The following is a 113129-nucleotide window of genomic DNA, read 5'->3' on the forward strand; positions in this document are numbered from 1 at the left end:
CAACCATCCGGTGTTTCTCCAGCTCGGATGCGGCAAGGGCAGCACTTTCGGCCCTTCTTCCGCCTGCCAATACTGCCGCCATGCCATCACCGTGGCGGTCATCGAGGCCTGTCGTCGCGGCCCGAGATGCCACGCCTGCGCGTACTGGCCGACCGCCAGCACCATGTCGACCTGCGGCATGGCATCGATTGCCCTCTGCCGCCAGAACGGCGCGCATTCGCGGCGCGGCGGCAGGTCGCTGCCCTTGGCATCATAACCGGGAAAACAGAAGCCCATCGGCACGATGGCGAAACGGCCGGCATCGTAAAACGTCTCGCGGTCGACATCGAGCCAGGCGCGCAGCCGGTCGCCGGAAGCATCGTTGAACGGCAGCCCGCTCTCATGCACCCGCAAGCCCGGTGCCTGGCCGGCAATCAGAATCCGCGCCGTCGCCGACAGCACCACCACAGGCCGAGGCTCGTGCGGCAACCGGTCCACCATGCCGCGCGCCGGCGCGTCGCGACAGAGACGACAGGCGGCAATCGCCGCCGACAAAGCCTCAAGCGTCTCTCCACTCACGGCGTAGCCTCCCGCAGGCCGAGCCGGAAGGCTATGGCGTCGAGCCAGGACGGTACCTCCGACATCATGCCGTCGCGGTGGCGCCAGTCGGCCGGCCTGTCGAACGGTCCGGACCAGATGCCGGTTTTATCGCGGCGCGCGGCCTGTTCCTCGGTATCATACCGGCCGGTAGATACGGCGAGACCATGCCGGACCAGTTCCGCAGCGGGATCTGCCCCATCGACGCTGCAGGTTACCAGGAGACGTCCGTAGCGGTCGCGGTCGCGGCCGCTGCATTGCACCTGCCGGTTGGCAAGCGTCTCCTGCAGCCGTGTTCGGGCCGCCTCGCCGCAAGCCCAGACCTTTTCACCCTCACCGCAGGATTGCCGAAGTTCCGGCGCGTCGAGGCCGACAAGCCGCAGCCGGCCACTTTCAGTCGCCAGCGTATCGCCATCGACGACCTCGAAAGGCCCCTTCATCTCTACCTCTCTTGCCGCCTGCAGCTTGAGCGCGATCAGGCCGATGAAGGCGAGAAGCGCAAAGGTCGTCACCCCGTCGCGCAGCAGGCGAAAACCGCGTTTCACACTTTCGTCCCTATTCCCAACAAACCCTGAGTAAAGATGGAAAACAAATTCTTTCCCGGCAGCAATCTCTTAAGGATTCGCCGCTAGGCTGCAATCATCGACCGGTATTGCGTTCATTGGACCCATGAGTAAAGGCGTCAGCTCCTCGACCGACAAGATCATCGTGGATCTTTCCCGCAGCCATAAGAACAAGGCTGTGGCAAAGGCCGTGCGGACGACCCGTGAGCGCCTGCAATCCAGCCAGTCCGGCGCGCTGCTCTTCGACCGCGAAATGATGATGATGCATCTTGGCGCGGTGCTGCAAGGCGCCACGGTCGTGCCGCTGCTCGTCATCCTGATCACCGCCGCCGGCACCTATTTCAGCCGCGACCTGGCGCTCATCGGCTGGGCCTTGATCGCGCTCACCTTCCATTCGGTGAACATCCTCATCGCCCGGCGCGCCAATGGTCAGGAGATGTCGGCGGAAAACGCGCTCAAATGGCGCAAATGGCTGCTCGCAGGCCAGGTTCTGAACGGTTGCGGCTGGGCCTATTTCGCCCTGCAGGGCTGTGATGTCTGCCAGGGCAATACCTATACGCTGTTCAAGGGCGCGGCCCTGTTGGTGGCTCTGTCGGCCACGGCCCTCGCCAACTTTCTCTTGCGCCGCTCCGTGCTCTTCGCCTTCGCGCCGACGGCAATCGCGCTGGGCATCAAGACGGCGCTCACGCGCGACGTGCTCGACATCGGCCTCACGGCCATGGTCGTCACCGCGCTGGTCTTCTTCATCTACATCACCGACCGGCTGTTCCAGTCGAACCAGAAACTCCTCTCCTTCCAGTCGGAAAAGGACGACCTGATCGCCGAACTCGAGGTGGCGAAATCCATGTCCGACGAAGCGCGGCGCCGCGCCGAGGAGGCCAACCTCGCCAAGTCGCGCTTCCTCGCCTCGATGTCGCACGAACTGCGCACGCCGCTCAACGCCATCCTCGGCTTCTCCGAAGTGATGGCGACGGAAGTCATGGGGCCGCTCAACAATCCGATCTACAAGGAATACACCAACGATATCCACCGTTCCGGCCAGCATCTGCTGAACCTGATCAACGAAATCCTCGACCTGTCGCGCATCGAGGCGGGGCGCTATGATCTGAACGAGGAGGCGATTTCGCTGCTGGAGATTTCGGAAGATTGCATCGGCATGGTGCAGCTGCGCGCCCACGGCAAGAACATCACCATATCCTCGCAGTTCGAGCCGGAACTGCCCTCCGTCTGGGCCGACGAAAAATCCATGCGGCAGGTGGTGTTGAACCTGCTCTCCAATGCGGTGAAGTTCACGCCCCAGGGTGGCGAGATCATGGTCAAGGTCGGCTGGACCGCCGGCGGCGGGCAATATCTGTCGATCAAGGACAATGGTCCCGGCATTCCGGAAGACGAAATCCCCGTGGTCCTCTCCGCCTTTGGCCAGGGCTCGATCGCCATCAAGAGCGCCGAGCAGGGAACCGGCCTCGGCCTGCCGATCGTCCAGGCGATCCTCGCCAAGCACGACGGTCAGTTCACGCTGAAGTCCAAGCTGCGCGAGGGCACGGAAGTCATCGCCATCCTGCCCGCCAAGCGCGTGCTGCAGAGCCTGCCCGCGGTGGAAGAGGCGCAGGCAGTGGCACGCCGCAAGAAGAGTTTCGCCTGAGGGCAGTTTCAGACGCAAGGCGGGACGCGGCAAGGCAAGGCTGCCTCGCCGCAAAGACGATCAGTATTTGCCACCGATGCGCTTGCCGTTCATTTCACCCTGCTTGGTGACGAACTTCATGCGCACCCCGTATTCCCGCAGGGTGAAACGTGCATCGAGCCTGCCGATCTTGTAAGGCAGCCAGAACGCCGACTGGAACCATTTGACGAAATCGCTGCGCGTCGGAAACCAGTATTCGCCGAAGTTGGGATCGAACAGGCAGACATCCTGCCCGACGAAGGCCGCCATGCAGTGACCGCCACCAGGGCCGTATACGCCGATCATGACGTAGAAGCCTGCGGTGATCTTCGACGACACCAGCCCGTTCGAAAGCTGGACACCGACATTGCCGGACGACTTGTTGCCTTCCATGATCGTCCGTTCCTGGCGCAAACCGCCGACGCCCTGAACGGTCTTCGTCCGGCGCATCAGCCCTTGAGAAAACAGGTAGATCTCCGAAGCACGGTCCTGATCGGTCTTTCCCGAAGGATCGCGAAGCGTCTCGCCGTGGATCTGGTTGAAGGCGAGGTTGACGACGGCCGCCTTGTTGATCTTGCCGTTATCGTCATAGATCCAGTTGAACAGCGAGGAATCGTTGGCGTGCATGGCAATCCATTTCGCCGATGTCGCCTCGCAGATGCCTTCGCGCGTGGTCTCGTGCTTGCTGATGATGCTGTTCACCGGCTCCAGGCATTGCGAATAGGCCGATGTTTGAAAACCATTGTGCTTCTTCGCGCTGGACGCGAGAATCTTGATGTATTGTTTAACAACGAATTGTGCGAGCCCCACGGCGACCCTCCTTAGGGAAATGGGCAATGCCCTCCAAAACCTCTTCGGGTGACGGTTTCGACAAACCATGCACCAACGGGTCAAAGGCTTGGCGGGCGTGGGCGCCGACGTCAACATTGCTCACCCGGCAACACCGGACGTGACCAATCTTGGCCGATCCATCACCCGCTTCTGCGCGCAATCGACGATGAAAATACGCCTATAAAGTGCAATTCTGCAGCCGTGGCGTAGAGTACGAAACACGCCCTGAGCTTGATTCTTCACGGCTGCGGATCAATGTCCGCCCATGGCAACCCTGTTGATCCTGCCGTATTGAGTGACGAACTTCATCTTCGGCGCGTACTCCCGGAGATGGAAATGGTGATCCAGATTTCCGATACGATAGGACAACCAGAAGCTTTCGTGGAACCATTTTACGAAATTGGCCTGGTCCGGAAACCAGTATTCGCCGAAATTCGGATCGAAGAAGCAGATATCCTGGCCGATATAGGCGGCCATGCAATGCGCACCGCCGCTGCCGTAGATGCCGATCATCACATAGTAGCCGGTGATCAACCTGGAGGCCGTCATCGCCTTGGGTAGATTGATTCCGACATTGCCCACACCTTCGGCAAAGGATCGTGTCGGCACCATTTCGCGCCCGGATCGTGTCATCATCGGGTTGGTGCGGCGGATCAGCCCCTCGCCGAAGAGGAATTCCTCCGACGCCCGGTCCTGGCTTTTCTTGGCCTCGCCGGCCCGCTGCTGGGCGGCCAGATCGACGATGGCTGTTCTCTTGATCTTGCCGTTCTTGTCGTGAATCCATTGGAAGAAGGACGAACCCTTGGCATGTTCCGCCACCCATCGCGCAGAACTCGCTTCGCAGATGCCTTCCGCCATCGCAGCATCACTGATCATGGAATAGACCGGTTCAAGCGACTGCGAATAGGTCGCCGTCTGGAAACCGCCGTATTGTTTGGCAGTCTTCCCGAGATGCTTGATGAATTGCTGCACGATGAACTGCTGCAGGCCCATGACGGTAGCCTCCCGGCGTTGTCGCAGCCGGCCCGCCGGCTGCCTTCAAACATACTCAACAGACAGACCGGCTGCGCCGCAAGGATCATCCGCGCTTGGCAGGCCAGGCCACCAAAAATAGTAAGCAATTCGCCAGCTTACATGTGTTCATCAAGGAACGCCTCGACCACCGGTCCCCAAAGCGCCTCGCCGTCCTTGTTGGTCGAAAGGTAATGGCCATCCTTGCCGGAAGGCGGCAGGAGTTTCATCTCCAGCTTGCCGCCGGCGGTCCGAAACGCGTCCCGCATGCGCTCCGCCAGCGGCGGCGCGAAGTAGGTATCGTTTTCGCTGTAGAGCCACAGCATCGGCCCTTTCGCCGTCTTGCCATAACGGCCGGCGGCCTCCACCAAGGTGTCCGGTCGGCAATTGGACTTGGCCTCGCCGCCCTGATGCCCGCCACGGCCGGGGGCGAAGGCGACATAGGCATAAGCGGTCGACGCCGGATCGCTCGAAAGCGCCACCGTTCCCCATGCGCCGGCCGACTGGCCGAACACCACCACCGATTCCATGTCGAGCTTCCTGTCGGCCGAGAGCGCCGAAATCGCCGCCTGGATGTCCTTCGCCGTCTCCCTGCCTGCCTTGTAGAAATCCGGATCGTCGCAGGAGCCGTAACCTTCGTTCCACTTGCCACCGGCCTCGCCATAACCCCGCCGCAACGGCAAGGCGACCGCATAACCGCGTTCCAGCAGCCAGTCGGAAAGCCTGCGGTACTCAGGCAGCTTCATCGTCTGCCGGTCTGCGGCATTGGCCGGCGAACCGTGGTTGATCACCGCCAGAGGAAAGGGGCCGTCGTCGTCGGGCAGGAGAAGACGGATCGGCAGTTTTCGCCCGGACTGATCCGGTGCATCCGCCTCGATGATCCGGGTTTTCCAGTCCCCACTCCATCAGCGCCAAGGCCGTCAGACGACAGAAGATCTTACCTGTTCCCGCCATTGTTTCCCCTTTTCGGCGCACGCCGGACCCGCCCTGTTCTACACAAGGCGGCGGGCTTTCCGCTGAACCATTTTTGGGATGGGCAGGCCGTCAGAAACCGACGAGATGGCGGGCGATGACGAACATGACAAAGAGGCTGGTCGAAACGAGCAGGCAGAGAACGGCAAACGAGCCGAGATCCTTGGCATTCTTGCCGACGGCCGAGATTTCGGGGGAAATGCGATCGACGAGTTCTTCGATCGCCGTGTTCAGGGCTTCGAAGCCGAACAGCAGAAGGCAGAGGATGACAAGCGTCAGAAACTCCGCAAGGCTCGCCCCGATGACGGCAAACAGAAGCACGGCGACCAAGAAAAACAGGATTTCCTGGCGAAAAGCCGATTCCCTCAGCAAACGGGTAAAGCCGCCCCAGGAATAGCTGGCTGCCGCAAAGAAATGACGGATGCCCCGCTTCTTTTCAACAACCCTGTCCATGCCTGTCCCCTGTCCTGCCGGATATCAGGCCCAGCGCATATAGGTTCGCCGCCCGATCTGCAAGATGCGGGCGGCCACCAGTCTCAGTGTTTGTTGGAAACGCCGGCCGCGGCAAAGGTCGCCATGCCGGCGTGGCAGGCGGCGGCAGACTTGACGATACCGGCGGCCAATGCTGCGCCCGTGCCTTCGCCGAGGCGCATGCCGAGCGCCAGCAGCGGCGTCTTGCCGAGCTTTTCGATCGACTTCAGGTGTCCCGGTTCGGCCGAGACGTGGCCGATCAGGCAATGGTCGAGCGCCGCCGGATTGGCAGCCTTGAGGATCGCCGCCGCCGCCGTGGTGACGTAGCCGTCGAGCAGCACCGGGATCTTCTGCATGCGGGCGGCGAGGATGGCGCCGGCCATTGCCGCAATCTCGCGGCCGCCGAGCCGGCGCAGCACTTCCAGCGGATCGGAGAGGTGTTCCTTATGGAAGGCGACCGCCGTCTCCACCGCCGCAATCTTGCGCTGCAAAAGCTCGCCATGCGAGCCGGTGCCCGGCCCGACCCATTCCTCCGCCGTGCCGCCGTAAAGCGCATAGTTGATGGCGGCGGCGATGGTGGTGTTGCCGATGCCCATTTCGCCGATGCAAAGGAGATCGGTGCCGCCGGCGACCGCTTCCATGCCGAAGGCCATCGTCGCGGCGCAATCGCGCTCAGACAGGGCGGCTTCGCAGGTGATGTCGCCGGTGGGGTAGTCGAGCGCCAGGTCGAAGATCTTCAGGCCAAGGTCATGCGTCACGCAGATCTGGTTGATCGCCGCGCCGCCTGCGGCAAAATTCTCGACCATCTGCTGGGTGACCGCGGGCGGAAAGGGCGTGATGTTGTGGCGGGTGACGCCGTGATTGCCGGCAAAGATCGCCACCAGCGGCCGGTTCACCGCTGGCGCGCGGCCGCTCCAGGCGGCCAGCCACATGGCGATTTCCTCCAGGCGGCCGAGCGCGCCCGGCGGCTTGGTCAGCTGCGCGTCGCGTTCGCGGGCAGCGACGAGCGCATGGGCGTCCGGTCCCGGCAGATCCTTGAGCAGGGCGCGAAAGTCGTCGAATGGCAGGCCGGTTACGCTCATGGGTGCGGTGTCCTCGTGTTCGTCATGCGATTGTGATGCGCCGGCCGTTGCGATTTCGCTGGCGTCGATTTCGTCACGTCTATTAAAGACGGACGGGGCGGCGAACAACTGCAAAAAGCGCCGGTCCCTGTCGCGCAAAGGAAGTTGCGTGAAGGAAGCTGCGCGGAGAGAGGAAGCAGGAATGGACATCCGGGAATTCGGCGGCGATATCGTTCGCGCGGTGGCTTTCCTCAGCCGAATCCCGGTTTCGGCGCGGTTTTTCGAGGGCCGGGATGGCAGCATGCGGCGCCTGGCCGGCGCTTTTCCGGCTGCCGGGCTGGTCATCGCGGTACCCGCGGCCCTGTTGCTCTTCGTCACCTTGTCCTTCGGTGCCGATCCGCTGCTCGCCGCCTTCCTCGGCCTTACGCTGCAGACGCTTGTCACCGGCGCGCTGCACGAGGACGGCCTGGCCGACAGCGCCGACGGTCTCGGTGGCGGACGCAACCGCGACCATGCGCTCGACATCATGAAGGACAGCCGCATCGGCGCCTATGGCGTCATCGCCCTCGTCCTGTCTTTTGGCTTGCGCGCGGCGGCGGTTGCGGCGCTTGCACGGCTGGAAGAGCCGCTGACGGTAGCGCTTGTGTGGATCGCGACGGCCGGGCTCAGCCGCGCCGCGATGGTCTGGCATTGGCATCGCCTGCCTTCGGCACGCACCGCCGGTGTCGCGGCCTCCGCCGGCGTGCCGGATGACGGCGCACGAACGACGGCCCTCATCACCGGCATCGCCTCCTTCGTACTGCTTACCCTTACCCTGCATTCCACGGGCGCAATTCTGTTCGGCCTGCTTGTGGCCGTCCTGCTCACGCTTGTTTTCACCCGCCATGCATGTTCGCGGATCGGCGGCCACACCGGCGATACCATCGGCGCAACGCAGCAGATCGCCGAAATCGGTGTTTTGTGCGCCCTTGCCTTGGCCGGCTGAACATCCGATATAGGCGAAGACGGCACCCCGGACTTCAACAAGATCAGAGCCTCATGGAATCGCCCTGCATCCTCGTCTGTTCCATCGACATGACCACCGGATATTGTTTCGGCTGCGGCCGCACGCGCGAAGAAATCGGCGCGTGGACGCTCTATACCAGCGAAGAGCGCCGGCAGATCATGGCAATCCTTCCGGAGCGGCTTGCGACCGTGGAGCGCAAGCCACGCCGAGAAACCCGCCGCACCCGGATGGCGCGGGAGCGTGGCCTTTGATGAATCGCCTGACGATCGTTCTCGCCATCCTCGCTCTCGGCCTCGTGGTTCTTGTCTTCACCGACAGCAACAGCCGCATCCTCGGCCTCCAGAAGGACGAGTTCGGCCGCTTCGTGACACTCCTGCCGTTTGCAGCGATGCTCAGCGTCGGCATTCTCGCCAGCCGCCGCTCGCTTGGCGAGAGCATGCGGCAGATGATGATCTGGCTTTTGATCCTGCTCGCCCTCGTCACCGCCTACCTCTATCGCAACGACATGCAGGCTGTCGGCGACCGGCTGCTTTCCGGCCTGCTGCCCGGCCGTGCCATGGTCGTCAGCAGCCAGGACGGCGCGCAGGAAGTGGTGCTCTACAAGGCGATGAACGGCCATTTCCAGGCCGATGCCACCGTCAACGGCCAGTCGATCGGCATGCTGGTCGATACCGGCGCCAGCATGATCGCCCTGTCCCACGAAGATGCCGAACGCATCGGCATCAATCCGGAAAACCTTACCTATTCCGTCACGGTGATGACGGCGAACGGCATCGCCCAGGCCGCCCCCGTCACGCTTTCGGAAATCGCCATCGGCCCCATCGTCCGCCGCAACCTGCCCGCCACCGTGGCGGAGCAGGGCAAGCTCGACCAGAGCCTGCTCGGCATGAGTTTCCTGTCGACCCTGAGTTCGCTGCAGATGCAGACGGATGAGTTGCGCCTGCGGAACTGAGCCACACGCGTTATGACCTCGCGAACGCCGGCGCCGCAAGCCGTCGCGCATGGTTCCTCAGGTCTTGCGGCCAAACCTCGCTTAGCCTTTCAAACCCTTCCCCGTCCCGGGCATACAGCGCTCGGGTCGCTTCTTCGTAGCCGGGCTGGTTGCCGAGCATCGCCAGCATGAAGCGATCCGCCGCCTGCTGGGCGTCGCGGGCGCCGGGTGCACCGGCAGTTCCGTCGTTGCGGGCTGCGTCCACCAGCTTGCGCAGCGCCACCGAGGCGCCGCCGGGCTGGCCGGAAAGCCATTCCCAATGCCGCGGCAGAAGCGTCACCTCGCGGGCGACGACACCCAGTTTCGGCCGCCCTGCCCCGCGCTTGGCCGCCTCCGCCGGCTCGACGGGAGGCTGCAGCCGCGCTGCAATCTCGGCGTCCGTGCCGCGCAGGTCGAAATCCACCTGCCGACCCGTCCGGTCGTCAAAAGCAAGGATCGATCGGGAGGAATCGGCCGCAAGCGCTGCCTTGACGGCCAATGCCACGTCGAAAATCGCGCCTGACGCCAGCAGGGCGTCGCCGGCAAAAGCGGTTACATTGTCTGAAACAGTCATGGAAAATCTCCTGCACAATAAGATGCAGGAGATTTATCCGGGTAAAATAATCTTGTCAATAACACCCGGATAAAATTATTCGGGCGCCGGCGATCAGCTTTTCAGCCGGTATCCGGTCTTGAAGATCCAGTGCAGGATGACGAGGCAGATCACCAGGAACAGCGTCACCATGGCGAGGCTGATCAGTGGGTTGACATCGGCGATGCCGTAAAAGCTCCAGCGGAAGCCGCTGACGAGGTACAGCACCGGATTGAGATGGCTGACCGCCTGCCAGAAGGGCGACAGCATGTTGATCGAATAAAAGCTGCCGCCGAGGAAGGTCAGCGGCGGCACCACCAGCATCGGCACGAGGTTCAACTGCTCGAAATTCTTGGCCCAGATGCCGATCATGAAGCCGAACAGGCTGAAACTCACCGCCGTCAGCACGAAAAACAGCACCATCATCAGCGGATGCTCGATGCGGATATCGACGAAGAAGGTGGCGGTGGCCAGGATGATGGCGCCGATGATCATGCCTTTCGTCGCCGCCGCGCCGACGAAACCGATGATGATCTCGCTCATCGCCACCGGCGCTGACAGGATTTCGTAAATGGTGCCGACGAATTTCGGGAAATAGATGCCGAAGGACCCGTTGCCGATGCACTGTCCGAGCAATGTCAGCATGATCAGGCCCGGCGTGATGAAGGCGCCGTAGGACACGCCTTCCACTTCCTGGATACGCGAGCCGATCGCTGCGCCAAAAACGATGAAGTAGAGCGAGGTGGAGATGACGGGAGAAACGACGCTCTGCAACAGCGTCCGTCGCGTCCGTGCCATTTCGAACAGGTAGATGGCCTTGATCGCCTCGAAATTCATTTGTCCTCTCCCACGAGCTGGACGAAGATATCTTCCAGCGAACTCTGCCGCGTCGAGAGATCCTTGAAATGGATGTTTTCCGCCGCAAGCTGCTGCAAGAGCGTCGCGATCGTTGCCTGCTCATGCTCATGTTCGGCATCGAAATCGTAGATCAATGTATTGCCTCCGGCACCGAGCGACAGGCCACGCAGGGCGAGCCCTTCCGGCAGCGCTGCCAGCGGTTCGGCAAGGTCGAGGATCAGCTGCTTGCTGCCGAGCTTCTTCATCAGCGTCGCTTTCTCCTCGACGAGCAGCAGGCGCCCGCCGTTGATCACGCCGACGCGGTCGGCGATTTCTTCCGCCTCTTCGATGTAGTGAGTGGTGAGGATGATAGTGACGCCGCTTTCCCGCAGCTTTTCCACCACATGCCACATGTCCTTGCGCAACGTCACGTCGACGCCCGCTGTCGGTTCGTCGAGAAACAGAACGCGTGGCTCGTGCGACAGGGCCTTGGCGATCAGCACGCGTCGTTTCATGCCACCGGAAAGTTCACGCAACATGCTGTCGCGCTTTTCCCAGAGCGACAGGTCACGCAGAATCTTCTCGACGTAAGCCGGATTCGCTTTCTTGCCATGCAAGCCGCGGGAAAAACTGACCGTGTTGAATACGGTCTCGAACTGGTCGGTCGTCAGCTCCTGCGGAACCAGCCCGATCAGCGTGCGCGTCTCGCGGAAGTCCTTGATGACGTCGTAGCCGCCGACTGTCACCTCGCCGCCACTCGGATTGACGATGCCGCAGATGATCGAGATCATCGTCGTCTTGCCGGCGCCGTTCGGACCGAGCAGCGCCAGGATCTCGCCTTCCTCGATGTCGAGGCTGACGCCCTTCAATGCCTGGAAGCCATTGGAATAGGTCTTGGTCAGGTTTCGGATGGAAACGATGGGGGCCATGGGGAAACTTCTGCGGGATTTTTGAGGACCACAGCTATATAGCCGCTCCCCCCGTTGCGGAAAGCCCCTCCCGAAAAGAACGCACTGTTCCGATAAACGGGATAATCAACCGAAAACGCCGTATAAGAACTGCAACGAGATAAAGATCAGCGTGATCGGGATCAGCACGTCGCCACGGCGAAAATCACGAAGCGCCGTGCCGCAGAGGGCGCCCCGCATTCCGTCATCAAACGGTGACGTTCTTGCAGCATAAGGGCCGCATGGCAAGCAACGAGACCCGCCCCGCCGCCTCGTCCCTGTCCCAGGTGGGTTCGTGATCACCAGTTCATTGTACCGCCGGTTTTTCCGCTTGCCCCAACGTTTTCGCCAGCACGCCTTTCAGCAATGGATTTTCAGCATCGCCAAACGGAGCCGTTGCCTTAACCCCTCGCATTGGCTCTCTTTCAGCCGGCCCTGTGCCGGCTTCTTTTTTGCCAGCTTCCCGTTTTTCAATCGCAATGCCGGTAGCCGGATTTGCGGCTGCGCAGGTCGAAGTGGAAGTGATCCTTGTGATGCCGGTCGCTGCCGGGGCCGAGCACGGTGTTGAAATATTTGCAGCTGTCGCCGCGCACCGCCTTCAGGAGCCCCTTTTCACGGAAGGCGAAGAAACCCTTCTTGCGCACGTCGATCTGCTTGCCGTTCTTTAGCACGAACTTGCCGACGTCGATGGCATTGCCGCGGGCATGTTCCGACCAGGGATTGCGGGAGCTGGAATTCATCCGTCGGCAGGAATAACCACCCATCGGCACGACCGTCTTGATGCCCGACCAATAGCGGCCCCGCGCCGCCGGCGCCAGTTCGTTCTTCACCCACTTGGCGAAGGCAAGCGTCACCTGGCAGTTCAGCTTCACCGCCGGCTTGACGCCGATGCCGCCGGAAAGCCCCTTGAGTTCGACGGGATAAGGAATGCCGCAGGTCGCACCCTTGGAAATCGGCGCAAGGTCGGTGAAGACGACCCCCATGCGCTTGAGTTCCGCCCGGCAACTGCGTTCGGAGACCGGCATTTCACCGGTTGATTGTTGCTCGATCGTCGGGTTTTCGGCGCGCGGAAGGAAGGCGACTTCCTGCTCTTCGTCGATCCTCGGCAGGCGCCGGCGCGGCTGTTCGGTGTCGGAAGCGTTTTCCCAGCCCGACTGGCCACCGATTTCCTGCTGCACTTCGCTTTCCGGCAGCCCGGTATCGGCCATCTCTTGCGATGAAAGCTGTGTCGGGTCGTCGGTGCCGATGCCGTCGACCACCGGCTGGCTGGCATTGCCCTCAGCGATTTCCACCGCCTGTTCCTGTGCCAATCCTACCACCGGCTGCCCATTGCCAGAGGATGCCACGCCAAGCTCGGCGTCCATGTTGACGCCGCCTTCCGGCACCGTTAGCGGCTGGACGCCCATGGCGGTGTCGAGCTGGTTGCCGGACGTCATCGCCTCGTCGCTGTCGATCATCGGCAGGCGCTTGCGCCCCACCGGCTGTTCCATCGTCGTGGTCACCGGCTCGACGACGGCCGTATCGACGGTATCGGACAAGGATTGCTGGCTGTCGATCGCCACGCCGGCATCGCTGACGGGATTGGGTGTCGAATAGGCCGTCTGCCGTTCGATTCGCCGGTCACCGACCGGCTCCAGCGGCTGGATCGCCCCGACGAGGTCGCCGTCGTCGAAACGAGCGGATGGCGCAAGGCCATCGCCGGCGGAACAGGCCGCCAAGGCCGTCGACAGGAAAACCGGCGCCACGGAACGCCGCAGAAAGGAACCAAACGCCATACAACAGTCACTTCCGCAACGTTTGCCGCTCCGAAGTGCCGGAACGGACCAACTGTGCCAATTCAGAAGCCGGGAAACGACATTTCTGTGTCCAAAGGGAACGCATCTGGGTCGAATGGCTCAAGAACAGGCAACGGAAGCGAATTTTAGCAAAAGATGGTAAACGGAGGGTTTCGGCAGATGGGCAAGCGCGATGATGCCTGCAGGTCGAGATCCTTGTGGGCGCAAATCCCCGCGAACCCAGATCCTTGTGACCATTGTCGGGTGTCAGCGCCTTCGCGCTTGCCATGCAGGGGGCGGCGCTGTCATCTTCTCCCTCTCGCGTTGTCTGCCATGGAGCCATGTACATGCGCCACAGAACCGGCCTGCCCCTGATCGTCCTCGCCTGCCTTGCGCTCACATCGACCGCACAGGCAGCCACTGAAAAGTGTGATGCCTGGACCGCCGCCCTGGAAGAGGATGAAGGTGGCCCGACGATGACGGCCAGCGTCTGCAATTCGCAGCTGGAGCCGCCCGGTCAGATTCGCATGCAGTGCGGCGGCGAAGGCGCCCTGATGCTGCGCTACCTGCCCGGCGGCAAGGGTCCTTTTCTCGAAGACGGCTTCGAGACCGACGCAAACTTCACGGACGGCACCAGCACGGTCGTGGCCCATCTGCGCCTGGAGGCTATGGATGGCGCTCTCACCACTTCGGTGCAGGCAGGCAGTCCGCTGGAAACCATGCTCGCCAACGGCAGCAGCCTGACGGTTGCGCCGATCCACACCGGCATGAAGCAGGAAACCTTCACCCTCAAGAAATCGTCAGCCGCCCTCTCCAAGCTCAAGGCGAACTGCCGATAAACAGCAAAACGGGAAATTTGCATGACAGAGAATGAACGCCCGGCCGGCGAACTGACGCTCCGCACCCTGGCCATGCCAGGTGACGCCAACGCGGCCGGCGATATCTTCGGTGGCTGGGTCATGGCGCAGATGGACCTTGCCTCCGGCATCCGCGCTGCCGAACGCGCCCATGGACGCGTCGTCACCGCCGCCGTCAAGGAAATGGCCTTCCAGCTGCCGGTGAAGATCGGCGATACCCTGTGCGTCTATACCGATATCGTCGCCGTCGGCCGCACCTCGATCACGCTTTCGGTCGAAAGCTGGGCGCAACGATATCTGACGCCGCACATGGAGAAGGTGACAGGCGCCACCTTCGTGATGGTGGCGCTCGACGGCGACGGAAAACCGAAGCCGGTGCCTGCGGAAGAGTGAACGTAAAACGGCGCGGGCCGACAAAAGGCCGACACGAGAGGACGAGGCGATGACCACAATCACATGGCTCAATCAGGGAACCGTCAGCCCGGCATTGAAGGCGCAGCTTGAAACGCTGACACGCCAGGCAGCGGATTACATCAACGGTTTTCTGGCGCGCCCGATCAACTTCGACATCTCGATGAACGTCGACAATTCCTATCCGCGTTTTGCCGGCAACGCAGCGACGACATCCGGCAACGATCCGGCCCGCCCGGATCTCTGGGAAGGCGTCGGCATCCACCAGGCCCGGACGGGAACGGAGGTCAGCGGCTACGACACGCAGATGACCATCAACCAGGCCTATCTCGAAGGGCTGTTCCTCGATACCACGCCGGGCACGAGCAACGACCTGCCGGCCGGCAAGACCGACGGTTTTTCCGTGCTGGTGCATGAGATGATGCACGGCCTCGGCTTCGTCGGCTGGACGGACTGGTCCACCTACCAGAACACCACCGGCTATTCCGCACCCTACGACTATCTGATCAGCGTCAACAACGGCCGCCCCTATTTCGTCGGCGAGACGGCCATGCAGGTCTATGGCGGCGCCGTGCCGCTCACCGCCGGCAACGTCTTCCATGTCGGCAACAACAGCGGCGACGGACAGGATCTCGTTCCCGACCTGATGAACGGCGTCGTCTACTACTATGCGACGCGCTACACCATGAGCGACCTCGACCTCGCCTTCCTGGCGGATTTCGGCATCGGCACGGTGCGCTCCGACATCCTGAAGGCCACCGCCGGTACCGACAATATCGCGGCGGGTGGCGGCAACGACATCATCCGCGCTGCCGGCACATCCGCCGACGTCTTCAATGGCGGCGCAGGTTCGGATACGGTGATCTATGCCGGCTCACGATCGGCCTACGGCAACGACTGGAACGGCGACGGCTCGATCAGCGTCGCCAAGGGCGGGGCGACCGACAGCCTGTTTTCCATCGAGCGCATCCGCTTCGACGACGGCGACCTCATCTTCGACATTGCCAGCGCCAACGGTGCCGCAGCCTACCGCCTCTACGGCGGCGCCTTCGACCGGACACCGGACGAAGGCGGCCTGCGCTTCTGGATCGACCAATGGCTGGACACCGGCCGCTCGCTGAAGGATGCGGCGGCGCAATTCATCGGCAGCGCCGAATTCGTCAGCCTCTACGGCACCGGCCTCAGCGACCAGCAATATGTCGACCAGCTGTATCTCAACGTGCTGCATCGCGCCGGAGAAAGCGCCGGCACGGCCTATTGGTACGACTATCTGGCAAACCATCGCGGCGACCGGGCGGATGTGCTGGTGCAATTCACCCAGCTTGCCGAATTCGTCGGCAACAGCGCCGCCAATATCAGCGACGGCTACTGGGTTACACCTGACGCCATCGCCTGACCGGCAGGCTGTTCCTACGCCCGGAACACGAAGCTCGCGCCGAGCGCGATGAGCGCGAAGCCGATCGCATGGTTCCAGGTCAGCCCTTCCTTGAGCCAGAACACCGAAAAGCCGGCGAAGACCAGGAGGGTAATCACCTCCTGGATCGTCTTCAGCTGCGCCGTCGTATAGACGGCGGAGCCGATGCGGTTGGCCGGGACGGCAAGGCAATATTCAAAGAAGGCAATCCCCCAACTTGCCAGAATGGCGATCCAGATGGCGCTGCCCTTGTGCTTGAGGTGGCCGTACCAGGCAAAGGTCATGAACACGTTGGATGCGAGCAGCATGACGATCGGCCAGACGGCCGAAGGGGTGAGGAATGCGGGCATGGGGAATCACCTTGGAAAATGCGGTTGAGCGGTCAGCATCTGGCCGGTTCGCCGGAGAATTCAAGAGGCGGTCACGGCATAAATTCGGGAATGCGCGCAAAACGGGTACGAGCCAAAATTCCCGCCTGGGCGGCGTGCGAAGGCGGCTCAAACATCCTTATGAATTCCCTTGGAGATTTCAGAGCGCCAACTCTTGGTAAACGTTCCGTAAGCAACCTGCGCTCGGCATCGAGCATCCGCATTAAACGAAAATTATCAGATCACGGATATGCTCTGTCGTGATTTTGATCATCAGTTGTTTGTGGGACGGGCGCCTGTCCGTCATTGGGTCGTATGGCTGAAAATTATCAGACCGAGATCTCCGTCAGGGAGTTTCTACCGGAGATCAAGGCCGCCCAGGCGACGGCAGTCATTGCTGCGGTCAAATCCTCGATCTATTTCAACCTGTGTATCTCCGCCTCCGCTGTCCTGATCGCCATGGTGGTCAACGGCCCATCCGCATCGATCTTCGTCTGGCTGGCGATCGCCCAAACGATCCTGGCACTGCGTTTCTCTTTCCAGCGCGGCATGGATGCACGCCTCGTCGCAGCGGGACGCGCCGATGCCGCCCTGCGCGTATTGAGCTACGGATCATTCGCCAGCGGAATGGCATGGGCGGCCCTCCCCTTTTTCATCACAGACTTCGACGGCGGCGGCAAGGATGCCTTCATCCTGCTGGTCATGGTCGGCATCGCCGCCGGTGGCGTTATCAGGCATATCGCCTACAGTCCTGTGGCCCTGACCTTCGCCATGCCGCCGATGGTGTCCATCGTCTTCAATCTCGCCGCGGAAGGAACGAGCGCATCGACGATCCTGGCCCTCAATGTCGTCGGCCTGCTGGTCGTCTTGTATAAAAGCAGCGTCGCCGGAGAATCCACTTTCGCCAACAACGAGTTGAGCAAGTTGCGGGCAACCCGACTGGCAAGCTCGCTGCGTGAAGCCAATGTCGACATCCTGCAGAAAAACGCCCGTCTGGAAGTGCTCGCAAATTGCGACCCGCTGACCGGCCTTTCTAACCGCGCCTTGTTCAACAGCAAGCTCAAGGAACATATCGCTTCCGCCGCGACCTTCGGTCACGAAGTCGCGCTGCTGATCATCGATCTCGACCGCTTCAAGTCGATCAACGACACGCTGGGCCACAGCGCCGGCGATTCGGTTCTGGTGCAGACGAGTGCGCGCCTGCGTGCCGTAATCGCCTCGAAAGGCGAGATCGCCCGGCTTGGCGGCGACGAATTCGCCATCATCGTCACCGGTGCGGATGCGGCACGAACAGCAAGGCTCGCTGCCCGGGACATCCTGAAGAAGACCAAGGCACCGCTCACGGTCGGCGGCGGCGCCTTCGTCATCGGCACGTCGATCGGCCTTGCGGCCTTTCCGCAGCATGCCGAGACGGCCGAGGAACTGCTCGCCTGCGCCGACATGGCGCTCTACGAGGCCAAGGAGCGCGGCCGGCGGCGACTGCAGGAATTCAATCCGCGGCTCAAGTCGCAGGCCGACCGCCAGCGCCAGATCGAACTCGATCTCGAAGAGGCGATCCGCGCAGGCTCCGTCGAGGCATGGTTCCAGCCGCAGGTTCTCCTGAACAGCCGTGAAATCGTTGGTTTCGAGGCGCTGGTGCGGTGGACGCATCCGCGTCTCGGCTACATTTCGCCACCCGAGATCGTCCAGGCGGCACAGGTCATGCATATCACCGACAAGCTGACGGCACATATCGCCGCCGCTGCCTGCCGGCTGCTCAATCGCCTGCCGGAACTCGGCCTGCCGGAAGCCACCGTCGCCATCAACGTCTCGCCGCGTGAGTTCTCTTTCTATTCATTGGCGGATGTGCTGGGCCTTGTGACGAAACAGCACGGCATCAACCCCGCCCTCCTCGAGATCGAGATCACCGAAGAGGCGATCATCGACACCAGCATCGTCGGCAACGAACTGAAGCGCCTCGAAGAAGCCGGCTACAAACTTGCCGTCGATGATTTCGGCATGGGCCACTCCTCGCTCGCCTATCTCATCAGCCTGAAGATCGACCGGCTTAAGATCGACCGCTCCTTCGTCGAAGGCGTTTCCAAGAGCCGCCACAACCAGGCGCTCATCGCCGCCCTGATCGGCATCGGCCATACGCTGCAGATCGACATTGTCGTCGAAGGCGTCGAGCACGAGGAGGATGTCGAGGTGCTGCGCGTACTCGGCTGCCGCATCGGCCAGGGTTATCTCTATGCCCGCCCGATGTCTGTTGACAAGCTCGATGGATGGATCGAGGAACACAGCAGGACGATCACCGCCCGCGCCGTCGCCTGAACCTCCGCCGCGTGCGGATGTTGCCTTTTTGTACTCTTTACCTCTTTTCTTTCTGGCGGACTCTCTCCATATTCCGCCCATGGCCAAGTCACCGAAAAAACCGTCTGCCTCGAACCCCGGTTTCGAGGAAGCTCCGCAAGCGTCTTTCGAAGGCGCCCCCCTGTCCGGCTCCGTCGCCGACTGGGTGAAGCAGCTCGAGGCCGAGGCGGAGGCTTCCGGAGTCGAAACGCAGCGCGAGATCGCCTCAAAGGCCGGCAAGCATCGCAAGAAGGTGGAAATCGCCGCATCCAAGGGCACCGACAAGAATGCCACCGCCACCAAGACGTCGCGTGGTGTTTCGATCGGTGCGTCTTCGGACCCGGAGACACGCGCCCGCGCCGGCCTCAATCCGGTTGCCGGCCTCGACATCTCGCTGGAGGATGCCGGCGCACTCGCACCCGGCGCCGTCACGGCGACGGTGGAGGCGCTGTCGAAGCTGATCGAAAGCGGCAACCCGCTGCACAAGAACGGCAAGATCTGGACGCCGCACCGCCCGGCCCGGCCAAGCAAGTCGGAAGGCGGCATCGAGATTCGCATGAATTCCGAATACCAGCCGGCCGGCGACCAGCCGACGGCGATCCGTGACCTGGTCGAAGGCCTCGGCAATGGCGACCGCAGCCAGGTGCTGCTCGGCGTCACCGGCTCGGGCAAGACGTTCACCATGGCCAAGGTGATCGAGGAAACCCAGCGTCCCGCCGTCATCCTCGCGCCGAACAAGACGCTCGCCGCCCAACTCTATTCCGAGTTCAAGAACTTCTTCCCCGATAACGCGGTGGAATATTTCGTCTCCTACTACGATTATTACCAGCCGGAAGCCTACGTGCCGCGCTCCGACACCTATATCGAGAAGGAAAGCTCCATCAACGAGCAGATCGACCGCATGCGCCACTCGGCGACGCGCTCGCTGCTCGAACGCGACGACTGCATCATCGTCGCTTCGGTCTCCTGCATCTACGGTATCGGCTCGGTCGAGACCTATACGGCGATGACCTTCCAGATGTCGGTCGGCGACCGGCTCGACCAGCGCCAGCTGCTCGCCGACCTTGTCGCCCAGCAATACAAGCGCCGCGACATGGATTTTTCCCGCGGTTCGTTCCGCGTCCGCGGCGACACCATCGAAATCTTCCCGGCCCACCTTGAAGACGCCGCCTGGCGTATTTCCATGTTCGGCGACGAGATCGATGCGATCACCGAGTTCGACCCGCTCACCGGCCAGAAGACCGGCGACCTGAAATCGGTCAAAATCTACGCCAATTCGCACTACGTTACGCCGCGCCCCACCCTCAACGGCGCCATCAAGGCGATCAAGGAAGAGCTGAAGCACCGGCTGACCGAACTGGAGCAGGCCGGCCGCCTCCTGGAAGCGCAGCGCCTCGAACAGCGCACCCGCTACGACCTGGAAATGCTCGAGGCCACCGGCTCCTGCGCCGGCATCGAGAACTATTCGCGTTATCTTACCGGCCGCGATCCCGGCGATCCGCCGCCGACGCTGTTCGAATACATCCCCGACAACGCCCTCGTCTTCATCGACGAAAGCCACGTCACCGTGCCGCAGATCGGCGGCATGTACCGGGGCGACTTTCGGCGAAAGGCGACGCTGGCCGAGTACGGCTTCCGCCTGCCGTCGTGCATGGACAACCGGCCGCTACGCTTCGAGGAATGGGACGCGATGCGTCCCGACACCATCGCCGTCTCCGCCACCCCGGGCAACTGGGAAATGGAGCAGGCCGGCGGCGTCTTCGCCGAACAGGTGATCCGTCCGACCGGCCTCATCGATCCGCCGGTGGAGGTCCGTTCTGCCCGCAGCCAGGTCGACGACGTGCTCGGCGAGATCCGGGAGACAAGCCAGAAGGGTTACCGAACCCTGGTTACCGTGCTCACCAAACGCATGGCCGAGGACCTGACGGAATACCTGCACGAACAGGGCGTGCGTGTCCGCTACATGCACTCCGATATCGACACGCTGGAGCGCATCGAGATCATCCGCGACCTGCGCCTGGGTGCTTTCGACGTGCTGGTCGGCATCAACCTGCTGCGTGAAGGCCTCGACATTCCCGAATGCGGCTTCGTCGCCATCCTCGACGCCGACAAGGAAGGTTTTTTGCGCTCGGAAACGTCCCTCATCCAGACCATCGGGCGCGCCGCACGCAATGTCGACGGCAAGGTCATCCTCTATGCCGACAACATCACCGGTTCGATGAAACGAGCCATGGAGGAAACCACCCGTCGCCGCGAAAAGCAGGTGGCCTACAACACCGAACACGGCATCACGCCGGAATCGGTGAAGGCGCGGATTTCCGACATCCTCGACTCGGTCTATGAGCGCGACCATGTCCGTGCGGACATTTCCGGCGTTTCCGGCAAAGGTTTTGCCGATGGCGGCAACCTCGTCGGCAACAACCTGCAGGCCCATCTCAACGCGCTGGAAAAAGCCATGCGCGACGCAGCCACCGATCTCGACTTCGAAAAGGCCGCCCGCCTGCGCGACGAAATCAAACGCCTCAAGGCCGCCGAACTCGCGGTCATGGACGATCCACTCGCCCGCGACGAGGCGCGTTCGCAGGAACGCGGTGGCGGCAAGCCGGCCGCATCTACCCGCGGATCGAAGGATGCGGCGCCCAAATCTCTTTTCCAGAAGCCGTCGCTCGACGACATGGGACCGGGAACGGATACAGCGACACCGCTCTTCCGCAAGCCTGAACTGGACGAAATGGGCCGCGATGTTGCCGCCCCCACCGGCAAATCGCTCTTCCGCCGCAACACGCTGGACGAAATGACTGTCGGCCGCACCGAAAAACCGGTCGTCGGCCAGCTGCCGGAAAAACCGGCCGAAGCGGTGGGATCGAAAAAGCGGTTCTCGCCGCTGACGGAAGGCCTGTCGCAGCCGGCCGACCCGGCCGCGACCCAGGGGGGCGCCGATGATGTCAGGCCCGTGGTGCGCGGCAAGGTCGGCGCCGGTTCCTACGAAGATCCGGCCGAGCAGAAGCGCAAGGGACGGACAAAGGGCAAGACCGGCCGGCCGGGACGGTGATGGCCGGCACTTGATCCACGCGGCAGCACAGCCCATGATGCCCGCCGCTGCCGTCTCCTTGACCGCAGCGATGCGGCCTGTTTGTGACCACCTGCCGCTGCGGCCCAGAAATCCTGTCGGGAGATTGTTCGCATGCGCCTAGCCGCCCTCGCCCTCGGTCTGTTTCTGGCAGCAGTTTACGCCCTGCCGGCAGCCGCCGAAACCTACAAGACACCGCAGACGCTGCTGAAAGCCCTCTACGCCTTCAGCCTGCACAGCGAGGATGGCGATCCGGATGCGCCGTCCCTCTACTCCGCCTTCTTCTCCGACCACCTCAATGCGCTGATTAAGGCCGATCGCGACAAGACCCCGGAAGGCGAAATCGGCGCCCTCGATTTCGACCCGGTCATCGCCGGCCAGGACGGCCAGCCGAGCGGTCTCCGCATCGGTCAGCCGCTGATCCTCGACAATTCCGCCGAAGTCGAGGTCGAATTCACCAACTTCGAACCGATTAAACTTCACTACACGCTGGTGAAACAGGGCGACGGGTGGAAGGTCGACGACATAGCCAAACAGGATGGCGAATACCCGTGGAGCCTGGGAGCGATTTTCGGAAACGGCCAATAGGCAGGCGCTGGCGAATATCGCGCCAGACGTAACCTTTATCTGCGACTTCTCATATGTCGTACTTTAAATCTCTCTCAACCTCCTCTGTGATATTGCCAAGGCTGCCAGCTAGGAAAAGGAGAGTCACATGGCGCTGATCGATTTCAAAAACACGCACAATCAGTCCGTCTACGTCAATCCTGCGCATGTGGCTTACATTGCCGTATTCGAAGAGAACGTTACGATCATCGCGCTCGCGGTAACCGGCGCCGGCGGCAAGCCGGTTGCGCTCTATGTCCGCGGCGATATCGACCATGTCCATCATCGCCTGAGCACGCCGCCGATCCGCCACGCGGCGTGAAGAACGCCGCCGGCAGATGACCGGCGCTGGCACCGCGATGCTCCCTGCCAAGGCGGCCGGAAACTATTCCGCCGCCTTCGACATCAACGGCAATTCGCCGCCTTCCAGCTCATAAGAATAACCTTCGAGCATCGCATAGGCATGCTCGATCGTCTCGATCTGCGCCTCCGCCTTGCGGATGGCATCGGCGATCGACTGGCTGCGGGCGCGCAGCATCGAACCCAGCACATCGTTGCCCGGACGCCGGCCGAGCCGGTCGACATGTTTTCGCACCCGCGAGCGATGGCGTTCCAGCTCCAGGATATGGAAGCGGCTCTTGACGATGTCGTCCGAGAGTTTGCGGCGCATGGCGGCGACGGGGTCGTAGCTGCCGGGTTCGCGCTCGTCGAGGATGAAGTCGTTGACCAGCATCTCCAGCATCAACGCGCCTTCGAGATCTTTGGAATCGGCCAGTTGCGGATCGTAGCCCGTATCGTCGTAAACTCTGCGACGCACCGGGTCGCGCAGCAAGTCATAGGCAAGCTGCAGCCGGCTGAAATGCTCGACGTCGCCGCCGGAATCGGGATGGGCGTGTTTTGCCGTCTTGCGCCAGGCAAGCTTGATCGCCTGATCGTCGGCATCCCGTCCAACTCCGAGCACTTCATAGGGATCGATCACGCCAGCCGTCCTTTTCCATCACCTGCCCGCACCTTCAGACCTACTCCCCCGCCCCGCCGGCATCAAGTCCCGAAGCAGGAAGCATCTCCCGCCATCATTGGCAGCAGTCGCGACGAAATTGTGGTGGGCCGGGCTTTTCCGGGGCAGCACCCGTTTTCCGCGCCGGCGATTTCCACAGGGGTTTCGGCGGCTAAGTGCTGGAATTCGCAGGGTAGATGACAATCCGGTGAAAAAATCTGTGGTTCACCGCACCCTCGTCTGCCGTAACGACAAGCGACGGCCGTCAGGGAAACCGTAAAATGTCTTCCGGCGCGCTTTGTACCTTGCTTTTTACAACATTTGCTGGCAGTCATGGTGCCGTTCGGGCACTAACATCCCGGAGACTGGACAGATTTGTAGATGTCGGCTGGTCCCAAGTGTCCGCCGGCTGCCCGGAATGGCGGGCGCGTAGACGTTCTTTCCCCGATCGTGACGACTCGACTGACCTTTCGCGGCAGCGCGGCAGGTAACACCGCCTGGGCAAAGAACACCCGGGCAACTTAACTAAAGAGGGAAGGAACCTTCATCATGGCCACCAAAGGCACCGTAAAATTCTTCAACCAGGACAAGGGCTTCGGCTTCATCACCCCGGAAGGCGGCGCGAAGGACGTATTCGTCCACATCTCCGCCCTGCAGGCATCTGGCATCCAGACGCTGCGTGATGGCCAGCAGGTCACGTTCGACACCGAGCCGGATCGCATGGGCAAGGGCCCGAAGGCCGTCAACATCTCGGCTGAATAATCCTATTTGGATACAAGATTTGATCCGGTTCATACCGGGTCCGGACGGCGCCCTTCGGGGCGCCGTTTTTGTTTTGGCCGCACGCTCAGCGTGTATCCGGCCCACCGGCATGGCAATGGAAGAATCCGAAGCCGGTTTTCTGGCCTGCAGGCCTCAGGCGCTCAGCACGTCCCGTCCGCCCTCGAAATCCACCGCGGCAAAAGCGGCAGCGATCACCTCCGGGCCGGCGCCCGGGCGGTTGGCATCGGTCGACAGGATCTGGCGAAAACGCCGCGCGCCGGCAAGGCCCTGGAACAGGCCGACCATATGGCGCGTCACATGGTGCAGCTTGCCGCCTTCGGCCATGTGTTTCGCGGCATAGGCCATCATCGTATCGCGCACGCCGTCCCAGTCCGCAGGCCGGGCCGGTGCCCCGTAGACGCGGTGATCGACATCCGCAAGCAAAGCCGCATGCTGGTAGGCCGCCCGGCCCAGCATCACGCCGTCCATATGGTCCAGATGCAGCGCCGCCGTATCGAGATCGGAAATGCCACCGTTTATGCCGAGGAAGACGTCCGGGTTCTCCCGCTTCATCCGGTAGACCAGAGAATAATCGAGCGGCGGAATTTCCCGGTTTTCCTTCGGCGATAACCCCTGCAGCCAGGCTTTTCGCGCATGGATCCAGATCGCGTCAGCGCCTGCGCCGATCATCCGCTGCAAGAAATCCGGCAATACCGCTTCCGGCTCCTGGTTGTCGACGCCGATGCGGCACTTCACCGTCACCGGCAGGGTCGTCATCCGCTTCATGGCCGCCACACAGGCCTCCACCGCCTGCGGCTCGCGCATCAGGCAGGCGCCAAAGGTGCCGGATTGCACACGGTCGGAGGGACAGCCGACATTGAGATTGATTTCGTCGTAGCGATAATCCGCCGCAATCCGCACCGCCTCGACAAGCTTGCCCGGGTCCGAGCCGCCAAGCTGCAGCGCGGCCGGATGCTCGGACACGTCATGCCCCAGCAGGCGATCCCGCGGCCCATGAATGATCGCATCCGCCACGACCATCTCGGTATAGAGCAGCGCATGGCGCGTCAGCACCCGGTGAAAATAACGGCAATGGCGATCGGTCCAGTCGATCATCGGCGCAACCGCGAAGATCTTCCGGCCGTTCGTGAGGGCATCGGCATACATGAGCAAAAACCTTTTCTTGGCCGCCCCATACACCAAAATCCGTGGCAAGGCCAGTTTCCACCGGCGACGGAAAAGGTGTTAGGCTGGACGACAGGATTCGACCCTTCGTTTGTGAGCCTCCATGTCCGCCGAACATTCCACCGTTTTTGCAGCACCTTCCCCCGTCCTTCTTCCCGTCGACGGCTCCGCCGCCGCCTTCCCCGTTCGCCGCGTCTATTGCGTCGGCCGCAATTACGCGGCGCATGCGATCGAGATGGGCGGTGATCCGGATCGCGAACCGCCGTTCTTCTTTCAGAAGAACCCGGAAAATCTTCTTCTGGTCGACGGCGCCTTTCCTTATCCGCCGCTGACACAGGACGTGCACCATGAGGTGGAATGTGTCGTGGCGCTGCAGGCAGGCGGCAACGACATCGCTGCGGCGGACGCACTCGACTGCGTCTACGGTTATGCCGTCGGCATCGATTTCACCCGCCGCGACCTGCAGGCGCTGGCCAAGAAGGACGGCCGGCCGTGGACCGCCGCCAAAGCCTTCGAACACTCAGCCCCCACCTCGCCGCTGGTGCCGGCAACCCGCATCGGCCATCCGTCCCAGGGCGTCATCTGGCTCGACGTCAACGGCAGCCGCACCCAGACCGGCGACCTGAACCAGATGATCTGGAAGGTGCCGGAAATCATCGCCGAACTGTCGAAACTCGTCACCCTCGCTGCCGGCGACGTCATCATGACCGGCACGCCGTCGGGCGTCGGTCCTGTCCGGCGGGGCGACACGGTTGAATGCGGCATCGATGGCATTAGCCGCCTGTCGCTGTCGGTCATCTGAAGGAGAATCTTTTATGCCCCTCTACGCTCTCGCCGACCTGCTGCCGAAGACGCCCGGCGCCGGTCGTTTCTGGATCGCGCCGGATGCACATGTGATCGGCCAGGTGGTCCTGGGCGCCGATGTCGGTATCTGGTTCGGCGCCGTGCTGCGCGGCGACAACGAGCCGATCACCATCGGCGAAGGCACCAATATCCAGGAAGGCGTGATGGTCCATGTCGATCCCGGTTTTCCCGTCACCATCGGCAAGGGCTGCACCATCGGCCACCACGCGATCATCCACGGCTGCAGCATCGGCGACAATTCATTGGTCGGCATGGGCGCGACGGTGTTGAACGGCGCGAAGATCGGCAACAACTGCCTGGTCGGCGCCAATGCGCTGGTGACGGAAGGCAAGGAGTTTCCAGACAACTCGCTGATCGTTGGCGCCCCGGCCAAAGCCATCCGCACGCTCGATGACAAGGCCGTGGAGGGCCTGCGCCGGTCAGCGGAGAGTTACGTCGCAAATTGGCAGCGTTTCGCACGCGATCTACGGCCGCTCGCAGGCCCCGAGGCCTGAAACCTGGGGAACAGGACCAAGGAAAATGCCGGTCCGGAAGGCCAATACACCTTCCGGACCGGGCAGACTTGTTGCATCATGGGGTAACAGACGGCGGGAGGCCGCCGGCAGGAAATGAACCACCACCAGCGACCCCGGGGGATTCGCGATGCTGTTTCGTGCCGCCTTGTTCTTGTTTGCCTTGCTTTGCTTCCATCCGGCGCAGGCCGAACGCAAGGTGGCGCTGTTGATCGGCAACGCCGCCTATTCGGCGCCGGCCACCGAACTGCGCAATCCGCCCAACGACATTGCCGCCATTGGCGCCATGCTGACCGGCGCGGATTTCGACGTCACGGTCGTTACGAATGTCGGGCGCTCGGCGATGTCGGCAGCGCTGGCCGGCTTCGAGGAGAAGGCGCGCGGCGCCGATGTCGGGCTGATCTACTATTCAGGTCACGGCATGGAAATCGGCGGCACCAATTACCTGCTGCCGGTCGACGTCAAGCTCGCTTCCGACCGGGACGTGAAATATGAGGCGATCGCCCTCGACGATCTGCTGGTGGCGATGGATGGCGTCAGGACGCTGAAGCTGGTGCTGCTCGATGCCTGTCGCGACAATCCGTTCCTCACCGCCATGAAGCGGCTGGCGACCAAGGGCATCCCCAGCCGCGGCCTTGCCCGCGTCGAAACGGCGGAGAGCAACCTGCTCGTCGGTTACGCCACCGCCCCCGGCGACGTGGCACTGGATGGCGAGGGCGATAACAGCCCCTATGCGTCGGCCCTCGTCCGCCATCTGGTCGAGCCGGGCGTCGAGGTCGAAACTGCGCTGCGTGCCGTCGCCAAGGACGTCTTCGAGGCAACCGGAGGCAAGCAGCGGCCGTTCAAGACCGGCTCGCTTTTCGAGACGGTCATGCTCGGTCCGCTTTCCGCAACCGTCGCGCCCGTCACCAAGGGGGACGTATCCGTCGATCCCTGCCGCGATGCAACGGCGCATTGGACCGAAATCAAGACCCGCAAGGACAAGGCCCTCTTCGAGGAGCATGTAAAACTGTTTGGCTCCTGCGCATTCGCCTCGCTGGCGCGGCAGGAAATCGCAACGCTGGAAGCGGCGAGCCGCGTGCCGGAAGAGAATGATTGCGACCGCCTGGCGGCGGTGGCAAACGATCCGTTCAAGCTGGCCACGGTCACCGGCGTGGAGTTTGACCGCCTTGATGGCCGCGCTGCGGTCGAGGCCTGCAAGGCGGCACGCGCCGCCTTTCCGACGGAACCACGCTTTTTCTACCAGTATGGACGCGCACTCGACAGGACGGGCAGTTACGTCGAGGCGATGGCTGAGTATAAAAAAGCGGCAGAAGCGGGCAGTACATTGGCGATGCGCAATATCGGCATCCTCTACGACAATGGTGAAGGCGTCGACAAGAACCCGAAAGAAGCGATGATCTGGTTCCGCAAGGCCGCCGATCTCGGCAATGCCGCTTCCATGAATTCGATCGGCTACATGTATGAAAGCGGCAGCGGGGTAAAGGCCGATATGGGCGAGGCACTTGTCTGGTACCGCAAGGCGGCGGACGGCGGCAACGCCGTGGCAATGACCAATCTCGGCTATGCATACGAAACAGCCAAGGGCGTGAAGCGCAATTACACTGAGGCGATGGGTTGGTATGTCAAGGCTGCCGACCTCGGCAATGCGCAGGCGATGAACAACATCGGCGTACTCTACGAAAAAGGTCAGGGCATTTCCCAGAATTACAAGGAAGCGATGTCCTGGTACCAAAAGGCCGCCGAGAACAACAACGGTTATGCGGTCAACAACATCGCAGCGCTGCTGGACAATGGAAGAGTCGGGCCGGCAGACCGCCGCGAAGCAGCGCGCCATATGGAAAATGCCCTCCGCCTCGGCCACGACTATGCGCTGAAACAGATGAAGGAGAATACCGCCGCCTGGTCCGTCGAGTTCCGCAAGGAGTTGCAGCAGCGGCTCAAGGATGCTGGCGTCTATAACGGCACCATCGACGGCCGCTTCGGCCGGTCGACCATCGCGTCCATCGAAGCGATCTTTGGAAAGCCTGCCAATTAACCGAAGGGAGGCCTTCGCCTCACGCAGCGCAGGCGGAGCAAAGACCACGAATTTCGATGGTGGTCTTTTCCGCCTTGAAACGCTTCGCCTTGACGAAGGCATCCAGTCGGTCGTCAACGGCGTGATCGTGGAATTCCTCGACATGGCCGCAACTGTTGCAGATCGCAAAGGCAACGGTGCCGTGGCGGCAGCAATTGTCGTTCGGATGGGCGCAGGCGACGAAGGCGTTCAGGCTTTCCAACCGGTGCACCATGCCGAATTCGAGCAGCTTTTCCAGCGCGCGATACACCTGCAGCGGGGCGCGAAAACCATTGTCGCGCAGCTTGTCGAGGATCGTATAGGCGCTCATCGGCTGGTCGGCGCGCGACAGCACGTCGAAGACAAGACCCTGGTTCTTGGTCAGTTGCTGGGCGTTCATCAGTGATGTCCTCCATGCGAATGTTCGGCCCCGGCGTCGATCTTCCGACCGATCGGCAAGAGGCTGAGAATGAAAAGAAGCAACGCCGCAACGACGATCGAGGGACCGGACGGCGTATCGTAATGCAGCGAGCCGAACAGCCCGCCGACCACCGCCAGCGCGCCGATCAGCGAGGCGAGCACCGCCATGATTTCCGGCGTCGAGGAAAAGCGGCGGGCGGTCGCGGCGGGAATGATCAGCAGCGAGGTGATCAGCATGATGCCGACGATCTTCATGGCGATGGCGATCACCAGCGCCATCAGCAGCATGAAGTAGAGGCGTGCCTTTTCCGGCTGCAGGCCTTCCGCCTCGGCAATCTCCGGATTGACCGTCGAAGCCAGGAGCGGTCGCCAGAGATAGACGATGGCAAACAGCACCAGCACCCCGCCGCCCCAGATCAGCTGGATATCCGCGGTGGTGACGGCGAGGATGTCGCCGAACAGGAAAGCGACGAGATCGATGCGCACCCAGGTCATGAAGGCGACCATCACCAGGCCGATGGCCAGCGTCGCATGCGACAGGATGCCGAGCAGCGCATCCGCCGACAGCGCCCCGCGCCGCTGCAGCAGAAGCAGCAGGATCGATACCAGGGCAGCGACGAAGAAGACGCTGAGGATGAGGTTGAGCTCGAACAGCAGCGACAGCGCCACGCCGAGCAGGGCGGAATGCGCCATTGTATCGCCGAAATAGGCCATGCGCCGCCATATGATGAAGCAGCCGAGCGGGCCGGTGGTCAGCGCCAGGCCGACGCCGGCGACGATGGCGCGCACGAAGAAATCGTCAAACACGCGGAACGCCCTCCCCGACCGGATGATGGTGATGATGCAGGTGCCGGTGGTGATGGCCGCAGCCGCAATCCGGTCCATGTTCGTGATCGTGCGCATGGTCGTCGCCGGCTTCTCCCGCCGGAGCATGATCATGGTCATGATGGCCGTCTTCGGGATGGCAATGATCGGTCACCGAACCGTCCTCATGCAGGACACGGCCATCCGGCAGGTGGGTGTGGTCGTGATGATGGCTGTAGACCGCCAGCGTCTCCGACGCCCGCGCGCCGAAAAGCTTGCGGTATTCCGGGCTCTGGCTGACGGCCTGCGGCGTGCCGCGGCAACAGACATGGCCGTTGAGGCAGATCACCGTGTCGGTCTCGGCCATCACCACATGCAGGTCGTGCGAGATCAGCAGGATGCCGCATCCGGCCGTGTTGCGGATCGACTTGATGAGGTCGTAGAGGGCGATCTCGCCGGAAAAATCGACGCCCTGCACCGGTTCGTCGAGCACCAGCAGGTCCGGCTTGCGGGCGATGGCGCGGGCAAGCAGCGCCCGCTGGAACTCGCCGCCGGACAGGTGCTGCACCTCGGCGCCCGCCATATGGCTCATGCCGACGGAGGCCAGCGCCGCCGCGATCTCCCGATCCGGCAACGGGCCGGTCAGCGTCATCAGGCGGCGCACGGTGAGCGGCAGCGTCCAGTCGATGGCGAGCTTTTGCGGCACGTAGCCGACCTTCAGCCCCGCTCTGCGGTCGACATGGCCTTCATCCGGCTTCAGCACTCCGATCGCCGCCTTGGCGCTGGTCGACTTTCCGGAGCCGTTCGGGCCGATCAGGGTGACGATCTCGCCGGGCGAGACGGAAAACTCGACGCCACGCACCAGCCAGCGGCCGTTGCGGCGAACGCCGACATTGTGGAGGGACACCAGCGGGTTCGCCGGAGGAACGGAAACCTTGAGCATATTTTTTCCGGAGCAGTGTTGCGCATCGCTATGACACACGTTATAGCATAACGCAATTGATGTAATAACATTACATTTGATATTCAAGTGGAGCAAAACCCATGAAAGTCGCATCCGCCCTCCTGCTCGCCTCTGCCGCCCTCCTGTCTGCCGGCACGGCGAAGGCCGAAGCGCCCCAGGTCATCGTCTCGGTCAAACCGATCCATTCGCTGGTGGCGGCGATCATGAAAGGTGTCGGCGAACCCGGCCTGATCGTCGAGGGCGCTGCCTCGCCGCACACCTACAACATGAAACCCTCGAACGCGCAAAAGCTGCAGGATGCCAATGTGGTCTTTTGGGTCGGTCACGGCCTTGAAGCCTTCCTCGACAAGCCGCTGGATGCCTTGGGTGGCGACGCGACCGTCGTGGCGCTTGAGGACGCGCCCGGCCTTACCAAGCTGAAATTCCGCGAGGGCGGCGCCTTCGAGGCCCATGACCACGGTGAACATGAGGGCGAAGAAGGCCATGCACACGCAGGCGAGCACGCCCACGAGGACGGACATACGCACGAAGAAGCAGGTGCGCATCATCACGAGGAAGGCGAGTTCGACATGCACCTCTGGCTCGACCCGGTGAATGCCAAGGCCATGGCCGACGAGATCGAGAAGACGCTGGTCAAGGTCGACCCGGCCAATGCCGATACCTATGCCGCCAATGCCAAGGCGCTCGACGAAAAGCTCGATGCCCTGGACAAGGAACTTGCCGATATCGTCGCTCCGGTGAAGGACAAGCCGTTCATCGTCTTCCACGATGCCTATCAATATTTCGAGCATCGTTATCATGTGCGTGTAGCCGGCTCGATCACGGTCAGCCCGGAAAACATGCCGGGTGCCGAGCGCATCGCCGAGATCCACAAGAAGGTCGGCGACCTCGGCGCCACCTGCGTCTTCGCCGAACCGCAGTTCGAGCCGAAGCTGATCAAGGTGGTGACGGAGGGCACGCCAGCCAAATCCGGCACGCTCGACCCCGAAGCCGCAACCCTGACCGAAGGCCCCGACCTCTATTTCGACCTGATGCGCGGCATCGCGACGTCGCTGAAGACCTGCCTGTCCGAAGCCAGCTGATACCTTTCCTGCGTCATCCTCGGGCTTGTCCCGAGGATCCAAGCACGTTGGATAGATCCGCTATCGTCAATTGCGTAGCGTCCGCAGGCAGATCCTCGGGACAAGCCCGAGGATGACGAAAAACTTGTTGCAGACAGTCCAAGGCGGGCACCTGTCCGCTTTTTTCAGACCATCAAATGTAACAATATAACATAAAGGAACCGCGATGGAAAAACTTCCCGTGACCGTGCTCTCCGGCTTCCTCGGCGCCGGCAAGACGACTTTGCTCAACCATGTGCTTGCCAATCGCTCGGGCCTGCGCGTGGCGGTCATCGTCAACGACATGAGCGAGGTCAACATCGATGCGGCGCTTGTGCGCGACGGCGGCGCCAACCTGTCGCGCACCGACGAGCAACTGGTGGAAATGACCAACGGCTGCATCTGCTGCACCCTGCGCGACGACCTGCTGCAGGAGGTCCGTCGTCTGGCGGAGGAAGGGCGCTTCGACTACCTGCTGATCGAATCCACCGGCATCGCCGAGCCCCTGCCCGTTGCCGCCACCTTCGATTTTCGCGACGAGGACGGTCTCAGCCTTTCCGACGTGGCGCAGCTCGATACCATGGTGACGGTGGTCGATGCCGCCAACCTGCTGGCCGACTACGCTTCCGCCGATTTCCTCGCCGACCGCGGCGAAACCGCCGGCGACGGCGACAACCGCACCCTCGTCGACCTGCTCGTCGAACAGATCGAATTCGCCGACGTGGTCATCCTCAACAAGATCGGCACGGCCACCGCCGACCAGCGCGACGCCGCGCGGAAAATCATCACCGGCCTCAATCCGGATGCACGGCTGATCGAAGCCGATTTCGGCCAAGTGGATTTGAAGGAGGTGCTCGGCACCGGCCGCTTCGACAGCCTCAAGGCGGAAACCCATCCGCTCTGGTACAAGGAACTGCACGGCTTTCGCGACCACGTGCCGGAAACGGAAGAGTACGGCATCCGCTCCTTCGTCTATCGTGCGCGAAAACCGTTCGACCCGATGAAATTCCAGAATTTTCTCGATAGGAGCTGGCCGGGCGTCATCCGCGCCAAGGGCTTTTTCTGGCTCGCCACCCGACCGCATCACGTCGGCGAGATCAGCCAGGCGGGCGCGCTGGTGCGCACAGGGCGGATGGGCTTGTGGTGGGCCTCCGTGCCGCAGGAGCAATGGCCCGACGATCCGGGTTTTTTGCGGGCGATCGGTCCCTATCTGGATCCGGTCTGGGGCGACCGGCGCCAGGAAATCGTCTTCATCGGCGCCGATCCGATGGATGAGCAACACATCCGCGCCGATCTCGATGCATGTCTGGTCGGGACGGATCGTTTCGCTCCCGACCTGTGGCAAAACCTGCCGGATCCCTTCGCAAGCTGGAACCGGCGCGCCGCATGAAACCTGCTGCGGAAACGACCGGCAGCAGCTTTTCCTGTCTGCCCGCCGCCGCGCATGACGGCGGGCACGGCGAAGGCTGCGCGTGCGAGAAAAGGCCGCACGCGCAGCCGACCCTACCCACTTCGCGTCAGAATTCTGGGGGAGACCTTCGCACTCCCGCGAACAACAGCTATCCGGAAGACCCGGCATGACTGCCACCATGCGCGGCAAGGGTTTGAGGGCGGATGATGCCGCCCTCATGAAACATGTGTTTAACGCGCAGTGGCAATACTGAGGATCAGGCCGGTCGCAGCGCTGACCAGCAGGAAGTTGTTATCGACCCTGACCCACTGTTCGCCACGGTGCGGTTCGCGCAGCTTGTAGCGGCGGAAGTCGCGCGAGTTGACGGTCTGGCGCCGCTCTGCACGGCTCAGCTTGTTGCCCTTGGCCCAGCGATTCCGTTCGACGATCTTTTTCTTGGTGACCGTCTTTTCGATCGTCACATGACGGCCGGGCTTGTGCTGATCGGCGGAAGCCGCCATCGGCGCGGCCAGGAACGATGCGGCAAGCAGGACGGCAAAGAGCTTTTTCATCGGGGTTCTCCTTTGTTGACACCCCGAAACTACGTCCCGGAAAATGAACCGTATATGAAGATGGAAATTAAAATTTCGTAACGTTTACCTAGCCTTGCAAGAATATCTTAAAAATTAGAATTCACTCAAATACTAAGGTTATCATAGCAAAACCAGTCGAAATCCGCCGCTTTTCCACGCCCGGACGTGTCGAAGGCAAACATGCCGGCAAAGGCACCGGTAAACGAACCGTGCTCGCCGCGACCGCCCTCGTCGGAAATGACGCCGGCATCGAGAACCGGGCCGAGCGGCTGCCAGGCCCCCATACCTTCCACCTGCCAGAAGAACTGCAGGTCGTTGCCCCGCACCTCCATGGACAGCTGCACGCGGCCTTCGACCGGAATAGCCACGCCGCTTCCGGCCGGGAAAGTCAGGCGCCCGCCGGGATAATCGCCGTTGCACGACAGGATCGTCACGCAGCGGCCGAGCTTTTCGTGCAGCGTCACGGCGACGGCGTGGAATTTATAGCGGTTGTAGTAGTGCGTCAGCCCGGCGACCTGCTGATAGGTGTCCGGCTGGAACTCCATGACCGTTTCGGCGCGAAAATCATGATGTTCCTGCCGGCGGGCGACCAGCGCCTGCTCGAACCACGATCCAATGCTTTCCCGCCCGAACAGGCGCAGGTGGCCGGGGCGTGCGCCCAGGCTGAACAGCCGCTGCCAGCCCGGCGTGCGCAGCCACTGGAAATCGAGCGGCAAGGCATCACCGTCGAAACTGTATTCGCTGCGCCGCGGTTTGAGCAGCGGCTCGACTGCCGTCGGCGCCGGCACGTCCACCGAAGGGACCACGCCGCCTTGCGCCAGATAGAGCCAGCCATCTTCCTTCCATTCGCATGTCTGGATGGCGGTCTCGCGCCCCAGCGTGCAGCGGCGATGCGGCGGCAGCGGCCGGCCGGTCAAATGGGTATGGTAGGGCGTACCGTCGGGCGTCTCGACATATTGGCCATGCCCGGCGCGCTGCAGCGGCGCCTCTGGGTTATCCTTGGCGGTGATCAGGTAGCGGTCGGGATGCAGCTCGTAGGGACCGGCGATTTCCCGCGACCGGGCCATGGTGACGGCGTGGTCGTAGCCGGTGCCTCCCTCGGCCGTCGTCAGGTAATACCAACCGCTCTTGCGAAAGAGATGCGGGGCTTCGACGAGACCGAGCGCAGTGCCGGCGAAGATGTTGGTGATCGGACCTTTCAGTGCCTTCGTCGCGGGGTCCCATTCCTGCAGCAGGATGCCGTCGAAGGCGGTATGTGCCGCGCCGCTATGCACTTCGTCGCGGTGGTTCCATTGCATGTTGACGAACCATTTCTGGCCGTCCTTGTCGTGAAACAGCGACGGATCGAAACCGGAGGAATTGACGTAGACGGGATCGGACCACTCACTTTCGATCGTCGATGCGGTGACGATGTAATTGTGCGCGTCCTTAAAACTGCCGTCGAACCGTTTGACGTCGGTATAGACGAGCCAGAACTGACCGTCGGCGTAAGACAGGCATGGCGCCCAGACGCCGCAGCTGTCGGGATTGCCGCGCATGTCGAGCTGCGCTTTGCGCTCCAGCGGCCGACGCACCAGCGTCCAGTTGACGAGGTCGCGGGAGTGATGGATCTGCACGCCCGGATACCATTCGAAGGTCGAGGTGGCGATGTAATAGTCCTCGCCGACACGGCAGATCGACGGATCGGGATTGAAGCCCGGCAGGATGGGGTTGCGGATCATGGTTTCCTCCCAGATGTATCTTTGCCGACTTCGGCGCGGCGGCGGACCCTCACTCCAGCCTTTTCCCCGTGGGCAGCAGGACTATCGCATTTGGAATGAGAGGGTGCCACCGGTCCCTTCTCCCCTCGGGGAGAAGGTCGCGGCAGCGGGATGAGGGGGTGCCACGAGCGAAAGTCCTGCCGTGTCGCGCCCCCTCATCCGACCCTTCGGGCCACCTTCTCCCCGCCGGGGAGAAGGGAAAAAGGCGACCTCACTCCAGCTCGGCCGACTTGGTCCAGAGGTTGATATCGGCCTCGCGGGCGTAGAGATCGATTTCCTTCAGCTCCTCGGCGGTGAACTCGGCATTGTCCAGAGCCTTGACGCAATCGACGATCTGCGAGGCGCGGCTGGCGCCGATCAGCGCCGATGTCACCCGGCCACCACGCAAGACCCAGGCGATGGCGAGCTGCGCCAGGGTCTGGCCGCGGCGTTCGGCGATCTCGTTGAGCTTGCGGATGTTGTCGATGATCGACGGGCGGATGAAATCGCGTTTGAGGAAATGGTTCTGGGCCGCGCGGCTGTCATCCGGAATGCCGCCGAGATATTTCGTCGTCAGCATGCCCTGTGCCAGCGGCGAGAAAACGATCGAACCCATGCCGACCTCGTCGAGCGTATCGAGCAGACCGTCGTCCTCGACCCAGCGATTGAGCATCGAATAGCTCGGCTGGTGGATGATGCAGGGCGTGCCCAAAGCCTTCAGGATCGCCGCCGCCTCGCGGGTGCGCTGCGAATTGTAGGAGGAGATGCCAACATACAGCGCCCGGCCAGAACGGACGATATGGTCGAGCGCGCCGCATGTCTCTTCCAGAGGCGTATCCGGATCGAAACGATGGGAATAGAAGATATCGACGTAATCCAGCCCCAGACGCTTCAGGCTCTGGTCGCAGGAGGCGATCAGATATTTGCGGCTGCCCCATTCGCCGTAGGGACCCGGCCACATGTCGTAACCGGCCTTGGACGACACGATCAGTTCGTCTCGCAGGCCCGAAAACTCCGTGCGGAGGATGTCGCCGAAGGCGGTTTCGGCGGTACCGCCCGGCGGGCCGTAATTGTTGGCCAGGTCGAAATGGGTGATGCCGAGATCGAAGGCGGTGCGGCACATGTCGAGCTTGCGCTCATGCGGCGTGTCGTCGCCGAAATTGTGCCAGAGCCCCAGCGAGATCGCCGGCAATTTCAGCCCCGACCGACCGGTGCGATTGTATTTCATCTTCGAATAGCGGTCCGTCGCCGGTGTCCAGGCCATGATATATTCCTTTGAGAAAAGCGCGCGGGCCAAACAGCCCGCGCGGACAATAGACCCTCGATCGATTACCGCAAGAGTGCCTTTGCTTCTTCGATGCCGAGCGCGGCCGGCTGGGTGCAGGTCGTGGTCAGATCGACGAAGCGGCGCTCCTCGCCGGACTTGAGGATCGAGGTCATGACGTCGACACCATGCAGCGTGCGCTCCAGCGAGCAGCGCGCGTCACGGCCCTCGATCAGCGCCACGGCCATATCGGCCAGGCCGGCCGTGCGGTAGTTGGCCATCATGCCCTGCGGATGCTGCTGGTTTTCCACCGAGAACGGATGCTCCCAGGCCTCCAGCGCCTTGATCTCCTTGTTACGACCGCTGACTTCGACGGTACCGCCGAAGAAATTCGGATCGGGCACATAAAGCGAACCTTCCGTGCCGTAGAGTTCCATGTTCGCATGGCGGTGCGACCAGACATCCCAGCTTGCCGACAGCGTCACCGTCGCGCCGCTGACGAATTCGAGCAGCGCCTGGATCGTCGTCGGCGTCTTCACCTCGATTATTTCGCCCGTGCGCGGCTTGCTGGTGATGGTGCGGGTGGTGTTGGCCATCGACGTCATGGCGCCGACGCGTTTCACCGGGCCGATGAGGTTGATGAGGTTGGCAATGTAATACGGCCCCATATCGAGGATCGGACCGCCGCCCGGCAGGAAGAAGAAATCCGGGTTGGGATGCCAGCTTTCCATGCCCGGCCCCATGACGTAGCAGGCGCCCGACGTGATGCGGCCGATGCCGCCCTCATCAACATATTTGCGGGCGAGCTGGTGCGCGCCGCCGAGGAAAGTATCCGGCGCGCAGCCGACGGAGAGGTTCTTTTCCTGCGCGATGCGACGCAGTTCCTCGCCCTGTTCCAGGGTCAGCACCAGCGGTTTTTCGGAATAGACGTGCTTGCCGGCCTCCAGAATGCGCTTCGAGACGGAATAATGCGCATCCGGGATCGTCAGGTTGACGACGACGTCGATCTCGTCATTGGCGAGAAGTTCGTCGATCGTCTGCGCCTTGACGTTGAATTCCTCGGCGCGGGCCTGGGCCGCGGCGACATTGATGTCGGCGCAGGCGCGCACCTCGATGCCGCGAAACAGCGGCGCGAGCGAAAAATAAGTGGTTGAAATGTTGCCGCATCCGATGATGCCGACGCCAAGTTCCTTGGTCATGGGAAAGTCCGTTCAGTAGGTCTTGAAGGAAGTGATCGAGCGGGTGGCAAGCCGGTCGAGATCGTTCGGATTGTCGTGTTCGACGATGAAATGGCGGGCGGGCGTGCTGCGCAGCAGCGGCACCAGCTTGTCCCAGCCAACGGTGCCGTGGCCGACATCGGCCCAGCCGTCCTCATCGGTCTTCTCGCCGGCCGGCGCGATGTCCTTGACGTGCACCGAGGTGATGCGCGGACCGTATTTCTCGATCCACATGAAGGGATCGGCGCCGCCGCGAATAACCCATGCAATGTCTGCTTCCCAGCTGAGGCTGGGGCCGCCGGCAAAAATCTGGTCTAGCGGCATCGAGCCGTCTTCCAGGGCAAAAAACTCGAAATCGTGATTGTGCCAGCCGAAATCGAAGCCGGCATCGATAAACGGCTGGCCAGCCTTCTGCAGCCGTGCGCCAAAATCGAACCAGCCCTGGATACCGGAGGGACGCAGCTCGGGAACGATATAGGGGCAATAGACGGATTCCATGCCGAGCGTCCGGGCGATGCCGAGCGCCTTGCCTGGATCCTGTTCGAGCAGGTCGAGGCCGAAATGGCCGGTGGGCATGGTCAGGCCGTTGCGGTCGAGATCGGCCTTGAGCGCATCCAGTGCCGTCTGGTCGAGTTCGCTGTAAATACCGCCGAAACCTTCGACTTCGGTGTAACCGGCCCTGGCGAGCGTCGCAAACACGTCGGAAAGCGGCGGGTAGTTGCGGGCGCTGTAAAGCTGGAAGCTGAGCTTGGTCATATCGGGTTTCCTCCTATCGGCCCTTCGGCCTGTTTGTGGCGTGGCGCTTGGGAGGCGCGTTGCCTTGTCAATGGTGCCGGAGCCCTCTCCGGCCGGGCCGCACCGAAGAGTGCGGCAAGGGGTTTTCTAGGCCTGGCACGAATGCAGGTCATAGACGCGGAACTGCGGCACCTCGCCTTCGCCGGACGGCGAAGCGGGGGTGAAGACGATCCGCCGGGATTCGCCTGACGCAAGATCGAAAGCGTTGTCGGAATAGCGGCCCGGCGTCTCGCTTTCGAGCATGACAAACAGGGCAAGCCCGGCCGCCTTGACGGTGATCTCCACCGTGCCATCGGCCAGCGGCTTGGCGGCAAGCGCCAGACTGGACGGTTCGAGGTCGAGCGCCTTGTAGGTACCGCCGACATGGTGCCCTTCGCCGGCCATGCCGTTCGAGGCGGTAAAACTCCACGCCAGCAGCGCCTGCGGCGGAATCTCCGCTGCATCGATCGTCGCAAACGTCGTGGCGTGGTCCGGGCTGCCGACGCAACTTGCCGACCGCAGCGGAGTGCGTTCACCCGAGAGGCTCAGCAGGAACAGGTTCACGTCGACATCGACCGGTTCGGCCGTATCGTTGACGATGGAAAAGCGGATGAGATTGCGCTTGGTATCCGGAATGGCCACCACTGTGACCGGCTGGAAAAAGCGGCGGGCGATATAGTGCAGCACCTTCCAGCTGCCGCCGTGATCGAGGCTGGCCCAGGAAGCGACGGGCCAGGTGTCGTTGAGCTGCCAGTAAAGCGTGCCCATGCAATGCGGCTTCAGCGACCGCCAGAAATCCACCGCCGTCTTGATCGCCAGGGCCTGCTGCACCTGGCTCAGATAGACGAAATTGGCGAAATTCGTCGGAAAGCGGAAGTAGCGGAACATCGTGCCGGCGATACGCTCGTTGCCGCCGGCATTCTTCTGGTGCAACTCGATCACCGGAGAGGCGATGTTCATGTCCTTCTCGGCCGCAAAGCCACGAATGACCGGCAGCGAGGTGTAGGACTGGAAACCGAATTCCGAGCAGAAGCGCGGCCGCACGCTGCGATACTCGTCGAAGGATTTGTTTTCGTGCCAGACGGACCAGTAGTGCATGTCGCCCGAACCGTCGGCATGCCAGGCATCGCCGTAGTCGAGATAACCCGAAGCCGGACTGGACGGCCACCACAGGGCATCCGGCGCCGCCTTCTTCATGCGCTGCTCGACCAGACGATTGAGCCGGTCGTAGGCCACGAGATAGCGGTCGCGGTTGTTGCGCGAGACATCGAACCAGGTGAGCGCACCGACAAGCTCGTTGTCGCCGCACCAGAGTGCGATCGACGGATGGCTCGACAGCCGATTGACCTGGTAATCGACTTCCGCCGCAACGTTTTCCAGGAATTCGTCGGTGCAGGGATAGAGGTTGCAGGCGAACATGAAATCCTGCCAGACCATCAGGCCCAGCCGGTCGCAAATATCGTAGAACCAATCGTGTTCGTAAAAGCCGCCGCCCCAGACGCGGATCATGTTCATGTGCGCATCGGCGGCGGCCTGCAGCAGCGCCTCGGTCTTGACCGGGCTGGTGCGAGAAAACAGCGCATCGGCGGGAATCCAGTTGGCACCGCGGCAAAAGATTTCGCGGCCGTTGACCCGGAAGGCGAAACGGCTGCCGGCTTCATCGGGCGTCGTCAACAATTCGATGGTGCGCAGGCCGATCTGGCGGGTGACCTGTTCGGTGGGGATTTCCACATCCAGCGTATAAAGTGCCTGCGCACCGCTGCCCGCCGGCCACCAGAGACGGGGCTCGGCCACGTGGAAGACATGATGGATGACGGTCTCGCCTGACCGCACGCCACAATCGAGCCGCACCCGCTCGCCATCGAAGCTGAAATGGACGGGCAGGACACCAGGCTGCTCGGCATGCAGCATCAGCTTCACATGCAAGTCGACGCTGCCATCTTCGTGATGGATTTGGCGGGTGACGACATGTTCGATGCGCGCCGTCTCCAGTCGCTTCAACGCGATCGTGCCGTAGAGGCCGAGCGGAGCGATGGCAATGTTCCAGTCCCAGCCGAAATGGCATTGCGGCTTGCGCAGCATGTTGCCGTTGGCGATCGGCGAATTTCCGGGGTGGTAAGGCACATAAAAAGGCTGCTGCGCCTGCAGTTCGGCGCCGGCGGCAATCGAGGAATGGATGGTGATGCGAATGGTGTTTTCGCCTGATCGCAACGCCTTCGAGACATCCGGGCGCCAGCGGCGGAAACAATTGTCCGCCTTGAGCACCACGGTGTCGTTCACCTCGACCGTGGCGATGGTGTCGAGATAATCGATATCGAGATACCAGTGGCCAGCGATATCATCGAGGGAGAAGTGGCGCTCGAGGACCCAGTCCTTGTGCGCCACCCACTGCACCTCCACCTCATTGCGGCCGACATAAGGATCGGCGATCCGGCCGGCGGCCAGCAGGGCGCTATGGACGTCGCCGGGAACCGGCATCGGCAGGCTGTGGCTGCCGTCGGCGCTGGCGAGCTGCCAGAAGCCGGCGAGGTCGAAGATGGATGGGGCGGTCTGCTGCGTCATAGGAGGGTCTCGAATGGTGTGTTGTCATGGTCCGCCGCAAGCATGGGAGAGGATGTGGCCCCTCCTCCGCCTGCCGGCACCTTCTCCCCGCTTGCGGGGAGAAGGAGATGTGCCGCACCGTTCTCCTCAAATAAGAACCGTGGGTATGCCTAACCCTCTCCCCGCCTGCGGGGAGAGGGTTAGGGTGACGGGCAAACCCGCCCCCCTCAGATCCGCAACTCCGTCCCGGCATCGAAGAGCGAGGCGAGCGACATGTCGAAGCCAAGCTTGACCGGCGTGCCCGGGCGGAAACGCCGCGAACCGTTGATGCGCACCGAAATGGTCTGGCCGGCAAGTTTCAGCCAGAGCAGGTTGTCGGCACCCATCGGCTCCTCGATATCGACAGTCGCCTCGTGGACATCGCCCGTGCCTTCGTTGACCTTGATATGTTCCGGCCGAACGCCAAGAACCACCTTGCGGCCGGGCTTCAGGCTCTCGCCGGAGACATAATCGTCGAGCGGGAAGGTCACGCCGTTGAGCACAAAAGCCGGCCGGCCATCGACCTCCGTCAACTCGCCGCGCAAAAAATTCATCGAGGGGGAGCCGATGAAGCCGGCGACGAAGAGGTTGCGCGGGGCATTGTAGATCGTCGTCGGATCGTCGAGCTGCTGGATGATACCGCTCTTCATGATGGCGATGCGGTCGGCCAGCGTCATGGCCTCGATCTGGTCGTGGGTGACGTAGATCATGGTGTTCTTCAGCGACTGGTGCAGCCGCTTGATCTCGACGCGCAGTTCCGAACGCAGCTTGGCATCGAGGTTCGACAAGGGCTCGTCGAAGAGGAAGACATCCACATCCCGCACCAGCGCCCGGCCGATAGCAACGCGCTGGCGCTGACCGCCGGACAGTTCCGCCGGCTTACGCTTCAGAAGCGGTTGGATCTGCAGGATCTCGGAGGCGCGGGCGACACGCTTGTCGATCTCAGCCTGGGGCACCTTGGCGACCTTGAGGCCGAAGGACAGGTTCTTCTCCACCGACATCTGCGGATAAAGCGCGTAGGACTGGAACACCATGCCGATGCCACGATCCTTCGGCTCCTCCCAGGTGACGTTCTTGCCCTTGATGAAGATCTGCCCCTCGCTGATATCGAGCAGGCCGGCGATGCAGTTGAGCAGGGTCGACTTGCCGCAGCCGGACGAGCCGAGCAGCACCAGGAACTCGCCGTCCTTGATGTCGAGGTTGAGGGTCTGCAGCACGTTGACCGAGCCGAAGTTCAAAGACAGGTCTTTGATGGAAACGCTGTTGTTGTCGGTCATGAGATCAACCCTTCACTGCGCCGGCGGCGATGCCGCGGACGAACAGCCGTCCGGAGACGAAATAGACGATGAGAGGCACGGCGCCGGTGAGGATGGTGGCCGCCATGTTGACGTTGTATTCCTTCACGCCCTGCACCGAATTGACGATGTTGTTGAGCTGAACGGTCATCGGGTAATATTCCGGCCGGGTGAAGACGACGCCGAACAGGAAGTCGTTCCAGATGCCGGTGATCTGCAGGATCATGGCGACGACGAAGATCGGCAGCGCCATCGGCAGCATGATCTTGAAGTAGATCGCCCAGAACCCCGCCCCATCGATGCGCGCCGCCTTGAACAATTCCTCCGGCAGACCGGCGAAATAGTTGCGGAACAAGAGTGTCAGGATCGGCATGCCGAAGATGGTGTGAACCATAACGAGGCCGGTCAGCGTGCCGTAGATGCCCATTTCGCGCAGCACGATGACGATCGGATAGATCATCACCTGGTAGGGAATGAAGGCACCGACGATCAGGATGGTGAAGAACACGTCCGCACCCTTGAAGCGCCAGTTGGCGAGCGCATAACCGTTCACCGAGGCGACGGCGATGGAGATGATCGTCGAGGGTATGGTGATCCTGACGGAATTCCAGAAGCCGCGCGACAGGCCGTCGCAATTCAGGCCTGTGCAGGCTTGCGACCATGCCTTGACCCATGGCTCGAAGATGATCTCCACCGGCGGCGAGAAGATGTTGCCGAGGCGGATCTCAGGCATGCCCTTCAGCGAGGTGATCACCATGACGTAGAGCGGCAGCGCATAATAGACGGCGGCCACGAACAGCGTGCCGTAGACGATGATGTTGCGCGACGAAAACACCCGGCGCGGCTTGCGGCCGGAAGGGCCGGCAAGTGCCTGGCTGCCGGATTGCGTTGCAGGGGAAACGGTTGTCGATGTAGCCGGGTTAAGCACGCTTGCGCCCTCCTCCGAACTCGAGATAGGCCCAGGGAACGATGATAATGGCGACGGTGATCAGCATCATGGTCGATGCCGCAAAACCCTGCCCCAGGTTCTGGGCGTGGAACATGTAGTCATAGACGTATTTCGCCGGCACTTCCGACGAGATGCCCGGACCGCCGCTGGTCTGCGCCACGATCAGGTCGTAGACACGGACGATACCGCTGGCGATGATGACAAGCGTGGTGACGAAGACGCCGCGCATCATCGGGATGATGACGAAGACATAGGTCTTCCAGACCGGAATGCCGTCCACCCGCGCCGCTTTCCAGATATCCTCGTCGATGCCGCGCAGGCCGGCCAGCATCAGGCACATGACGAGCCCGGTGCCCTGCCACAGCGCGGCGATGAGGATGCCGTAGATGACGATTTCCGGCGTGTAGAGCGGATCGAAGGTAAAACTCGTCCATCCCAGGCCCCGCACCACCGACTGGATGCCAAATTCCGGATTGAGAATCCACTGCCAGACAAGGCCGGTAACGATGAAAGACAACGCGAAGGGATAGAGGAAGATCGTGCGAAAGGTGTTCTCGAACCGGATCTTCTGGTCCATCATGACCGCAAGAACGAAACCGATCACCAGGCTGAAGATCAGCGAGAATATGCCGTAGATCGCCAGGTTCTGGATCGACATCAGCCAGCGCGGCGCCGCCCACAACCGTTCGTACTGGTCGAGACCGACGAAGGACAGGCGTGGCAGCAGCTTGGAATTGGTGAAGGAATAGACGACCGTCCAGATCGTCCCGCCGAGAAAGATCACCACGGCGGTGAGCATCATCGGCACGGAGGCAATCTTGGCTGGCAGATTGCGAAAATATTGGTTTGGCCGGCCGGCTCTCGCTGGACCCGTCATAAAATGTTCCTCCAGATTCGCGGTCGATACGTGCCGTTCCGTCAGGCCAAAAATGCGCGTCCGTCAGCCATCGGCAGCAAGACGAGATCAGGCGGGCGCATCGTCAGTTGATGGCAAGCGCACGGAACGGGGATCGGCCCCTCGGGACCGGAAAGACGGCCGCGTCAGGTGACGCAGCCGTCCACGAGCAACGATCAGTCCGCCGAAGCGATGATGTCGACGAAGCGCTTCTGCGCGTCCTCGGGCGTGATCGACGGATTGGCGAAGAACTCGGAGAACAGGTCTTCCTTCTGCTTCTGGCTGTCGGCCGAAAGCAGCTGGTCGGTCCACTGCACCACTTCACCCTTGGCAAGGATGTCGAGGCCCTTCTTCATGCAATCGTTGGCGGCGGCCAGGTCGACGTCGCCGCGCACCGGCAGCGAGCCCTTCTTGAGGTTGAAGGCGACCTGCGTGGCGGGGTTGAGCAGCGTCGAAGCCAGCGCTGCCTGCGCCTTGGACTTCTCTTCGTCCTTGAGCAGCGGGAAGTAGAAGGCGTCGCCGCCGGTGGCGATCACTTCGGTCACGCCGAGGCCCGGAAGGCAGGTGTAGTCTTCACCGGCCTTCTTGCCGGCCATCTGGAATTCGCCCTGCGCCCAGTCGCCCATGATCTGGCCGCCGGCCTTGCCGGTGATGACCATGTTGGTCGCCTGGTTCCAGTCCTGGACATTGGTGCCCTTCGACATGCGGCGGGCATCGTCAGCCGCCTTGAAAACCTTGGCGATCTCGGGGCCGGCAGCGGCTTCCGCATCCTTCTCGCCAAACACCTTGAGGAAGGTTTCCTTGCCGCCGATCGCCAGCATCAGAACGTCGAAGGCACCGGATGCCTGCCACGGCTGACCGCCGACGGCGAGCGGCACGATGCCGGCCTTTTCGAGCGCCGGCGCGGCTGCGACAAACTCATCCCAGTTCTTCGGCACATCGACGCCGGCCGTCTTGAACGCGCCATTGGAGAGCCAGAGCCACTGCCAGGAGTGGATGTTGACCGGCGCGCAATAGATCTTGCCGTCGATGGTGCAGCTGTCGAGCAGGCTCGACGGACGAATGATCTCTTTCCACTTCTCCGCGGTGGCGACATCGGTCAGATCGCGCATCAGGCCGGCCTGAACAAGTTCTTCCGCCTGGCGGCCGTGGTTGAACTGGGTGGCACCCATCGGATCGCCGCCGGTGATGCGGCTGATCATGATCGGACGCGCGGTGCCGCCCGAACCGGCGATAGCGCCATCGACCCACTTGTTGCCGGTGGCGTCGAACGCCTTGGCCAGCTCGGCGACGGCAGCCGCCTCGCCGCCGGACGTCCACCAATGGGTGACTTCGAGATCGGTCGCGGCAGCGGAACCGGCTGCCAGGGCGACGGACGCTGCCAGCGCAGCTGCAGTCAAACGAATATTCATGAGTTTTCCTCCCTCACTGAAACGTTGCCGTAAAAACTTAGATCAATCGATTTAATGACGCAACAGGGGCGCACGTTAAATTTTTTCTTCACCCCAAAACTCTACCTGGAGTTTAGGGTGAGAACGTTATTGCTGCGATGCTCCAACCCGGAGAAATCGCCGATGCCGCACTGCAAAGGCAATTTATATCGTTGTATTTAGATATTTTTCCACTTTTTACCAATGATTTCCCGATCATCCTCATTCGCAAGCGCAAAAAATTATCAACAAGGGGCTTGGGGACAATTCCCAGATGTAATCGCGTCAGCGAAACGAAAAACCGCTCGACAAACAAACTGTATCGTTACAGATTTTTCAGAAGAGGGAGGACCGTTGCTTATATGGCTGCGCTTGCGACACCAGGAAAGCCAAGATAAGGAACGGAGGACGAAGGACGGCAGTGCGGGATGGACAGCAGGGATAAACTGGACGCGAAGACAGGATCGGCACCGGAACGCCCGACACTGAAGACGATTGCCTTCATGACGGGCCTGGGCGTGACCACCGTTTCGCGTGCGCTGAAGGATGCGCCCGACATCGGCTCGGAAACCAAGGAGCGGGTGCGCATGGTTGCCCGCCAGCTCGGTTACCAGCCGAATCGCGCCGGTGTGCGCCTGCGTACCGGCAAGACAAACGTCATTGCGCTGGTGTTGAGCATCGACGAGGAGATCATGGGCTTTACCAGCCAGATGGTCTTCGGTATTTCCGAAGTGCTCAACAGCACCCAGTACCACCTGGTGGTAACGCCGCATTCGCAGAGCCGAGACCCGATGGTGCCGGTACGCTACATTCTCGACACCGGCTCGGCCGATGGCGTCATCATCTCGCGCATCGAGCCGGACGACGCCCGGGTACGGCTGATGTCGGAACGCAATATGCCGTTTGCCACCCATGGCCGCACCGACATGGGCCTCGCCCATCCGTTCCACGATTTCGACAACGAGGCGTTCGGTCACCAGGCCGTCAAGAGCCTTGTGGCGCGCGGACGGCGGCGGATTGCGCTGCTGCAGCCGCCGAGCAAGCTATCCTTCTACACACACACACGCATCGGCTTCCAGACAGGCCTGCACGATTACGGCGCCGAAGAAGTGCCGCTGCGCGTCACCATCGACACGCCGCTGCCGGAAATCCGCGATGCCGTGGAAGCGCTGATGCGCTCACCCAATGCGCCAGACGGCATCGTCTGCTCGGCCGGCAGCGGCGCCATCGCCGTCAATGCCGGCATCGAGGCTGCCGGGAAGCGGCTGGGCGTGGATGTCGACATGGTCGCCAAACAATCCTCCAACATCCTCAACTGGATCCGCCCCGAGATCATCACCATCTACGAGGATGTGCGTCTCGCCGGACGAGAACTTGCCAAGGCGGTCATCGCCCGCATCGACGGTGTCCCGGCGGAAGATCTGCAGAGCATCAGCGCCCCGGCCTGGCCGCAGAATTGAAAAAGCCCGCCGGTTAAGCCGACGGGCTCTGATCAATAACAGAGTCAGGAAACCCCTCCTCCGTGATCCCCGGGCTTGTTGTAAAGCCCGAGAATGACGGAAGCGGAGGTGTCTTGTCTTGCCCCGACCTCAGGCCGCACTCGCGCCACTACCCCACGGGCCGTGATGCGAATCGGCACCGTCGAGGCGGTCGAAGCCGTGTGCGCCGAAGAAGTCGCGCTGGGCCTGGATGAGGTTGGCCGTGCCGCGACCGCGGCGATAGGCGTCAAAATAGCCCAGGGCCGAAGCCAGTGCCGGAACCGGAAGGCCACCAAGAGCGGCGTAGGAAACGACGCGGCGCAGGGCGGCATCCGTATCCTTCACCATGCCGGCGAAGGCCGGAGTGACGATCAGGTTGGCGACATGCGGGTCCTTGGTGAAGGCCGAGGTGATCTCGTCGAGGAACTGCGAGCGAATGATGCAACCAGCCCGCCAGATCTTGGCGATGGTCGGCATCGGCAGGTTCCAGCCGAACTCCTTCGACGCTGCGGACATTACGGCAAAACCCTGCGCATAAGCGCCGATCTTGGCCGCAAGCAGCGCGTTTTCGAGATCGGCAATGAATGCCTTACGGTCGGAAACGGCAGCCGGCGTCACCGACGGCAGGCCGAGAATGCCCTCCGCAGCCTGACGCTCACCGCGCTGCGACGAGAGGATACGGGCGGCAACGGCGGCTTCGATGGCCGTGGCGGCCACGCCCATGTTCTGCGCTTCGATGACCGACCACTTGCCGGTGCCCTTCTGGCCCGCCTGGTCGAGGATCATGTCAACCATCGGACCGCCGGCGATCGGATCGGTGGCGCGCAGCACCTTCTCGGTGATTTCGATCAGGTAGGATTCGAGCCGGCCCTTGTTCCATTCGCCAAACACGTCGGCGATCTCGACAGCGCTCATCTTCAGGCCGTCGCGGAGGATGCCGTAGATTTCGGCGATCATCTGCATGTCGGCATATTCGATGCCGTTGTGGATGGTCTTGACGAAATGGCCGGCGCCGTTCTCACCCAACCAATCGACGCAGGGCTCGTTGTTGTATTTCGCCGCAATCGAGGTCAGCACCTTCTCGACGCGCTTCCAGGACTCCTCGGTGCCGCCGACCATGATCGACGGGCCATGGCGGGCCCCCTCCTCACCGCCGGACACGCCCATGCCGATGAAGGTCAGACCGCTGTCCTTGAGGTTGTCGAAGCGGCGCATCGTGTCGCGGAAATTGGCGTTGCCGGCATCGATCATGATGTCGCCCTTGGACAGATAAGGCTTCAAAAGCTCCATTTGCTGGTCGACGGCGTCGCCGGCCTTGATCATGATGATGATCGGCCGCGGCGGGCGGATGGCGGCAACGAATTCCTCGATCGTCTTGCACGGCACGATCTGGCCACGCAAGTCGCCGGCGGCGGCCACGAACTCATCCGTCTTGTCCGGAGTGCGGTTGAAAACGGCAATTTTATTGCCTTTTTCCGCAATGTTCAGCGCCAAGTTCGAGCCCATGACTCCGAGCCCGATCAGTCCGATTTCTGCCTGTTCCACGCAAAAGCCTCCAATTGAATCCTTGGCATTTAATGCTGGCTGTTGTGGCACTCAAAACGGCAAACGGCAAGGCGGATTGGCTTCAAACGATTAAATTTCACATGTCGCACTCTGGCCAGTTCCCGTGCAACGCCCTAAGCTATTCGCGACAGGAGCAACATCATGAACACAATGACCGCACGCGTGGTGCACACGACGATCGAGCGCCCTTGGCAGGATGTCTACGATTTCGCGGCGCAGCCGCAGAACATGCCGCTTTGGGCCTCCGGCCTGGCATCCGGATTGACGCAGCAAGGCGGGGAGTGGCTTGCCGATGGCGGACCGGTCGGCACGGTCCGGGTGCGATTTGCGCCTCCAAACAACTACGGCATCATCGATCATACCGTGACGATGGAGAATGGCCTCTTGGTGCACAATGCCTTACGCGTGGTGCCGAATGGCGATGGCGCCGAGGTGATGTTCACCCTGCTCCGACTTCCCGGCATGGACGACAGCGCTTTCGCAGCAGATGCAGCACACGTCGCAAAAGACCTCGCCGCGTTGAAAGCGATCATGGAAGACTGATCAATTCCGATAGATCGCCACAACGATCTTCCGTCCGGAATTGCATCGGAAAAAAGCGGAAAGGCTCCGAGCGCCCCTCAGACCGAGGCGCTGGCGGCTTGGACGGCATCCGACCATACAAGAACCGCCCCGAATGCCGCATCCGACCGCGTCCGCAATGGCGCAAGGCGGAACCGCATCGTCGTTTCGCGTTCCTCGACGATCTTGCACGCCATCTGGAACTCCATCTTGGCCCCCGCGAAGCACTGATCGAGGTTGCCCCGCAACCGTCCCTCGAAACAATCCGCTCCGACAAAATCGGCAACATGGCGCCCGACAAGTTCGATCGGATGTTTTTTTAGATAGGCGGCACCCGCCGGGTTGAAATACAGGAAACGGTAATCCGTCGTGACGACGGCGATGCGATCCGGCAAGGCATCGAGGATGACTTCATTCAGAAAACTGTCATTCTCCGGATGCGCCGTGTCGGCCGCCCGCTTCCAGCTCAGCTTGTTCAGCATCGCCGCATATTTCGCCGCGGCATTGCCGCCCAGATAACGATCCAGCAGAACGGACAACGCCGCCGAATGCCGCATGACGCTGGAGCGGTCGTCCGCATCTTCCCGGATTAGATTGCTAAGAAACTGCAGTTGCATGTAAATGCCGACGATGCCCTCCGCCCGGTAGGCCAGCACCGCCTCGATCAACGGCCCCAGTTCACGGTCGAGCACACGCACCAGATTGTCGTCGCCAAAGCGGACTGCCTGCTGGAGTTGCATACATTTTAACGCGAAGGCCTCGAACAAAGACAGTAGCGTTTGCTCCGCATCCTTAGCCATTCCAACGCGCTCTATGTTTCAATATCCATTGTCTCCCTGGAACGCATCGCGGTGTTCGAATTCACGCGATCCGTTCCAAGTCCTTGTTTCCGCTACAGATCGCACCGCGAAACCGCCACAGAGGTCAAAGCGAGCTGCATTCGCGCAGCCTAAAATATTACTGTCATACAATTAGAAGAAGCATAACATGAATCCCCCTCACATTCAATCAGTATATGCATAACCAATTGAAATGTGAGCAGCAGCTAAGCCGTTGGAGACGCATGAAAAAAGCCGCACAAAAGTGCGGCCTGGCATCGCACGCAGCTCCTTGCGGAAAACCTCATGCACGCAGAAAGGGAACGCTCCGCCCGGCGGCCCTAAGCCTCAGCCTCGTCGGGCGGAGACGTCAGGCTGCCGTGGGGCGCGGCTGCCGGCGGTCGGCGATCTCCTCCATCATCAGCAAGGCACCAACCAGATGCGCATCCTGCGGACCACGATAAGGAGACATCCGGCAACGCATCACGCGCGTCCGTCCGTCTACCTGTTCGGCGTAGGTATATTCCACAGCCTCGCCGGCAAAGGCGCGATCGAGCTTGTCCTTGAACCCCTGGACGAAGCGGTGCAGGCCAACGAATTCGCCGATATGGCAACCGTTGATTTGCTCCTGCAGCATCTCGTGGGCAACGGCATTCGCCTTGTTGCTGAACAGATAACGATAATCGGGGGAAATGATCGCGGCACGGTCCGGAAGGTTTTCGAGCATGGCGATGTCGATGGCATCCTCCCGCGTCGAAGCCTGCACGGTGAGAGCCAGCGACGACAATTGCGCCAGTCGCGGAAGCAGTTCACTCCCCGCTCCCGGCAACAGATGGCGCTCGACCACACGCTGCAGATTTTCGGCATGACGCAGCACGCAGCAACGGTCCTCCGCCTCCTTCTTCAGCAATTCGATGGCGACCAGAAACTGCATCTGGATTTCCAGCGCATTCGTCGCAGTCTGTTCGAAAATACGTTCCAGAAGGGCTTCGACTTCACGGTCGAGCTTGACCAGAGAGCGCTCCTGACCGGTTTCCACCGCCATCTTCAGTTCCGCGTATTTTGCCCAAAACAGATCTATGAGTTCCTTCAACTCCATTCTCCCCTGGTTACCACAACCTTGGACGCGCATCGTATTTCTCCAGAAATATTTCTTCAGAAGCACATCCGTTTCATGGCTGCAGTGCGGACAATTGCTCGATATCGGCCGCGCCGGACGCCGCGTATTAAAAGGCGTTAATATCGAGTTTACACGCGCTGAACCATGATTCAACTAGAGGATATTAGGGACGGAAACTTGGCCGAAGCTTTATCGCAGGCGTGCGACACCAATGACGGAAAACGAACGAGCCGATTGAAATTGCTCGTTTTTACAGCGTGTTCTTGATGTTCCAGCGGTCGTGATACCACAACCACTGCTGTGGATATTCCCGCACCCAGGATTCGACCTTGTCGTTCAGCATCTGGGCCGTCGCGTTGACGTCGAGCTTGCCGTCGTCATCGTAAGGCAGGATGAACCGTGGCTCGAGTTCGAGGCGGTAACGATTGCCCGGCAGGCGCACGCAGCGCGCCGGATAAACCTCGCAGCCGAATTGCCGCACCAGCTTGGCCAGCAGCGGATTGGTCTGCGCCGGCTGACCGAAGAAGCGCGTCGCGACACCCCGGGTAAATTTCTGGTCGACGAGAACGCCGACGCTGCCGCCCGCCTCCAGCGTTCGCGCCAGCGTGAAGGACGATCCGGCATGCGAAGGAACGAGACGGCCCATGCGCGCGGCGCGGAACTGGAAGACCTTCTCGGCGATGTAAGGATTGTTCGGCGGACGGAAAAGCACCGTCGACTTGACCCCGAACGCGGCGCCCGCCACCGGCAGCAATTCGAAATTTGCCGTATGCGCGGTGAAGACGATAAAGGGCCGCGGATTGTCGCGCAGGTCCATGAACAGCGGCACGCCGGAAACTTCCACCCGACCCGGCTTCTCGTTGTCCGGATGGAAATCGAAGAGCTCGTCGAGGAAAATGTATTCCGCCGCGAGCCGCCCCATGTTGCCCCAGCTGGCAAGCGCGATCTCGGCGATCTCCGCTTCATCCTTTTCGGGGAAGGCGTTGCGCAGATTGGTCAGCATCAGCTTGTGCCGCCGCTTCACCCGCGGACCGACGAAACGCATCAGCCGGTCGGCAAAATTCATCGCCGCATCGGCGGGCAAAAGCTTAAGGATGTTCAGGAAAGCGAAAGCGAGCTGCGCCATCAGCCACTGCCGGAAGTGCCTTACCTTCAGGACGATGCGGGTGATGAACAGCTCCAAGGCTCAATCCATCCTCAAAACGATCTTGCCGAACACCTGACGGCCCTCCATGCGCTCCAGGGCGCGATCGATATCCTCGAATCGCACCTCGGTGTCGATGACCGGATGGACGAGGCCGCGTGCCATCTTCTGCATGGCATCCGCCATGTTCTCCATGCGGCAGCCGAAGGAACCGAGCAACTTCAACTGCTGCTGGAACAGCATCATCAGGTTCATGTTGGTGGAAACACCAGAGGTCGATCCGCAGGTGACCAGCCGTCCGCCACGCTTGAGGCAGAGCATCGATCCGGCCCATGTATCGGCGCCGACATGTTCGAAGACGACGTCAACACCCTTCTTCTTCGTCAGCTTGCGCACCACGCCCTCGAAGCGATCGGTGCGGTAATTGATGACGTGATGGGCGCCGAGCGCCTTTGCCTTCTCGATCTTGTCGTCGGAGCCGACGGTAGTGATCACCGTGCAGCCCATCTTGTGGGCAAGCTGGATCGCTGCCGTGCCGATGCCGGAGCCGCCGGCATGCACCAGAATGGTCTCGCCCGGCTCAAGCTTGGCATTGTCGAACAGCATGTGCTCGACGGTGCCGAAGGTCACCGGCGCCAGCGCCGCGCCGACCGCATCGACACCGGGCGGTGCCGGAACCAGCAGGCGCGCAGGCAGGTTGACCTTCTCCTGCGCAAAACCGTCGAGGTGGAAGCCGTGTACGCCGCCGACATGTTCGCAGAGATTGTCGCGACCTTCGCGGCAGGGGCGGCAGAGGCCGCAGGTGCGGGCGCCATAGATCGACACCAGTTGCCCCGGCAGGACGTTGCCGACGCCCGGACCGATGGTTTCCACCACACCGGCCGCTTCCGCGCCGATCACCAGCGGCATCTTGCGCTTGGCAAAGGCCATGCCGCGCCAGCCCCAGACGTCGATGTGGTTCAGCGCCACGGCCTTGACCCGCAACGTTACCTCGCCCGGACCGGGCGCATCCGGCTCCGGCAGGTCGGTTATTTCGAGTTTCCGGTCATCGATCAGCTGCAGGGCACGCATATCATGTTTCCTTCCGGGGCTGACGAGGCGTCACTACGCACTCATCCTCATGCGCGAGCCTGTCTCGGGCATGTGCCGACCTTCATTATTTTTCTCGACGCTTCCAGATCCCCGGCAAGGCCGGGGATGACGTCCCTATCCATCAATGGCCGAGGCCTTAGACTGGTTCAAGCGCCATGACAAGGCTGGCATTCTGGCCGCCGAACCCGAAGGAATTCGACAGGACAGCACCGACCTCGGCGTCACGTTTTTTGTTCGGAACGACATCGAGCACGATCGACGGATCCGGGTTGTTGTAGTTGATCGTCGGCGGCAACGTGCCGGTCAGCATCGTCTGCAGCGAGAAGACCGCTTCGACGGCGCCGGCGGCCGTCAGGGTGTGACCGATCATCGACTTGTTGGAAGAGACCGGAATCGTCGACAACCGCGAGCCAAAAACCGCCGACATCGCACCGTATTCCATCTTGTCGTTTTCCGGCGTCGAGGTGCCGTGCGCATTGATGTAGCCGATACGGTCCTCGCCGATGCCGGCATCGGCCAAGGCGGCCCGGATCGTCGCGATCGCCGGCGCGCCGTCGGGCGAGGAGCGCGTGCGGTGGAAATGGTCCGCCTTCTCGCCGCAACCCTTCATGATCCCTAGCACGCGGGCACCGCGGGCAATGGCCGATTCCAGCGATTCCAGCACTAGAGTCGCGGCACCTTCGGCGATGACGAAACCGTCCCGCTCCTTGCTGAAGGGTTTGGAGGCTTTTTCCGGCGGATCGTTCTGGGTCGACAGGGCCGACAGCAGCGAGAAGCGGATCAATGCTTCGGCGCTGACAGAACCGTCCGTCGCCACTGTCAGGGCACGGTCGGTGCGGCCCTGACGGATGGCTTCTACGCCCAACTGGATCGCCGTGGCGCCGGAGGCGCAGGCGGTCGACAGCGTCACCGGCAGGCCACGGGTGCCGAACCGGTCGGCAAGGCGTTCGGAGATCGAGCCGAACTGGGCGGCCTCGAAGAAAGCCGGGTCAGGTTTTTCGCGCATGGCGGCGAGGAAGCGGTCGTAGGCGTCGCCCTCCTGGGAGGATGGCGGGGCACGATCGGCAAGCGCGAAACGATCCGACCACTCCGGTTCGACCGGCGGTGCGGCGAGGAACAGCGGCCCCTCGAAATCCCCCGACAGCCCGGCCTGCGCCAGCGCTTCGATGGTGGTTTCGCGAGCGAAGGCATAAGAGCGCTCGACGGCATTCGCCGCCGGCAGCGAGATGAAATCGACCGTGCCGCTGATGCGCGTCGACAGCCCTTCCGTCGGGAAGCGCTTGATCGCGTGGATGCCGGAGACACCCGATGTCAGGGCATTCCAGTTATCGGTGAGCCCCTGCCCCAGCGACGTGATGACGCCCATGCCGGTGACTGCGATGATCGGACGACCGAGATGGTCGGTAAAACGAGAAGCCGTCATGATCTCCACCTCTCAATTGTTGGCCGAAAGCAGCGCCATGCCTTCGCCGCGCGTATAGCCGACGGTGGTCACGAGCGCATGCGCTGCCGGTTTTTCCATCGGCTTTTCGTTGCCGGCGTCGAAAGCCGGCACCTTCGCCCCGGCATCGATGGCAAGCGCTGCCAGCGCCAGGCCGAGCGGAAATTGCGCTTCGACGGCATGGCCGGTGGCACCGCCGTAACCGCGCAGGGTCGCCCCCGGGAAACGAGCCTCGAGCGTTGCCTTCTCGCGGGAAGAGATATCCGGAAGACCGCTGGCGCCGGACAGCACCAGCAGGTCGTCGGCAGGAACATCGGCGGCCATGCCGGCGAGGCGCGTCAGGCGGCTTTCCAGCCGGCCATCGGCACGATTGCCGCGGTCGCCCTCGATCGCATCGATCGCAGCATAGATATGCGCACCGCGGGCCTCTGCATGCTCGCGGGATTCCAGCACCAGGAAGGTGCCGACAGAACCCAGAACCATGCCGCCGCCATTGTCCGGCGAACGTGACCACAGCGGCTGCCAGTCACCGGTCGCATGGGCACGGATGCCCTCGACCAGCAGGATGATGTCGGCGCGTTCCGCCACAAAGGCCGCGCCGACCAGCGTGTGGGTGGATTGACCTGCCTTGGTGCGGGCAAAAGCAGTCTCGATGGCGGAAATACCGGCCGCCTCTTCCCCCATGAAAGTCCGCGACGACCCCGTCACCTTGTGGACGATGGAGATATTGCCGGCCATCAGATTGGAAAGCTGCGCCAGGAACAATGTCGGGCGCAATTCGGTGCGAAGCTTCTCGTTGAGAAGCCGCTCGCGATCGTTGCGCTTCAGGCCTTCGTCGATGATCAGCGAATCGACCGCGATATCGCGTTCGCCACCGCCGGCTCCAACGATCATGTCCATGGTGCTGCAGGCTTCGGCATTGTCCTTGAAGCCGGCATCGTCAAGCGCCAGCCCGGCGGTAAAGACGCCGAGACGCTGCCAGTTTTCCATCTGTCGCTGGTCGCCACGCTTGGCGATCTGCTGCGACCAGTCGATTTCCGGCAGGGGATGCACCGGATACGGCGCGAATTCCTCCGCATTGACCCGCAGTTGCGGCGCCTGGCCACCCGTCAGCACGGCAACATGGGCATCCTTGCCAACGCCGAGAGACGTGACGATGCCGATGCCGGTGATCACCACATCGTTTTGAGACTTAACCATGGCATGTTCCTCTCAGCCTGCCGATGCAGACAGGGCATCCAACAATCCGACTTCGACCGCCCGCTGCCGCACAACGTCGGCCAGCGGCACCTCGCCGAACGGCATTGTGCGCAGCTTCAGCTGCGCATCGCAGATCTTCTTACCGGCACTGGCGATCTTGGCCTTGGTCACGGCAAATCCGGAACCGTCGTGCTCGAGGAAAACCTCGATATCCAGCACGGCTTCGGGTTCGACGAAACTGCGCATTTTCGCGCCGTCCACCGACATCAAGAAGGGCATTGCAGCGAAATTCGTGGCGGCAAGAACGAGGAAACCGGATGCCTGCGCCATCGTCTCGATCAAAAGCACGCCCGGCACCAACGGCATGCCGGGAAAATGGCCTTCGAAAACCGGGCTTTTGGCGGGGACGACGGAACGGGCCTTCAAGGTCCCGCTGCCGAGGTCGACGGCCTCAACCCGGTCGATCATCTGGAAGTATTCCAGCAACATGACGGGTGTTCCCGCTCAGCCCTTGGCGGCTCTCAACTCGTCGATCTTCGCACAGAGATTCTTCAGCACGAAGTACTCTTCGGTCGAGACCTTGCCTTCGTTGACCTCCTGGGTCCACTGTTCCAGCGGGATCTTGATGCCGAATTCCTTGTCGATCGCGAAAACGATGTCGAGGAAGTCGAGGCTATCGATTCCGAGATCGTCGATCGTATGGCTTTCCGGCGTAATGGTTTCGCGATCGATTTCGCTCGTTTCCGCGATGATGTCGGCAACCTTGTCGAATGTAGCAGTCACGCCAATACCTCATAAAAAAGTCAATTCAGCTTCCCCTCATAGGGAAAGATCGCTGAAAAGCCAATGGTCAGTTCCGAGGCATCGTCATTTTGGCAAAGGGTGTGATCAAACGGCCATCGAATGCCGGCCTTTGCCGTTGCCGAGATAGGCGTCGAAGGCGGCAGCGACGCTGCGGGCCATCGCCCGGCCTTCGGCCGTCAGGTGGAAACCTTGCGAATCCACCCGGCAAAGCGCCTCCGCATCGGTCGCCGCCAACTGGCGGGCTTCCGCGACGATGGTCTCCGCCCCGTCGGGAAAACGCGCCCGCAGATCCTCAAAGGACAGGGCAAAATCGCACATGATCCGCTCGATGACATGAGCGCGCAGACGGTCCTCGTCGGTCAGGGCGATGCCGCGGATGACGGCCGGCCCGCCGGCGTCGGCGAGGCGTTGGTATTCGCCCGTCGCCGGCATGTTCTGGACATAACCCTGCGGCAGGAAACCGATTGCCGACGCGCCGAGACCGATCAGCGCATCAGCCGCATCGTCGGTATAGCCCTGGAAATTCCGCTTCAGCGCGCCGTTGCGGGCAGCGATTGCCAGACTGTCGTCGGCTTTGGCGAAATGATCGATGCCGATCGCCTGATAACCGGCGTCGACAAGCTTTGCGGCGGCAGACATCATCTGGCGATAGCGCTCTGCTGCGTCCGGCAGGTCGGCCTCGGGAATCATCGTCTGGTGCTTCTTCATCCACGGCACGTGGGCATAACCGAACAGCGCGATCCGATCGGGGGAAAGCGACAGCACATCGTCGATGGTGTTTTCCAGCGTCTGCAGCGTCTGGTGCGGCAAGCCATAGAGCACGTCGCAATTGACGGAACGCACACCGCGACGACGCACGGCCTCGACCACACCGCGTGTCTGCTCGAAGGTCTGGATACGATTGATCGCTTCCTGAACCTTCGGATTGAAATCCTGGATGCCGAGACTTGCCCGCGTCATGCCGATCGCCGCCAGCGCGTCGTAGCGGGCCTCGTCGAGATCGTTGGGGTCCATCTCGACGCTGATGGCCGCATCCGCCGCAAAGTCGAAATGCTGCTTCAGCCGGTCGGCCAGATCGATCATGTCCTGCGGCGCCACCAGGGTGGGCGAGCCGCCGCCGAAATGCAGAGCCCCGACAGTAACACCAGCGGGGATAAGCGCGCCAATGGTCGCGATCTCGGCAGCAAGGCTCTGCAGATAGCTGCGGACCGGCTCGTACCGCAGCGTCTGCTTGGTATGGCAGGCGCAGAACCAACAGAGGCGATCGCAATAGGGAATATGGACGTACAGCGACAGCCGCTGGCCGGGCTTCAGTTCCGCCAGCCATTGCCGGTAGATGTCGGCATCGACGCCGGCGTGGAAATGCGGCGCCGTCGGATAGCTGGTGTAACGGGGGACCGAAGCAGTGATTCGGCTCGACAGAGTTTCAGTCATCGCGGCACCTCGGCTCGACCATTTATCATGCCTGCCGGAATAGACCGCTGCCCCTTCGACGACTTTGATTTCGATCAAGTGGACGAACCCGCGCCCAATTTGACGAAAGTCAAGGATAACGAGGCCGCTTTGTTATTAGAACAGCGTGTAACCATTCGGAGGCCGACGCCCATGGACGTAGCGCGCAATGACATCCACAATTCGCAGATCCCGGTTGTTTGCCGCTCCTGCGAAGCACGGCATGGCGGAATTTGCGGCGCACTCAGCTCCGGCCAGCTGGTCGAACTCAACCGGCACTCCGTCCGTCGCGAAGTTGCCGCCGGTTGCGAGATCGTCGGCCAGGGCGAATCCGTCTGCCGCTATTCCAGCGTCCTGCGCGGTGTCGTCAAGCTGAGCAAGATGATGTCCGACGGGCGCCAGCAGATCGTCGGCCTGCAGTTTTCCCCGGACTTTCTCGGCCGCCCCTTCCTACACGAAAGCACGCTGACGGCGGAAGCGGCGACGGATACGGAAATATGCTCCTTCCCCCGCTCCGTCCTTGACCGCATGATTGCCGAAACGCCGGAACTGGGGCATCGCCTGCATTGCCAGGCATTGCAGGAACTCGACGATGCCCGGGACTGGATGCTGACGCTCGGACGCAAGACCGCGCAGGAAAAGGTCGCAAGCTTTCTCCACATGATCGCGACGCATATCGATCCCGACAGCGCCGACTGCGCCACATTCGACCTGCCGCTGTCACGCGCCGATATCGGCGACTTCCTCGGCCTGACCATCGAGACGGTTAGCCGGCAAATGACCAAGCTGCGCAAGCTCGGCATCATCACAATCGAAAACAACCGGCACGTGACCGTGCCGGACCTTGACAGGTTGAACAACGCCGCCGGAAACGACTGAGAAGCGCCTGGACAGGCGCTTCCGGTCCAACAGGCTTCGCTTAATGGCTGATCACGATGCGCGTGTTGCCGAGGCCTGCGGTGCTTGCCATGGCGAAAAACTGCGCGGCGTTGCGCGGGTCGAGACGAACGCAGCCATGCGAGGCAGGACGGCCGAGACGTTTCGTCTCATTGGTGCCGTGGATCGCATATCCGCCCTTGAAAAAGACCGCATAAGGCATCGGCGCGTTGTTATACTTGCGCGACCTGTGGTTCTTCGAAAGCCATTTGGCCTTGTAGTTGCCGGTCGGCGTGCCGAAGCCGCTGCGGCCGGTCGAAACCTTCCAGCGATACCGCACGATGCCGTTCTGGGAAACGGTCATCGTCTGGCGGGTGATATCGACGTTGGCGACAAGATTTGCAGCCTGGGCGACAACCGGCTGAAACTGGAAGAACAAACATGCCATGACGGCAGCAATAAACTTCTTCATATGAATCCCCTCTTCAATTGAACCTACCCCAAGGCCCGTCAGGGGAATACAATACATGGATTTCGACTATATTCGATTAAATTCTGGAGTAAGCATCACCATAAAAAGCATAGTTAAATTTTTGAAAACGACCAAAACCGAAAACACCGACCGACACAGTATAAATAGACATTGATATACACGGAAAAGTGAATACGGAAAGCGCCAGACTGGCGGAATACGCAAACCCGGAGCGGCCTTTCGGCAAATCCCGTCGTCAAGGGCCCTAACAGGCGTTCATGCACGGGCTGCCGGCGGAACATGCATGTTCCAGACCCAGTTCTTCGGGACGTAATAACCCGACTCGGCGAGCGCCATGGCATAGGCCTGGAATTCCTGCAGCGTTTCCAGCGTGCAGACGTCACCATAACGGCTGGCGGGCTTGCCGGCTTTCTGTAGCGCCAACGGCTGGAAAACGGTGAGCGGAAAACCGTCGCCATATTCCTCGCCATCCTTCTTGGTGACCATGTCGGTGGCGGTGAGCGCGCCGAACAACCGGAACCGGTGCGATTCGGCATTATGATGCACCCGGCGCAAGGCGCCTCTTTCACCGGTCGCCCCCATCAGGCCGTTGAGCGTGTTGATGCAACGCAGGATGCGCGGCGTCAGGTTGCCCATGTCGCCGTGCTCGCCGTATTTCGATGCCACGAAGATCATCTTGTAGGTGTCTTCGCTGGCGCGGGTGGTTAGGCCGCCACGGCGATAACCGCCCTGACCGTCGGCAACCCATTTCCGGGTGGTATCGCCGAGATTGTTGGCATAGTTGTTGCGATAAGCGGCCGCGCGGTTCTTGAAATCCATGGCTGCCGTACCGCCGGTCGCAAGGCGCGCGTCGAGCACGTTGTCCATGCCCACGCCGGCCGCATAGGACAGGCCGTCATGGGTCCTGCCATTCATCAGGCTGATGCCGGCCTTGCTGATCTCGCGCGACGACTGGCTGCCGTAGTTGGCCCAGGTCGGGCACACGGCAAAAAGGTCATAGTCGCCGGTCATCGCCTGGCCGGCGCCGATTTCCAGCGACGTCATGACTTCAAGGGGAAAAGCCGAGGTGCCGTTCTTGTCGCGATCCTGCGCCAGCAACACGCTGTTGCTGACCAATCCTTTCGAGGCCAGCTGCGTCACCGGCCGGATATCCGTGCCCGAGCGGGTCGGATAGACGAGGATGTCGTAGCGCCCATCCTGCCTTTTGCGCGCCAGGAAGATGACCTGCAAACCATCGCCGCTGCGCCGCGCCGAAAGCGTCAGGTTATCGGATCCCGGCACCGGCGTCACGGACATCAGGGCCGTACGCGGCGGACGGCCCTCGGCGCGATAATCCTGTTCGGCGATCTGTTCGCGGGAGAGCACGAGCGTCGCCTTGCCGGCAAACCCCGACCGGATACCGTCGTCATTGGCTTCCGTACCCTTCTTCGCCTTCTCCCGATCATATCCGACCTTGCTGTAGGTGCCGTCATAAGGGACGAGGCCGGCATGCGGACCCCAGTCGGAACTCTTGCCTTTGACGTGGAAATTCTTGGTGGGATAGCCCCGCTCGATCCAGCGCTTCGCCCAGGGGCCGGTGGAGCGAAAAATGATGACTTCGTTCAGGTTCGTGGCGGCTGTCGAGCATTGCAGCATGTCGCTCTTCGTCATGCCGTTCTGATTGTGAAGGAAAGACAGATCAAGTCCATGGACGACAGTCATGCTCGGTTCTCCCGCGTTAAAGTGATTGATGCGCAAGCCGTCCAATATCGATAGGCAGTAAGATCGTGTCGCAAGAAGACGGCACTGCCGGAGCAGCGCAAAGCGTACATGAACCCATATCACGCCTGCGGAAGAAATTTAGAGTAAACGCTACGGCAACAATTCTACGAACGGGCAGAAGAATCCGCTTCGCCTGTCAGAACGGCAGCAGCAGTACCAGCAGCGCGAGGGCGCAGCAGGCCAGAGCGGAACAGGCACCGTTGAAGATGCCGATGCCCGTTTCGACGTCGCCGACGGCCGCCGCAGACCGCCCCGCCCCGTTCATCATCGGCTCGCTGACCTTGATTCCGCCGTAGATCCGCGGCCCCGTCAGTTGCACATCCAGAGCGCCCGCCATGGCCGCTTCGGGCCAGCCCGAGTTCGGCGACCTGTGCAGGCCGCTGTCGCGTAGCCCGATCCGCACAGCATTCGACGCCGCCTCCCGACCGACCGCAAGCCAGGCGCCGGCAGCCAGGAGCAGCATCGAAAAACGTGCCGCCGGCCAGTTGGCGAGATCGTCGAGCCGGGCCGAAGCCCAGCCGAAATCGAGATATTTTTCGGATTTATGGCCGATCATCGAATCGGCGGTGTTGAGCATCTTGTAGGCCAGCAGGCCCGGCAAACCGAAAACCGCATACCAAAAGGCCGGCGCCACGACGCCATCGGAAAAATTTTCCGCCAGGCTTTCCAGCGCCGCGCGGCAGACGGCCGGTTCGTCCAGCGTTTCCGGATCGCGACCGACGATCATCGACACCGCCCGGCGACCGCCGGCAAGACCGTCGCGCCTCAGGCCGGCGGCAACGGCGGCGACATGATCGGCAAGGCTCTTCTGCGCCAGGAAAACTGCAACGAGGACGATTTCCGCAGCGATTCCGAAGAGGCCAAGACGCGCAAATCCGGCATGCAGCAGACAACCCGCCACGGCACTTGCCGCCAACAGCACGACGATGGCGACGACACCATTCCGGCGGCGTGTCCGGGCGGAAAATCGGGGCCGGTTCAGCCAGCCGTCCATCACGGAGATCGCCTTGCCGAACAGCACGACCGGATGCGGCAGGCGCCGCCACAGCCACGGCGGATCGCCGACGATGCGGTCGGCGAGCAAGGCAAGCACCAGAACAACGAGGTTGCCGGTCATCGGATGAACCCGGCGAGAGCCGCACGCAGCCGCTCGTCGGCTTCCGCATCCGGTGCCAGCCCGAAACGCAGCCAGGTCGGCGCGTAGTCGAATTTGCGAACGAGAATATGGTGGCGGCAGAGATGGTCCTGCAGCGCCGCCGCCCGCGGATCATCGACGAGCGCGAACAAAGACGTGCCGCCGGCAATCGCCAGTCCCACCGAACCGAGTACTGAAACCAGCCCGGCCTTGCGGGCAGCGATGCCATCGCCGATTGCCGCCACATCCGATCGCATCAACGCCGCTGCAACGGAAAGCGCCGGTCCCGACACCGCCCATGGCCCCAGCCATTGCTCGAACGAGGCCAGATGTTCCGCCGAGGCAACCACGAAACCGAGCCGGACGCCGGCCATGCCGAAGAACTTGCCGAAGGAGCGGAAGACGATCAGGTTCGGCCTCACCTGCCCGTCCGCAGCAATGCTTGCCCCGGCGCCATCCCCGAAGGCCTCGTCGACGACCAGCAGGCCACCGGATGCTTCAAGCCGCTGGCGCAGCCGTTCCAATGCCTCCACGTCGTGGAGTTGCCCTGTCGGGTTGTTGGGATTGACGACGACAACAAGCCGGTGCTCGGGGGAAACCGCATCCAGTTCGGCAATCGCATCGACGGTCAGCCCGGCCATCGTGAAGGCGCGGGCATATTCGCCGTAGGTCGGCGACAGGATGGCAACGCGGCTGCCGGCGGGAACCAGCCGCGGCAGCAACTGGATCACCGATTGCGTGCCAGGAACCGGTAAAGGCAGGATCGCGCCGGTTCGATAATAGTCACGCGCCGCCTCGCGGGCCGTATCGACAAGGTGTCGATCGGGCAACCGATGCCAGGCGCGAGCATCGATATCAGGAAGATCGGGTGGACAGGGATTGATGCCGGTCGACAGGTCGAGCCAGTCCTCAGGCCGGCCGCCATACGCTGCGGCTGCGGCCGTTATCCCGCCGCCATGCACGATCGCAGCCGTCATGCGTCGTTTCCAGCGATATCGATCAGGTGGATAAACGAGCCAGCAACCAGTCCGCGCCGCAGGCCGACCTCGCCGAGATCGGCACCGAGCGCATCGCTGGCACGGAACAACCGCTCCGCATCGCCTTCGGACACGATGGTGGCGTAATGAAACTCATGCGCCGTCATCGCCCGCGTGAAAAATGCGTCGGACATCGGCACAACCTTACGGTATCCGAGATGCCGCTGCCTCTTCGCAAAACTGGTCGCCAGCGGCAGCAGGCCGAGCATGGCATGGCTTTCGCCTGCCGCATCGACAAGCGTGTCACCCAGCGTCATGTAACCGCCGCATTCGCCGAAAATCCGGGCGCCCCGGCTGGAGGCAGCCAGCATGCCCTGCCGGAAACCATCAGCAGCGGCCAACCGGCCGGCGTACAATTCCGGATAGCCACCCGGCAGGTAGACGGCATCGGCATCAACGGCCGGCGCCTCGTCCGCCAGCGGCGAAAAGAAGGAAATCTCCGCCCCACGCCTGCGCCATCCAAGCAGCATGTGCTCGTAGGAAAAGGCGAAAGCGAGATCGCGGGCCACGGCGATCTTTTGGCCGAGCGGCGGCAGCCGGGCGATGTTGGCCTCGGAAGCACGATCCGGCACCTGCCGGGCGATATGCAACAGACGGCCGAGATCGCACTGGGCCGTGACGGCATCGGCGGCGTGGTCGATGAAGGCCTCGAGCGCCTCATGCTCGCCTGCCTGCACCAGCCCGAGGTGACGCTCCGGCAGCGCCAGCGCTGCATCGGAACGCAACACGGCGAAGATCGGCATACGAATCGCATCCAGCGCATGCCGCAGCATCGCTTCGTGGCGATCGGTGGCGACGCGGTTGAGGATGACGCCGGCAACGCGGGTATCGACGCGGAAATTGGCGTAACCGCTGACCAGCGCCGCAATCGAATGCGACATGCGGGCGCAATCAACCACCAGCACAACCGAAAGCCCGAGCGCCGCGGCAAGATCGGCCGGCGAGCCGGTGCCATCGGCCGCACCGTCGAACAGCCCCATCATTGCCTCGATCACCAGCGTTCGGCCGCCCGAGGCGTGCAGAGTGGCGTTGGCGAGAAGCAATTCACGCCGCATCGCCCAGGGATCGAAGTTGAGGCAGGCGACGCCGCTTGCGGCAGCATGGAAGGCGGGATCGATATAATCGGGACCGGCCTTGCCGGGAGCGACCGGCTCGCCGCGCCGACGCAAGGCCCGCAGCAGGCCGAGCGTCACCGTCGTCTTTCCGGAGCCGGAAGACGGCGCGGCGATCAGCAGGCCGCTCATGCCGTCTCTTTCCGCTGCGGATCGGCAAGCCGCTCCGAGACCAGCCGTCGGCCGGCCAGCGCGCCCAGCCAATCGAGCGACGGCCGCAGCCGCACCACCTCGCCGACCACGACGATGGCCGGCGGCTCGATGTTGGCGGCGGCCGCATCGGCCTCGGCACGGGCAAGCGTCGTTTCCAGAACCGTCTGCATGGGTGTCGCCGCATTGCAGACGAAAGCGACGGCCTCATCCGGATGGCGGCCGGCGGCGATCAGGTTGGCGCTGATCTGGCCGATATGCTTCATCGCCATATACATGACGATGACAGGCGATCCGCGTCCGATGGCCTCCCAGTCGATGCGGTCTGGCACGAGGCCGGAGGAATCGTGCCCAGTCAGGAAGGTGACGGCGTGATTGACCTCGCGATGGGTAACGGGAATGCCGGCATAGGCCAGACCGCCGATGCCGGCAGTGATGCCCGGCACGATGCGGAAAGGCACATTGTGCTCGACGAGCATCAGCGCTTCTTCGCCGCCACGGCCGAAGACGAAGGGATCGCCTCCCTTCAGCCGCAACACGCGATGGCCGGCCCGCGCCAATTCCACCAATCGCAGCGAAATGTCGCGCTGCCGGGCAGACGGTTTGCCGCCACGCTTGCCGGCATATTCCAGCACGGCGCCGGGACGGGCGAGTTTCAGGCAATCCTCGTTGACCAGCGCATCATGGACGATCACGTCCGCCTCACCGAGCGCCTTGGCGGCGAGCAGCGTCAACAACCCCGGATCGCCGGGGCCGGCGCCGACCAGCCAGACCGAGCCCGGCTCGATCGACGCAAGATGAGAAAATGCACTGTTATTCATCAGGGTTTCCTATGCCCGCCGACGCAAAATTGCAATCTGCAAGGCTAAAGGCAGAGCCGGTCCGACTGCCGTCCGGAAACGCTACCGGCTTTGCCGAGCACGACAGGAACGATGTCGGCAATTGCTGATTCAAAACCTGAAGACGCGGAATCGATCTGCGAAGAAAGACAATTATCCCTCTGCGCGGATTCGCCTTTTGGGGCCGGGCGACTGAAATCGCCCGGCCCTCACATGGCATTTTCAGGCGCGGGCAGCCTCGACGATAGCGCTGCGGATCACCTGCAGCACCTTGTCGGGCTGGATTGCGGTGCAAACCGTCTGGCTCGGCAGATTGTCCCAGGCGCTCGGGCCGAAATGACGACCGTCCGGCTTCTGGATCGTCTGACCATCGGCCAGCCCACCGGAGACGACACGCACGCTGCCGCTGCGGGTCTCGAACAGTTCCGGCGCCACGAGATAGACACAGGCGCAGCTGTCATGGATCACCATGCCGTCGCCGACACGCTGCTTGTAGAAGTCGATATAGAACTGCGACAAGTCGGAGAGCAGCTGCACATCCTTGCCGCCAGCCACCGCCATCTCGGCGAGGAAGCCGCCGGTCATGACCGTCTTGGTGGTGACGTCGAGGCCGACAATGGTGACCTTCCACGGCGCGGTAAAGACGATGTCGGCTGCTTCCGGGTCGCCATGGATATTGGCTTCCGCGGCGGGCGTGACATTGCCTGGCACGTCGAAGGCGCCGCCCATGACGATCACTTCCTTGACCAGCCCGGCAATCTCGGGCGATTCGCGCAATGCCAGCGCCAGATTGGTCATCCGGCCGACGGCGATCAACGTCACTTCGCCCGGATGGGCACGCACGGCATCAATGATGAAGCGATAGGCCGGGCGACGGTCGACCGGCAGGTCGATGGTCTCGGGAACGCCGATATTGCCCAGCCCGTCCTCGCCATGAATGAAGGTCGGCCAGTCGGCATGCGGCCGCGACGGATTGATCGTCTCGTTGGCACCCCTGGCAACGGGGGCGGCAATGCCCCACTCACGCTTCAGGAACAGCGCATTGCGGGTGGTCGTCTCGATCGACGCATTGCCGAAAACAGTGGTGACGCCGATCAGGTCGATATCCGGATGACGGTGCAGGAACAAAAGCGCCATGGCGTCGTCGACGCCCGGATCGGTATCGTAAATCACTTTGAGCATGGTTTTCTTCCTTGATTTTCTTCTTGTTCTTGGGCGGGGAACCGGCAACGGCCGGCCCGCCGAGACGAGGGACAAGATATCGATCGCCGGGCTTTGCGCAATGGCGGATATGCCGCAGCCGCCGTTTTTTCAGGGTTCGCCGGCAATCGCCGCCGTCGCCTGGCCGGAACGGATCTTCGCCAGGATCAGTACGGCCGCAGGCCCTGCAGCAGCAAGGGCGGCACTCTCCGCCACACCATGGCAGCCGATTGCCACGAATACCGAGGCGGAAGGCGTCTTCAGCCGCGGCGTCTCCATTTCCAGCCGTGCCGCATCGTAAAAGACCGTCGGTAATCCGAAGTGACCGGCAACGGCCGCGATGCCCGGATCGTTTCGCCGCGCATCGAAAGAGGCGATCAAGCCCAGCGCATCGTGCTCGAGCGACGCCTGGTGCAGCGCGGTTTCGGCAAGGGCGATCAGTTCGTCGCCCGTCGTCCCGGGGCGGCATCCAAGCCCCAGCACGTAAAGACGGTGTTTCAGGCGAACATTATCGGCTTCGGACATGGCGTGGCAGGGTCATTGCGTGTTGGCGGCTTTCGGGCAGGGAGAGCGGTAGCATTGCCCTTCGCCGCAGCAAATGCAACAAAGCGATGCCGACAGCATGCCCGAAAGCCCCACCGTGTCCGATCTTGCCACGCATCTTCTCGTCTTCCTGTTCCTTGCCGCCTTTTTTGCCGGCTTCGTCGATTCCATCGCCGGCGGCGGTGGATTGATCACCGTGCCCGCCATGCTGATCGCCGGCATTCCGCCTTTGGAAACGCTGGGCACCAACAAGCTGCAATCTTTGTTCGGCTCGGCTTCCGCCACCATCGCCTATTCGCGGCGCGGCCATGTCCAGCTCGGCGAGCAGCTGCCGATGGCCGTGATGTCGGCAATCGGCGGCGCACTGGGTGCGGTTCTCGCCACCATCGTTCCCGGCGATGTCCTGAGGGCATCCCTGCCCTTCCTGCTGATTGCCATCGGCCTGTATTTCGCCGTCAAGCCCAACCTCAGCGACGACGACCGCCACCGCCGCATCACGCCCTTCCTTTTCGGCCTGACCTTCGTGCCCGCCATCGGCTTCTACGATGGCGTCTTCGGGCCCGGCACCGGCTCCTTCTTCATGCTGTCCTTCGTCTCGCTCGCCGGCTTCGGCCTGCTGAAAGCGACGGCGCACACCAAGTTCCTGAATTTCGGCTCGAATGTCGGCGCCTTCGCCGTCTTCCTGCTCAACGGCGTCATCTTGTGGAAGGTCGGCCTGCTGATGGGCCTGGGCCAGTTCCTTGGCGCCCAGGCCGGCTCGCGGCTGGCGATGCGCAGCGGCGCCAAAATCATCAAGCCGCTGCTGGTGGTGACCTGCATGGTGCTGGCGCTGAAACTGCTTTCCGACCCGGCCAACCCGGCCCGGGTTTGGTTGGGGTTCTAGAATACCGCCAACACCAGCGCGCCGGCGGCGATCATCGCCACGCCGGCCCAATGTATCAGCGACAGTTTTTCACCGAGAAAGATGACGCCGAACACGGCGACCAGCACGATCGACAGCTTGTCGATCGGCGCGACGCGGGCCGCATCGCCAATCTTCAAAGCGCGAAAATAGGCAAGCCAGGACGCCCCCGTCGCCAATCCCGACAGGCCGAGAAACAACCAGGTACGCCCGGAAATTTCCGATGGCGACCGCCACTGCCCGGTGGCGAAGACAATCGCCGCCAGGAAGACGACGATGATCAATGTGCGGATCAACGTCGCCAGATCGGACGGTATGCCGGCAATGCCGACCTTGGCGAAGATTGCGGTCAACGCCGCAAAGACCGCCGAAATAAGCGCCCAGAAGATCCAGCTTTCGCCCATCAATATTCGACGCCTGCCTGCGCCTTGATGCCGGAGCGGAACGGATGCTTGAGAAGCTCCATCTCCGTCGCGAGATCGGCAATCTCGATCAGTTCTTCCTTGGCGTTGCGGCCGGTCAGCACCACATGCGTCATGTAGGGTTTTTCGTCCTTCAGGAAGGCGATGACCTCGTTGACGTCGAGATAATCATAACGCAGGGCGATGTTGATCTCGTCGAGCAGTACCATTGAGTTGCGCTCGTCGCGGATCAGCTCCTTGGCCTTTTCCCAGGCTGCATGGGCCGTGGCGACGTCGCGGGCGCGGTCCTGGGTTTCCCAGGTAAAACCTTCGCCCATGGTGTGGAATTCGCAGAGATCGGCAAAATGCTTGACGATCAGGTCGCGTTCACCGGTCGACATCGCTCCCTTGATGAACTGCACCACGGCGCAAGGCTTGCCATGGGCGATATGGCGGAAGATCATGCCGAAGGCGGCGGAGGATTTGCCCTTACCCTTGCCGGTGTGGACGACGATGAGGCCCTTCTCGTCGGTCTTGGTCGCCATGATCTTTTCGCGGGCGGCCTTCTTCTTGGCCATCTTTTCCGCATGGCGGCTGTCGTCGTCGCGGGTGATCTCTGCTTCTTCCATGTCTCTTCCCTTTTGGTTTGTTCTGTTTATGCCGGGTTCCGAACTATTTTGTTTTTACGCAATTCCGGACGCAAAACCGCTGCGCACTTTTGCTGGAATTGCTCATCCGCCCAGCGTCAGTGCCACAGCCTTGCCCAGGTCGAAGCGGGCGGAATTCGAGCGCGGCGTCCACAGCCCACGATCGATCGCCTCCAGCATCTTCGCCTTGATCTCGTCGAGTGCGGCAGGATTTTTCTCCGCGAGAAATTGCCGCACATGCTCGTCGACGATATAGGCCTGGTAGACGGCATCGAAATGGTGGTTGGACACCATGCCGGTCGTCGCGGCATAAGCGAAGAGGAAATCCACCGTGGCGGCGATCTCGGCCGCCCCCTTGTAGCCATGCCGCATCACGCCCTCGATCCATTTCGGATTGACGGCGCGGGCCCGCACGACGCGACCGATTTCTTCCTCCAGCGAACGGATCACCGGCTTTTCCGGGCGCGAATGATCGTTGTGATAGACACGCGGACCGACACCGGACAGCCTTTCGACCGCTGCAAACAGGCCGCCCTCGAACTGGTAATAGTCGTCGCTGTCGAGCAGGTCGTGCTCACGGTTGTCCTGGTTCTGGATGACGGCCTCGATCGACCGCAACCGCTCCTCGAAGAGGCCACGTTCGGCATGTCCCTCCGCATCCGCGCCGTAGGCGTAACTGCCCCATACCAGATAGGCTTCGGCAAGATCAGCGCGGTTTTCCCAGCCCTTTTCGTCGATCAACGCCTGCAAGCCGGCGCCGTAAGCCCCCGGCTTGGAGCCGAAGACGCGGTAGCCGGCGCGGCGCGCCGCAGCCTTCTCATCGAGCCCACTGGCCACGAGACGCAATGTTTCCTGCTGCATGCGCCGGGCGATGGGGTTGTCGGAGGCATCCTCCTCCAGCCCGCCGACGGCACGGATTGCCTTGTCGAACAGGGCGATCTGCTCGGGAAAGGCATCGCGAAAGAAGCCGGAGATGCGCAGGGTGACATCCACCCGCGGCCGCTTCAGAAGGGCTGGCGGAATGATTTCGTAGCCGGTGACGCGGCGCGAGGTCATGTCCCAGACGGGTTTGACGCCGATCAGCGCTAAGGCCTGGGCGATGTCGTCGCCGCCGGTGCGCATGTTCGAGGTGCCCCAGGCGGTGAGGCCGAAACTCTGCGGCCAGTCGCCGTGATCCTGCACATATCGGCGGATCAGAAGCTCCGCCGATTTGCGCCCCAGTTCGTAGGCCGCCGGCGTCGGCACGGCGCGGCTGTCGACGGAATAGAAATTGCGGCCGGTCGGCAGCACATCCGGACGGCCGCGCGTCGGCGCCCCGGAGGGACCGGGCGGCACGAAACGGCCGGCGAGACCGGCCAGAATGCCGCTCACCTCGGCTGCGCCGCATGCCTCGACCGAGGGTTTCAGCCGTGCCTCGATCTCATCGAGCACCAGCCGCGTCGCCGTCCAGTCTTCCGGGCAGGCAAGCGCGCCGGAGACCAGCCGGCCGGCGAGGATTTCGATGCGCTCGACCGTGTCGCCGCTGGAGCGCCATGTATCGGCCGACTGGCCGGCGATCAGATCGGGACGCGCACCGACCCATTCGGCCGCCATGTCGCAATCCAGCGGATCGAATGCGGGAGAAGCATCGCCGGCCCTGGCTGTCAGCCCGGCATCGACCGCAATCGCCCGCTGCAGGCTCTGGTCGCGCCCCTCGCCAAGACCGCGCGGCACGCGGGCGAGCGCTACGGTCAGGTCGGTCAGCATCCGCCCTGACGGCGACACGCCGAAAATATGCAGGCCGTCGCGAATCTGCATTTCCTTGAGATCGCAGAGATAGGCGTCGAGCTTTTCCAGCGCCTTCTCCTCCGTCTCGCCTTTTTCGATGCCGGCATCGCGGTCGAGGCCGATATCGGTGACGAGATCGAGGATCTGCTTGCGCAACAGTTTTAGGCGGCGCGGATCGACACCGGAGGCTTCGTAATATTCGTCGACCAGCGCCTCCAGGTCCTTCAGCGGCCCGTAGCTCTCCGCCCGCGTCAGCGGCGGCGTCAGGTGGCCGATGATGACGGCGGCGGACCGGCGTTTCGCCTGGCTGCCCTCACCGGGATCGTTGACGATGAACGGATAGAGATGCGGCGTCGGGCCGAAGACAATTTCGGGATAGCAGTTTTCCGACAGAGCGAGCGCCTTGCCCGGCAACCACTCCATATTGCCATGCTTGCCCATATGGACGACGGCGTCGGCGCCGTAGACCTGCCGCAGATAGGCATAAAAGGCGAGGTATCCGTGCGGCGGCACCAGATCGGGAGAATGATAACTTTCCTTCGGATCGATTTGATAGCCTCGCGCCGGCTGGATGCCGACCATGACGCTGCCAAAACGCGCGAGCGACAGGGCAAAAGACCTATCGTCGAAAAACGGATCGGCCTCCGGCGCGCCCCAGCGACCTGTCACCTCATCCTGAATCTGAACCGGAAGCGACGCGAAGAACGCCTTGTATTGATTCAACGAAAGCGTCTCGCGGATGACCCGGCCATCCCGCGCCGCATTGGTCGGACCGTCCATGAGGTAGCGGATCAGTGCATCGCCGTCTGCGGGCAGGTCGGCGACGGCATAACCTTCACCTCGCATCGCCTTCAGCACCTCGACAGTGCCGGCAGGTGTATCGAGCCCGACACCGTTGCCGAGGCGGCCATCGCGGTTCGGATAGTTGGCGAGCACGACGGCGATACGCCGCTCCGCCGCCGGCAGCCGGCGCAGCCGCGCCCAGTTGGCGGCAAGCCGGGAGACGAAAGCCATGCGCCCGGCATCCGGCTCGTGGGTGACGATATTCGTTTCAACCCGCTCGTCAAAACGCACCGCCGACTTGAAAGAGACCGCCCGCGACAGCACCCGGCCATCGACCTCGGGCAGCGCCACGTTCATGCCGAGATCGCGGGCCGACAGCCCTTGCGCCGAGGCAGCCCAAGCTTCCCGCGACGACGCCGAAAAGATCGCCTGGAGCACAACGGCGCCGGTCGATTCGAGCACGGTCGGCTTTCGCTCGGCAGCCGGCGCGGACACTGCAAACCCGGTCGAATTGACGACCACGGCAGGCTGCACCGCCGCGAAGACCTCGCCGATCGCCGTTATCGAATCGCCATCCTTGAGGCTGTAGGCAAACACCGGCAAGGGCCGAAGCCCTTCATTCTGCAAGGCCTCGATCATCGCCTCGACCGGCTTTGTCTCGCCGCTCTGGACGAGGGCACGATAGAAGGAAATGGCGACGGCCGGGCGCTCTTCCCGAACCGCTTCCGAAGTCGGCACCACCTGCCCCTGATCATTCGTATTCAACCCGGCAGGCCGCTCAGCCGGCAAACCGGATCGGCCGGCGTCGAACGATGCCGACAGCATCTGCCATTCGTCTACCGTCACCACGCCCCTGCCCGGCCACCAGATACCCGCCTTGGCCAGCGGCGTCGCCGCCGCCGGTTTCGGCGTTCCGGAAACAAGTGCGGCGGCATATTCGAGGAAAGCGCGATAATTTTCCGCACCGCCTTCGATCAGGTAGGACCAGAGGCTATTGAGATCATCGAGCGCGACGTTGGAAAACGGCGCAAGCCCAGGATCCGCCTTGGAATCACCCGGCAGCACGGCAATCATCGCGCCCTGGCGCCTTGCGGCCGCATGCAGCGCTTCCAGCGCGTAGTGAAAATAGCTCGCCCCACCCAGCGCCCGCACGACGATCAGCCGGGCATGCCGCGCCGTGCGCTCGATATAGGTATCGACCGACATCGGGTGGCGCAGGCTCATCAGGCTGGCGAGCCGCAATTGCAGCAGCCCGCCGTCATCGCCATGGGCAGCCGCAACCGCCGCAAGCTCGGTATCGGCGGCGGACAGGAAAAGGATGTCGCCGGGTGACTGGCCGAGATCGACGGCCTCGTCGCCATCCGCGATCGATCCTTTCTGGGCAAGGAGAAGGTGCATCGCTACCTTTCAGTACGTATGTGTGGCGCTTTTAGACCAACCCGGCCATCGCCGCCCGCACAGCGGCCTCGTCCATGTCGTGCAGGCCGATGACCACGAGGCGAGTGGCGCGGTCTTCGCCGGGGGTCCAGGCGCGGTCGAAATAGTGGTCGATGCGGCTGCCGACGGCCTGGATCTGCAGGCGCATCGGCTTGCCGGGCACGTCGACGAAACCCTTCAGGCGCAGCACGTCGTGTTCAGCGATGACCGGCTTCAGCTTTTCGACGAAGGCCACCGGATCGGCCACCGGGCCAAGCTCGACGACAAAGCTGTCGAACTCGTCGTGATCGTGCGGCTCACCGCTTTCATGCTCCAGCTCGTGGTGCGACTTACGGTTGGCGATATCGGCTTCCGTGCCGATGCCGAGGCCGAGCAGCACGGCGGCGGGCACGTCACCGTTCTTCGCCTCGATCATCGTCGGCTTGCGCGCCGTGCGCGAGGCGACTTCGCTGCGGACGCTGTCGATGCCGGCGGCGTCGAGCAGATCGGTCTTGTTGAGCACGATGAGGTCGGCGCAGGTCAGCTGGTCCTCGAACAGTTCCTCGATCGGGCTTTCGTGATCGAGCGAATCGTCTTCGGCGCGCTGGGCGTCGACCTTGTCGTGATCGTCGGCAAAACGGCCGGCGGCAACGGCGGCGCTGTCGACCACCGTTATCACGCCATCGACCGTCACCTGGGTGCGGATGTCCGGCCAGTTGAAGGCAGCGACCAGCGGCTGCGGCAGGGCGAGGCCGGAGGTTTCGATGACGATGTGGTCGGGGCGGTTCTCACGCTCCAGAAGCTTGGTCATGGTCGGGATGAAATCGTCGGCGACGGTGCAGCAGATGCAGCCGTTGGTCAGCTCAATGATATCGTCCTCGGTGCAGTTTTCCGCGCCGCAGCCCTTCAGCACGTCGCCATCGACGCCGAGGTCGCCGAATTCGTTGATGATCAGCGCAATCTTCTTGCCGCCGGCATTGGTCAGGAGATTGCGGATCATCGTCGTCTTGCCGGCGCCGAGAAAGCCGGTGATGACGGTGGCGGGGATTTTTTCCTGGTTCATCGGGTCAACCCTTCATCTTCAGCGGCAGGCCTGCCGCGATAAAATAAACGTCTTGCACTTCGGCCGCCATCAACTGGTGCAGCCGTCCGGCATGGTCGCGAAAATCCCGCGCCATCCTGTTTTCGGGAACGATGCCGAGGCCGACCTCGTTGGAAACGAAGATCAGCCGGGCCTTGGCGAGCGGCAGGTGGGCGGCGAGTGCACGCCCCTCCGCCTCCACATCCCGCTCCGCCATCATGAGATTGGTGACCCAGAGGGTCAGGCAGTCGACAAGGATAACGCGTCCCGGCGCATCGGCTGACAGCAAGGTGCCGACGAGGTCGAGCGGCTCCTCATGTGTCGTCCAGCCGGCATCGGCGCGATCGGCGCGGTGTTTGGCGATACGCGCCTGCATCTCGTCGTCGAAAGCCCGGCCCGTCGCGAGATAATGGCGATCGAAGCCGCTGTCGCGCGCAAGTTTTTCGGCAAAGCGGGATTTCCCGGAACGGGCGCCGCCAAGCACAAGCGTTGCATGGGGAGACAAGGACGGCATGAATCGGTCAGATCGCCGGCGACCAGCAGCGGCAAAAAACAAAAAACCGGCCGGGACCGGATGGAGCAGCAGCCATGACAACCTCCGTGCAGGCAGCGGGGATTTTTCCCCAGGGTGGGCATTATGCCCGGCAGCATGGCAGGTCTCCTGGCTCGCGGTCTCAGGCGCTCCCAAAGAGCGCCGGCGGGGCATTCTCGCCTTCCCGGCGGCAATCGTGAAAAGGCGGACGATTCGTAGACTTGAGAGGCGTCCAACCCCGGTTGATCACGCGTGCCATGCCAGTGGCTTTTCGAATGCCGCCCTTGCCTGTCCCAGGTCCGCACCATGCGGCACCATCTGGAAAGACGGGACGACACCCGACGAATGCCCCTGACCGTTCTACAGTCGCGGGGTCGGCTGTGATGGGGACGCCCGGCTTGGGTCCGTCCTTCCACATTCCCTTTTCATCCCCGGTCGTCTCACGACCCGGGAACCATGCAAAATGATGCGACGATGTAAGCAGTCGGCGCCATCAAGTCAATTGCGGCCATCGCCATCGGCTGACGCGAATGCGCCACGACCGGCAGCGAAAGCAAAGCGGCGTCACAGCTTTCCGACCTCGGCCTTGTTCGCCTCGATCATCTTCTGGAAAAGCCGCCGTGCCTCGTCGGAGGCCTTGCAGGCCTGCATGTGCGTCGCGATAAGATAACCTCTCAGCATATAGCTCATCCGATCGCTCGGCGTTTCGGCCTGCAACGCCGACATCGAATCGACAAGAACGAATTCGCCGCTGCTGGACGTCATTTCGACATCGACACCCTGCAGCCCCGGGTCGAAGGCGGCCCGGACACGCATGCGCATATCCTTGCTCCCCGCGAAGATGACTGTCAGGACCTTGTCTTCGCCGGGACAGGTCACGGAAACGGGCAAGAACGGATTGAGCCCCAAAGCGTGAGCCGGAGCGCCAAAAATCAGCAACATGGCGGCGAGAAAGAATGTCCGCATGGTCTTCTCCGCAAGCATCGACAAACCATACCCCAGAAGCAGGACATCCGGAAGCGAAGCGCGACCGTCCTTGCGGCGCCGATTAGCTGGTCCCGTCGCCAAGCAGCCTGCCCAGCCAGGCCGGATCAAGCACGCCTTCCAGCTCGGCGGCCACCTCGTCGAGCGCCGCATCGACGGAGGCGCGGTAGTCCTGCCGCGAACTGGTGATGCCGAAATCGGCAAGCAGCCGGGCGCGAAAAGCGTCGCTGCCGAACAAGCCGTGCAGATAGCTGCCGGCAACGCGGCGATCGGCCGAAACCGCGCCGTCGGGCCGGCCCTGGATGCGGATGAAAGGCCGGTCGCAATCGCCGCCACGCGTCACGCCGAGATGGATCTCGTATCCCATAAGCGGCACGTCGTATTCGACGGACCAGGCCTCGCTGTTGCGCACCGTCTTCTCGGGCGCCATGTCGGTTTCGACGTCGAGAAGGCCAAGGCCTTCCGCTTCGACGACACTGCCCTCGATTCCGAGCGGATCACGCACCACCCGGCCGAGCATCTGGTAACCACCGCAGACACCGATGACGCGACCGCCGCGCCGCACATGGCGGCGGATATCGTCATCCCAGCCGGCCGCCTTGAAATCCCGCAAGTCCGAAATCGTCGACTTCGATCCGGGCAATACGATCAATCCGGCATCCGCGGGCAGAGGTTCGCCGGCGCGGACGAAAACGAGGTCCACCTCCGGTTCGGCGGCCAGCGGATCGAGATCGTCGAAATTGGCGATGCGCGGCAGAACCGGCACGGCAACCTTGAGCGCCCTGCCTTCAGGACGCGCCAGCCTTTCCAGCACCACCGAATCCTCCGCCGGCAGGCGACCCGCCGCCTTCAGCCACGGCACGACACCGAAGCACGGCCAGCCGGTAAACCCCTCCACGGCGCGGATACCGTCGTCGAACAGCGTCACGTCGCCGCGGAACTTGTTGATGATGTAGCCGGCAATCATTCGCCGATCCTCTTCCGGCAGGATCGCATGCGTGCCGACAAGCGAGGCGATGACCCCGCCCCGGTCGATGTCCCCTACCAGCACCACGGGCACGCCGGCGCGTGTCGCAAACCCCATGTTGGCGATGTCGCCGGCACGAAGGTTGATCTCGGCCGGCGAACCGGCACCTTCGACCAGCACGAGATCGGCATCCCTTGCGACGATATCGAAACTTTCGAGCACCGCTTCCATCAGCTGCGGCTTGAGACGCTGGTAGTCGCGCCCTTTTGCCTGCCCCCAGACCTTGCCCTGCAGGATGATCTGGCTGCCGATATCGGATTGCGGCTTGAGCAGCACCGGGTTCATGTGCACCGAAGACGGCACGCGCGCTGCCCAGGCCTGCAGCCATTGCGCCCGGCCGATCTCGCCGCCGTCATCCGAGACTGCGGCATTGTTGGACATGTTCTGCGGCTTGAACGGACGGACCTTCAGGCCACGGTTCGCGGCCAGACGGCACAGGGCGGCCACCAATACCGTTTTTCCGACATCCGACCCCGTTCCCTGCAACATGATCGCCCGCATCACGCCTCTCTCCTCCGTCCAGCTATGACCGGACAAAAACCCTTGATTTGTTGCATATCAGCCATGCTTTTGCCGCATCCCTTAACGCCATCGGCCTCTCAAGCTCAGCTTAGAAACTTTAAACATGAACATTTGTCGATTTGCGACATAGCACGACGACTCCAGCCATTGAATGAGTGGCCGTCCGGGCGTATATAAGCGTCAACAGAAACAAACAGCCGATCCTGTCGGCAAACGAGGAAACCCATGCTGTACATTTTCCGCAAGAAAAATTCCGTCGAGATCGCCTGGGGTTCCACGGCGCCGCGTTATGGCACGGACAACCGCCTGCAGCAACTGGACACCAGCTTCGGCACGCTCGGCTTCATCCGCACCCGTAACGCCGGCTGATTATCTTCGAATTCCCTTCGTGAATTCCCCTTCACGAACTCCCAAGACAAAAAAACCACCGGCCGCTTTCGCCCGGTGGTTTTTTTGTGAATGGGGTACGGGCGGCATTGCCCGATTAAGCCAGACCCTCGAATGCGAACATGAGAGCTTGGGATCGGTTGGCGAATTGGGCGCGAAAGCCGCGTGGAACCGATCCTTCCACGCGGCTTGCCAATACAAAGGCCGCCTTAGAACTCAACTCAAGGCGCGCTGCTCCGGTACGCAAAACCTGATCCGGAGCCTGTGTGACCAACTCTCGCCACGCCCCAATCTTTAGCCCGACATTCTTACTGGAGCGTTATCAAGCGATTAACCAAAGGTGAATTTCGATTTTTTTTGCGAATTTTGCTAAAAAAAATCTTTCTTGCTCCAAGGCGCGATTTGGACAGGTTTCGTCTCATTTCGCAGGTGACATCAAGCCATAAAAATATTTCAGCCCTGCCATAAGAAAAAAACAGGGCATTTCCTGCGCAGGCCCCCGCCATAAATGCGATAAATTCGGGCAAATCGAACTGTTACAATGGCTTGCTAAGCTGCTGCGACGCCGGATGACGCAGCTGTGAGGTTGATTTCTGTTTCGGAACCCGTAGGCTAATCTTAACCGGTGCAACAAACGTGGCAAAGACAGAGTTCCGCTGCCACTCCAACAACAAACGCAACGGTGCGTGTTCTGACAGTCCGTCTCCCACGCGGACATAAGGGCCGCGCTCAAATCTCGCTATCGGCTGGCCGGGATGCCGCAGTGATCCGGTCCGCCCCACTTCGGGCACTGCACACTAAGACTGGGAGGTCTTAACACATGAAGAAGCTGATCGCTTCGACTTTCCTCGCCGGCGGCCTTTTGGCTTTCGCTGGTGCCGCTCAGGCGGATTGCGGCGACATATCGATCGCCGAAATGAACTGGGCCTCGGCCGGCGTTGCGGCCTATGTCGACAAGATCATCCTGGAAAGCGGTTACGGCTGCAAGGTGACGCTCGTCACCGGCGATACCATGCCGACCTTTACCTCGATGAACGAAAAGGGCGAGCCGGACATGGCGCCCGAATTCTGGGTCAACTCGGTGCGCACGGCGCTGGACGCAGCCGTTGCGGAAGGCCGCCTCATCCAGGCAGCGCCGCTGCTCAGCGATGGTGGCGTCGAAGGCTGGTGGATTCCCAAGTTCCTCGCCGATGCTCACCCCGATATCAAGACGGTTCAGGACGCGCTGAAGCATCCGGAACTGTTCCCGGCTCCGGAAGATCCGTCCAAGGCTGCCGTGATCAACTGCCCGTCGGGCTGGAACTGCCAGGTTTCGACCGCCAACCTCTACAAGGCGATCGAAGCGGAAAAGGCCGGCTTCCAGCTGGTCGACAGCGGCTCTGCCGCCGGTCTCGACGGCTCGATTGCCAACGCCTTCGCAAAGCAGACGGGCTGGCTCGGCTACTACTGGGCACCGACGGCCATCCTCGGCAAGTACGAGATGACCAAGCTGTCCTTCGGCGTCGAGCACGACAAGAAGGAATGGGACGCCTGCACGGCCGTGCCGGATTGCGCTGCACCGAAGGTCAATGCCTATCCGACCTCCGACGTCTACACGATCGTGACCAAGGCTTTCTCTGAAAAGGCCGGCGTTGCGATGGACTACGTCAAGACCCGCAAGTGGGACAACCAGACGGTCGGCAAGGTTCTCGCCTGGATGGACGAAAACCAGGGCACGAACGAAGACGCTGCCAAGCACTTCCTGAAGGACTATCAGGATATGTGGACGAAATGGGTCGCGCCCGATGTCGCCGAGAAGATCAAGGCCTCTCTCTGATCGGCCAGATCGATGAACGTGACGGGCCGCACCGGCCCGTCATCTTCGATTGCGACGAAAGCCCGCCGGCACGTTTCTTGATTCGCCGACAAAAGGCGAAACTCTTCCTGCCAGCCCCGGCAGGAAACATGTCGGCGTCGCAATCAATACATGCTTCCCTCGGGAAGTCCTGTAGAAGTGTCGCGCACGCACTCACAAAACATCGGATGCGCTGGTTCTCACGCAGACCGAAGTCCGGCACAAGCCGGCGACAAGGGGAACGATATGGCTCAATGTAGTTTCTTGCCGGACCTATTCTGCAATTTTCCCGCCGTGGATGAAAATCTCATGCGGGAATTCAAGAAATCGGTCGATCTCAGCTTCAAGGCTTTTGTCCGCAGCTATGGCGACATTCTCACCACCATCATGCAGCCGCTGCAGTGGTTCCTGAACTGGTTGCAGGATTTTTTCGTCAACACGCCCTGGATCATCATCCTGATCGGAATGACGGCGATCGTCTATCTCGCCAGCCGCAATATAAAGATCACCGCAGGCACCGCACTCTCGATGATCGTCATCGGTCTGGTCGGGTTGTGGAACGACACGATGGTGACGCTGGCCATGGTGACGGTCTGTACGCTGATTTCCATCGTCATCGGCATTCCGATCGGCATTTTCATGGCGCGCTCCGACCGGTTCCAGTCGATCGTCAACCCGATCCTCGACGTCATGCAGACGATGCCCAGCTTCGTCTACCTGATCCCCGTGGTGATGATTTTCGGCATCGGCAAGGTTCCCGGCCTGATCGCCGTGGTCATCTATGCCGTTCCGCCGATGATCCGCCTCACCAATCTCGGCATCCGCCTGGTGGACAAGGAAGTGTTGGAGGCCGCCGATGCCTTTGGCTCCTCCAACCGGCAGAAACTCAAGAACGTCCAGATCCCGCTGGCTTTGCCGACGATCATGGCGGGCATCAACCAGACGATCATGATGTCGCTGGCCATGGTGGTCGTCGCCTCGATGATCGGCGTCGGCGGCCTCGGCAAGAACGTGCTGCAGGCGATCACCAACCAGTTCTTCACCGTCGGCTTCCTCAACGGCTTCGCGCTTGTTGCCATCGCCATCATTTTCGACCGCGCAAGCCAGGCATATGGCAGGCGCCTCCAGAAGCATTCGGAGGTCATCCATGGCTAGTCACGGCATCGAGGTCAAAAACCTCTACAAGATTTTCGGCCCACGCGGACGGGACTTCGTCCAGGCTGTCGAAAACGGCATGGGCAAGGGCGAGTTGAACGAGAAGTACGGCCATGTGCTTGGCCTGCAAAACATCAACATCTCGATGCCGGCAGGCGGCGTCATGGTTGTCATGGGCCTTTCGGGCTCCGGCAAGTCGACGCTGATCCGCCACATCAACCGGCTGATCGATCCGACATCCGGCGAAGTCCTCTACGACGGCGTCGATGTCTGCAAGATGAGCGAAAGCGACCTGCGGGAGTTCCGACGCCACAAGACGGCGATGGTGTTCCAGAAATTCGCCCTGCTGCCGCACCGTACAGTACTGGACAACACGGTTTACGGCCTGGAAATCCAGGGCGTCGATCGTGACGACAGCGTCAAGCGGGCGCGACACTGGATCGAACGCGTCGGCCTCAAGGGCTTCGAGAAGCATTATCCGAACCAGCTTTCCGGCGGCATGCAGCAGCGTGTCGGGCTTGCCCGCGCACTCACCAACGACGCCGACATCCTGCTGATGGACGAAGCCTATTCGGCCCTCGATCCGCTGATCCGCGTCGATATGCAGACGGTGCTTCTCGACCTGCAGAAGGAATTGAAGAAGACGGTCGTCTTCATCACCCACGATCTCGACGAGGCGCTGCGCCTCGGCGACAAGATCGCCATCCTGCGCGACGGGCGCGTGGTGCAGCAGGGCACCGGCCAGGAAATCGTCCTCGCACCGGCCGACGACTACATCACCGCCTTCGTCAAGGAAGTGAACCGTGGCCGCGTCATCCAGGCAAAAACGATCATGAAACCGTTGGCCGGCAACCCCGAGGGCATGCCGATTGCCGAAGACATGATCCTCGAGTCCATCGCCAAGGCCCTGACGGACATCGGCCAGAGCCAGGCGCATGTCGTGGATGCGAACGGCAAACCCATCGGCGCCATCGACCTGCACATGGTGATTGCCGCAATGGTGACGCCGACCAGTCATCTGGACCAGGCTGCGGCCTGATCGCCCTGGACAGCCAACATCCGGAAAGGCGCCTTCAAAGGCGCCTTTCTGCCGTCTGGGGCCGGATCAGGGTCCGCTTGCCTGTTGCAATCACATAAAGATATATTTATATCTTTCTGAAATATCCAACAATGAGGACGACCCATGAGCGCCGCCAATCCCCTGTCCGATCTCCTTGCCGAAAAAGGCGTGCTGCTGGCCGATGGCGCCACGGGAACGAGCCTTTTCGCAATGGGCCTTGAAGCGGGAGAGGCGCCTGAACTCTGGAACGAAGACAAGCCGGAAAACATCACCAAGCTGCACCAGGACTTCGTTGATGCCGGTGCCGACATCATCTTGACCAACACCTTCGGCGGCACGCGTCACCGCCTGAAACTGCACCATGCCGCCGACCGCGTGTTCGAGATCAACAAGAAGGCGGCGGAAATCGCCCGCACCGTGGCCGAGGCCGCCGGCCGCAAGGTCATCGTCGCCGGTTCCGTCGGCCCAACCGGTGAACTGCTGCTGCCGCTCGGCGCCCTCACCTACGAGGACGCCGTCGCAGCCTTTGTCGAGCAGATCGAGGGCCTGAAGGCAGGCGGCGCCCAAGTCGCCTGGATCGAAACCATGTCGTCGCCGGACGAGATCCGTGCTGCGGCGGAAGCCGCCGTCAAGGTAGGCCTGCCCTACACCTATACGGGCTCCTTCGACACGGCGGGAAAAACCATGATGGGCCTGCCGCCGAAGGATATTCACGGCGTGGCAGCCGATATCGGCGGAGGCCCGGTGGCCGTCGGCGCCAATTGCGGCGTCGGTGCGTCCGATATTCTCTCCAGCCTGCTCGATATGACCGAGGCCGATCCGGCGGCGACGGTGATCGTCAAGGGCAATTGCGGCATTCCGGAATTCCGCGGCTCGGAAATCCATTATTCCGGCACGCCGCCGCTGATGGCCGAATATGCCCGCCTCGCTCGCGATGCCGGCGCCAAGATCATCGGCGGTTGCTGCGGCACGTCCTGCAACCATCTTGCCGCCATGCGCCAGGCACTTGACAGCTACACGCCGTCACCGCGCCCGACCCTTGGCGACATCGTCGAAAAGATCGGCCCGCTCCGCAACAAGACGGCAAACGAGACCCCCGCGGCCCCTACCCGCGAACGCGGACGACGCCGGGGCTGATACCTGACCCGATGCGCAAGCCGGCCGGCGGCTCCGCCGGTCAGGCCATCGCGGCCTTGTAGAACTCGATGTAACCGTTCTTCAGGCCCGGCTTGATATCGTCCGCCATCATCAATGCGATATGGAAGCGGGTATCGATCTCAAGTTGATTCAATGCCATGTCAGCTAGATACTGCATCGTCTTGCTGTATTTTTCCGGGGATTGTTTGACTATATTCAGGTAAACCGTGAAGTACTCAAACGACAGAAACGCCCGCGCATTTTGTTTTTCCTCGTCCGACAGAGGCAACCGGGCGCGCGACAGGAAAACGAAAAGATCGAGGAACTGCAACAGCCCCTCGTATTTTTGGCCATCGGCAGGCAGGCCGGCTTCAACGAATAAGCGAATGCCCTGCTTCTGGATCATATCCTTGCTCGACCATTGATCCATGTTGTACTTGAAGATTGTGCTCGGATCGTAGGCCATCTTTCCGTATGCGAAAAGCGCCAATACCTGGGCCCAATCGCAATAGCCGCCTTTCGTCGGATGATGATGATTGAAAAGCTCCATCAGAGCCAGATAAGGCTCCTTGCGGAAGATGCTGTAGAAGGCGCTATTACTGCTACCCCGAGCTGCGATGTATTCCCGTATCCGTGTCGCCGGGTCGCTTCCGGAAATGCTGAATTTCTGGACGTTGACAACACCGCGACTGGTCGTCACCACATGCGTCATAGGCCTGACGCCGATATGATCGACCGGCAACGAAGCCAGATCGACAGCCTGGAGCTGCGGGTTGAACTCTATTTCATCGTCATCGCCCATCATGATGACGAACGGTGTTTGCGCAGCACCAATCGCTGCGAGGAAATTCTGACCGACGTCGAGGCCGTCGGTAATCACATAGGTCAGGCGCGACGAGTGGTGCGACCAGTATTTCCTCTTCTCCTCGTCACCGGAATTGTCGGCAATGACCAGAAAGGCATCCCGCGCGGCACAATATTCGAGTGCCGTCTCGATGGCACGGCGTGAAGCCTCGAACTTGCGATTGCTGGGCATACAGAGGGACAGCATTGTCATTTTCGGCTCCGGAAATGCTTGCGTCGGCGCGAACGGCATCCGTCCGTCGAATCGAGGCGATTTTGGGCCGAGCCTTTTGTATGCGGCCGGAATTGTCAACCGTTGCCCGGCAACGGCTAGAGGGGGCCGCCGGATAACGTGTTTCCGCCAGCCTTGCGACAGCCTCGCCGCCTAGACTGCCGGCAACAGGGAAACGATGGCAGGCGTATTGATGTCAATTCATCTTCAAAAGGCTCTTCAAACGTACAAGTCGGGCAACTACAAGAAGACCATCACTCTTCTTTCGCCGGTCCTGCGGCAACCCGGCGTGCCGACGGAAGCGCTGCTGATGGCGGCGCAATGTCATTTCAAGACGCAGCAATTTCCCGAGGCTGCCGAATATTACGGCCGGGCGGCCGCCATGAGGACCGGCAAGGAAGCCGGGATCCTGCGGACACTGGCAGCCAAAATGCGGTCGCGCGCCGGCCAGACCCGGGAAGCGCTCGCCGCTGCGCGTGATGCAGCGCGGAGCTATGGTTTCGATAGCGATGCCGAGGAGGGTTACAGGCGCATCCTGCAAGTGTCCCTCTGCCTTGATGAGGCCGAGCAGGCCCATGCGGAGTTTCTCGCCGGGATGCAGGCCGGCAATACGGCGCTTTTCGACATCGAGGCGGTGTTCGATCACATCACCTGGTGTGGCGACGAGGCGATCAATGCGAGGATCACCCGGGTTCAGAACGGCAAACCCTTCACCGCCGAGGCACACGCCGCGCGCCGCGCCCGACCGCATCGGTGGGGCGAGAAAATCCGCATCGGTTACCTGTCCAACGACTTTGCCGACCAGCATGCGACGATGCGCCTTTTCCAGGGTGTCATCCTTGCCCATGACCGCGAAAAGTTCGACGTCACCCTGTTTTGTTATACACCGTCCGACCTGATCGCCCTCGACAAGGGCATGCGCCGGCAATATCCCGGCCTCGTGCCGATCGGCCATCTCGACGATCAGGCCGCCGAAAAGCGGATCCGCAACCAGGGCATCGATATCCTCGTTGATCTGAAGGGCCACACGAAAGGCGCCCGGATCGATCTCGTCAATCGTGGGCTGGCGCCGGTCCAGGTGGCCTATCTCGGTTATCCCGGCACCGGCAGAGGCATCGACTGCGATTATGCGCTCACCGATCCCATCGTCACGCCGGACAGTTCCAAGCCCTATTACCACGAAAAGCTCTGCCGCATGCCGGAATCGTATCAGTCGAACGACGGCCGTTTTCGCGAACTACCGCCGCCGGCATCCCGCGAAAGCCTCGGCCTGCCTGAAGACAGGATCGTTTTTGCTTCCTTCAATGCTCACCGCAAGATCACGCCTGCCACAGCAAGCCTGTGGGTGCGCATCCTCGAGGCGACGGGCGACAGCATCCTCTGGATCATGTGCACCGACACTTTTGCCCAGGAAAACTTCGTCCATTACCTGCAGTCGCGCGGCATAGCCGCCGAGCGCATCCGGTTTGCCGCCAGTACGGCCTACGGCGAGCATGTCGCCCGGCTGCAGGCGGCCGACATCGGCCTCGACACATTCCCCTATAACGGCCACACCACCACATCCGACAAGCTGTGGGCCGGCCTGCCTGTCGCGACGAAAAAGGGCAGCAACTTTGCCTCCCGCGTTTCGGAAAGCCTGCTCAACGCGCTTGGCGTGCCGGAACTCGTGGCGGCCGATGACGATCAATACGTCCGGCTCTGCATCGACCTTGCAAAAGATCACGAAAAACGCGCCGCCATCCGGCAAAAAATTGTCGACAACCGCTTCTCGGCTCCGCTTTTCGATACCGAACGCTTCACGCGCCATCTCGAGCTGGCCTACGAGATGATGGCCGAAAGGGCGAAAGCCGGGCTGGAGCCGGATCACCTCGACGTGCCTGCCCTGCCGCCGCGCGCAGAACCCTTCGGATCAAACCCGACGTAAGGCGCTTGCCGCTCCTGGCCTCGCTGCCTATCCATCCTTGCTTCGAATCAACAGACAAGAACCAGAGCTTACCCATGCAGACCACCCCGATTTCTTTTCCGGATCGCGATACCGTCGCCGAAAAACTGGCGAGCTTCGGCGAAGCCGATCAGTCTTTTCTCAAGCTTTTGATGGAAAATCCGCAGCAGGACGAAAGCCTGTTGCAGGGGATCGAGCTTTACCTCCATAACGCCTCCAAAGGGCACTTCCTCAACTCGCTGAAGCTGGAAAAATGCGGCCAGTGGCTTGGAGAAACGGCGCCCGACCGCCTGCAGATTCGCCTGAACGAGACGGCCCGGCAAAGCCAGCACCCCGCCTATGGCGCATTCAAGTCCGGCCTGCTGCGCTCCGGCGGCCTGGAAAAAGCCTATCCCAAGGCGAAGATCTAAAGAGTTGATTTCAGCCGGGACGGCTGGTCACGACGGCAAGGATAGGGCCGACGGGAAAAAGCCCGTCGTGCCGCTTCATATCCGGCACATAGAGGCTGGAGATCGTGCCGTCGAAAAACAGCGCATTGGCGCAACCGAGCTCATCCCGGAAAAGCAGCGCCAGGTCGTAGAACCGTACGACCCGCTCAGAGACGACGGTGTGGACGATGCCGTTGCCATCGACGCCGACGCCGTTGCGGACGTTCAGGCTGTCGCTGTTTGGTATGAAGCGCGGATGGATCTTGCCGTCGATCACCAACATCGGCCCGGATTGCGTCGCATACCAGGGTTTTATACCGGCGGAGAGGTAGGCGTTCGTTTCCATCACGCCGGCCTTTTTGCCATCGACATAAAAGATCCCGTTCGGCAGCAGGTGGAAATTGCCCCAGCCAGCCTTGGTGCTGGCTTTCTGCCGCTCGATGCCGTTCTCGATGTAAAGGCCAACCGGCGACAGATCATCATGATACATGCCGGCATTCATGGCGAAATGCACCGTGGTCTTGTCGACGGCGACATCGCTCAGCATGGCGCGGAAACTGCCGTAAGGCTTGCCGGCGTAGTTGCTGTGATAGAGCCGGATCTCGGCCTGCGCAGGATCGAAGCTGCAGACCGTATAGGGCTGGCCGAGATGCATGACGCTGCGGCAGGTTTCACCGGCCATGGCGGCATGGCCTGAAAAAAATGCTGCCGAGGCAGCAACCAGCTTCAAGAAGAACCGCATCGTAAAAATTCCTCCGCCGACGGAATCGCAGCTTTCGATAGGAACGAAAAGACATCGCCAGACATTCGCAAGCAATACGGCAAAAGATGGAACGGCCCCGCCTCACAAGGAAAGTGCCGCCATGTGGAAGCGCAACTGCGCCGCCGGGTAGCGATAGTCCAGCCCCACAGGACAGGCTTCACGGGCAAGGCATCCAGCCTGCATGCAGCCGGCCTGACCTGCGGCAGTGGCAAGATGCGTGCGGCAGCCGGACACATCGAAACCATCGGCGGTGACAGCGTCGACAGGACAGCCGTGCAGACACGGCTTCGTTTTGCAAACGTCGCAGGGGTGCTGCTCAGGGGAGAAGGCGGGCGCAGGTGAAAACGCCTGCCGGAATGCGAGGGCGCCGCGATAACCATGCCAGAGGCCGTAGCGAGGATGAATGAGAATGCCGAGCGGCGACGGTTTCAATCCTTCGGCGCGCTTCGCCCATTGCTGAAACGGCTGCCAGGGTGGATCGGATGGAAAGAAGGCGGCGGCGCCAAAGGTTTCTGCCACCGGGCGGATGACGGATTTCGACCAAGTGTCCAGCGGATCGGCCACCGGATGGTCTTCATGCCAGCGCGCGAAGGCCGGCCACAACGATCCGCCGATATTGCCGAGCAGCACGACGGTTTTCGCCCGCTCGCCATCGGCAAGCAACGGCCCGTCACCCGTCTCGCCGAAATCCACCTGTCCGCGCAAAAAAATACCGTGCGGCGCAAGCGCCGCACGGATATCGATCAAGGGATCAAGGCCGCCGTTCACTGCGGCCCCTTGTATTCATAGTGCGGTCGCCAGACTTCCTTCTGGATCCAGTCAGCGACGGACTTTGCACCGCCTTGCTCCCTGGCGGCATCGGGCTCTCTTCAGGTGAAGGCGTCCGGCATCGAATCCTTGCGCTTCTGGATGTAGTCCAGCAGCGCCTGGTCGATGGCGGGATCGAGCGGCGGTGCCTCATAGTGCTCGAGCCAGGTGCGGCAAAGTGCATTGGCGCGCTGCTCGATACGCTTCTCGCCTTCGATTTCCCACTGTTCGAACGAGTTGTTGTCGGTGAGCGGCGAGCGGTAGAAGGCGGTCTGGAAGTTCGCCTGGGTGTGCGAGCAGCCGAGGTAATGGCTGCCGGGGCCGACTTCGCGGATCGCGTCCATCGCCTGGCCGTCCTCGGAGAAATCGATGCCCATCGCCATCTTCTGCATCATGCCGAGCTGGTCCTGGTCGATCATGAATTTTTCGTAGGACGAAACCAGGCCGCCTTCGAGCCAGCCGGCCGCATGCAGCACGAAGTTGGTGCCGGCCAAAAGCGTCATGTTCAGCGTCGCTGCCGATTCGTGTGCCGCCTGGGCATCCGGAACCTTGGAACCGCAGAGCGAGCCGCCGGTACGGAACGGCAGGCCGAGGCGGCGGGCGAGATGGGCGGCGCCGTAGGATACCAGCGATGGCTCCGGCGTACCGAAGGTCGGCGCGCCCGACTGCATCGAGATCGACGCGGCAAAGGTACCGAACAGCACCGGCGAACCCTTGCGGATCAGCTGGGTGAAGGAGGCGCCGGCCAGAACTTCCGCAAGAATCTGCGTCAGCGTGCCGACGACGGTGACCGGGCTCATCGCGCCCGACAGGATGAACGGCGAAACGACAGAGGCCTGGTTGTGGCGGGCATAGACCTTGAGCGCGCCGAGCATCGTCTCGTCGAAGACCATCGGCGAGTTGGCGTTGATCAGGTTCAGCGTCACGCAGTTGTTTTCGACGAAATCGTCGCCGAACACCAGCTTGGCCATGGCGACCGTGTCTTCGGCGCGTTCCGGCGCCGTTACAGAACCCATGAACGGCTTATCGGAATATTTGATATGGCTGTAGACCATGTCGAGGTGGCGCTTGTTCACCGGGATATCGACCGGTTCGCAGACCGTGCCGCCCGACGAATGCATCGACGGCGCCATATAGGAAAGCTTCACGAAGTTACGGAAGTCCTCGATCGTCGCATAACGCCTCTGGCCGTCGAGATCGCGAACGAACGGAGGGCCGTAGACCGGGGCGAAGACGGTGGCGTTGCCGCCGATCCGCACGCTGCGTTCCGGATTGCGCGCATGCCACATGAATTCTTTCGGCGCGGTCTTGAGCAGCTCGCGGCAGAGGCCACGCGGGAAATGCACCCGCTCGCCCTTGACGTCGGCACCCGCTTCGCGCCACAGCGCCAGCGCCTCGGCGTCGTCGCGAAACTCGATGCCGATTTCTTCCAGCACCGTTTCCGCATTGCGTTCGATCAGCTGCAGGCCTTCCTCGTCAAGGACTTCATAAGCCGGGATCTTGCGCTGGATGTAAGGCAGGGACGGTCCTGGTCCGCCGCCGCTGCGCGAAGCACGGCGTGCCGCCGCTCCCCGACCCTCGCCGCGCGCCCGGCGGCCGCCACCTTCGTTCGGCGTTTCCGCCTGTTCGATCTTCTCATCCATGATGCTTCCTCAAATCGCGCTGAATGCGCTTCCCCTTTTATCCCATGCTAACGGATTTCGCATTTGGAACATTCCTCAAAACGCCACCGATTTGTGCAGGGCAGACATGGAAACAGGCTTTTGCCCGCATTTCCGGCCTGCCGGCAAACCGGATTTTTTTCAGTCAAATCATGGAATCCTGTGGGGCCGGGCTGACGGAAATCATTTTTCACCCGCAAAGAGGCCGAAATGCCGGAAAATCGACCTGGTTGCGACGACTTGCCGGATACCGTCGCTTTTTCTTATCGCGACGTCGCTTTCGAAAACAGGTTCCCGGTCATTGAGGTTTAACTGTGGATAAGGCAAGGTCGCCTGACCGATTTGCTCCGCATCACGAACCCGGGAACCCGAAAATGTCCGACGACGAAATCATCCTCGCAGATCTCTCTGACGATGAACTCGTGCAACAGATGCATGACGATCTTTACGACGGCCTCAAGGAAGAGATCGAGGAAGGCACGAACATCCTTCTCGAGCGTGGCTGGGCTCCCTACGACGTGCTCACCCAGGCCCTCGTCGAAGGCATGCGCATCGTCGGCATCGACTTCCGCGACGGCATTCTGTTCGTGCCGGAAGTTCTTTTGTCCGCCAATGCGATGAAAGCCGGCATGACCATTCTTCGCCCGCTGCTGGCCGCCACAGGCGCGCCGAAGCAGGGCAAGCTGGTGATCGGCACCGTCAAGGGCGATATCCACGACATCGGCAAGAACCTTGTCGGCATGATGATGGAAGGCGCCGGCTTCGACGTCGTCGACCTCGGCATCAACAATCCGGTCGAGAACTATCTTGAGGCGCTGGAGCGGGAAAAGCCCGACATCCTCGGCATGTCGGCCCTTCTGACCACCACCATGCCCTACATGAAGGTCGTCATCGACACCTTGAAGGAAAAGGGCCTGCGCGACGAATACATCGTCCTCGTGGGCGGCGCGCCGCTCAACGAGGAATTCGGCAAGGCCGTCGGCGCCGATGCCTATTGTCGCGACGCGGCCATTGCCGTGGAAACGGCCAAGGACTTCATCAAGCGCAAGCACAATCAGCTGGCGTCGAACGCCCACTGATCGATTTGGAACAGTGGCGGCTTGATCTGCCGCCACTGTGCCCCCACTTTATTGGGCGGCGTTCTCGACCGATCGGCCGGCGTCCTGGGTCGCATCGACGGCATTGGCCGTATCCCGACCGATACCGCGTATCGTGTTGCCGCAGGCGGTCAGTGCCACGAGCGTCAGGCAGCAGACGGCGATTTTCGAGAGTTTTGCAAATGCCATGGCGGGATCCTTCTCCATGCAAAATGATGATCACGAACCCGGCAGACCGGGTCCCCCCGGAGAACGCACGGCCAGCGATAAAGTTCACGTGATCGCTTGCGGCGCTATCGCGCGCGAAGTGTTGGCAGTGCAAAAACTCAACGGGCTCGACCACATCGAACTGACCTGTCTTCCCGCCATCTGGCATGCCCATCCGCAGCGTATCGCGCCCGGACTGGAGCAGGCGATCCAGGAAGCGCGGGCCCGCGGCATCGAAAAAATCTTCATCGGTTATGCCGATTGCGGCACCGGCGGCGCCATCGACAAGATCTGCGAACGCGAAGGCATCGAACGGCTGTCCGGGCCGCACTGTTATTCCTTCTTTGCCGGCAACGCGGATTTCGCCGCCCGCTGGGATGACGACGTCACCGCCTTCTTCCTCACCGATTTCCTTGCGCGCCAGTTCGAGGCCTTTGTCATCGAGCCGCTCGGCCTCGACCGGCATCCGGAACTCAAGGACATGTATTTCGCCCACTATACCAAGCTGATCTACCTGTCGCAGGTGGAAGACCCTGCCCTGCAGGAAAAGGCAAAGTGGGCCGCCGACTATCTTGGCGTCGCCTACGAATATCGCCACACAGGCTATGGCGACCTGCAGGCAGAGCTGCTGGCGGCCAGCCGCTAACAATCCGTTTACCATGACGAGCGCGACGGCGGCGGCGTTAACACCGTCCTAAGCTCTGCTTTCCCAAAGTCTCCCGCATGTCAGACCATGCCGAGACCGTCACCCATCGCAACGATGCCATCGTCCTGATGACCGCAGGCGGTGCCAATCCGCGCCTGGTGATCAACGCGCTGGCGCCGATGTTTGCCAATCTCACCGTCATCGAGGAACAGCCGGAGGCAAAATCCGTGCTGCTCAAGCGACGTGCCAGGAAACTCGGCTGGATTGCCGCCCTCGGCCAGCTGGCGACGATGGTCGTCTCGCGGCTGGGCAAGAATGCCGTGCGGCGGCGCAGCGAGGCGATCATTTCCGCGCACGGCCTTTCGGATGCCGTCAATCCGAAGATAACCGTCATCCATGTGCCTTCGCTCAACGATCCGGCCTGCCACGAGGCCGTGGCCCGGCTGCAGCCGAAGGCGGTGGTCACCGTTTCCTGCCGTATCCTCAGCCGGCAGACGCTGGCCGCCATCCCCTGCCCGGTCATCAACCTGCATGCCGGCATCAATCCGGCCTATCGCGGCCAGATGGGTGGCTACTGGGCGCTCGCAAGCGGCGACGCGGAGAATTTTGGCGCGACGGTGCATCTCGTCGATGCCGGCATCGACACTGGCGATTCGCTTTACGAGGTGCGGCCGAAGCCCGAAAAAGGCGATACGATGATGACCTACCCGCTGCTTCTCACGGCGGCGGCGATCCCTTCGGTGGTGCAGGCGCTGGACGATGCGCTGACCGGAAGGCTGAAGCCGTACCAGCCCGGCGGCATTTCAAAAATGCATTACAATCCCACCATTTGGACCTGGCTTTGGAATGGCGTCGCAAAAGGCGTGTGGTAAACTGAGCCCACGTCGTTTTTGATCTTGTGCGACGTCGTGGCGAGCCAAGTCAACGACGCGGCGCGCGTGCAATGTGACCCAAAGAGGAGTTTCAACGCATGGCCGACCGCATCGTCGTCTTCTGGCGGGATATCCCCGCACAGGTCATCATCAAGCAGGGGCGCAAATCGGCAAAACGCGAGTTGTCGTTGCGTTTCACCGAAGCCATCGACATGGCTGCGATGCGCACGGGTGCTGCCGAATCCGGCGACTATCTCGCCGAATGGCGCAAGGCCGATCCTGTGCCGGTCGCCTCGGACGATCTGGAAGCCGAAGCAGACACCGCCGTCGCCGAAATCGAAGCCGCCTATGACCGCGAACGGCTGGTCGCGCTCGTCAAAGCCGGAGGCCGCGACGATGGCTGACGCAAAACCCGGCAATGCCGCCCCCGCCAAGAAGGCCGCCACAGGCGCGTTCACCCCGGCCGGCGTTTCGCCGAACCGGCGCGCGCGGCGCAGCTACACGATCCGCCTCTGGGCCGTGCGCCACTCGCGTTTCTTCGAGTGGTTCTACCACCGCTTCGCCGATGTCTTCCTGATGCTGCATCCGCTGTGGAACGCCATCGGCTACGGCCGCGTCGAGCGGCCGATCACCTTCATCGAGCGCAACGTCAAGGGCCTGCTGTTCGACTGTCGCATGTGCGGCCAGTGTGCGCTGTCGTCGACGGGCATGTCCTGCCCGATGAACTGCCCGAAGCAGCTGCGCAACGGCCCCTGCGGCGGCGTGCGCGCCAACGGCAATTGCGAGGTCGAGCCGGACATGCCCTGCGTCTGGGTGCAGGCCTGGAAGGGATCGCAGAACATGACGGGCGGACAGGCGATCCTGAACGTGCAGAAGCCGGTGAACCAATCGCTCCGGGAAACCTCGTCCTGGCTGCGTGTCACCGCCGAAGCTGCGGCAAAACGCGAAGCGGAAAAGAAAGAAATGCAGGCATGAGCCCCGACATCAATCCCTTCGATCCCGGCGCGCCGCTCGATCCGCTTCCCGGCCATTCGTCGCGCGGCCGGCTGGAGCGCGTGCTGCGCCGCGGCGAGTTCGCCGTTACCGCCGAGCTCAACCCACCGGACAGCGCCAATCCTCAGGACGTCTACGAACGTGCGGCGATCTTCGACGGCTGGGTGGACGGCATCAACGCCGTCGATGCCTCCGGCGCCAACTGCCACATGTCCTCCGTCGGCATCTGCGCGCTTTTGACCCGCATGGGCTACGCCCCGATCATGCAGATCGCCTGCCGCGACAAGAACCGCATCGCCATCCAGGGCGACGTGCTCGGCGCCTCGGCCATGGGCGTGCAGAACATCATGTGCCTGACCGGCGACGGCGTACAGGCCGGCGACCAGCCGGGTGCCAAGCCGGTCTTCGACCTCGACTGCATGTCGCTGCTCGAAACCGTGCGTGTGATGCGCGACAACGGCAAATTCCTCTCCGGCCGCAAGCTGACGACGCCACCGCAGGTGTTCCTCGGCGCCGCCATCAATCCCTTCGCACCGCCCTACGATTTCCGCCCCTACCGGCTCGGCAAGAAGATCGAGGCGGGCGCGCAGTTCGTCCAGAGCCAGTATTGCTTCGACGTGCCGATGTTCCGCGCCTACATGGACAAGGTCCGCGACCTCGGTTTCGATGAAAAATGTTTCATCCTCGTCGGCGTCGGGCCGCTCGCTTCGGCCAAGACCGCGAAATGGATCCGCTCCAACGTGCCGGGCATCCATATTCCCGACGCGATCATCAAGCGCCTGGAAGGCGCCGAGGACCAGAAGAAGGAAGGCAAGCAGCTCTGCATCGACATCATCAATGAGGTGAAGGAGATCAAGGGCGTTTCCGGCGTTCACGTCATGGCCTACCGCCAGGAGGAATATGTCGCCGAGATCGTCCATGAATCCGGCGTGCTCAAGGGCCGCAAGCCCTGGACCCCGGAAGAAAACCCGACCGACGCGCTGGTGGCCGCCCGCATGAACCAGATGCGCCAGGGCACCGAGCAGAACCAGCAGCAACTGGCGGAAATCGCCGCCCATCATCCGCATTGATTTCAACAAGTTCCGGCATGCCGCCGGACCTTGTAACAGTTAACCCGGCAGGCTAGACCTCTTTCACCCGCCGCCCAAAGGACGACATATGACCCGCACTATCGTAGCATCTGCCACACGCGAAATCGTCATCGGCTTCGACCAGCCGTTCTGCGTCATCGGCGAGCGCATCAACCCGACCGGCCGCAAGAAGCTGGCCGCCGAAATGCAGGCCGGCAACTTCGAGACCGTCATCAAGGACGCGCTGGAGCAGGCCGCCGCCGGCGCCACCATGCTCGATATCAATGCCGGTGTTACCGCCGTCGATCCGAACGCCACAGAACCCGGTCTTCTCGTGCAGACGCTGGAGATCGTCCAGGGCCTCGTCGATCTGCCGCTCGCCATCGACAGCTCGGTAACCGCCGCCATCGAGGCCGGCCTCAAGGTCGCCAAGGGCCGTCCGCTGGTCAACTCGGTCACCGGCGAGGAAGAGAAGCTCGAAGCCATCCTGCCGCTGGTGAAGAAATACAACGTGCCCGTCGTCGCCATCTCCAACGACGAGACCGGCATCTCCATGGACCCGGACGTGCGTTTCGCCGTCGCCAAGAAGATCGTCGAACGCGCCATGGACCACGGCATCAAGCCGGAAGACGTCGTCGTCGACCCGCTGGTCATGCCGATCGGCGCGCTGGGCGATGCCGGCCGCCAGGTCTTCGCGCTGCTGCGCCGCCTGCGCGAGGAGCTGAAGGTCAACACCACTTGCGGCCTGTCCAACATCTCCTTCGGCCTGCCGCACCGCCACGGCATCAATGCCGGCTTCATCCCGATGGTCATCGGCGCCGGCATGACCTCGGCGATCATGAACCCCTGCCGCCCGCAGGAAATGGAAGCCGTACGCGCCGCCAACGTGCTGAACGGCACGGACGCCAATTGCTCGAACTGGATCATGACCTACCGCGACCACAAGCCGTCTGAAGGCGGCGGCGCGACCGCCGCTGCCGCCCCGGCTCCGGCCGCAGGCGGCCGCCGCGGCGGCCGTGCGGCACGCGCCGGCGCGGGTGCTGCGTCGGAGTGAACGAGCCGTTCCCTCTTCTCCCCAGCGGGGAGACGTGCCGAGCGAATGCGAGGCGATGAGGGGGTGAGCGGCACGGCCGCGAACGGCCGGAGCATCACGCGACGGACGGAAATTGCCGAAGCGTCGCCCCTCATCCGACCCTTCGGGCCACCTTCTCCCAGCCGGAGAGATGGGGAGCCAGACAAGTCCCCTCTTCCCGTTTCCGGGGTGAGGGTAAGGGTGCGGGGCAGGACGCTGCCTCCGATCTACCCCACAGATACACCGCATACCAGGAACCGCACCGATCATGACCGAAGCCGCCGAAAAAGAAGCCCTCGTCCTCTTCATGCCGTCCGGCAAGCGCGGAAGGTTTCCCGTCGGCATGCCGGTGCTTGAGGCGGCACGAAAACTCGGCGTCTATGTCGAAAGCGTCTGCGGCGGCCGGGCCACCTGCGGGCGCTGTCAGGTCTCGGTGCAGGAAGGCAATTTCGCCAAGCACCAGATCGTCTCCTCCAACGATCACATTTCGCCGGTCGGACCGAAAGAAGAGCGCTACGACAAGGTTCGCGGCTTGCCGGAAGGTCGGCGCCTGTCCTGTTCGGCGCTGATCCAGGGCGACCTCGTCATCGACGTGCCGCAGGATACGGTGGTCAATGCCCAGGTCGTCCGCAAGGCGGCAACTGACCGCGTCATCGAACGCAATGCGGCGATCCAGCTCTGTTACGTCGAGGTGGAAGAACCCGACATGCACAAGCCGCTCGGCGACCTCGACCGGTTGAAGGCGGTGCTGGAAAACGACTGGGGCTGGAAAAACCTTTTGATCGCCCCCCATCTCATCCCGCAGGTGCAGGGCATCCTGCGCAAGGGCAACTGGGGCGTCACCGCCGCCATCCATCGCGACATGGATAGCTCCCGTCCCTTCATCATCGGCCTGTGGCCCGGCCTGAAGAATGAGGCATACGGCATCGCCTGCGACATCGGTTCGACGACCATCGCCATGCATCTCGTCTCGCTGCTCTCCGGCCGCATCGCCGGCTCCTCGGGCACGTCGAACCCGCAGATCCGCTTCGGCGAAGACCTGATGAGCCGCGTCTCCTACGTGATGATGAACCCCGATGGCCGCGAGGCGATGACCAAGGCGGTGCGCGAGGCGATCAACGGGCTGATCGGCAAGGTCTGCGACGAGGCCACCGTCGACCGCCACGATATTCTCGACCTGGTCTTCGTCGCCAACCCGATCATGCACCACCTGTTCCTCGGCATCGATCCGACCGAACTCGGCCAGGCGCCGTTTGCGCTCGCCGTCTCCGGCGCGCTGCAATACTGGGCGCACGAGATCGACATCGACGTCAACCGCGGCGCCCGCGTCTACACCCTGCCCTGCATCGCCGGCCATGTCGGCGCCGATGCCGCCGGCGCGACGCTCGCCGAAGGCCCCTACCGCCAGGACAAGATGATGTTGCTGGTCGATGTCGGCACCAATGCGGAAATTATTCTCGGCAATCGCAAGCGTGTCGTCGCCGCCTCCTCGCCCACCGGCCCGGCTTTCGAAGGCGCAGAAATCTCCTCCGGCCAGCGCGCCGCCCCCGGCGCCATCGAGCGCGTGCGCATCGACCCCACGACCCTGGAGCCGAAATTCCGGGTGATCGGCGTCGACAAGTGGTCGGACGAAGAGGGTTTTGCCGAAGCGGCCGCAAGCGTCGGCGTCACCGGCATCTGCGGCTCGGCGATCATCGAGGTCATCGCCGAGATGTATCTGTCCGGCATCATCTCCGAGGACGGCGTGGTCGATGGTTCGATGGCGGAGAGAAGCACGCGCATCATCCCCAACGGCCGAACCTTCTCATACCTGCTGCACGACGGCGAACCACGCATCACCGTCACCCAGAACGACGTCCGGGCGATCCAGCTTGCCAAGGCCGCCCTCTATGCCGGCATCAAGTTGTTGATGGAAAAGCAGGAGGTGACGCATGTCGACACCATCCGCTTCGCCGGCGCCTTCGGCTCGTTCATCGATCCGAAATACGCCATGGTGCTCGGCCTCATCCCCGATTGCGACCTGGCAGAGGTCAAGGCGGTCGGCAACGCCGCCGGCACGGGCGCCCTGATGGCGCTGCTCAACCGCGGCCATCGTCGGGAGATCGAAGAGATCGTCCGCAAGATCGAAAAGATCGAGACGGCGCTGGAATCGAACTTCCAGCAGCTTTTCATCGACGCCATGGCGATGCCGAACAAGGTGGACGCCTTCCCCAACCTTTCGAGCGTGGTCACCTTGCCGGAACGCAAGGCACCGTCCGAGGATGGTGGTGGAGAGGGCGGCGGGGGCCGACGCCGGCGCCGCAGCCGGGAATAAAAGCTTTCCCGGTCAGCGGGCCGTAACGAAAAACCGGCGTCAGGCCGCTTTCGACAACTCGTCGAACGCATCGCGAATGCAATCGGCCACCACCTGCACCGGTGTCGCCGCCTGCGGCGCAACGATCAACCGGATGTCGAAGGGCGGCAATTCCGGCAAGCCTTCCTTTTCGCCGAGGATCATCATGTCTTCCGTGACATAGGAACGCGGGAACGGCGCGATTGCGAGGTCGGACGTGATCGCCGCCCGCTGTGCCATCGTGTGGGCACTGAGATAAGCGACGCGGTAGGGCCGCCGGCTGCGCTCCAGCTGCGCGATGGCTTCCGAACGCCACAGGCAGCCGTCTTCCCAGATCGAAATCGGCAGCGGATCGCGCAAGTGCGCCGTGCCGCATTTCGCGCCGGCCCACACCAGACGCTCGGTAAAGATCACCTCGCCGCCGGTGAAGACCGGGCGGCTGGCGCAGTTGATCAAGGCCAGGTCGAGCCGCTGCTCCTCCATGCGACGGCGCAGCGACAGGCTCATGTCAACGGTGACGTCGATGGTGATGCCCGGATGGGTTTCGGCGAATTTCTTCAGGATTCGCGGCAGCAACCGCTCGCCGAGATCATCCGGCGCCCCCAGCCGCACCACGCCGCGCATTTCCGGCATCTTGAACCGCGACACCGCCTCATTGGACAGCGCGATCATGCGTCGTGCATAGGCCAGCAGCGTCTCGCCGTTTTCCGTCAGCGCCACCGAACGCGCGTCGCGCAGGAAAAGCACGGTCCCGAGCTGCTCCTCCAGCTTCTTCACCTGCATCGACACGGCGGAAGGCGTGCGCAAAACCGCATCGGCAGCCGTCGAGAAATTGCCGGTCTCCGCTATCGCCACGAAGGTGCGAAGGATTTCGATGTCGAGCAACGGGAGCGGCTGGCGGAAGATCGCGGTCATGTCACTATCTTTCAATTTTTCTGATCTTAATGACGATATCATTTCGTTTGATTGAATGTCAACCTTGGGCGAAGATGCAAACATCAGAGGAACGAATTCCACGCGAGCCAAAGGAGAAGATCATGAGCCTCTATCGTCTCTGCTTGATCCTGCTGCGCAAGGGCGCAATTCCGGCAGGATCGTTCGATGAAATCGCCCGGGCACGGCGTCTGGCAGATGCCGAAATCGCCCGGCTTCCACTCGGTCTCGGTCTTGACCTCGACTGGCCACCCCGCGCCCACCCGCGTATCGCGGCGCACCGACCACTCAGTTTCGTCAATCGAAACTCATAAAAAAACCTGATGAACAACATAAAATCTATTCACTTGTTTGATACATGAGCCGGAAGCATAGTGATCATCGAAGACGATGCTTTCGGCTTCAAATCAAACGGAAAGGAACCTGACAATGACTTCGCTTGCCCCCATCTCAAGAAGCAGTTCACCGGAACGGTTCGTTCCGATTTCCGGCTCGGTGAAGAGCCCCGCACGTTTCATCGACCGCGTCCGCGACGGCTGGAGCCGCTGGAAGACGGAACGCGCCATCGAGGCGATGCCGGCCGACATGCGCAAGGATATCGGCTGGCCCACAACCGACATCCGCACCCCGGCAGGCAACCGCTGATGCGGAAGCGCGATAACAAAAACGACATCTCCCCCAGGTGACAAACCGCCGGAAGCTCGTTTCCCGGCGGTTTTCCTTGCCGGTCGCATTTAGGATTATTGATTAATTTTCAATAAGATATGGATGATATCCGGATTTCCGTGCCAATATAGCGACGGTTACCCGCATCTGAATGTCGCAAAAATACCGAACAGGAGGCGTTTTCCACGCTTCCCAAGCTCGTACATTCATGCCAGTGTCGCTTTTAGGCCAAAACGCCGGCGGAGCGAACGATTGCTCCGCAACACCGTGGCATGGATATTCCTCGATGAGCAAAGCGCCTACCAAGAAACGTTCCCTTGTCTTCTTCCTTGTGCCGCATTTCACCATGCTGCCTTTCGCGGCCGCAATTGAAACGCTCCGGATTGCCAACCGGATGCTCGGCTATTCCGCCTATGTCTGGCGGCTGGCCTCAGCCGACGGCGAAAAAGTCTATTCCTCCAGCGGCATCGGCATCGAAGTCACCTCTTCGCTGGCCGACGAACGCCGGCATCTCGGCGGCGAAAACCGGCCGAACATGGTGCTGGTCTGTTCCGGCATCTATGTGGAGGAGTTCCACAACAAATCCGTCAACGCCTATCTGCGCGAGACCTACAATCGCGGTGTCGCCGTCGGCAGTCTCTGTACGGGCGCGCATGTGCTTGCCCAGGCCGGTCTCCTGAACGGCAAGCGCTGCGCCATCCACTGGGAAAACCTCCCGGGCTTTTCGGAAGCCTTCCCGCAGGCCGAGGTCTATGCCGACCTCTATGAAGTCGACAGCAACATCTACACCTGCGCCGGCGGCACGTCGTCCCTCGACATGATGCTCAACCTGATCGGCCAGGATTTTGGCGAAAACCTCGTCAACCGCGTCTGCGAACAGGCGCTGACCGACCGTGTCCGCTCGCCGCACGACCGCCAGCGCCTGCCGCTGCGCGCCCGCCTCGGCGTCCAGAACTCCAAGGTTTTGTCGATCATCGAGTTGATGGAAAGCAATCTCGCCGAACCGCTGTCGCTGATCGAGATCGCCGACAATGCCGGCCTCTCCCGCCGACAGATCGAGCGCCTGTTCCGCCAGGAGATGGGTCGCTCGCCGGCCCGCTACTACCTGGAAATTCGTCTCGACCGCGCCCGGCATCTGCTGGTGCAGTCCTCCATGCCGGTGGTGGAAGTCGCCGTCGCCTGCGGTTTCGTCTCCGCCTCGCACTTCTCGAAGTGTTATCGCGAACTCTACAACCGCTCGCCGCAGCAGGAGCGCGCCGAGCGCAAGTTGACGACGTCGACCAATCGCACCGGCGTTGTGATCTGATCAACACTTTGAGGACGCCGACACACGGCATCCTCTCCCGAAGACAACGAGAAATGCCGTGTCACGACCGCGCTTTCCGGCGGATCGTGGCACGGCATTTTTTATTTCTGCCCGGAAGATGAAGACGTCAGGGACGTCGGGCGCTCTTGATCTGCACCAGCGTGTCGAGGTTCTGGTTGACGCGGCAATAGAACTCTTCGTCGATGAATGGCCGCAGCATGAAATCGTTGCCGCCAGCCTTGAGGAAGCGTGCCGACAGCAGCCGGTCCGTCGACGAAGAAACGCCGATGATACGCAGTTCATGCGAACCGATGGACGAACGAATGCGCCGCGTCAGTTCGAAACCGTCGATATCGGGCATGTTGTAGTCGGTGACCATCAGGCCGATATCGCGGTTCGCCTTGAGGATCGCCAATGCCTTCGCGCCATCCTCAGCAACGCTCACCCGGAAATTGTAGCGCTTGAGACGCGTGGACAACAGGGCGCGCGCCGTGGCGCTGTCATCGACGATCAGCACGTGATGGCGCTGGTTGGTAAGGAACCGGCAGACCGATTCTGCCAGCATCTCGACCGCAAAGACATTGTCTTTCAGAACGTAGTCGACGATATCCTTGGCGAGGATCTGGGCGCGGATCTTTTCCTGAAAGGTGCCGGTAAAGACGATCGTCGGGATGGACAGATCGATCAGATAATCCAGCGTCTCGCCGTTTTCGGCGCCGGGAAGATTGATGTTGGAGATAGCGAGCGCGATCGGCTCCGAGGACTTGTCATAGGCAAACTGGACCTCTTCGAAATCGCGGCAAATTTCCACATCGATATCGAACAGTTCCTTGAGACGCTTACTGATCATCGACGTAAAAACATTCGAATCTTCAGCGACGAGAATCCGGGCTTGCGCGAGTGACGCGCCGGAATACTGCATCCCGGAGATACCTAGAAATGACATGAATTGCCCCTGCCTGAAATAAAATGACCCCGCTTCAGACAATAAAACAAACCATTTGCGGAAATGTTAATCAGGCAACGCCGCGGGCGCGCCTTTTTTCAGCATGTGCAGAAGGCGCAGAACCAAATCTTTACCATGAACGGCCCGGGAGACTTCAGGCTCGGCAGCGTTTACTTGATCACCGCCGAACCGTTGAGGATTTCCACATTTTCGCCGCCGTCGAGTGCGATACGGTCACCATTCGGAAGCGTAACGAAACATCCGGTCGGGCAGAGCGTTTCGGAGCCACCGGCGTCGAGAACGATCTCCATGCGGCTGCCGTTTTCGACGACCGTGAGAACGACGGTCGCGCCGTCCTTGTTCGTCACCGTCGCTGCGGCGGCCGGCGCAGCGAAAATGCAGAATGCAACAAGCGAACCCAAGACTGATTTCATTGCCTATCGGTGTTCGACACCGCCCCTGTGACAGCCGCTCTCGGTCCCATCGACACGATATAACGGCCCGCCTCGGTCCAAGCTTACTGCCGGTCGAGACGTTTGCCTACTCTCTAGTGCAATCGAACTGAATAACGCCTGAATGGGCCATATGGCTGTCGTTCAGCCGATGGTCTTGCCGCTCTGTGCATTGACGACCGGCGCGGGACGCGTTTCCGGCTTGGCCTCAGGCAATTGTTCGCGCGTTTCCTCTTCGGCGGGCGGATCCTTCGGCACCTCCTCGTCCTTCTTGAAGGGCATGCCCAGCCCCTCCTCCCGGAAGCGCTCGAAGATCGCCAGGCGCAGATCGTTGCGCACCTCGCCGCCATTGACGATATCGGCCAGAAAGGCGCGCAGCTCGAACGTCATCGTCGACTCGCCGAAGGCGCTGAAAATCGCCATCGGCGCCGGGTTGCGGAGCACCTTCGGATGCCCTTCGGCAATTTCCTTCAACAATTGCATGATCCGGCGCGGATCGCTGTTATAGCTGACGACGACGGAGATATCGGCACGGCCGAGCTTGTTGCGATGCGTCCAGTTGCCGACGGATGCGTTGATGAACAGCGAATTCGGCACCATGATCGACTGGCGCTGGAACGTCTCGATCTCGGTGGCGCGCACGGAGATGCGCTTGACGAAGCCTTCCGTCGTACCCGTCACCACCCAGTCACCAACCTTGAAGGGTCGCTCGACCAGCAGGATCAGGCCGGAGACGAAATTCGAGACGATGTTCTGGAGACCGAAACCGACACCGAGGGACAAGGCACCGGCAACGAGCGCGAAGCTCGACAGGTCCAGTCCCGCCGCCGAAATGCCGATCAGGCCGGCAAGCGCCACGCCGAGGTAACCGACACCCGTCTTTACCGAGTTGCGCACGCCGGTATCGATCTGCGACCGGTCCATGACGTTGCCGTCGAGCCATTTCTGCAGCCAGCGCGTCAAAAGCAGGCCGAAGACGAACAGCAGGACGCCGCCGAGAATGCTCATCAGCGAGATGGTGATATTGCCGATGCGAATTTCGGTGAAGAGGCGGTAAGCCCATTGCTCCAGGTCGCCCACCTGGAAACCCCAGGACAGCAGGATCAGCGGGACGCCCGTCAGCAGCGCGAATGCATAGACGCCCAACCCGGCGGCAAGGCCGATCTGGTCGAGTGCCACCGGCCCCAATCCGTAACGCTCGCCGAGATAGACGCCAAGCCGCGTCTCGGCAAAGGCCCCGCGCTTGCCCACCGCCTTGCCGCACAGGATGCCGATGTACATCGTGGCTGCCACGGCGCCGGTCAGCACGATCTGGGTGGCGACGAAACGGGCAAGCCCGACATAACCCGTGACACACGCGACCACCAAGGCAATGCCCGTCAACCGCAAAAGGATGGCCATCAGCCGAGGCCATGGCCTGCCCCGCTCCTCCGCATCGCCGCTCGGCGCCAGGACCGGCCTCAGGAAAGATATGACAAAAAGAATGGCGCCGATGATCAACGATGCCACGAAACTCTTCATCACCGTCAGAATGACGGGGGAACCCAGCGCTTCGCTCACGTCGCTGAAGACATAATCCGCACCACTGACGACAGCCATCGTCAGAACCGCCCAGTCGAGCTGGTGAGCACCGGCATTCGACACTCTGACCAGGCGCCAGTCGGGCCGCCCCGGCGCGAAAACCGCATGTGTCAATCTCCCGACAAAATAGACGGCGCCGACAAAACCGAGGACAGAGGATATGATCGGGGCGATATCCGCTCGCAAAACGTTGAAACTGTTCATGAAAAAGAACGACGCAGCGAGAAGCGCCACGAGTGACAACGTCTGGATCATCGTCGACCAGAAGGCGAAGGACAGGCGGGCGATGTAGGGCGGATCGACGATGGTCCCGTCGCGGTGGGTAAAATGCCCGAAAAGGCGATAGCTGCCCACGAGGAAAACCAGAGCCGCCACAAGCGAGAGGAGAACCGCTGACAGCAGCGGCAGCCGCTTGAATTTCCAGACGAATTTGATCCAGCTTCCGAAAGCGCGCTGCAGATCTGCCATTTCGGCAACCAAGGCGCTTCCCGCGATGTTGAACGATTCTGCCGAGATATCCAGGCGCTTGAACAGCGTTTCCGTAAACAGTCGTCGGCGAATATCGGTGATCTGGTTGGAAAGACTGGTGGCGCTGATCGAAAGATCTTCGGCTTCGCCCGTCAGCGCATTGATGAGCGACCGTTCCGTGCCGAGCTGCTTGCGCTCGCTGGTGACGATATCGGCCTCCGGCGGCTGGCCTTCCGCCGGCGGATCCCCGAGTTCGGCCAGGCGGCTCTTGATGGCTTCGAACCGCGGGCGCAAGCTCACCGAAATGGCGATGATCGCCCGCGTTGCCTCATCCACCTGCGCCTTGAGATCGACGAGACGCGCATCGTCATCGGCATGCGTTTCCACCTGCTGTTTCAGCGCATCGATACGGCCGCGGGCTGCAGTCAGATCCGTGCGGCCCTTGTCGATCGTCTCGTTCAGCTTTTCCTTCTCTTCGTTTGCAGCCGCCTGGGGCAGATCCTGAGCGGCGGCGTCGACGATAGACATCGGAGCCGCGGCAAAGCACAACGACAGAAGCAGCAACAGATGAAACGGAAAATTGAAGATGCGCAAAGGAGGCCTTCCAAACCAGGAGATTCGTACAAATACCGCCCCTTTTACCTAAAGGAAAGAAAGGCGGCATGAAGGCGCAGACGCTTATACCTCGCTCAGAAACCTGCCCCCGGCTGCGACAGATAGAGTTTTTCCGCCTCCGTCGATACGCGCCCGAGGAAGGCATTGCGATGGGGGAAACGGCCGAAATCGACAATCACCTGGCGATGACGCTCGGCATAGTCGAGGTAGACGGCATGACCGAGCGTTTCGAACAGCACCACCGCCCGGTGCTGGTCGGCAAGATCCTCGGAATGCTCGAACGGTATGTAGAAAAAGCAGCGGATGGCATCGGCGACCTGCAGGTCCGCTCCCGCCTCGATCGCCAGCTCGGCCTCCCGCCGTGCCAGCCCGTCGGTGGCAAAGGCCAACGGCGTGCCGCGATACATGTTGCGCGGAAACTGATCGAGCACGATGATGGCCGCCAGACGCGCCATGGCGGATGAGCGCCATTCTTCGCCGACCCCATGCGCCAGCGAAAGATGCACGTCGCGGAACCGGGCGGTGATGGTCGCATCGAGACCGGGATCGGAGCGGAACCAATCCTCGGGCGTCAATTCCTGGAACCAGAATGCCAGAACATCGTTCTGCTGTTCGACAACTGTAGCCATGCCATTCCTCCATGCCTTTCCGCACACCGCGACATATCCGTCGCCACGGTGACGAGAGAAAGACGATACGTGTTCATGTGATGGAAAACTCGATGGTCGCCCTCGCCCCGACACCGCGGCCGCTGTCATAGACGATCTCGCTGGACAGGCTCGAGGCCATCGCCGTCATGATCTTGGTCCCGAGACCCGTGCCCTTGATCGGCTCGCCGCGCTCAAAACCCTTGCCGTCGTCCTCAACCGTGACGCTGATGCGGTCCCCCTCGCACTTTTCCACGGAGACGCGGATTTCGCCGCGCTGTCCATCGTCGAAGGCATACTTGAAGGAATTCGTCACCAGCTCGCTGATGATCAGGCCGATGGTGATGACCTTGTCCGTCGGCAACGACAGCGACGGCGACGTCAGCTTGACGCGATGTGGCCGCCGCTCGTCATGCATCGAGTTTTCGAGTTCTCCGAGCAGGCTCGACAGATAGTCGTAAAAATCCACCTGGCCGACATGCACGCCGGTATAAAGGCGGCGGTGGACGCTGCCGATGGCATTGATACGCACCTGCGTCTCCTGCAGGGCATCGACGGCCGCTTTGTCCTTGGTGACCGAGGCCTGCATGCGCACGAGGGCGGCCACCAGCCCGAGACTGTTGGCAACACGGTGGTTCACCTCGGCCAGCAGCAGTTCGGCACGGTCCCTCTCCCTGCGAATGGCTTCCTGGGCTTCAGCGGTCTCCCGTCGATAGCGCGCCCGCTCCAGCCCTTGCTCAAGCGCCACGGCGAGAAGGTCTACGTAATCATCCGAAGCATTCTTGATGACATAATCGTCAGCGCCCATCTTCAGGGCGGCGACAGCAACGCCGGTATCGCTGGATCCGGTCACGTAGATCACCGGAAGATGGCTCGCCTCCTCGACGATGCAGCGCAGGATATCGAGGCCGATTTCGCCGCCGAGAAAATGATCGAGCGCCACGGCATCGATACCGCCCTCGCGCATGCGCGTCAGCCCGCTCAACCCATCGGCGGCGCAGTGGACTTCGTAGCCGCGGCGCTGCAGGTTCTTGCGCACCAGATGGGAAAGCGCCTCGTCATCGTCGATGTAGAGGATCCGGGTTGCGCCGGTCGCCGCTGCCTGCTCGCTCATGACAGCCATTCGCTTTCGCCGGTCAAACTGAGGCCAGCCTCACGCGGCGCGGTTTTCAGGACAGTGATCTTGCCGATTGGCTGTCTCACGCACCTCAAACACACAAGCAGCCTGTGGCGGCGCTTTCCAGCGCTTCCCCGAAAGGAACACACAGCTGAAAGAGGGGCGTCGGGCAGCAATTTACCGGCGGGCAAGGATATCAAAGAATTCGTACCCATAAGAAAATGAATTATCATCCCTGCAGAGGATCATGGACATATATCAAATTTCAGCCGGCACCTTGCCGGCCACCGGGACCATTAACGTGGATGACGGCAGAAAGTTCCCCGCCCGTTCGATTTTTATTCAATTTTTTTGTCGTCACCCCTTCACCCGAAACGATTGTATTTCCTTGGTTTCGGATTGGCTTCTGCGATATGCTGTTTTTGGAGGAGTGAGCACGCCAACCTTTCGGCCAGCCGGAACCGGACGGCGTGCTTTGTCGTTGTTTGGCATGATGAGGAGGACATGATGAAACAGATCGTCTGGAACCAACCCTTGGAAATCGGCTTCCAGCAGGACGACGTGCACGAAGTGCATGGACCGCTCGAAGCCCTCAATTGCCTGGCACACCTCTGGCCCGACCGCCGCGGCCCGCAATATGTCGCCGCCCGCAGCATCTGCCGCGCCGCCATTGATGGCCGGAAGAGTGCCGAACAGGCTCGCGAGGCCTTCATGACGGCGGCGAAAGAGGCGCACCTGAAGTTCCATTGAGGTTTTCGAAAACCCTTTCGGAAACATCGCTCCCTGGGCCGACCACGATTTCAGGACCTCCGACAGAGGCCCTTCGCTTGCGTTTTGACTGTCCGCCATAAAAAAAGCTCGCCATTTCCGGCGAGCTTTTCTTTAGGCTGGGTACGATGGTGTTAGCGGCAGACGGTCCGGTAGCCGACGATCACCTTCTTGCCGTAGTAGGGATCATATTTGCGGATCGCCTTTTCGAAGCATTCGCCGCCGCTGTAACCGGCATTGTACTGATGGCGGCGGTGCTTGCGCTTGTAGTGGCGATCGTAATCGTGGTGTTCCTCATAGGCAGCGGCACCGATGATCAGGGCTGCAGCACCGACGGCGAGGCCGACAGCCAGGTCCCGGTCGCTTGCCGAAGCAGTCGTGGTGGTAACAGAGACGGCCGAGGTTGCGAGAACGATGGTGGCCATTGCGGAGATCAGGGTCTTGCGGAACATGTGGTCTATCCTTCCAGTGGGAGGCGAACCCTTCGTCCGCCGATGACCAGACACTAGGATATCCGACGCACATCGTCTGTTTCGCGCGTTACATCCACTCAGCTGCAACGGCAATTCCAGCAGAACCGGGCCGCGGTCCTGCGTCCGGAATTGTGTGAAAACAAAAGGATGCAGCGTTTTCGCGTTTCGGAGAAAAAGCGAAAAATGATCTACGAGGTCGAGACCTCGTGGTCTCCATCAACCCAGTCGGTTGCCAACGGCACGACGATCTTGCAGTGGACGCCGTCCGCATCGTAGGCGATGTCGCACTTGCCCTGCAGCTGTCCTTCCACAAGACTGGTGATCAGCTTCGATCCAAAGCCCGTGCGCGAAGGCGGGCTCACCGATGGCCCCCCTGTCTCACGCCAAAGCAGCTTGAGACGAATGTCGTCCGATCCTTCGACAACCCACGAGACTTCGACGCGTCCGGTCAGCACCGAGAGCGCACCATACTTCGCGGCGTTTGTCGCCAGTTCATGCAGGATCAGTGCAAGGGCAACCACAGCCTTGGGCGGAATATCCAGCTCAGGTCCTTCGACACGAATCTGGTCTGCGGGATAAGGCGACAGCGCTTCCGCCACCACCCGGCCCATGATCGCGTTGTTCCAACTGCCGTAGGTGAGAAGATCGTGAGCACGAGCAAGGTTGCGAAGGCGGGCATCGAATGACGATGTGGCCAACTCCATATCCGTGGCACGGCCAAAGGTTTGACGCGCAATCGCGATCACCGTCGCGAGCACGTTCTTCACGCGATGATTGAGCTCGCCGATAAGGATGTTCTGGACCCGCTCCGCTTCCTTCCTCGCCGTGATATCCCGCGCGATCTTGGACGCGCCGACAACACGACCCAAAGCGTCGTTGATGGGCGAAACAGAAAGCGAGACCTCCACCAGGCGCCCGCTCTTGTGCCTTCTCACCGTCTCATGTGGTTCGACCCGCTCTCCGGCGCTGATGCGATCAATGATGCGCTTCTCTTCATCCAGACGATTTTCCGGAATAAGAATGGAGACGGGGCGGCCGACAATCTCTTCGGCGGAATAGCCGTACAGCAGTTCCGCCCCGCCATTCCAGTCGGTGATGATCTTGTCGAGATCGATGCCCAGAATGGCGTCTTCCGACGAAGCAACAATCGCGGCCAAACGACGGAGAGTAATTTCATAACCGACACGATCGGTCGTTTCATTCACCAGGCAAAAGACAGCGACGACATTTCCCGCGTCATCCTTGACCGGCGAATATGAGATATCGAAATACACCGTCTCGGGCTCGTCATGGCGCTCGATATAGAATGGCTAGTCCTTGGCGGACACCGTCTCGCCCGTCTCCAGAACGTGGCGAAGCAGCGGTTCGAGATCATCCCAGAGTTCCGCCCAAAACTCGCGACCGGGCCGGCCGAGCGCCTGCGGGTGCTTGTTGCCAATCGTCGGGGCGTAGGCATCGTTATAGATCGCCACGAATTCCGGGCCGCAGAACATGACGATCTGTGCCTGGGCAGGGAGGGCGAGATCGACCGCGCACTTCAATTGTATCGGCCACGACGAAACCGCGCCGAGGCTGGTGCTCGCCCAGTCGTAGGAAGCAATGAGCGCTGCCATGTTGGTGGCCGACGGATGAGCAGGAGGATTTTGATCCGACATTGGCCCTTGGACTTGGATTGGGCATGACGAAAAGCGTCATGTTGATCAAACGACTAACAGACGCGATGACGCAAAGCGAGAGCAAAAGGCGAATGGCTCCCAATACTCCAGCATTGAAAACCTGATGAAAAAATTCATCAAAACCGCCCAGACGGAATCCTCTAGCTCACTTCGTCGGCGGGGCACCGATGCCGGTGTCGGATATAGGACCGTGCGGATGCTCTTTGTTGTGCGAATGCGTGGCACGCTCGGCGGTGGCCGGCCCCGTGAACCCTTCCGCACCGTAAAAGGCCAGATGCAGACCCCAGTATCCCGTCATGAAGACGACCAACGCCGCGGCAATGCCGCCGGGGATCGCCGGCAGGTGCACCTTCAGCGCCGGCAGAAACCGGGTCTTCCGGCATTGGTCGCAAGCCACGGCAACGAGGATCGCCATGATCAGGCCATGGCCGATCAGATCGATGCGGCCGAAGGGCCAGACGGCGGCGGTGAAGATGACGATGAGCGCCACGGCCGACAGGCGGCGGATCAATGGCGTCCAGAGCAGACCGAAGCCCATGGTGAACTCGGCGATACCGGCCATGGGAATGAACACGTCGCGCGGCATGCCGAAGGTCAGGAAAGGCTTCTCCTCGACAAGAGGATAGAACCAGTCCGGATAGGCGAACTTCTCAAGGCTGGACCACATCAGGGCGATCGCCAGGCCCCAGCGCAGCACTTCGAAACGATGCGAGCGCAAGGCCTCGTTCTTCGACGGTTCGAGGATCAGATATCCCGCCACGCCGACACCGAGCGCGAGATAGTCGAACAGATGGAAAAGATCGTAGTCCCGGATCGCCAGCAGCCAGAGCGCAATGATGCCGATGCCCGCCAGGGGCATGGTGGGCCGGAAGAAGATGCAGGTGGCGATCAGCAGCTGCAGCCATGAAACCCATTCGGCAGGCGTCTTGAGATCGGGCGTCAGATAAACGCCCCCGACGGCAAAAATCGCCACGAAGAAGGCGCCGACGGTCACGCGGACATAGTCATCGAGCCGGTTCCAGAGGGCATTCGTCGCCCAGTCGAGGCCATCATGGACACGATCGCCGAAAGCGCTGATCTCGACCAGGCGCGTCAGGGCGAAAAAAACGATGACGAGCGCGATGCCCGTCCAGAACCAGACATTACCCAGAACGGTGCCGATCGGCTGCGGTGGCGCGCCGACGATATAGGGTGCAAACCACTTCACATGCGCCTCTGCCACCGCGGGCATAAAAGCGCCCGCCGCGGCAAGAAGCCCGACAATTTTCAACGTCGAATACTTGGCCATGACAAATCCCCCAAAAAATCGATAGCCGGCTACGGAGACATCTCGTCACGTTCCCCAACGGACATGCCCCACCGGATTTTATCAGAGTTCCGCCGACAAGCGTACGAATGTTGCCGGCGGAGAAATACACAAAACACGGTAATCGGATCGTTTTATGCGACGTCGCGACACCTATTCGGCCGCCACTCCCGGCAAGTACCGCGGAGCGGGTTTGTCCAGTGAGAGATGCGGCGCGAGAGCATGCCGGGCCTGGTCGAAAGCGGACCATAACCCGTCATCCCCGAGCGACGGAATGGTCACGACCTCACCCATGTCGAACCCGGCGAGAGCCGCATCGACCATATGGCCTGCATCCATGATCATGCCGGCGGGAATGCCGGAACTGTCCACACCGGCGCGTTCGAATATCTCCGTGCGGGTAAAGCCCGGCAGCACGGCCTGGATCCGGACGCCCTTCGGGTCGAGTTCCGATGCGAGGGACTGCGTCAGCGTCAGCACGAACGACTTTGCCGCCGCGTAGCTGCCATTGAACCGCTCGGGCATCAGCGCGACAACGGAGGCCAAGTTGACGATGCCGCCCTCTCCTCGCGCGCTGAACGCCTTGGCGGCCGCCACGGTGAGCGTGTGCAGGACGTCGACGCCGAGGAAGACCAAACGGTCGAGATCCGTCTCCGACGCGTCCAGCACGCTGCCGCTCGGCGCCACCCCTGCGCTGTTGACGAGGAAGGAGATCGCTTCATCCTCCCGGATGCGCTTGGCGACGCGCTGGAGGTCTTCCGGCTTGCCGAGGTCTGCCGGCAAAGGTGTGGCCACGATGGCGTGTTTCTCCGAAAGCTTCTTGGCGCTCGTTTCCAGGCGAGCGAGGTCTCGCGCAACAAGGACAAGATCGTAGCCCCTGCCGGCAAGGCGGTCGGCATAGACCGCTCCGATACCGGAGGACGCACCGGTGATCAATGCGATGGGTCTGCTCATGACAAGTTCCTATTCGGCTGCAATGTTGAGGTTGCCGACGACGGGAGTGCCGTTGGCGTGGATGAGATGTTTGTCGGTCATGTTCGTTTCCCCTGTCTTGATGATTGGTTGGACGTCATGTTTCCCTAAGATCGCCGATCAGCGTCGGCACGAGTTCCGCCACGGTCGGATGGATCGGCACTGCCCAGCGCAGCTTTTCCGTCGTGGAATTCAGGTTCATCGCTTCGAGGACACCATGAACGGCTTCATCGCCACCGACGCCGAGAAAGGCCGCACCGAGCACCTGGTCGGTCTCTGCATCCGCGACGAGTTTCAGGAGACCTTGCGTTTCACCCTTTTCCACGGCGCGGCCGACACGGCTCATCGGACGGGTGGAAACCTTCACCCGATGTCCCGCCTCTTTCGCCTGGCGTTCCGTCATGCCGACCCGGCCGAGCGGCGGATCGATGTAAAGGCCATAGCCGAGGATACGGTCGGACAGCTTGCGGTCGCCGCCGTCGAGCAAGTTTGCCGCGACGATCTCGAAATCATTGTAGGACGTGTGGGTAAACGCGCCCCGGCCGTTGCAGTCTCCCAGCGCCCAGATGCCATCGACATTTGTCTGCAGGCGGTCGTCGACCGTGATGTAGCCGTGATGATCGGTTTCGATGCCCGCCAACTCGATACCAAGGTCGTCGGTGT

107 protein-coding genes, 1 pseudogene and 1 riboswitch (2 of these 109 cut by a window edge) are annotated in these 113129 nt (G+C 61.8%); of the genes and pseudogenes, 40 read left to right on the top strand and 68 right to left on the bottom strand.

Annotated features, from left to right (window positions below; all coding sequences use genetic code 11):
• Nucleotides 1-558, bottom strand: partial view of a uracil-DNA glycosylase family protein gene (locus ACSQ3I_RS15420; protein WP_436000328.1) — the 5' portion only. It extends 69 nt beyond the left edge of the window; the window shows 558 of its 627 coding nt (coding positions 1-558); the start codon lies at nt 556-558; its stop codon lies off the left edge, out of view.
• Nucleotides 555-1121: a thermonuclease family protein gene (locus ACSQ3I_RS15425; protein ID WP_436000329.1), complete on the bottom strand. Its 567-nt coding sequence runs from the start codon at nt 1119-1121 to the stop codon at nt 555-557. The genes ACSQ3I_RS15420 and ACSQ3I_RS15425 overlap by 4 nt, the downstream gene beginning before the upstream one ends.
• A 124-nt stretch (nt 1122-1245) precedes the next feature.
• On the opposite strand from ACSQ3I_RS15425, the gene ACSQ3I_RS15430 reads away from it, so the two are divergent.
• Entirely contained in the window at nt 1246-2781 is a 1536-nt protein-coding gene (locus ACSQ3I_RS15430) for a sensor histidine kinase (RefSeq protein ID WP_436000331.1), read from the top strand.
• Nucleotides 2782-2841: 60 nt separating this feature from the next.
• Here ACSQ3I_RS15430 and ACSQ3I_RS15435 read toward each other — a convergent pair whose 3' ends face one another.
• The 5 genes from ACSQ3I_RS15435 to cobT all read right to left on the bottom strand — a co-directional run bounded on the left by ACSQ3I_RS15435 (nt 2842) and on the right by cobT (nt 7166).
• Nucleotides 2842-3609: a YopT-type cysteine protease domain-containing protein gene (locus ACSQ3I_RS15435; RefSeq protein ID WP_436000333.1), complete on the bottom strand. Its 768-nt coding sequence runs from the start codon at nt 3607-3609 to the stop codon at nt 2842-2844.
• 273 nt (nt 3610-3882) lie between these two features.
• Entirely contained in the window at nt 3883-4623 is a 741-nt protein-coding gene (locus ACSQ3I_RS15440; RefSeq protein ID WP_436000335.1) for a YopT-type cysteine protease domain-containing protein, read from the bottom strand.
• A 137-nt stretch (nt 4624-4760) separates the two neighbouring features.
• Nucleotides 4761-5522, bottom strand: a complete 762-nt coding sequence (locus ACSQ3I_RS15445) for an alpha/beta hydrolase family protein (protein WP_436000703.1) — start codon at nt 5520-5522, stop codon at nt 4761-4763.
• A gap of 163 nt (nt 5523-5685) precedes the next feature.
• The gene (locus tag ACSQ3I_RS15450) at nt 5686-6066 is read right to left on the bottom strand and encodes a diacylglycerol kinase (RefSeq protein ID WP_436000336.1); all 381 of its coding nucleotides are present in this window, start codon (nt 6064-6066) and stop codon (nt 5686-5688) included.
• 83 nt (nt 6067-6149) lie between these two features.
• Nucleotides 6150-7166: a nicotinate-nucleotide--dimethylbenzimidazole phosphoribosyltransferase gene (cobT, locus tag ACSQ3I_RS15455; protein WP_436000338.1), complete on the bottom strand. Its 1017-nt coding sequence runs from the start codon at nt 7164-7166 to the stop codon at nt 6150-6152.
• Between the two features lie 181 nt (nt 7167-7347).
• On the opposite strand from cobT, the gene ACSQ3I_RS15460 reads away from it, so the two are divergent.
• The 3 genes from ACSQ3I_RS15460 to ACSQ3I_RS15470 are packed head-to-tail and all read left to right on the top strand — an operon-like array spanning nt 7348 to nt 9103.
• On the top strand, nt 7348-8130 hold the full coding sequence (locus ACSQ3I_RS15460; protein ID WP_436000340.1) for an adenosylcobinamide-GDP ribazoletransferase: 783 nt from the start codon (nt 7348-7350) through the stop codon (nt 8128-8130).
• Nucleotides 8131-8183: 53 nt separating this feature from the next.
• On the top strand, nt 8184-8402 hold the full coding sequence (locus ACSQ3I_RS15465; RefSeq protein WP_436000341.1) for a DUF1289 domain-containing protein: 219 nt from the start codon (nt 8184-8186) through the stop codon (nt 8400-8402).
• Nucleotides 8402-9103, top strand: a complete 702-nt coding sequence (locus ACSQ3I_RS15470) for a TIGR02281 family clan AA aspartic protease (protein WP_436000343.1) — start codon at nt 8402-8404, stop codon at nt 9101-9103. The genes ACSQ3I_RS15465 and ACSQ3I_RS15470 overlap by 1 nt, the downstream gene beginning before the upstream one ends.
• A gap of 10 nt (nt 9104-9113) precedes the next feature.
• Here ACSQ3I_RS15470 and ACSQ3I_RS15475 read toward each other — a convergent pair whose 3' ends face one another.
• The 4 genes from ACSQ3I_RS15475 to ACSQ3I_RS15490 all read right to left on the bottom strand — a co-directional run bounded on the left by ACSQ3I_RS15475 (nt 9114) and on the right by ACSQ3I_RS15490 (nt 13272).
• Nucleotides 9114-9695, bottom strand: a complete 582-nt coding sequence (locus tag ACSQ3I_RS15475; protein WP_436000345.1) for a DUF2239 family protein — start codon at nt 9693-9695, stop codon at nt 9114-9116.
• A gap of 93 nt (nt 9696-9788) precedes the next feature.
• Nucleotides 9789-10550, bottom strand: coding sequence for an ABC transporter permease (locus ACSQ3I_RS15480; protein ID WP_436000347.1), 762 nt, complete (start codon nt 10548-10550; stop codon nt 9789-9791).
• A complete protein-coding gene (locus ACSQ3I_RS15485) occupies nt 10547-11479 on the bottom strand; it encodes an ABC transporter ATP-binding protein (protein WP_436000349.1) in 933 nt (310 codons plus the stop codon). Before ACSQ3I_RS15485 ends, ACSQ3I_RS15480 begins: the two co-directional genes overlap by 4 nt.
• A gap of 488 nt (nt 11480-11967) precedes the next feature.
• The gene (locus tag ACSQ3I_RS15490) at nt 11968-13272 is read right to left on the bottom strand and encodes an extensin-like domain-containing protein (protein ID WP_436000351.1); all 1305 of its coding nucleotides are present in this window, start codon (nt 13270-13272) and stop codon (nt 11968-11970) included.
• 347 nt (nt 13273-13619) lie between these two features.
• On the opposite strand from ACSQ3I_RS15490, the gene ACSQ3I_RS15495 reads away from it, so the two are divergent.
• The 3 genes from ACSQ3I_RS15495 to ACSQ3I_RS15505 are packed head-to-tail and all read left to right on the top strand — an operon-like array spanning nt 13620 to nt 15936.
• A complete protein-coding gene (locus ACSQ3I_RS15495) occupies nt 13620-14111 on the top strand; it encodes a hypothetical protein (protein ID WP_436000353.1) in 492 nt (163 codons plus the stop codon).
• Nucleotides 14112-14132: 21 nt separating this feature from the next.
• Nucleotides 14133-14522: an acyl-CoA thioesterase gene (locus tag ACSQ3I_RS15500; protein WP_436000355.1), complete on the top strand. Its 390-nt coding sequence runs from the start codon at nt 14133-14135 to the stop codon at nt 14520-14522.
• A gap of 49 nt (nt 14523-14571) precedes the next feature.
• Entirely contained in the window at nt 14572-15936 is a 1365-nt protein-coding gene (locus ACSQ3I_RS15505; RefSeq protein WP_436000357.1) for a DUF4214 domain-containing protein, read from the top strand.
• A gap of 14 nt (nt 15937-15950) precedes the next feature.
• Here the strand turns inward: ACSQ3I_RS15505 and ACSQ3I_RS15510 are convergent, their stop codons facing one another.
• The gene (locus ACSQ3I_RS15510; protein WP_436000359.1) at nt 15951-16304 is read right to left on the bottom strand and encodes a DMT family protein; all 354 of its coding nucleotides are present in this window, start codon (nt 16302-16304) and stop codon (nt 15951-15953) included.
• A gap of 333 nt (nt 16305-16637) precedes the next feature.
• On the opposite strand from ACSQ3I_RS15510, the gene ACSQ3I_RS15515 reads away from it, so the two are divergent.
• The 4 genes from ACSQ3I_RS15515 (at nt 16638) to ACSQ3I_RS15530 (ending at nt 22651) form a co-directional block, all read left to right on the top strand.
• The gene (locus tag ACSQ3I_RS15515) at nt 16638-18635 is read left to right on the top strand and encodes a putative bifunctional diguanylate cyclase/phosphodiesterase (RefSeq protein ID WP_436000360.1); all 1998 of its coding nucleotides are present in this window, start codon (nt 16638-16640) and stop codon (nt 18633-18635) included.
• Between the two features lie 79 nt (nt 18636-18714).
• Nucleotides 18715-21705 carry an excinuclease ABC subunit UvrB gene (gene uvrB, locus ACSQ3I_RS15520; RefSeq protein ID WP_436000362.1) on the top strand — a complete coding sequence of 997 codons (2991 nt, stop codon included), beginning with the start codon at nt 18715-18717 and terminating at the stop codon, nt 21703-21705.
• 132 nt (nt 21706-21837) lie between these two features.
• A complete protein-coding gene (locus tag ACSQ3I_RS15525) occupies nt 21838-22311 on the top strand; it encodes a DUF3828 domain-containing protein (protein WP_436000364.1) in 474 nt (157 codons plus the stop codon).
• Nucleotides 22312-22438: 127 nt separating this feature from the next.
• Nucleotides 22439-22651, top strand: a complete 213-nt coding sequence (locus ACSQ3I_RS15530) for a hypothetical protein (protein WP_436000366.1) — start codon at nt 22439-22441, stop codon at nt 22649-22651.
• 63 nt (nt 22652-22714) lie between these two features.
• Here ACSQ3I_RS15530 and ACSQ3I_RS15535 read toward each other — a convergent pair whose 3' ends face one another.
• Nucleotides 22715-23308 carry a J domain-containing protein gene (locus tag ACSQ3I_RS15535; protein ID WP_436000368.1) on the bottom strand — a complete coding sequence of 198 codons (594 nt, stop codon included), beginning with the start codon at nt 23306-23308 and terminating at the stop codon, nt 22715-22717.
• Between the two features lie 567 nt (nt 23309-23875).
• Here ACSQ3I_RS15535 and ACSQ3I_RS15540 point away from each other — a divergent pair.
• Nucleotides 23876-24088 carry a cold-shock protein gene (locus ACSQ3I_RS15540; protein ID WP_436000370.1) on the top strand — a complete coding sequence of 71 codons (213 nt, stop codon included), beginning with the start codon at nt 23876-23878 and terminating at the stop codon, nt 24086-24088.
• Nucleotides 24089-24241: 153 nt separating this feature from the next.
• Here ACSQ3I_RS15540 and dusA read toward each other — a convergent pair whose 3' ends face one another.
• A complete protein-coding gene (gene dusA, locus ACSQ3I_RS15545; protein ID WP_436000372.1) occupies nt 24242-25255 on the bottom strand; it encodes a tRNA dihydrouridine(20/20a) synthase DusA in 1014 nt (337 codons plus the stop codon).
• A gap of 121 nt (nt 25256-25376) precedes the next feature.
• Here dusA and ACSQ3I_RS15550 point away from each other — a divergent pair, with 121 nt between their 5' ends.
• From ACSQ3I_RS15550 to ACSQ3I_RS15560, 3 genes are all read left to right on the top strand, one after another.
• Nucleotides 25377-26075 (top strand): fumarylacetoacetate hydrolase family protein, encoded by a 699-nt coding sequence (locus ACSQ3I_RS15550; protein ID WP_436000374.1) that lies wholly within the window; start codon nt 25377-25379, stop codon nt 26073-26075.
• A 13-nt stretch (nt 26076-26088) separates the two neighbouring features.
• On the top strand, nt 26089-26631 hold the full coding sequence (locus tag ACSQ3I_RS15555; protein WP_436000376.1) for a gamma carbonic anhydrase family protein: 543 nt from the start codon (nt 26089-26091) through the stop codon (nt 26629-26631).
• A 148-nt stretch (nt 26632-26779) separates the two neighbouring features.
• Complete coding sequence (locus tag ACSQ3I_RS15560) at nt 26780-28687, top strand: caspase family protein (protein ID WP_436000378.1); 1908 nt, start codon at nt 26780-26782, stop codon at nt 28685-28687.
• 19 nt (nt 28688-28706) lie between these two features.
• Here the strand turns inward: ACSQ3I_RS15560 and ACSQ3I_RS15565 are convergent, their stop codons facing one another.
• Genes ACSQ3I_RS15565 through ACSQ3I_RS15575 form a run of 3 tightly spaced genes read right to left on the bottom strand, consistent with a single transcriptional unit; the run spans nt 28707 to nt 30872 of the window.
• Nucleotides 28707-29105, bottom strand: coding sequence for a Fur family transcriptional regulator (locus ACSQ3I_RS15565; RefSeq protein WP_436000380.1), 399 nt, complete (start codon nt 29103-29105; stop codon nt 28707-28709).
• Nucleotides 29105-29932, bottom strand: a complete 828-nt coding sequence (locus ACSQ3I_RS15570) for a metal ABC transporter permease (RefSeq protein ID WP_436000705.1) — start codon at nt 29930-29932, stop codon at nt 29105-29107. Before ACSQ3I_RS15570 ends, ACSQ3I_RS15565 begins: the two co-directional genes overlap by 1 nt.
• Nucleotides 29925-30872, bottom strand: coding sequence for an ATP-binding cassette domain-containing protein (locus ACSQ3I_RS15575; protein WP_436000382.1), 948 nt, complete (start codon nt 30870-30872; stop codon nt 29925-29927). Before ACSQ3I_RS15575 ends, ACSQ3I_RS15570 begins: the two co-directional genes overlap by 8 nt.
• Nucleotides 30873-30973: 101 nt before the next feature.
• Here ACSQ3I_RS15575 and znuA point away from each other — a divergent pair, with 101 nt between their 5' ends.
• Nucleotides 30974-31975, top strand: a complete 1002-nt coding sequence (gene znuA / locus ACSQ3I_RS15580; protein WP_436000383.1) for a zinc ABC transporter substrate-binding protein ZnuA — start codon at nt 30974-30976, stop codon at nt 31973-31975.
• Nucleotides 31976-32180: 205 nt separating this feature from the next.
• Nucleotides 32181-33383: a zinc metallochaperone GTPase ZigA gene (gene zigA, locus ACSQ3I_RS15585; RefSeq protein ID WP_436000385.1), complete on the top strand. Its 1203-nt coding sequence runs from the start codon at nt 32181-32183 to the stop codon at nt 33381-33383.
• A 251-nt stretch (nt 33384-33634) separates the two neighbouring features.
• On the opposite strand, the gene ACSQ3I_RS15590 is transcribed toward zigA, so the two are convergent.
• From ACSQ3I_RS15590 to ACSQ3I_RS15635, 10 genes are all read right to left on the bottom strand, one after another.
• Nucleotides 33635-33955 carry an RcnB family protein gene (locus ACSQ3I_RS15590; protein WP_436000387.1) on the bottom strand — a complete coding sequence of 107 codons (321 nt, stop codon included), beginning with the start codon at nt 33953-33955 and terminating at the stop codon, nt 33635-33637.
• Nucleotides 33956-34080: 125 nt separating this feature from the next.
• The gene (locus ACSQ3I_RS15595; protein WP_436000388.1) at nt 34081-35697 is read right to left on the bottom strand and encodes a glycoside hydrolase family 43 protein; all 1617 of its coding nucleotides are present in this window, start codon (nt 35695-35697) and stop codon (nt 34081-34083) included.
• Between the two features lie 250 nt (nt 35698-35947).
• Complete coding sequence (gene mgrA, locus ACSQ3I_RS15600; protein ID WP_436000390.1) at nt 35948-36979, bottom strand: L-glyceraldehyde 3-phosphate reductase; 1032 nt, start codon at nt 36977-36979, stop codon at nt 35948-35950.
• A 65-nt stretch (nt 36980-37044) separates the two neighbouring features.
• Nucleotides 37045-38178 carry a Gfo/Idh/MocA family protein gene (locus tag ACSQ3I_RS15605; RefSeq protein ID WP_436000392.1) on the bottom strand — a complete coding sequence of 378 codons (1134 nt, stop codon included), beginning with the start codon at nt 38176-38178 and terminating at the stop codon, nt 37045-37047.
• 12 nt (nt 38179-38190) lie between these two features.
• A complete protein-coding gene (locus ACSQ3I_RS15610) occupies nt 38191-38952 on the bottom strand; it encodes a sugar phosphate isomerase/epimerase family protein (protein ID WP_436000394.1) in 762 nt (253 codons plus the stop codon).
• 126 nt (nt 38953-39078) lie between these two features.
• On the bottom strand, nt 39079-41532 hold the full coding sequence (locus ACSQ3I_RS15615) for a beta-mannosidase (protein WP_436000396.1): 2454 nt from the start codon (nt 41530-41532) through the stop codon (nt 39079-39081).
• A gap of 206 nt (nt 41533-41738) precedes the next feature.
• The gene (locus ACSQ3I_RS15620) at nt 41739-42827 is read right to left on the bottom strand and encodes an ABC transporter ATP-binding protein (RefSeq protein ID WP_436000398.1); all 1089 of its coding nucleotides are present in this window, start codon (nt 42825-42827) and stop codon (nt 41739-41741) included.
• A gap of 4 nt (nt 42828-42831) precedes the next feature.
• The gene (locus tag ACSQ3I_RS15625) at nt 42832-43773 is read right to left on the bottom strand and encodes a carbohydrate ABC transporter permease (protein WP_436000400.1); all 942 of its coding nucleotides are present in this window, start codon (nt 43771-43773) and stop codon (nt 42832-42834) included.
• Nucleotides 43766-44671: a carbohydrate ABC transporter permease gene (locus ACSQ3I_RS15630; RefSeq protein ID WP_436000402.1), complete on the bottom strand. Its 906-nt coding sequence runs from the start codon at nt 44669-44671 to the stop codon at nt 43766-43768. Before ACSQ3I_RS15630 ends, ACSQ3I_RS15625 begins: the two co-directional genes overlap by 8 nt.
• A 194-nt stretch (nt 44672-44865) precedes the next feature.
• Nucleotides 44866-46101: an ABC transporter substrate-binding protein gene (locus ACSQ3I_RS15635; RefSeq protein ID WP_436000403.1), complete on the bottom strand. Its 1236-nt coding sequence runs from the start codon at nt 46099-46101 to the stop codon at nt 44866-44868.
• Nucleotides 46102-46547: 446 nt separating this feature from the next.
• On the opposite strand from ACSQ3I_RS15635, the gene ACSQ3I_RS15640 reads away from it, so the two are divergent.
• Nucleotides 46548-47579, top strand: a complete 1032-nt coding sequence (locus tag ACSQ3I_RS15640; RefSeq protein ID WP_436000405.1) for a LacI family transcriptional regulator — start codon at nt 46548-46550, stop codon at nt 47577-47579.
• A gap of 129 nt (nt 47580-47708) precedes the next feature.
• Here ACSQ3I_RS15640 and gndA read toward each other — a convergent pair whose 3' ends face one another.
• Nucleotides 47709-49142 (bottom strand): NADP-dependent phosphogluconate dehydrogenase, encoded by a 1434-nt coding sequence (gene gndA / locus ACSQ3I_RS15645; protein WP_436000406.1) that lies wholly within the window; start codon nt 49140-49142, stop codon nt 47709-47711.
• A gap of 162 nt (nt 49143-49304) precedes the next feature.
• Here gndA and ACSQ3I_RS15650 point away from each other — a divergent pair, with 162 nt between their 5' ends.
• Nucleotides 49305-49706, top strand: a complete 402-nt coding sequence (locus tag ACSQ3I_RS15650; protein ID WP_436000407.1) for an SRPBCC family protein — start codon at nt 49305-49307, stop codon at nt 49704-49706.
• A 77-nt stretch (nt 49707-49783) separates the two neighbouring features.
• On the opposite strand, the gene ACSQ3I_RS15655 is transcribed toward ACSQ3I_RS15650, so the two are convergent.
• The 9 genes from ACSQ3I_RS15655 to hemN all read right to left on the bottom strand — a co-directional run bounded on the left by ACSQ3I_RS15655 (nt 49784) and on the right by hemN (nt 58777).
• On the bottom strand, nt 49784-50464 hold the full coding sequence (locus tag ACSQ3I_RS15655; RefSeq protein WP_436000409.1) for a PAS domain-containing protein: 681 nt from the start codon (nt 50462-50464) through the stop codon (nt 49784-49786).
• Nucleotides 50465-50912: 448 nt separating this feature from the next.
• On the bottom strand, nt 50913-51635 hold the full coding sequence (locus tag ACSQ3I_RS15660; RefSeq protein WP_436000410.1) for a PAS domain-containing protein: 723 nt from the start codon (nt 51633-51635) through the stop codon (nt 50913-50915).
• Between the two features lie 277 nt (nt 51636-51912).
• Nucleotides 51913-52845 (bottom strand): lipid A biosynthesis lauroyl acyltransferase, encoded by a 933-nt coding sequence (locus ACSQ3I_RS15665; RefSeq protein WP_436000412.1) that lies wholly within the window; start codon nt 52843-52845, stop codon nt 51913-51915.
• Nucleotides 52846-52848: 3 nt separating this feature from the next.
• Entirely contained in the window at nt 52849-53877 is a 1029-nt protein-coding gene (locus ACSQ3I_RS15670) for a zinc-binding dehydrogenase (protein WP_436000413.1), read from the bottom strand.
• A gap of 157 nt (nt 53878-54034) precedes the next feature.
• Nucleotides 54035-55321, bottom strand: a complete 1287-nt coding sequence (locus ACSQ3I_RS15675; RefSeq protein ID WP_436000414.1) for a beta-ketoacyl-ACP synthase — start codon at nt 55319-55321, stop codon at nt 54035-54037.
• 12 nt (nt 55322-55333) lie between these two features.
• Nucleotides 55334-56539, bottom strand: a complete 1206-nt coding sequence (locus ACSQ3I_RS15680; RefSeq protein ID WP_436000416.1) for a beta-ketoacyl-ACP synthase — start codon at nt 56537-56539, stop codon at nt 55334-55336.
• A gap of 12 nt (nt 56540-56551) precedes the next feature.
• Nucleotides 56552-57028 (bottom strand): 3-hydroxyacyl-ACP dehydratase FabZ family protein, encoded by a 477-nt coding sequence (locus ACSQ3I_RS15685; protein ID WP_436000417.1) that lies wholly within the window; start codon nt 57026-57028, stop codon nt 56552-56554.
• A 15-nt stretch (nt 57029-57043) separates the two neighbouring features.
• Entirely contained in the window at nt 57044-57322 is a 279-nt protein-coding gene (locus ACSQ3I_RS15690; RefSeq protein ID WP_003502893.1) for an acyl carrier protein, read from the bottom strand.
• Between the two features lie 105 nt (nt 57323-57427).
• Nucleotides 57428-58777, bottom strand: a complete 1350-nt coding sequence (hemN, locus tag ACSQ3I_RS15695; protein ID WP_436000419.1) for an oxygen-independent coproporphyrinogen III oxidase — start codon at nt 58775-58777, stop codon at nt 57428-57430.
• A 171-nt stretch (nt 58778-58948) separates the two neighbouring features.
• Here hemN and ACSQ3I_RS15700 point away from each other — a divergent pair, with 171 nt between their 5' ends.
• Nucleotides 58949-59674: a Crp/Fnr family transcriptional regulator gene (locus ACSQ3I_RS15700; RefSeq protein ID WP_436000420.1), complete on the top strand. Its 726-nt coding sequence runs from the start codon at nt 58949-58951 to the stop codon at nt 59672-59674.
• A gap of 40 nt (nt 59675-59714) precedes the next feature.
• Here ACSQ3I_RS15700 and ACSQ3I_RS15705 read toward each other — a convergent pair whose 3' ends face one another.
• The 8 genes from ACSQ3I_RS15705 to ACSQ3I_RS15740 all read right to left on the bottom strand — a co-directional run bounded on the left by ACSQ3I_RS15705 (nt 59715) and on the right by ACSQ3I_RS15740 (nt 67923).
• On the bottom strand, nt 59715-60143 hold the full coding sequence (locus ACSQ3I_RS15705; RefSeq protein WP_436000421.1) for a L,D-transpeptidase: 429 nt from the start codon (nt 60141-60143) through the stop codon (nt 59715-59717).
• A 276-nt stretch (nt 60144-60419) separates the two neighbouring features.
• Complete coding sequence (locus tag ACSQ3I_RS15710) at nt 60420-61865, bottom strand: anthrax toxin-like adenylyl cyclase domain-containing protein (protein WP_436000422.1); 1446 nt, start codon at nt 61863-61865, stop codon at nt 60420-60422.
• 196 nt (nt 61866-62061) lie between these two features.
• Nucleotides 62062-63042, bottom strand: coding sequence for an adenosylcobinamide-phosphate synthase CbiB (cbiB, locus tag ACSQ3I_RS15715; protein ID WP_436000423.1), 981 nt, complete (start codon nt 63040-63042; stop codon nt 62062-62064).
• Entirely contained in the window at nt 63039-64037 is a 999-nt protein-coding gene (gene cobD, locus ACSQ3I_RS15720) for a threonine-phosphate decarboxylase CobD (protein WP_436000424.1), read from the bottom strand. Before cobD ends, cbiB begins: the two co-directional genes overlap by 4 nt.
• A complete protein-coding gene (locus ACSQ3I_RS15725; RefSeq protein WP_436000425.1) occupies nt 64034-65341 on the bottom strand; it encodes a cobyrinate a,c-diamide synthase in 1308 nt (435 codons plus the stop codon). Before ACSQ3I_RS15725 ends, cobD begins: the two co-directional genes overlap by 4 nt.
• Entirely contained in the window at nt 65338-66180 is an 843-nt protein-coding gene (gene cobA, locus ACSQ3I_RS15730) for a uroporphyrinogen-III C-methyltransferase (RefSeq protein ID WP_436000426.1), read from the bottom strand. Before cobA ends, ACSQ3I_RS15725 begins: the two co-directional genes overlap by 4 nt.
• Before the next feature lie 240 nt (nt 66181-66420).
• Nucleotides 66421-67380 carry a nucleoside hydrolase gene (locus ACSQ3I_RS15735; RefSeq protein ID WP_436000427.1) on the bottom strand — a complete coding sequence of 320 codons (960 nt, stop codon included), beginning with the start codon at nt 67378-67380 and terminating at the stop codon, nt 66421-66423.
• A 129-nt stretch (nt 67381-67509) separates the two neighbouring features.
• Nucleotides 67510-67923: a cobalamin biosynthesis protein gene (locus ACSQ3I_RS15740; protein WP_436000429.1), complete on the bottom strand. Its 414-nt coding sequence runs from the start codon at nt 67921-67923 to the stop codon at nt 67510-67512.
• Between the two features lie 115 nt (nt 67924-68038).
• On the opposite strand from ACSQ3I_RS15740, the gene ACSQ3I_RS15745 reads away from it, so the two are divergent.
• Nucleotides 68039-68824: a TSUP family transporter gene (locus ACSQ3I_RS15745; RefSeq protein ID WP_436000706.1), complete on the top strand. Its 786-nt coding sequence runs from the start codon at nt 68039-68041 to the stop codon at nt 68822-68824.
• Here ACSQ3I_RS15745 and ACSQ3I_RS15750 read toward each other — a convergent pair.
• From ACSQ3I_RS15750 to ACSQ3I_RS15780, 7 genes are all read right to left on the bottom strand, one after another.
• On the bottom strand, nt 68821-69246 hold the full coding sequence (locus ACSQ3I_RS15750) for an EamA family transporter (protein ID WP_436000430.1): 426 nt from the start codon (nt 69244-69246) through the stop codon (nt 68821-68823). The genes ACSQ3I_RS15745 and ACSQ3I_RS15750 overlap by 4 nt on opposite strands.
• Complete coding sequence (cobO, locus tag ACSQ3I_RS15755) at nt 69246-69872, bottom strand: cob(I)yrinic acid a,c-diamide adenosyltransferase (RefSeq protein WP_436000431.1); 627 nt, start codon at nt 69870-69872, stop codon at nt 69246-69248. The genes ACSQ3I_RS15750 and cobO overlap by 1 nt, the downstream gene beginning before the upstream one ends.
• A gap of 102 nt (nt 69873-69974) precedes the next feature.
• On the bottom strand, nt 69975-73838 hold the full coding sequence (gene cobN, locus ACSQ3I_RS15760) for a cobaltochelatase subunit CobN (protein WP_436000432.1): 3864 nt from the start codon (nt 73836-73838) through the stop codon (nt 69975-69977).
• 31 nt (nt 73839-73869) lie between these two features.
• The gene (cobW, locus tag ACSQ3I_RS15765; protein WP_436000433.1) at nt 73870-74919 is read right to left on the bottom strand and encodes a cobalamin biosynthesis protein CobW; all 1050 of its coding nucleotides are present in this window, start codon (nt 74917-74919) and stop codon (nt 73870-73872) included.
• Between the two features lie 4 nt (nt 74920-74923).
• On the bottom strand, nt 74924-75451 hold the full coding sequence (gene cobU / locus ACSQ3I_RS15770) for a bifunctional adenosylcobinamide kinase/adenosylcobinamide-phosphate guanylyltransferase (RefSeq protein WP_436000434.1): 528 nt from the start codon (nt 75449-75451) through the stop codon (nt 74924-74926).
• Nucleotides 75452-75571: 120 nt separating this feature from the next.
• Nucleotides 75572-75943: riboswitch (cobalamin riboswitch) on the bottom strand.
• 90 nt (nt 75944-76033) lie between these two features.
• Entirely contained in the window at nt 76034-76435 is a 402-nt protein-coding gene (locus tag ACSQ3I_RS15775; RefSeq protein WP_436000435.1) for a hypothetical protein, read from the bottom strand.
• Nucleotides 76436-76517: 82 nt separating this feature from the next.
• The gene (locus ACSQ3I_RS15780; protein WP_436000436.1) at nt 76518-77984 is read right to left on the bottom strand and encodes a cobyric acid synthase; all 1467 of its coding nucleotides are present in this window, start codon (nt 77982-77984) and stop codon (nt 76518-76520) included.
• Nucleotides 77985-78227: 243 nt separating this feature from the next.
• Between ACSQ3I_RS15780 and ACSQ3I_RS15785 the strand changes: the two genes are divergently transcribed.
• The 5 genes from ACSQ3I_RS15785 to bmt all read left to right on the top strand — a co-directional run bounded on the left by ACSQ3I_RS15785 (nt 78228) and on the right by bmt (nt 83575).
• The gene (locus ACSQ3I_RS15785) at nt 78228-78371 is read left to right on the top strand and encodes a hypothetical protein (RefSeq protein ID WP_436000438.1); all 144 of its coding nucleotides are present in this window, start codon (nt 78228-78230) and stop codon (nt 78369-78371) included.
• A gap of 838 nt (nt 78372-79209) precedes the next feature.
• The gene (locus ACSQ3I_RS15790; RefSeq protein WP_436000440.1) at nt 79210-80205 is read left to right on the top strand and encodes a glycine betaine ABC transporter substrate-binding protein; all 996 of its coding nucleotides are present in this window, start codon (nt 79210-79212) and stop codon (nt 80203-80205) included.
• Between the two features lie 264 nt (nt 80206-80469).
• Complete coding sequence (locus tag ACSQ3I_RS15795; protein ID WP_436000441.1) at nt 80470-81378, top strand: ABC transporter permease; 909 nt, start codon at nt 80470-80472, stop codon at nt 81376-81378.
• Complete coding sequence (locus tag ACSQ3I_RS15800) at nt 81371-82417, top strand: quaternary amine ABC transporter ATP-binding protein (protein WP_436000442.1); 1047 nt, start codon at nt 81371-81373, stop codon at nt 82415-82417. Before ACSQ3I_RS15795 ends, ACSQ3I_RS15800 begins: the two co-directional genes overlap by 8 nt.
• A 144-nt stretch (nt 82418-82561) precedes the next feature.
• Nucleotides 82562-83575, top strand: coding sequence for a betaine--homocysteine S-methyltransferase (gene bmt, locus ACSQ3I_RS15805; RefSeq protein WP_436000444.1), 1014 nt, complete (start codon nt 82562-82564; stop codon nt 83573-83575).
• Nucleotides 83576-83615: 40 nt separating this feature from the next.
• Here the strand turns inward: bmt and ACSQ3I_RS15810 are convergent, their stop codons facing one another.
• Nucleotides 83616-84632: a hypothetical protein gene (locus ACSQ3I_RS15810; RefSeq protein WP_436000446.1), complete on the bottom strand. Its 1017-nt coding sequence runs from the start codon at nt 84630-84632 to the stop codon at nt 83616-83618.
• Between the two features lie 211 nt (nt 84633-84843).
• Here ACSQ3I_RS15810 and ACSQ3I_RS15815 point away from each other — a divergent pair, with 211 nt between their 5' ends.
• Nucleotides 84844-86574 (top strand): O-linked N-acetylglucosamine transferase family protein, encoded by a 1731-nt coding sequence (locus tag ACSQ3I_RS15815; protein WP_436000448.1) that lies wholly within the window; start codon nt 84844-84846, stop codon nt 86572-86574.
• Nucleotides 86575-86648: 74 nt separating this feature from the next.
• The gene (locus tag ACSQ3I_RS15820; RefSeq protein ID WP_436000450.1) at nt 86649-87002 is read left to right on the top strand and encodes a hypothetical protein; all 354 of its coding nucleotides are present in this window, start codon (nt 86649-86651) and stop codon (nt 87000-87002) included.
• A gap of 10 nt (nt 87003-87012) precedes the next feature.
• On the opposite strand, the gene ACSQ3I_RS15825 is transcribed toward ACSQ3I_RS15820, so the two are convergent.
• The 3 genes from ACSQ3I_RS15825 to ACSQ3I_RS15835 all read right to left on the bottom strand — a co-directional run bounded on the left by ACSQ3I_RS15825 (nt 87013) and on the right by ACSQ3I_RS15835 (nt 90233).
• Nucleotides 87013-87762, bottom strand: coding sequence for a phosphodiester glycosidase family protein (locus tag ACSQ3I_RS15825; RefSeq protein ID WP_436000452.1), 750 nt, complete (start codon nt 87760-87762; stop codon nt 87013-87015).
• Nucleotides 87763-87864: 102 nt separating this feature from the next.
• Nucleotides 87865-88551: a ferredoxin gene (locus ACSQ3I_RS15830; RefSeq protein ID WP_436000453.1), complete on the bottom strand. Its 687-nt coding sequence runs from the start codon at nt 88549-88551 to the stop codon at nt 87865-87867.
• A gap of 101 nt (nt 88552-88652) precedes the next feature.
• Nucleotides 88653-90233, bottom strand: coding sequence for a trimethylamine methyltransferase family protein (locus tag ACSQ3I_RS15835; RefSeq protein WP_436000455.1), 1581 nt, complete (start codon nt 90231-90233; stop codon nt 88653-88655).
• Nucleotides 90234-90625: 392 nt separating this feature from the next.
• On the opposite strand from ACSQ3I_RS15835, the gene ACSQ3I_RS15840 reads away from it, so the two are divergent.
• Nucleotides 90626-91330 (top strand): corrinoid protein, encoded by a 705-nt coding sequence (locus tag ACSQ3I_RS15840; RefSeq protein ID WP_436000456.1) that lies wholly within the window; start codon nt 90626-90628, stop codon nt 91328-91330.
• A gap of 48 nt (nt 91331-91378) precedes the next feature.
• On the opposite strand, the gene ACSQ3I_RS15845 is transcribed toward ACSQ3I_RS15840, so the two are convergent.
• A complete protein-coding gene (locus tag ACSQ3I_RS15845; RefSeq protein WP_436000457.1) occupies nt 91379-91537 on the bottom strand; it encodes an entericidin in 159 nt (52 codons plus the stop codon).
• A gap of 16 nt (nt 91538-91553) precedes the next feature.
• Between ACSQ3I_RS15845 and ACSQ3I_RS15850 the strand changes: the two genes are divergently transcribed.
• The 7 genes from ACSQ3I_RS15850 (at nt 91554) to ACSQ3I_RS15880 (ending at nt 98522) form a co-directional block, all read left to right on the top strand.
• Entirely contained in the window at nt 91554-92201 is a 648-nt protein-coding gene (locus tag ACSQ3I_RS15850; RefSeq protein WP_436000458.1) for a DUF1638 domain-containing protein, read from the top strand.
• A 77-nt stretch (nt 92202-92278) separates the two neighbouring features.
• Nucleotides 92279-93073 carry a formyl transferase gene (locus ACSQ3I_RS15855; RefSeq protein WP_436000460.1) on the top strand — a complete coding sequence of 265 codons (795 nt, stop codon included), beginning with the start codon at nt 92279-92281 and terminating at the stop codon, nt 93071-93073.
• Between the two features lie 98 nt (nt 93074-93171).
• Entirely contained in the window at nt 93172-93477 is a 306-nt protein-coding gene (locus ACSQ3I_RS15860; RefSeq protein WP_436000462.1) for a virulence factor, read from the top strand.
• Nucleotides 93470-94048 (top strand): methylenetetrahydrofolate reductase C-terminal domain-containing protein, encoded by a 579-nt coding sequence (locus ACSQ3I_RS15865; RefSeq protein WP_436000464.1) that lies wholly within the window; start codon nt 93470-93472, stop codon nt 94046-94048. The genes ACSQ3I_RS15860 and ACSQ3I_RS15865 overlap by 8 nt, the downstream gene beginning before the upstream one ends.
• Nucleotides 94045-95136 (top strand): methylenetetrahydrofolate reductase, encoded by a 1092-nt coding sequence (locus ACSQ3I_RS15870; protein WP_436000466.1) that lies wholly within the window; start codon nt 94045-94047, stop codon nt 95134-95136. Before ACSQ3I_RS15865 ends, ACSQ3I_RS15870 begins: the two co-directional genes overlap by 4 nt.
• Nucleotides 95137-95224: 88 nt before the next feature.
• Nucleotides 95225-96190, top strand: coding sequence for a methyltetrahydrofolate cobalamin methyltransferase (locus ACSQ3I_RS15875; RefSeq protein WP_436000468.1), 966 nt, complete (start codon nt 95225-95227; stop codon nt 96188-96190).
• Between the two features lie 286 nt (nt 96191-96476).
• Nucleotides 96477-98522 (top strand): ASKHA domain-containing protein, encoded by a 2046-nt coding sequence (locus ACSQ3I_RS15880; protein ID WP_436000470.1) that lies wholly within the window; start codon nt 96477-96479, stop codon nt 98520-98522.
• A 39-nt stretch (nt 98523-98561) separates the two neighbouring features.
• Here the strand turns inward: ACSQ3I_RS15880 and ACSQ3I_RS15885 are convergent, their stop codons facing one another.
• Entirely contained in the window at nt 98562-99497 is a 936-nt protein-coding gene (locus tag ACSQ3I_RS15885) for a LysR family transcriptional regulator (protein ID WP_436000472.1), read from the bottom strand.
• Between the two features lie 80 nt (nt 99498-99577).
• Here ACSQ3I_RS15885 and ACSQ3I_RS15890 point away from each other — a divergent pair, with 80 nt between their 5' ends.
• The 3 genes from ACSQ3I_RS15890 to ACSQ3I_RS15900 all read left to right on the top strand — a co-directional run bounded on the left by ACSQ3I_RS15890 (nt 99578) and on the right by ACSQ3I_RS15900 (nt 101445).
• The gene (locus ACSQ3I_RS15890; protein WP_436000474.1) at nt 99578-99787 is read left to right on the top strand and encodes a hypothetical protein; all 210 of its coding nucleotides are present in this window, start codon (nt 99578-99580) and stop codon (nt 99785-99787) included.
• 115 nt (nt 99788-99902) lie between these two features.
• Entirely contained in the window at nt 99903-100118 is a 216-nt protein-coding gene (locus tag ACSQ3I_RS15895) for a hypothetical protein (protein WP_436000476.1), read from the top strand.
• A gap of 307 nt (nt 100119-100425) precedes the next feature.
• A complete protein-coding gene (locus ACSQ3I_RS15900; protein ID WP_436000478.1) occupies nt 100426-101445 on the top strand; it encodes a GlxA family transcriptional regulator in 1020 nt (339 codons plus the stop codon).
• 127 nt (nt 101446-101572) lie between these two features.
• Here the strand turns inward: ACSQ3I_RS15900 and ACSQ3I_RS15905 are convergent, their stop codons facing one another.
• The 5 genes from ACSQ3I_RS15905 to ACSQ3I_RS15925 all read right to left on the bottom strand — a co-directional run bounded on the left by ACSQ3I_RS15905 (nt 101573) and on the right by ACSQ3I_RS15925 (nt 107268).
• Complete coding sequence (locus ACSQ3I_RS15905) at nt 101573-102391, bottom strand: response regulator (protein ID WP_436000480.1); 819 nt, start codon at nt 102389-102391, stop codon at nt 101573-101575.
• Nucleotides 102392-102561: 170 nt separating this feature from the next.
• Nucleotides 102562-102825 carry a hypothetical protein gene (locus tag ACSQ3I_RS15910; RefSeq protein WP_436000482.1) on the bottom strand — a complete coding sequence of 88 codons (264 nt, stop codon included), beginning with the start codon at nt 102823-102825 and terminating at the stop codon, nt 102562-102564.
• 162 nt (nt 102826-102987) lie between these two features.
• A complete protein-coding gene (locus ACSQ3I_RS15915) occupies nt 102988-105486 on the bottom strand; it encodes a mechanosensitive ion channel domain-containing protein (RefSeq protein WP_436000484.1) in 2499 nt (832 codons plus the stop codon).
• A gap of 95 nt (nt 105487-105581) precedes the next feature.
• Complete coding sequence (locus ACSQ3I_RS15920) at nt 105582-106136, bottom strand: DUF924 family protein (RefSeq protein ID WP_436000486.1); 555 nt, start codon at nt 106134-106136, stop codon at nt 105582-105584.
• A 73-nt stretch (nt 106137-106209) separates the two neighbouring features.
• Nucleotides 106210-107268, bottom strand: coding sequence for a histidine kinase dimerization/phosphoacceptor domain -containing protein (locus ACSQ3I_RS15925; protein ID WP_436000708.1), 1059 nt, complete (start codon nt 107266-107268; stop codon nt 106210-106212).
• A gap of 510 nt (nt 107269-107778) precedes the next feature.
• Here ACSQ3I_RS15925 and ACSQ3I_RS15930 point away from each other — a divergent pair.
• Complete coding sequence (locus ACSQ3I_RS15930) at nt 107779-108021, top strand: DUF982 domain-containing protein (RefSeq protein WP_436000710.1); 243 nt, start codon at nt 107779-107781, stop codon at nt 108019-108021.
• 152 nt (nt 108022-108173) lie between these two features.
• Here the strand turns inward: ACSQ3I_RS15930 and ACSQ3I_RS15935 are convergent, their stop codons facing one another.
• From ACSQ3I_RS15935 to ACSQ3I_RS15955, 5 genes and pseudogenes are all read right to left on the bottom strand, one after another.
• A complete protein-coding gene (locus tag ACSQ3I_RS15935) occupies nt 108174-108491 on the bottom strand; it encodes a hypothetical protein (protein ID WP_436000488.1) in 318 nt (105 codons plus the stop codon).
• Nucleotides 108492-108700: 209 nt separating this feature from the next.
• Nucleotides 108701-110125, bottom strand: a pseudogene (locus ACSQ3I_RS15940) (PAS domain S-box protein).
• A 208-nt stretch (nt 110126-110333) separates the two neighbouring features.
• A complete protein-coding gene (locus tag ACSQ3I_RS15945) occupies nt 110334-111476 on the bottom strand; it encodes a hypothetical protein (RefSeq protein WP_436000490.1) in 1143 nt (380 codons plus the stop codon).
• A 171-nt stretch (nt 111477-111647) separates the two neighbouring features.
• Entirely contained in the window at nt 111648-112448 is an 801-nt protein-coding gene (locus tag ACSQ3I_RS15950) for an SDR family NAD(P)-dependent oxidoreductase (protein ID WP_436000491.1), read from the bottom strand.
• Nucleotides 112449-112563: 115 nt separating this feature from the next.
• A protein-coding gene (locus ACSQ3I_RS15955) for an FAD-containing oxidoreductase (RefSeq protein WP_436000493.1) crosses the window boundary here: on the bottom strand, nt 112564-113129 show its final stretch. The gene runs 796 nt beyond the window's last position; 566 of the gene's 1362 nt are visible here — the last part of the coding sequence; its start codon lies beyond the right edge, outside the window — the gene reads right to left on this strand; its stop codon occupies nt 112564-112566.

The sequence above is a fragment of the Rhizobium sp. LjRoot30 genome (genome assembly GCF_964253915.1).
GTDB lineage: Bacteria > Pseudomonadota > Alphaproteobacteria > Rhizobiales > Rhizobiaceae > Metarhizobium.

What these genes read in the sequence shown, in the direction of transcription:
- cobN (WP_436000432.1), bottom strand. Translation starts at nt 73,838, where the DNA reads ATGCACCTTCTCCTTGCCCAGAAAGGATCGATCGCGGATGGCGACGAG.
- ACSQ3I_RS15480 (WP_436000347.1), bottom strand. Translation starts at nt 10,550, where the DNA reads ATGAATTTCGAGGCGATCAAGGCCATCTACCTGTTCGAAATGGCACGG.
- ACSQ3I_RS15500 (WP_436000355.1), top strand. Translation starts at nt 14,133, where the DNA reads ATGACAGAGAATGAACGCCCGGCCGGCGAACTGACGCTCCGCACCCTG.
- ACSQ3I_RS15650 (WP_436000407.1), top strand. Translation starts at nt 49,305, where the DNA reads ATGAACACAATGACCGCACGCGTGGTGCACACGACGATCGAGCGCCCT.
- ACSQ3I_RS15485 (WP_436000349.1), bottom strand. Translation starts at nt 11,479, where the DNA reads ATGGCCCCCATCGTTTCCATCCGAAACCTGACCAAGACCTATTCCAAT.
- ACSQ3I_RS15630 (WP_436000402.1), bottom strand. Translation starts at nt 44,671, where the DNA reads ATGACGGGTCCAGCGAGAGCCGGCCGGCCAAACCAATATTTTCGCAAT.
- ACSQ3I_RS15605 (WP_436000392.1), bottom strand. Translation starts at nt 38,178, where the DNA reads ATGACCAAGGAACTTGGCGTCGGCATCATCGGATGCGGCAACATTTCA.
- ACSQ3I_RS15635 (WP_436000403.1), bottom strand. Translation starts at nt 46,101, where the DNA reads ATGAATATTCGTTTGACTGCAGCTGCGCTGGCAGCGTCCGTCGCCCTG.
- ACSQ3I_RS15510 (WP_436000359.1), bottom strand. Translation starts at nt 16,304, where the DNA reads ATGCCCGCATTCCTCACCCCTTCGGCCGTCTGGCCGATCGTCATGCTG.
- ACSQ3I_RS15465 (WP_436000341.1), top strand. Translation starts at nt 8,184, where the DNA reads ATGGAATCGCCCTGCATCCTCGTCTGTTCCATCGACATGACCACCGGA.
- ACSQ3I_RS15935 (WP_436000488.1), bottom strand. Translation starts at nt 108,491, where the DNA reads ATGTTCCGCAAGACCCTGATCTCCGCAATGGCCACCATCGTTCTCGCA.
- ACSQ3I_RS15610 (WP_436000394.1), bottom strand. Translation starts at nt 38,952, where the DNA reads ATGACCAAGCTCAGCTTCCAGCTTTACAGCGCCCGCAACTACCCGCCG.
- ACSQ3I_RS15700 (WP_436000420.1), top strand. Translation starts at nt 58,949, where the DNA reads ATGGACGTAGCGCGCAATGACATCCACAATTCGCAGATCCCGGTTGTT.
- ACSQ3I_RS15655 (WP_436000409.1), bottom strand. Translation starts at nt 50,464, where the DNA reads ATGCAACTCCAGCAGGCAGTCCGCTTTGGCGACGACAATCTGGTGCGT.
- ACSQ3I_RS15540 (WP_436000370.1), top strand. Translation starts at nt 23,876, where the DNA reads ATGGCCACCAAAGGCACCGTAAAATTCTTCAACCAGGACAAGGGCTTC.
- ACSQ3I_RS15640 (WP_436000405.1), top strand. Translation starts at nt 46,548, where the DNA reads ATGGACAGCAGGGATAAACTGGACGCGAAGACAGGATCGGCACCGGAA.
- uvrB (WP_436000362.1), top strand. Translation starts at nt 18,715, where the DNA reads ATGGCCAAGTCACCGAAAAAACCGTCTGCCTCGAACCCCGGTTTCGAG.
- ACSQ3I_RS15945 (WP_436000490.1), bottom strand. Translation starts at nt 111,476, where the DNA reads ATGGCCAAGTATTCGACGTTGAAAATTGTCGGGCTTCTTGCCGCGGCG.
- ACSQ3I_RS15835 (WP_436000455.1), bottom strand. Translation starts at nt 90,233, where the DNA reads ATGGATGAGAAGATCGAACAGGCGGAAACGCCGAACGAAGGTGGCGGC.
- ACSQ3I_RS15810 (WP_436000446.1), bottom strand. Translation starts at nt 84,632, where the DNA reads ATGACAATGCTGTCCCTCTGTATGCCCAGCAATCGCAAGTTCGAGGCT.
- ACSQ3I_RS15475 (WP_436000345.1), bottom strand. Translation starts at nt 9,695, where the DNA reads ATGACTGTTTCAGACAATGTAACCGCTTTTGCCGGCGACGCCCTGCTG.
- bmt (WP_436000444.1), top strand. Translation starts at nt 82,562, where the DNA reads ATGAGCGCCGCCAATCCCCTGTCCGATCTCCTTGCCGAAAAAGGCGTG.
- ACSQ3I_RS15870 (WP_436000466.1), top strand. Translation starts at nt 94,045, where the DNA reads ATGAGCCCCGACATCAATCCCTTCGATCCCGGCGCGCCGCTCGATCCG.
- ACSQ3I_RS15490 (WP_436000351.1), bottom strand. Translation starts at nt 13,272, where the DNA reads ATGGCGTTTGGTTCCTTTCTGCGGCGTTCCGTGGCGCCGGTTTTCCTG.
- ACSQ3I_RS15930 (WP_436000710.1), top strand. Translation starts at nt 107,779, where the DNA reads ATGAAACAGATCGTCTGGAACCAACCCTTGGAAATCGGCTTCCAGCAG.
- ACSQ3I_RS15615 (WP_436000396.1), bottom strand. Translation starts at nt 41,532, where the DNA reads ATGACGCAGCAGACCGCCCCATCCATCTTCGACCTCGCCGGCTTCTGG.
- ACSQ3I_RS15565 (WP_436000380.1), bottom strand. Translation starts at nt 29,105, where the DNA reads ATGAACGCCCAGCAACTGACCAAGAACCAGGGTCTTGTCTTCGACGTG.
- ACSQ3I_RS15850 (WP_436000458.1), top strand. Translation starts at nt 91,554, where the DNA reads ATGCAAAATGATGATCACGAACCCGGCAGACCGGGTCCCCCCGGAGAA.
- ACSQ3I_RS15670 (WP_436000413.1), bottom strand. Translation starts at nt 53,877, where the DNA reads ATGCGTGCCCTGCAGCTGATCGATGACCGGAAACTCGAAATAACCGAC.
- ACSQ3I_RS15440 (WP_436000335.1), bottom strand. Translation starts at nt 4,623, where the DNA reads ATGGGCCTGCAGCAGTTCATCGTGCAGCAATTCATCAAGCATCTCGGG.
- ACSQ3I_RS15920 (WP_436000486.1), bottom strand. Translation starts at nt 106,136, where the DNA reads ATGGCTACAGTTGTCGAACAGCAGAACGATGTTCTGGCATTCTGGTTC.
- ACSQ3I_RS15555 (WP_436000376.1), top strand. Translation starts at nt 26,089, where the DNA reads ATGCCCCTCTACGCTCTCGCCGACCTGCTGCCGAAGACGCCCGGCGCC.
- ACSQ3I_RS15825 (WP_436000452.1), bottom strand. Translation starts at nt 87,762, where the DNA reads ATGCGGTTCTTCTTGAAGCTGGTTGCTGCCTCGGCAGCATTTTTTTCA.
- ACSQ3I_RS15880 (WP_436000470.1), top strand. Translation starts at nt 96,477, where the DNA reads ATGACCGAAGCCGCCGAAAAAGAAGCCCTCGTCCTCTTCATGCCGTCC.
- ACSQ3I_RS15795 (WP_436000441.1), top strand. Translation starts at nt 80,470, where the DNA reads ATGGCTCAATGTAGTTTCTTGCCGGACCTATTCTGCAATTTTCCCGCC.
- ACSQ3I_RS15530 (WP_436000366.1), top strand. Translation starts at nt 22,439, where the DNA reads ATGGCGCTGATCGATTTCAAAAACACGCACAATCAGTCCGTCTACGTC.
- ACSQ3I_RS15740 (WP_436000429.1), bottom strand. Translation starts at nt 67,923, where the DNA reads ATGTCCGAAGCCGATAATGTTCGCCTGAAACACCGTCTTTACGTGCTG.
- ACSQ3I_RS15845 (WP_436000457.1), bottom strand. Translation starts at nt 91,537, where the DNA reads ATGGCATTTGCAAAACTCTCGAAAATCGCCGTCTGCTGCCTGACGCTC.
- ACSQ3I_RS15895 (WP_436000476.1), top strand. Translation starts at nt 99,903, where the DNA reads ATGACTTCGCTTGCCCCCATCTCAAGAAGCAGTTCACCGGAACGGTTC.
- ACSQ3I_RS15680 (WP_436000416.1), bottom strand. Translation starts at nt 56,539, where the DNA reads ATGGTTAAGTCTCAAAACGATGTGGTGATCACCGGCATCGGCATCGTC.
- ACSQ3I_RS15900 (WP_436000478.1), top strand. Translation starts at nt 100,426, where the DNA reads ATGAGCAAAGCGCCTACCAAGAAACGTTCCCTTGTCTTCTTCCTTGTG.
- ACSQ3I_RS15875 (WP_436000468.1), top strand. Translation starts at nt 95,225, where the DNA reads ATGACCCGCACTATCGTAGCATCTGCCACACGCGAAATCGTCATCGGC.
- cbiB (WP_436000423.1), bottom strand. Translation starts at nt 63,042, where the DNA reads ATGACCGGCAACCTCGTTGTTCTGGTGCTTGCCTTGCTCGCCGACCGC.
- mgrA (WP_436000390.1), bottom strand. Translation starts at nt 36,979, where the DNA reads ATGGCCTGGACACCGGCGACGGACCGCTATTCGAAGATGAAATACAAT.
- ACSQ3I_RS15710 (WP_436000422.1), bottom strand. Translation starts at nt 61,865, where the DNA reads ATGACTGTCGTCCATGGACTTGATCTGTCTTTCCTTCACAATCAGAAC.
- cobD (WP_436000424.1), bottom strand. Translation starts at nt 64,037, where the DNA reads ATGACGGCTGCGATCGTGCATGGCGGCGGGATAACGGCCGCAGCCGCA.
- ACSQ3I_RS15750 (WP_436000430.1), bottom strand. Translation starts at nt 69,246, where the DNA reads ATGGGCGAAAGCTGGATCTTCTGGGCGCTTATTTCGGCGGTCTTTGCG.
- ACSQ3I_RS15890 (WP_436000474.1), top strand. Translation starts at nt 99,578, where the DNA reads ATGAGCCTCTATCGTCTCTGCTTGATCCTGCTGCGCAAGGGCGCAATT.
- ACSQ3I_RS15675 (WP_436000414.1), bottom strand. Translation starts at nt 55,321, where the DNA reads ATGACGGCTTCTCGTTTTACCGACCATCTCGGTCGTCCGATCATCGCA.
- ACSQ3I_RS15950 (WP_436000491.1), bottom strand. Translation starts at nt 112,448, where the DNA reads ATGAGCAGACCCATCGCATTGATCACCGGTGCGTCCTCCGGTATCGGA.
- ACSQ3I_RS15505 (WP_436000357.1), top strand. Translation starts at nt 14,572, where the DNA reads ATGACCACAATCACATGGCTCAATCAGGGAACCGTCAGCCCGGCATTG.
- ACSQ3I_RS15560 (WP_436000378.1), top strand. Translation starts at nt 26,780, where the DNA reads ATGCTGTTTCGTGCCGCCTTGTTCTTGTTTGCCTTGCTTTGCTTCCAT.
- ACSQ3I_RS15735 (WP_436000427.1), bottom strand. Translation starts at nt 67,380, where the DNA reads ATGCTCAAAGTGATTTACGATACCGATCCGGGCGTCGACGACGCCATG.
- dusA (WP_436000372.1), bottom strand. Translation starts at nt 25,255, where the DNA reads ATGTATGCCGATGCCCTCACGAACGGCCGGAAGATCTTCGCGGTTGCG.
- ACSQ3I_RS15910 (WP_436000482.1), bottom strand. Translation starts at nt 102,825, where the DNA reads ATGAAATCAGTCTTGGGTTCGCTTGTTGCATTCTGCATTTTCGCTGCG.
- ACSQ3I_RS15865 (WP_436000464.1), top strand. Translation starts at nt 93,470, where the DNA reads ATGGCTGACGCAAAACCCGGCAATGCCGCCCCCGCCAAGAAGGCCGCC.
- ACSQ3I_RS15815 (WP_436000448.1), top strand. Translation starts at nt 84,844, where the DNA reads ATGTCAATTCATCTTCAAAAGGCTCTTCAAACGTACAAGTCGGGCAAC.
- cobT (WP_436000338.1), bottom strand. Translation starts at nt 7,166, where the DNA reads ATGAGCGTAACCGGCCTGCCATTCGACGACTTTCGCGCCCTGCTCAAG.
- ACSQ3I_RS15860 (WP_436000462.1), top strand. Translation starts at nt 93,172, where the DNA reads ATGGCCGACCGCATCGTCGTCTTCTGGCGGGATATCCCCGCACAGGTC.
- ACSQ3I_RS15705 (WP_436000421.1), bottom strand. Translation starts at nt 60,143, where the DNA reads ATGAAGAAGTTTATTGCTGCCGTCATGGCATGTTTGTTCTTCCAGTTT.
- ACSQ3I_RS15525 (WP_436000364.1), top strand. Translation starts at nt 21,838, where the DNA reads ATGCGCCTAGCCGCCCTCGCCCTCGGTCTGTTTCTGGCAGCAGTTTAC.
- znuA (WP_436000383.1), top strand. Translation starts at nt 30,974, where the DNA reads ATGAAAGTCGCATCCGCCCTCCTGCTCGCCTCTGCCGCCCTCCTGTCT.
- cobA (WP_436000426.1), bottom strand. Translation starts at nt 66,180, where the DNA reads ATGAATAACAGTGCATTTTCTCATCTTGCGTCGATCGAGCCGGGCTCG.
- cobO (WP_436000431.1), bottom strand. Translation starts at nt 69,872, where the DNA reads ATGGAAGAAGCAGAGATCACCCGCGACGACGACAGCCGCCATGCGGAA.
- ACSQ3I_RS15595 (WP_436000388.1), bottom strand. Translation starts at nt 35,697, where the DNA reads ATGATCCGCAACCCCATCCTGCCGGGCTTCAATCCCGATCCGTCGATC.
- ACSQ3I_RS15575 (WP_436000382.1), bottom strand. Translation starts at nt 30,872, where the DNA reads ATGCTCAAGGTTTCCGTTCCTCCGGCGAACCCGCTGGTGTCCCTCCAC.
- ACSQ3I_RS15790 (WP_436000440.1), top strand. Translation starts at nt 79,210, where the DNA reads ATGAAGAAGCTGATCGCTTCGACTTTCCTCGCCGGCGGCCTTTTGGCT.
- zigA (WP_436000385.1), top strand. Translation starts at nt 32,181, where the DNA reads ATGGAAAAACTTCCCGTGACCGTGCTCTCCGGCTTCCTCGGCGCCGGC.
- ACSQ3I_RS15885 (WP_436000472.1), bottom strand. Translation starts at nt 99,497, where the DNA reads ATGATATCGTCATTAAGATCAGAAAAATTGAAAGATAGTGACATGACC.
- ACSQ3I_RS15820 (WP_436000450.1), top strand. Translation starts at nt 86,649, where the DNA reads ATGCAGACCACCCCGATTTCTTTTCCGGATCGCGATACCGTCGCCGAA.
- ACSQ3I_RS15800 (WP_436000442.1), top strand. Translation starts at nt 81,371, where the DNA reads ATGGCTAGTCACGGCATCGAGGTCAAAAACCTCTACAAGATTTTCGGC.
- ACSQ3I_RS15515 (WP_436000360.1), top strand. Translation starts at nt 16,638, where the DNA reads ATGGCTGAAAATTATCAGACCGAGATCTCCGTCAGGGAGTTTCTACCG.
- ACSQ3I_RS15685 (WP_436000417.1), bottom strand. Translation starts at nt 57,028, where the DNA reads ATGTTGCTGGAATACTTCCAGATGATCGACCGGGTTGAGGCCGTCGAC.
- ACSQ3I_RS15470 (WP_436000343.1), top strand. Translation starts at nt 8,402, where the DNA reads ATGAATCGCCTGACGATCGTTCTCGCCATCCTCGCTCTCGGCCTCGTG.
- ACSQ3I_RS15775 (WP_436000435.1), bottom strand. Translation starts at nt 76,435, where the DNA reads ATGCGGACATTCTTTCTCGCCGCCATGTTGCTGATTTTTGGCGCTCCG.
- ACSQ3I_RS15855 (WP_436000460.1), top strand. Translation starts at nt 92,279, where the DNA reads ATGTCAGACCATGCCGAGACCGTCACCCATCGCAACGATGCCATCGTC.
- ACSQ3I_RS15925 (WP_436000708.1), bottom strand. Translation starts at nt 107,268, where the DNA reads ATGAGCGAGCAGGCAGCGGCGACCGGCGCAACCCGGATCCTCTACATC.
- cobU (WP_436000434.1), bottom strand. Translation starts at nt 75,451, where the DNA reads ATGCCGTCCTTGTCTCCCCATGCAACGCTTGTGCTTGGCGGCGCCCGT.
- ACSQ3I_RS15725 (WP_436000425.1), bottom strand. Translation starts at nt 65,341, where the DNA reads ATGAGCGGCCTGCTGATCGCCGCGCCGTCTTCCGGCTCCGGAAAGACG.
- ACSQ3I_RS15785 (WP_436000438.1), top strand. Translation starts at nt 78,228, where the DNA reads ATGCTGTACATTTTCCGCAAGAAAAATTCCGTCGAGATCGCCTGGGGT.
- ACSQ3I_RS15550 (WP_436000374.1), top strand. Translation starts at nt 25,377, where the DNA reads ATGTCCGCCGAACATTCCACCGTTTTTGCAGCACCTTCCCCCGTCCTT.
- ACSQ3I_RS15430 (WP_436000331.1), top strand. Translation starts at nt 1,246, where the DNA reads ATGAGTAAAGGCGTCAGCTCCTCGACCGACAAGATCATCGTGGATCTT.
- ACSQ3I_RS15905 (WP_436000480.1), bottom strand. Translation starts at nt 102,391, where the DNA reads ATGTCATTTCTAGGTATCTCCGGGATGCAGTATTCCGGCGCGTCACTC.
- ACSQ3I_RS15460 (WP_436000340.1), top strand. Translation starts at nt 7,348, where the DNA reads ATGGACATCCGGGAATTCGGCGGCGATATCGTTCGCGCGGTGGCTTTC.
- hemN (WP_436000419.1), bottom strand. Translation starts at nt 58,777, where the DNA reads ATGACTGAAACTCTGTCGAGCCGAATCACTGCTTCGGTCCCCCGTTAC.
- ACSQ3I_RS15620 (WP_436000398.1), bottom strand. Translation starts at nt 42,827, where the DNA reads ATGACCGACAACAACAGCGTTTCCATCAAAGACCTGTCTTTGAACTTC.
- ACSQ3I_RS15840 (WP_436000456.1), top strand. Translation starts at nt 90,626, where the DNA reads ATGTCCGACGACGAAATCATCCTCGCAGATCTCTCTGACGATGAACTC.
- cobW (WP_436000433.1), bottom strand. Translation starts at nt 74,919, where the DNA reads ATGAACCAGGAAAAAATCCCCGCCACCGTCATCACCGGCTTTCTCGGC.
- ACSQ3I_RS15590 (WP_436000387.1), bottom strand. Translation starts at nt 33,955, where the DNA reads ATGAAAAAGCTCTTTGCCGTCCTGCTTGCCGCATCGTTCCTGGCCGCG.
- ACSQ3I_RS15495 (WP_436000353.1), top strand. Translation starts at nt 13,620, where the DNA reads ATGCGCCACAGAACCGGCCTGCCCCTGATCGTCCTCGCCTGCCTTGCG.
- ACSQ3I_RS15450 (WP_436000336.1), bottom strand. Translation starts at nt 6,066, where the DNA reads ATGGACAGGGTTGTTGAAAAGAAGCGGGGCATCCGTCATTTCTTTGCG.